The 109,526-nt window shown below is 68.9% G+C and carries 113 protein-coding genes (2 of these 113 cut by a window edge); 57 read left to right on the top strand and 56 right to left on the bottom strand.

Features of this window, described 5'->3' with window-relative positions; genetic code table 11:
• The 9 genes in view from nuoI to WG903_RS16460 are tightly spaced (at most 25 nt apart) and all read left to right on the top strand, a layout consistent with a single transcriptional unit that may run on beyond the window.
• Positions 1–142 carry the end of an NADH-quinone oxidoreductase subunit NuoI gene (gene nuoI / locus WG903_RS16500; protein ID WP_340077405.1) on the top strand. The gene continues 371 nt to the left of window position 1, outside the view, so the window shows 142 of its 513 coding nt (coding positions 372–513); the start codon falls outside the window, past its left edge; its stop codon occupies positions 140–142.
• Positions 143–145: 3 nt separating this feature from the next.
• Positions 146–808 carry an NADH-quinone oxidoreductase subunit J gene (locus WG903_RS16495; RefSeq protein ID WP_340077403.1) on the top strand — a complete coding sequence of 221 codons (663 nt, stop codon included), beginning with the start codon at positions 146–148 and terminating at the stop codon, positions 806–808.
• On the top strand, positions 805–1,113 hold the full coding sequence (gene nuoK / locus WG903_RS16490; protein WP_340077401.1) for an NADH-quinone oxidoreductase subunit NuoK: 309 nt from the start codon (positions 805–807) through the stop codon (positions 1,111–1,113). Before WG903_RS16495 ends, nuoK begins: the two co-directional genes overlap by 4 nt.
• An 11-nt stretch (positions 1,114–1,124) precedes the next feature.
• A complete protein-coding gene (gene nuoL / locus WG903_RS16485; protein ID WP_340077399.1) occupies positions 1,125–3,143 on the top strand; it encodes an NADH-quinone oxidoreductase subunit L in 2,019 nt (672 codons plus the stop codon).
• Positions 3,144–3,162: 19 nt separating this feature from the next.
• A complete protein-coding gene (locus tag WG903_RS16480; RefSeq protein WP_340077397.1) occupies positions 3,163–4,635 on the top strand; it encodes an NADH-quinone oxidoreductase subunit M in 1,473 nt (490 codons plus the stop codon).
• A gap of 12 nt (positions 4,636–4,647) precedes the next feature.
• Positions 4,648–6,147 (top strand): NADH-quinone oxidoreductase subunit NuoN, encoded by a 1,500-nt coding sequence (nuoN, locus tag WG903_RS16475; protein ID WP_340077395.1) that lies wholly within the window; start codon positions 4,648–4,650, stop codon positions 6,145–6,147.
• Between the two features lie 25 nt (positions 6,148–6,172).
• Positions 6,173–6,472 carry a DUF2818 family protein gene (locus WG903_RS16470; RefSeq protein ID WP_340077393.1) on the top strand — a complete coding sequence of 100 codons (300 nt, stop codon included), beginning with the start codon at positions 6,173–6,175 and terminating at the stop codon, positions 6,470–6,472.
• On the top strand, positions 6,469–7,041 hold the full coding sequence (locus WG903_RS16465; protein WP_340077391.1) for an NUDIX hydrolase: 573 nt from the start codon (positions 6,469–6,471) through the stop codon (positions 7,039–7,041). The genes WG903_RS16470 and WG903_RS16465 overlap by 4 nt, the downstream gene beginning before the upstream one ends.
• Positions 7,042–7,050: 9 nt before the next feature.
• A complete protein-coding gene (locus WG903_RS16460; RefSeq protein WP_340077389.1) occupies positions 7,051–7,494 on the top strand; it encodes a DUF1178 family protein in 444 nt (147 codons plus the stop codon).
• A gap of 3 nt (positions 7,495–7,497) precedes the next feature.
• Here WG903_RS16460 and WG903_RS16455 read toward each other — a convergent pair whose 3' ends face one another.
• Positions 7,498–7,896, bottom strand: coding sequence for a tautomerase family protein (locus tag WG903_RS16455; RefSeq protein ID WP_340077387.1), 399 nt, complete (start codon positions 7,894–7,896; stop codon positions 7,498–7,500).
• A 59-nt stretch (positions 7,897–7,955) separates the two neighbouring features.
• Positions 7,956–8,372 (bottom strand): MarR family winged helix-turn-helix transcriptional regulator, encoded by a 417-nt coding sequence (locus WG903_RS16450; RefSeq protein ID WP_340077385.1) that lies wholly within the window; start codon positions 8,370–8,372, stop codon positions 7,956–7,958.
• A 153-nt stretch (positions 8,373–8,525) separates the two neighbouring features.
• On the opposite strand from WG903_RS16450, the gene WG903_RS16445 reads away from it, so the two are divergent.
• Both WG903_RS16445 and WG903_RS16440 read left to right on the top strand, forming a co-directional pair.
• Positions 8,526–9,455, top strand: a complete 930-nt coding sequence (locus tag WG903_RS16445) for a hypothetical protein (RefSeq protein ID WP_340077383.1) — start codon at positions 8,526–8,528, stop codon at positions 9,453–9,455.
• Positions 9,456–9,531: 76 nt separating this feature from the next.
• Entirely contained in the window at positions 9,532–9,732 is a 201-nt protein-coding gene (locus tag WG903_RS16440; protein ID WP_340077381.1) for a DUF3606 domain-containing protein, read from the top strand.
• Here WG903_RS16440 and WG903_RS16435 read toward each other — a convergent pair.
• From WG903_RS16435 to WG903_RS16425, 3 genes are read right to left on the bottom strand one after another with little or no spacing between them, the layout of a single operon-like run.
• Positions 9,729–10,784, bottom strand: coding sequence for a lipocalin-like domain-containing protein (locus WG903_RS16435; protein ID WP_445263610.1), 1,056 nt, complete (start codon positions 10,782–10,784; stop codon positions 9,729–9,731). The two genes, WG903_RS16440 and WG903_RS16435, sit on opposite strands and share 4 nt — an antisense overlap.
• A complete protein-coding gene (locus WG903_RS16430; protein ID WP_340077379.1) occupies positions 10,781–13,303 on the bottom strand; it encodes an ABC transporter permease in 2,523 nt (840 codons plus the stop codon). The genes WG903_RS16435 and WG903_RS16430 overlap by 4 nt, the downstream gene beginning before the upstream one ends.
• A gap of 19 nt (positions 13,304–13,322) precedes the next feature.
• Positions 13,323–13,805, bottom strand: a complete 483-nt coding sequence (locus tag WG903_RS16425; protein WP_340077377.1) for a hemerythrin domain-containing protein — start codon at positions 13,803–13,805, stop codon at positions 13,323–13,325.
• 111 nt (positions 13,806–13,916) lie between these two features.
• Here WG903_RS16425 and WG903_RS16420 point away from each other — a divergent pair, with 111 nt between their 5' ends.
• The gene (locus WG903_RS16420) at positions 13,917–14,873 is read left to right on the top strand and encodes a threo-3-hydroxy-L-aspartate ammonia-lyase (RefSeq protein ID WP_340077375.1); all 957 of its coding nucleotides are present in this window, start codon (positions 13,917–13,919) and stop codon (positions 14,871–14,873) included.
• A complete protein-coding gene (gene aroD / locus WG903_RS16415) occupies positions 14,873–15,646 on the top strand; it encodes a type I 3-dehydroquinate dehydratase (protein ID WP_340077373.1) in 774 nt (257 codons plus the stop codon). Before WG903_RS16420 ends, aroD begins: the two co-directional genes overlap by 1 nt.
• On the opposite strand, the gene WG903_RS16410 is transcribed toward aroD, so the two are convergent.
• Genes WG903_RS16410 through mutL form a run of 4 tightly spaced genes read right to left on the bottom strand, consistent with a single transcriptional unit; the run spans position 15,618 to position 19,851 of the window.
• The gene (locus tag WG903_RS16410; protein WP_340077371.1) at positions 15,618–16,268 is read right to left on the bottom strand and encodes an ABC transporter ATP-binding protein; all 651 of its coding nucleotides are present in this window, start codon (positions 16,266–16,268) and stop codon (positions 15,618–15,620) included. The genes aroD and WG903_RS16410 overlap by 29 nt on opposite strands.
• Positions 16,265–17,191: a tRNA (adenosine(37)-N6)-dimethylallyltransferase MiaA gene (miaA, locus tag WG903_RS16405; RefSeq protein WP_340077369.1), complete on the bottom strand. Its 927-nt coding sequence runs from the start codon at positions 17,189–17,191 to the stop codon at positions 16,265–16,267. Before miaA ends, WG903_RS16410 begins: the two co-directional genes overlap by 4 nt.
• Positions 17,192–17,216: 25 nt before the next feature.
• Positions 17,217–18,056: an alpha/beta hydrolase gene (locus WG903_RS16400; RefSeq protein WP_340077367.1), complete on the bottom strand. Its 840-nt coding sequence runs from the start codon at positions 18,054–18,056 to the stop codon at positions 17,217–17,219.
• 31 nt (positions 18,057–18,087) lie between these two features.
• Positions 18,088–19,851, bottom strand: coding sequence for a DNA mismatch repair endonuclease MutL (gene mutL / locus WG903_RS16395; RefSeq protein ID WP_340077365.1), 1,764 nt, complete (start codon positions 19,849–19,851; stop codon positions 18,088–18,090).
• Positions 19,852–19,919: 68 nt separating this feature from the next.
• Between mutL and WG903_RS16390 the strand changes: the two genes are divergently transcribed.
• From WG903_RS16390 to WG903_RS16380, 3 genes are all read left to right on the top strand, one after another.
• Positions 19,920–20,564: a VTT domain-containing protein gene (locus WG903_RS16390; RefSeq protein ID WP_340077363.1), complete on the top strand. Its 645-nt coding sequence runs from the start codon at positions 19,920–19,922 to the stop codon at positions 20,562–20,564.
• A 75-nt stretch (positions 20,565–20,639) separates the two neighbouring features.
• Entirely contained in the window at positions 20,640–21,965 is a 1,326-nt protein-coding gene (locus WG903_RS16385) for an aromatic ring-hydroxylating dioxygenase subunit alpha (protein WP_340077361.1), read from the top strand.
• A complete protein-coding gene (locus tag WG903_RS16380; protein WP_340077359.1) occupies positions 21,962–22,432 on the top strand; it encodes an aromatic-ring-hydroxylating dioxygenase subunit beta in 471 nt (156 codons plus the stop codon). The genes WG903_RS16385 and WG903_RS16380 overlap by 4 nt, the downstream gene beginning before the upstream one ends.
• Here the strand turns inward: WG903_RS16380 and WG903_RS16375 are convergent.
• From WG903_RS16375 to tsaE, 3 genes are all read right to left on the bottom strand, one after another.
• On the bottom strand, positions 22,429–22,629 hold the full coding sequence (locus WG903_RS16375) for an osmotically inducible lipoprotein OsmB (RefSeq protein WP_340077357.1): 201 nt from the start codon (positions 22,627–22,629) through the stop codon (positions 22,429–22,431). The genes WG903_RS16380 and WG903_RS16375 overlap by 4 nt on opposite strands.
• Before the next feature lie 172 nt (positions 22,630–22,801).
• On the bottom strand, positions 22,802–24,109 hold the full coding sequence (locus WG903_RS16370) for an N-acetylmuramoyl-L-alanine amidase (RefSeq protein ID WP_340077355.1): 1,308 nt from the start codon (positions 24,107–24,109) through the stop codon (positions 22,802–22,804).
• Positions 24,106–24,561 carry a tRNA (adenosine(37)-N6)-threonylcarbamoyltransferase complex ATPase subunit type 1 TsaE gene (gene tsaE, locus WG903_RS16365; protein WP_340077353.1) on the bottom strand — a complete coding sequence of 152 codons (456 nt, stop codon included), beginning with the start codon at positions 24,559–24,561 and terminating at the stop codon, positions 24,106–24,108. The genes WG903_RS16370 and tsaE overlap by 4 nt, the downstream gene beginning before the upstream one ends.
• Positions 24,562–24,576: 15 nt before the next feature.
• Between tsaE and queG the strand changes: the two genes are divergently transcribed.
• Complete coding sequence (queG, locus tag WG903_RS16360) at positions 24,577–25,659, top strand: tRNA epoxyqueuosine(34) reductase QueG (protein ID WP_340077351.1); 1,083 nt, start codon at positions 24,577–24,579, stop codon at positions 25,657–25,659.
• 14 nt (positions 25,660–25,673) lie between these two features.
• Here queG and WG903_RS16355 read toward each other — a convergent pair whose 3' ends face one another.
• Positions 25,674–26,579, bottom strand: coding sequence for an AEC family transporter (locus tag WG903_RS16355; protein ID WP_340077349.1), 906 nt, complete (start codon positions 26,577–26,579; stop codon positions 25,674–25,676).
• A gap of 118 nt (positions 26,580–26,697) precedes the next feature.
• On the opposite strand from WG903_RS16355, the gene WG903_RS16350 reads away from it, so the two are divergent.
• Complete coding sequence (locus WG903_RS16350; protein ID WP_340077347.1) at positions 26,698–27,663, top strand: tripartite tricarboxylate transporter substrate binding protein BugE; 966 nt, start codon at positions 26,698–26,700, stop codon at positions 27,661–27,663.
• A gap of 3 nt (positions 27,664–27,666) precedes the next feature.
• On the opposite strand, the gene WG903_RS16345 is transcribed toward WG903_RS16350, so the two are convergent.
• On the bottom strand, positions 27,667–28,698 hold the full coding sequence (locus WG903_RS16345) for a GlxA family transcriptional regulator (protein WP_340077345.1): 1,032 nt from the start codon (positions 28,696–28,698) through the stop codon (positions 27,667–27,669).
• Between the two features lie 94 nt (positions 28,699–28,792).
• Here WG903_RS16345 and WG903_RS16340 point away from each other — a divergent pair, with 94 nt between their 5' ends.
• The 4 genes from WG903_RS16340 (at position 28,793) to WG903_RS16325 (ending at position 32,863) form a co-directional block, all read left to right on the top strand.
• Positions 28,793–29,563, top strand: coding sequence for a sterol desaturase family protein (locus tag WG903_RS16340; RefSeq protein ID WP_340077343.1), 771 nt, complete (start codon positions 28,793–28,795; stop codon positions 29,561–29,563).
• On the top strand, positions 29,560–30,384 hold the full coding sequence (locus WG903_RS16335; RefSeq protein WP_340077341.1) for an alpha/beta fold hydrolase: 825 nt from the start codon (positions 29,560–29,562) through the stop codon (positions 30,382–30,384). The genes WG903_RS16340 and WG903_RS16335 overlap by 4 nt, the downstream gene beginning before the upstream one ends.
• On the top strand, positions 30,381–31,346 hold the full coding sequence (locus tag WG903_RS16330) for a homocysteine S-methyltransferase family protein (RefSeq protein WP_340077339.1): 966 nt from the start codon (positions 30,381–30,383) through the stop codon (positions 31,344–31,346). The genes WG903_RS16335 and WG903_RS16330 overlap by 4 nt, the downstream gene beginning before the upstream one ends.
• A 146-nt stretch (positions 31,347–31,492) precedes the next feature.
• A complete protein-coding gene (locus WG903_RS16325; RefSeq protein ID WP_340077337.1) occupies positions 31,493–32,863 on the top strand; it encodes a tannase/feruloyl esterase family alpha/beta hydrolase in 1,371 nt (456 codons plus the stop codon).
• Positions 32,864–32,867: 4 nt separating this feature from the next.
• Here WG903_RS16325 and WG903_RS16320 read toward each other — a convergent pair whose 3' ends face one another.
• A complete protein-coding gene (locus WG903_RS16320; protein WP_340077335.1) occupies positions 32,868–34,442 on the bottom strand; it encodes a hypothetical protein in 1,575 nt (524 codons plus the stop codon).
• A gap of 102 nt (positions 34,443–34,544) precedes the next feature.
• Positions 34,545–36,197, bottom strand: a complete 1,653-nt coding sequence (locus WG903_RS16315) for a hypothetical protein (RefSeq protein ID WP_340077333.1) — start codon at positions 36,195–36,197, stop codon at positions 34,545–34,547.
• A 132-nt stretch (positions 36,198–36,329) separates the two neighbouring features.
• On the opposite strand from WG903_RS16315, the gene xerD reads away from it, so the two are divergent.
• Positions 36,330–37,214, top strand: coding sequence for a site-specific tyrosine recombinase XerD (gene xerD, locus WG903_RS16310; RefSeq protein ID WP_340077331.1), 885 nt, complete (start codon positions 36,330–36,332; stop codon positions 37,212–37,214).
• Here the strand turns inward: xerD and WG903_RS16305 are convergent, their stop codons facing one another.
• The 3 genes from WG903_RS16305 to xth form a co-directional block, all read right to left on the bottom strand.
• Positions 37,215–38,450, bottom strand: coding sequence for a hypothetical protein (locus WG903_RS16305; RefSeq protein ID WP_340077329.1), 1,236 nt, complete (start codon positions 38,448–38,450; stop codon positions 37,215–37,217). It abuts the gene before it with no gap.
• An 82-nt stretch (positions 38,451–38,532) separates the two neighbouring features.
• The gene (locus tag WG903_RS16300; protein ID WP_340077327.1) at positions 38,533–38,967 is read right to left on the bottom strand and encodes a DUF1810 domain-containing protein; all 435 of its coding nucleotides are present in this window, start codon (positions 38,965–38,967) and stop codon (positions 38,533–38,535) included.
• Complete coding sequence (gene xth / locus WG903_RS16295) at positions 38,964–39,731, bottom strand: exodeoxyribonuclease III (RefSeq protein WP_340077325.1); 768 nt, start codon at positions 39,729–39,731, stop codon at positions 38,964–38,966. Before xth ends, WG903_RS16300 begins: the two co-directional genes overlap by 4 nt.
• A 68-nt stretch (positions 39,732–39,799) precedes the next feature.
• Between xth and WG903_RS16290 the strand changes: the two genes are divergently transcribed.
• Positions 39,800–41,380: an ABC transporter substrate-binding protein gene (locus tag WG903_RS16290; protein WP_340077323.1), complete on the top strand. Its 1,581-nt coding sequence runs from the start codon at positions 39,800–39,802 to the stop codon at positions 41,378–41,380.
• Here WG903_RS16290 and WG903_RS16285 read toward each other — a convergent pair.
• Positions 41,373–42,308 carry a LysR family transcriptional regulator gene (locus tag WG903_RS16285; protein WP_340077321.1) on the bottom strand — a complete coding sequence of 312 codons (936 nt, stop codon included), beginning with the start codon at positions 42,306–42,308 and terminating at the stop codon, positions 41,373–41,375. The genes WG903_RS16290 and WG903_RS16285 overlap by 8 nt on opposite strands.
• Before the next feature lie 103 nt (positions 42,309–42,411).
• Here WG903_RS16285 and WG903_RS16280 point away from each other — a divergent pair, with 103 nt between their 5' ends.
• The 10 genes from WG903_RS16280 (at position 42,412) to WG903_RS16235 (ending at position 51,267) form a co-directional block, all read left to right on the top strand.
• On the top strand, positions 42,412–43,392 hold the full coding sequence (locus WG903_RS16280) for a Bug family tripartite tricarboxylate transporter substrate binding protein (protein WP_340077319.1): 981 nt from the start codon (positions 42,412–42,414) through the stop codon (positions 43,390–43,392).
• A complete protein-coding gene (locus WG903_RS16275; RefSeq protein ID WP_340077317.1) occupies positions 43,392–44,345 on the top strand; it encodes a 4-hydroxythreonine-4-phosphate dehydrogenase PdxA in 954 nt (317 codons plus the stop codon). Before WG903_RS16280 ends, WG903_RS16275 begins: the two co-directional genes overlap by 1 nt.
• Positions 44,346–44,391: 46 nt before the next feature.
• Positions 44,392–45,081 carry a TetR/AcrR family transcriptional regulator gene (locus WG903_RS16270; RefSeq protein ID WP_340077315.1) on the top strand — a complete coding sequence of 230 codons (690 nt, stop codon included), beginning with the start codon at positions 44,392–44,394 and terminating at the stop codon, positions 45,079–45,081.
• A 91-nt stretch (positions 45,082–45,172) separates the two neighbouring features.
• Entirely contained in the window at positions 45,173–45,703 is a 531-nt protein-coding gene (locus WG903_RS16265) for a TRAP transporter small permease (RefSeq protein WP_340077313.1), read from the top strand.
• A complete protein-coding gene (locus tag WG903_RS16260) occupies positions 45,700–46,977 on the top strand; it encodes a TRAP transporter large permease subunit (RefSeq protein ID WP_340077311.1) in 1,278 nt (425 codons plus the stop codon). Before WG903_RS16265 ends, WG903_RS16260 begins: the two co-directional genes overlap by 4 nt.
• A 19-nt stretch (positions 46,978–46,996) precedes the next feature.
• Positions 46,997–47,995 carry a TRAP transporter substrate-binding protein gene (locus WG903_RS16255; RefSeq protein ID WP_340077309.1) on the top strand — a complete coding sequence of 333 codons (999 nt, stop codon included), beginning with the start codon at positions 46,997–46,999 and terminating at the stop codon, positions 47,993–47,995.
• A 12-nt stretch (positions 47,996–48,007) separates the two neighbouring features.
• Complete coding sequence (locus WG903_RS16250) at positions 48,008–48,844, top strand: shikimate dehydrogenase family protein (RefSeq protein WP_340077307.1); 837 nt, start codon at positions 48,008–48,010, stop codon at positions 48,842–48,844.
• A 1-nt stretch (position 48,845) separates the two neighbouring features.
• A complete protein-coding gene (locus WG903_RS16245) occupies positions 48,846–49,745 on the top strand; it encodes a VOC family protein (protein ID WP_340077305.1) in 900 nt (299 codons plus the stop codon).
• On the top strand, positions 49,742–50,647 hold the full coding sequence (locus tag WG903_RS16240; RefSeq protein ID WP_340077303.1) for a sugar phosphate isomerase/epimerase family protein: 906 nt from the start codon (positions 49,742–49,744) through the stop codon (positions 50,645–50,647). Before WG903_RS16245 ends, WG903_RS16240 begins: the two co-directional genes overlap by 4 nt.
• A 2-nt stretch (positions 50,648–50,649) precedes the next feature.
• Entirely contained in the window at positions 50,650–51,267 is a 618-nt protein-coding gene (locus WG903_RS16235) for a hypothetical protein (RefSeq protein WP_340077301.1), read from the top strand.
• Here the strand turns inward: WG903_RS16235 and WG903_RS16230 are convergent.
• From WG903_RS16230 to WG903_RS16220, 3 genes are read right to left on the bottom strand one after another with little or no spacing between them, the layout of a single operon-like run.
• Positions 51,257–52,537 carry an MFS transporter gene (locus WG903_RS16230; RefSeq protein ID WP_340077299.1) on the bottom strand — a complete coding sequence of 427 codons (1,281 nt, stop codon included), beginning with the start codon at positions 52,535–52,537 and terminating at the stop codon, positions 51,257–51,259. The two genes, WG903_RS16235 and WG903_RS16230, sit on opposite strands and share 11 nt — an antisense overlap.
• Before the next feature lie 60 nt (positions 52,538–52,597).
• Positions 52,598–53,269, bottom strand: coding sequence for a GntR family transcriptional regulator (locus tag WG903_RS16225; RefSeq protein WP_340077297.1), 672 nt, complete (start codon positions 53,267–53,269; stop codon positions 52,598–52,600).
• Positions 53,270–53,279: 10 nt separating this feature from the next.
• Positions 53,280–55,010 (bottom strand): thiamine pyrophosphate-binding protein, encoded by a 1,731-nt coding sequence (locus WG903_RS16220; protein ID WP_340077295.1) that lies wholly within the window; start codon positions 55,008–55,010, stop codon positions 53,280–53,282.
• 66 nt (positions 55,011–55,076) lie between these two features.
• Here WG903_RS16220 and WG903_RS16215 point away from each other — a divergent pair, with 66 nt between their 5' ends.
• Positions 55,077–56,636 (top strand): class I adenylate-forming enzyme family protein, encoded by a 1,560-nt coding sequence (locus WG903_RS16215; protein ID WP_340077293.1) that lies wholly within the window; start codon positions 55,077–55,079, stop codon positions 56,634–56,636.
• Here the strand turns inward: WG903_RS16215 and WG903_RS16210 are convergent.
• The 4 genes from WG903_RS16210 to WG903_RS16195 are packed head-to-tail and all read right to left on the bottom strand — an operon-like array spanning position 56,633 to position 61,072.
• Positions 56,633–57,979 (bottom strand): MmgE/PrpD family protein, encoded by a 1,347-nt coding sequence (locus WG903_RS16210; protein ID WP_340077291.1) that lies wholly within the window; start codon positions 57,977–57,979, stop codon positions 56,633–56,635. The two genes, WG903_RS16215 and WG903_RS16210, sit on opposite strands and share 4 nt — an antisense overlap.
• Entirely contained in the window at positions 57,972–59,252 is a 1,281-nt protein-coding gene (locus tag WG903_RS16205; RefSeq protein ID WP_340077289.1) for a sulfatase-like hydrolase/transferase, read from the bottom strand. Before WG903_RS16205 ends, WG903_RS16210 begins: the two co-directional genes overlap by 8 nt.
• A 4-nt stretch (positions 59,253–59,256) precedes the next feature.
• The gene (locus tag WG903_RS16200) at positions 59,257–60,237 is read right to left on the bottom strand and encodes a Bug family tripartite tricarboxylate transporter substrate binding protein (RefSeq protein ID WP_340077287.1); all 981 of its coding nucleotides are present in this window, start codon (positions 60,235–60,237) and stop codon (positions 59,257–59,259) included.
• A 43-nt stretch (positions 60,238–60,280) separates the two neighbouring features.
• Positions 60,281–61,072, bottom strand: coding sequence for a ferritin-like domain-containing protein (locus WG903_RS16195; RefSeq protein ID WP_340077285.1), 792 nt, complete (start codon positions 61,070–61,072; stop codon positions 60,281–60,283).
• 34 nt (positions 61,073–61,106) lie between these two features.
• On the opposite strand from WG903_RS16195, the gene WG903_RS16190 reads away from it, so the two are divergent.
• Together WG903_RS16190 and hslO are read left to right on the top strand one after the other, a co-directional pair.
• Entirely contained in the window at positions 61,107–61,631 is a 525-nt protein-coding gene (locus tag WG903_RS16190) for a gamma carbonic anhydrase family protein (protein ID WP_340077283.1), read from the top strand.
• The gene (hslO, locus tag WG903_RS16185; protein ID WP_340077281.1) at positions 61,632–62,606 is read left to right on the top strand and encodes an Hsp33 family molecular chaperone HslO; all 975 of its coding nucleotides are present in this window, start codon (positions 61,632–61,634) and stop codon (positions 62,604–62,606) included.
• A gap of 34 nt (positions 62,607–62,640) precedes the next feature.
• Here the strand turns inward: hslO and WG903_RS16180 are convergent, their stop codons facing one another.
• The 8 genes from WG903_RS16180 to WG903_RS16145 all read right to left on the bottom strand — a co-directional run bounded on the left by WG903_RS16180 (position 62,641) and on the right by WG903_RS16145 (position 68,982).
• The gene (locus WG903_RS16180) at positions 62,641–63,261 is read right to left on the bottom strand and encodes a DUF4142 domain-containing protein (protein WP_340077279.1); all 621 of its coding nucleotides are present in this window, start codon (positions 63,259–63,261) and stop codon (positions 62,641–62,643) included.
• 94 nt (positions 63,262–63,355) lie between these two features.
• Entirely contained in the window at positions 63,356–63,997 is a 642-nt protein-coding gene (locus WG903_RS16175; RefSeq protein ID WP_340077277.1) for an ATP-binding protein, read from the bottom strand.
• Positions 63,976–64,536: a nicotinamide riboside transporter PnuC gene (gene pnuC, locus WG903_RS16170; RefSeq protein WP_340077275.1), complete on the bottom strand. Its 561-nt coding sequence runs from the start codon at positions 64,534–64,536 to the stop codon at positions 63,976–63,978. The genes WG903_RS16175 and pnuC overlap by 22 nt, the downstream gene beginning before the upstream one ends.
• Positions 64,533–64,808 carry a septum formation initiator family protein gene (locus tag WG903_RS16165; RefSeq protein WP_340077273.1) on the bottom strand — a complete coding sequence of 92 codons (276 nt, stop codon included), beginning with the start codon at positions 64,806–64,808 and terminating at the stop codon, positions 64,533–64,535. The genes pnuC and WG903_RS16165 overlap by 4 nt, the downstream gene beginning before the upstream one ends.
• Positions 64,809–64,816: 8 nt before the next feature.
• Positions 64,817–66,100: a phosphopyruvate hydratase gene (eno, locus tag WG903_RS16160; protein ID WP_340077271.1), complete on the bottom strand. Its 1,284-nt coding sequence runs from the start codon at positions 66,098–66,100 to the stop codon at positions 64,817–64,819.
• Between the two features lie 26 nt (positions 66,101–66,126).
• A complete protein-coding gene (locus WG903_RS16155) occupies positions 66,127–66,435 on the bottom strand; it encodes a DUF1330 domain-containing protein (RefSeq protein ID WP_340077269.1) in 309 nt (102 codons plus the stop codon).
• Between the two features lie 8 nt (positions 66,436–66,443).
• On the bottom strand, positions 66,444–67,298 hold the full coding sequence (gene kdsA, locus WG903_RS16150; RefSeq protein WP_340077267.1) for a 3-deoxy-8-phosphooctulonate synthase: 855 nt from the start codon (positions 67,296–67,298) through the stop codon (positions 66,444–66,446).
• Between the two features lie 4 nt (positions 67,299–67,302).
• Complete coding sequence (locus tag WG903_RS16145) at positions 67,303–68,982, bottom strand: CTP synthase (protein ID WP_340077265.1); 1,680 nt, start codon at positions 68,980–68,982, stop codon at positions 67,303–67,305.
• Between the two features lie 62 nt (positions 68,983–69,044).
• Between WG903_RS16145 and coaBC the strand changes: the two genes are divergently transcribed.
• From coaBC to WG903_RS16125, 4 genes are all read left to right on the top strand, one after another.
• Positions 69,045–70,262 carry a bifunctional phosphopantothenoylcysteine decarboxylase/phosphopantothenate--cysteine ligase CoaBC gene (gene coaBC, locus WG903_RS16140; RefSeq protein ID WP_340077263.1) on the top strand — a complete coding sequence of 406 codons (1,218 nt, stop codon included), beginning with the start codon at positions 69,045–69,047 and terminating at the stop codon, positions 70,260–70,262.
• Positions 70,259–70,705: a dUTP diphosphatase gene (gene dut / locus WG903_RS16135; RefSeq protein WP_340077261.1), complete on the top strand. Its 447-nt coding sequence runs from the start codon at positions 70,259–70,261 to the stop codon at positions 70,703–70,705. The genes coaBC and dut overlap by 4 nt, the downstream gene beginning before the upstream one ends.
• A gap of 147 nt (positions 70,706–70,852) precedes the next feature.
• Positions 70,853–71,344: an outer membrane lipoprotein gene (locus WG903_RS16130; RefSeq protein ID WP_340077259.1), complete on the top strand. Its 492-nt coding sequence runs from the start codon at positions 70,853–70,855 to the stop codon at positions 71,342–71,344.
• 13 nt (positions 71,345–71,357) lie between these two features.
• Positions 71,358–71,936 (top strand): glycine zipper 2TM domain-containing protein, encoded by a 579-nt coding sequence (locus tag WG903_RS16125; protein ID WP_340077257.1) that lies wholly within the window; start codon positions 71,358–71,360, stop codon positions 71,934–71,936.
• A gap of 49 nt (positions 71,937–71,985) precedes the next feature.
• Here WG903_RS16125 and WG903_RS16120 read toward each other — a convergent pair whose 3' ends face one another.
• Positions 71,986–72,474 carry an FKBP-type peptidyl-prolyl cis-trans isomerase gene (locus tag WG903_RS16120; protein WP_340078264.1) on the bottom strand — a complete coding sequence of 163 codons (489 nt, stop codon included), beginning with the start codon at positions 72,472–72,474 and terminating at the stop codon, positions 71,986–71,988.
• Between the two features lie 26 nt (positions 72,475–72,500).
• Here WG903_RS16120 and WG903_RS16115 point away from each other — a divergent pair, with 26 nt between their 5' ends.
• The 3 genes from WG903_RS16115 to WG903_RS16105 all read left to right on the top strand — a co-directional run bounded on the left by WG903_RS16115 (position 72,501) and on the right by WG903_RS16105 (position 74,501).
• Positions 72,501–73,625: a cupin domain-containing protein gene (locus WG903_RS16115; protein ID WP_445263609.1), complete on the top strand. Its 1,125-nt coding sequence runs from the start codon at positions 72,501–72,503 to the stop codon at positions 73,623–73,625.
• Positions 73,626–73,627: 2 nt separating this feature from the next.
• Positions 73,628–74,131, top strand: coding sequence for a hypothetical protein (locus WG903_RS16110; RefSeq protein ID WP_340077255.1), 504 nt, complete (start codon positions 73,628–73,630; stop codon positions 74,129–74,131).
• A gap of 124 nt (positions 74,132–74,255) precedes the next feature.
• Positions 74,256–74,501: a hypothetical protein gene (locus WG903_RS16105; protein ID WP_340077253.1), complete on the top strand. Its 246-nt coding sequence runs from the start codon at positions 74,256–74,258 to the stop codon at positions 74,499–74,501.
• A gap of 62 nt (positions 74,502–74,563) precedes the next feature.
• Here the strand turns inward: WG903_RS16105 and WG903_RS16100 are convergent, their stop codons facing one another.
• The 5 genes from WG903_RS16100 to WG903_RS16080 are packed head-to-tail and all read right to left on the bottom strand — an operon-like array spanning position 74,564 to position 78,704.
• Positions 74,564–75,343 (bottom strand): MBL fold metallo-hydrolase, encoded by a 780-nt coding sequence (locus WG903_RS16100; protein ID WP_340077251.1) that lies wholly within the window; start codon positions 75,341–75,343, stop codon positions 74,564–74,566.
• 7 nt (positions 75,344–75,350) lie between these two features.
• Complete coding sequence (gene bamC, locus WG903_RS16095) at positions 75,351–76,436, bottom strand: outer membrane protein assembly factor BamC (protein WP_340077249.1); 1,086 nt, start codon at positions 76,434–76,436, stop codon at positions 75,351–75,353.
• Positions 76,437–76,454: 18 nt separating this feature from the next.
• Complete coding sequence (dapA, locus tag WG903_RS16090) at positions 76,455–77,342, bottom strand: 4-hydroxy-tetrahydrodipicolinate synthase (RefSeq protein WP_340077247.1); 888 nt, start codon at positions 77,340–77,342, stop codon at positions 76,455–76,457.
• Positions 77,339–77,887, bottom strand: coding sequence for a class I SAM-dependent methyltransferase (locus WG903_RS16085; RefSeq protein ID WP_340077245.1), 549 nt, complete (start codon positions 77,885–77,887; stop codon positions 77,339–77,341). The genes dapA and WG903_RS16085 overlap by 4 nt, the downstream gene beginning before the upstream one ends.
• Positions 77,888–77,891: 4 nt before the next feature.
• Complete coding sequence (locus WG903_RS16080; protein WP_340077243.1) at positions 77,892–78,704, bottom strand: SDR family oxidoreductase; 813 nt, start codon at positions 78,702–78,704, stop codon at positions 77,892–77,894.
• Between the two features lie 17 nt (positions 78,705–78,721).
• On the opposite strand from WG903_RS16080, the gene WG903_RS16075 reads away from it, so the two are divergent.
• Positions 78,722–79,318, top strand: coding sequence for a YdeI/OmpD-associated family protein (locus WG903_RS16075; RefSeq protein WP_340077241.1), 597 nt, complete (start codon positions 78,722–78,724; stop codon positions 79,316–79,318).
• Here the strand turns inward: WG903_RS16075 and WG903_RS16070 are convergent.
• From WG903_RS16070 to WG903_RS16060, 3 genes are read right to left on the bottom strand one after another with little or no spacing between them, the layout of a single operon-like run.
• Positions 79,315–79,443: a hypothetical protein gene (locus WG903_RS16070; RefSeq protein ID WP_340077239.1), complete on the bottom strand. Its 129-nt coding sequence runs from the start codon at positions 79,441–79,443 to the stop codon at positions 79,315–79,317. The genes WG903_RS16075 and WG903_RS16070 overlap by 4 nt on opposite strands.
• Positions 79,440–80,651 carry an MFS transporter gene (locus WG903_RS16065; protein ID WP_340077237.1) on the bottom strand — a complete coding sequence of 404 codons (1,212 nt, stop codon included), beginning with the start codon at positions 80,649–80,651 and terminating at the stop codon, positions 79,440–79,442. The genes WG903_RS16070 and WG903_RS16065 overlap by 4 nt, the downstream gene beginning before the upstream one ends.
• A gap of 51 nt (positions 80,652–80,702) precedes the next feature.
• The gene (locus WG903_RS16060; RefSeq protein WP_340077235.1) at positions 80,703–82,385 is read right to left on the bottom strand and encodes an ankyrin repeat domain-containing protein; all 1,683 of its coding nucleotides are present in this window, start codon (positions 82,383–82,385) and stop codon (positions 80,703–80,705) included.
• 98 nt (positions 82,386–82,483) lie between these two features.
• Between WG903_RS16060 and WG903_RS16055 the strand changes: the two genes are divergently transcribed.
• The 5 genes from WG903_RS16055 (at position 82,484) to WG903_RS16035 (ending at position 89,249) form a co-directional block, all read left to right on the top strand.
• Complete coding sequence (locus WG903_RS16055; protein ID WP_340077233.1) at positions 82,484–84,445, top strand: DNA topoisomerase IV subunit B; 1,962 nt, start codon at positions 82,484–82,486, stop codon at positions 84,443–84,445.
• Positions 84,446–84,449: 4 nt separating this feature from the next.
• On the top strand, positions 84,450–85,013 hold the full coding sequence (locus WG903_RS16050; RefSeq protein WP_340077231.1) for a GNAT family N-acetyltransferase: 564 nt from the start codon (positions 84,450–84,452) through the stop codon (positions 85,011–85,013).
• Positions 85,010–85,834 (top strand): lytic transglycosylase domain-containing protein, encoded by an 825-nt coding sequence (locus WG903_RS16045; protein WP_340077229.1) that lies wholly within the window; start codon positions 85,010–85,012, stop codon positions 85,832–85,834. Before WG903_RS16050 ends, WG903_RS16045 begins: the two co-directional genes overlap by 4 nt.
• Positions 85,835–85,923: 89 nt before the next feature.
• A complete protein-coding gene (gene parC / locus WG903_RS16040; protein ID WP_340077227.1) occupies positions 85,924–88,248 on the top strand; it encodes a DNA topoisomerase IV subunit A in 2,325 nt (774 codons plus the stop codon).
• A 101-nt stretch (positions 88,249–88,349) separates the two neighbouring features.
• Positions 88,350–89,249 carry an EamA family transporter gene (locus tag WG903_RS16035; protein WP_340077225.1) on the top strand — a complete coding sequence of 300 codons (900 nt, stop codon included), beginning with the start codon at positions 88,350–88,352 and terminating at the stop codon, positions 89,247–89,249.
• On the opposite strand, the gene WG903_RS16030 is transcribed toward WG903_RS16035, so the two are convergent.
• Both WG903_RS16030 and WG903_RS16025 read right to left on the bottom strand, forming a co-directional pair.
• The gene (locus WG903_RS16030) at positions 89,198–91,009 is read right to left on the bottom strand and encodes a CHASE domain-containing protein (protein ID WP_340077223.1); all 1,812 of its coding nucleotides are present in this window, start codon (positions 91,007–91,009) and stop codon (positions 89,198–89,200) included. The genes WG903_RS16035 and WG903_RS16030 overlap by 52 nt on opposite strands.
• A 2-nt stretch (positions 91,010–91,011) precedes the next feature.
• Entirely contained in the window at positions 91,012–92,289 is a 1,278-nt protein-coding gene (locus WG903_RS16025; RefSeq protein WP_340077221.1) for an ABC transporter substrate-binding protein, read from the bottom strand.
• A gap of 37 nt (positions 92,290–92,326) precedes the next feature.
• On the opposite strand from WG903_RS16025, the gene WG903_RS16020 reads away from it, so the two are divergent.
• Both WG903_RS16020 and WG903_RS16015 read left to right on the top strand, forming a co-directional pair.
• Entirely contained in the window at positions 92,327–92,959 is a 633-nt protein-coding gene (locus tag WG903_RS16020; RefSeq protein ID WP_340077219.1) for a response regulator transcription factor, read from the top strand.
• A gap of 61 nt (positions 92,960–93,020) precedes the next feature.
• A complete protein-coding gene (locus WG903_RS16015) occupies positions 93,021–93,563 on the top strand; it encodes a tetratricopeptide repeat protein (protein WP_340077217.1) in 543 nt (180 codons plus the stop codon).
• Here WG903_RS16015 and lpdA read toward each other — a convergent pair.
• From lpdA to WG903_RS15995, 4 genes are read right to left on the bottom strand one after another with little or no spacing between them, the layout of a single operon-like run.
• A complete protein-coding gene (lpdA, locus tag WG903_RS16010) occupies positions 93,560–94,954 on the bottom strand; it encodes a dihydrolipoyl dehydrogenase (RefSeq protein WP_340077215.1) in 1,395 nt (464 codons plus the stop codon). The two genes, WG903_RS16015 and lpdA, sit on opposite strands and share 4 nt — an antisense overlap.
• Positions 94,955–94,961: 7 nt before the next feature.
• Positions 94,962–96,293 carry a dihydrolipoamide acetyltransferase family protein gene (locus WG903_RS16005; protein ID WP_340077213.1) on the bottom strand — a complete coding sequence of 444 codons (1,332 nt, stop codon included), beginning with the start codon at positions 96,291–96,293 and terminating at the stop codon, positions 94,962–94,964.
• Between the two features lie 3 nt (positions 96,294–96,296).
• The gene (locus tag WG903_RS16000) at positions 96,297–97,364 is read right to left on the bottom strand and encodes an alpha-ketoacid dehydrogenase subunit beta (RefSeq protein WP_340077211.1); all 1,068 of its coding nucleotides are present in this window, start codon (positions 97,362–97,364) and stop codon (positions 96,297–96,299) included.
• A gap of 2 nt (positions 97,365–97,366) precedes the next feature.
• Complete coding sequence (locus WG903_RS15995; protein WP_340077209.1) at positions 97,367–98,608, bottom strand: 3-methyl-2-oxobutanoate dehydrogenase (2-methylpropanoyl-transferring) subunit alpha; 1,242 nt, start codon at positions 98,606–98,608, stop codon at positions 97,367–97,369.
• Positions 98,609–98,766: 158 nt separating this feature from the next.
• Between WG903_RS15995 and WG903_RS15990 the strand changes: the two genes are divergently transcribed.
• Positions 98,767–100,296, top strand: coding sequence for a class I adenylate-forming enzyme family protein (locus WG903_RS15990; protein ID WP_340077207.1), 1,530 nt, complete (start codon positions 98,767–98,769; stop codon positions 100,294–100,296).
• 85 nt (positions 100,297–100,381) lie between these two features.
• Here the strand turns inward: WG903_RS15990 and WG903_RS15985 are convergent, their stop codons facing one another.
• Genes WG903_RS15985 through WG903_RS15975 form a run of 3 tightly spaced genes read right to left on the bottom strand, consistent with a single transcriptional unit; the run spans position 100,382 to position 104,256 of the window.
• Entirely contained in the window at positions 100,382–100,837 is a 456-nt protein-coding gene (locus WG903_RS15985; RefSeq protein WP_340077205.1) for a RidA family protein, read from the bottom strand.
• A gap of 20 nt (positions 100,838–100,857) precedes the next feature.
• Positions 100,858–101,745 (bottom strand): transglutaminase family protein, encoded by an 888-nt coding sequence (locus WG903_RS15980; RefSeq protein WP_340077203.1) that lies wholly within the window; start codon positions 101,743–101,745, stop codon positions 100,858–100,860.
• A gap of 6 nt (positions 101,746–101,751) precedes the next feature.
• Entirely contained in the window at positions 101,752–104,256 is a 2,505-nt protein-coding gene (locus WG903_RS15975) for a circularly permuted type 2 ATP-grasp protein (protein WP_340078262.1), read from the bottom strand.
• Positions 104,257–104,550: 294 nt separating this feature from the next.
• On the opposite strand from WG903_RS15975, the gene WG903_RS15970 reads away from it, so the two are divergent.
• From WG903_RS15970 to WG903_RS15955, 4 genes are all read left to right on the top strand, one after another.
• Positions 104,551–104,754, top strand: coding sequence for a hypothetical protein (locus WG903_RS15970; RefSeq protein ID WP_340077201.1), 204 nt, complete (start codon positions 104,551–104,553; stop codon positions 104,752–104,754).
• A gap of 92 nt (positions 104,755–104,846) precedes the next feature.
• Positions 104,847–105,173 carry a hypothetical protein gene (locus tag WG903_RS15965; RefSeq protein WP_340077199.1) on the top strand — a complete coding sequence of 109 codons (327 nt, stop codon included), beginning with the start codon at positions 104,847–104,849 and terminating at the stop codon, positions 105,171–105,173.
• Positions 105,174–105,288: 115 nt separating this feature from the next.
• Entirely contained in the window at positions 105,289–106,248 is a 960-nt protein-coding gene (locus WG903_RS15960) for a Bug family tripartite tricarboxylate transporter substrate binding protein (RefSeq protein ID WP_340077197.1), read from the top strand.
• A 5-nt stretch (positions 106,249–106,253) separates the two neighbouring features.
• Positions 106,254–106,832: a hypothetical protein gene (locus WG903_RS15955; RefSeq protein WP_340077195.1), complete on the top strand. Its 579-nt coding sequence runs from the start codon at positions 106,254–106,256 to the stop codon at positions 106,830–106,832.
• 52 nt (positions 106,833–106,884) lie between these two features.
• Here WG903_RS15955 and WG903_RS15950 read toward each other — a convergent pair whose 3' ends face one another.
• The 3 genes in view from WG903_RS15950 to WG903_RS15940 are tightly spaced (at most 51 nt apart) and all read right to left on the bottom strand, a layout consistent with a single transcriptional unit that may run on beyond the window.
• Positions 106,885–107,946 carry a porin gene (locus WG903_RS15950; protein ID WP_340077193.1) on the bottom strand — a complete coding sequence of 354 codons (1,062 nt, stop codon included), beginning with the start codon at positions 107,944–107,946 and terminating at the stop codon, positions 106,885–106,887.
• A gap of 51 nt (positions 107,947–107,997) precedes the next feature.
• Positions 107,998–109,512, bottom strand: a complete 1,515-nt coding sequence (locus WG903_RS15945) for a tripartite tricarboxylate transporter permease (RefSeq protein WP_340077191.1) — start codon at positions 109,510–109,512, stop codon at positions 107,998–108,000.
• A gap of 1 nt (position 109,513) precedes the next feature.
• Positions 109,514–109,526 carry the 3' portion of a tripartite tricarboxylate transporter TctB family protein gene (locus WG903_RS15940; protein WP_340077189.1) on the bottom strand. It continues 482 nt past the right edge of the window, so the window shows 13 of its 495 coding nt (coding positions 483–495); the start codon falls outside the window, past its right edge — the gene reads right to left on this strand; the stop codon is at positions 109,514–109,516.

Genomic DNA, 109,526 nt, shown 5'->3' with positions numbered 1-109,526 from the left:
CATCGTGGAGACGCACATCCTCGAATACCACGGCGAAAAGCGCGGCGACCTGTACTTCACCAAGGACATGCTGCTGGCCGTGGGCGACCGCTACGAGACCGAAATCGCCGCGGCCAAGGCGGCCGACGCCAAATACCGATAAGACATGGAAATCCGCGGCGCCCTTTTCTACCTCTTCTCGGCCGTCCTGCTGTTCTCGGCGTTTCGCGTGATCACCGCGCGCAACCCCGTGCATGCGGCCCTGTTCCTCGTGCTGGCCTTCTTCCAGGCGGCGGCCGTGTGGCTGTTGCTCAAGGCGGAGTTCCTCGCCATCTCGCTGGTGCTCGTGTACGTCGGCGCCGTGATGGTGCTGTTCCTCTTCGTCGTGATGATGCTGGACATCGACGTCGCGGCGCTGCGTGCCGGCTTCTGGAAGCACTTCCCGCTGGCGGCGATGGTCGGCGTGATCATCGCGCTGGAGATGGCCGCGGTGCTGATGGGCGGCTTCCGCCCCGAGGAGCCGCGCCCCTTGCAGGCCGCCGTGCAGGCCGCGCAGCAGGGCGTGCAGTTCTCCAACACCAAGGAGCTCGGCAAGCTCCTGTACACCCACTACCTGTTCCCGCTGGAGATCGCGGCGGTCATCCTGCTGGTGGCCATCGTCGCGGCGATCGCGCTGACGCTGCGCCAGCGCAAGGACAGCCGCCACATGGACCCGTCGCAGCAGGTGCGCGTGAAGGCGCGCGATCGCCTGCAGATCGTGAAGATTGAGCCGACGGTGGCCGCGCCCCCCGCCGAGCCGGCGCCGGCCGCCGCGGAGACGAAAGCATGACGATCACCCTCGGCCATTTCCTGTCGCTGGGCGCGATGCTCTTCGCGCTGTCGGTGATCGGCATCTTCCTGAACCGCCGCAACCTGATCGTTCTGCTGATGTGCATCGAGCTGATGCTGCTCGCGGTCAACATGAACTTCGTTGCGTTCTCCTACTACCTGGGCGACATGCACGGCCAGGTCTTCGTGTTCTTCATCCTCACGGTGGCAGCCGCCGAAAGCGCCATCGGCCTCGCGATCCTGGTGCTGCTGTTCCGCAACAAGAACAGCATCAGCGTCGACGACCTGAACGCACTGAAGGGCTGAGAACAAAAAACATGGCTTCGACCCTCAACGCAACGACGCTCCTGGCCGTCCCGCTGGCGCCGCTGGCGGGCTCGCTCATCGCGGGCATCTTCGGCACCACCTTCGGCGGCAACAGGATAGGCCGCGGCCTGTCGCACACGTTCACCATCCTGGGCGTGTTCATCGCCTTCGTCATTTCCGCGATGACCCTGAAGGCCGTGGCGCTGGACGGCGCCCGCTTCAACGAGACGATCTACGAGTGGATGGTCATCGGCGGCCTGAAGATGGAGGTGGGCTTCCTCGTCGACGGCCTGACGGCGATGATGATGTGCGTGGTGACCTTCGTGTCGCTGATGGTGCACATCTACACCATCGGCTACATGGCCGACGACGACGGCTACAACCGCTTCTTCGCCTACATCTCGCTGTTCACGTTCTCGATGCTCATGCTCGTCATGAGCAACAACTTCCTGCAGCTGTTCTTCGGCTGGGAGGCGGTGGGCGTCGTCTCGTACCTGCTGATCGGCTTCTGGTACACGCGGCCCACGGCGGTGTTCGCGAACCTCAAGGCCTTCCTGGTCAACCGGGTCGGCGACTTCGGCTTCATCCTCGGCATCGGCCTCATCATGGCCTACGCGGGCACGCTGTCGTACAGCGAGGCCTTCGCCAAGTCCGGCGAACTCGCCAAGCTGGCGTTCCCCGGTACCGACTGGATGCTGATCACCGTGATCTGCATCTGCCTGTTCATCGGCGCCATGGGCAAGAGCGCGCAGTTCCCGCTGCACGTGTGGCTGCCCGACTCGATGGAAGGCCCCACGCCGATCTCCGCGCTGATCCACGCCGCGACGATGGTGACGGCCGGCATCTTCATGGTGGCGCGCATGTCGCCGCTGTTCGAGCTGTCGGACACGGCGCTGTCCTTCGTGATGGTGATCGGCGCGATCACGGCGCTGTTCATGGGTTTCCTGGGCATCGTCCAGAACGACATCAAGCGCGTCGTGGCGTACTCCACGCTTTCGCAGCTGGGCTACATGACGGTGGCGCTCGGCGCCTCGGCCTACTCGGTCGCCGTGTTCCACCTGATGACGCATGCCTTCTTCAAGGCGCTGCTGTTCCTCGCGGCGGGCTCGGTGATCATCGGCATGCACCACAACCAGGACATCCGCTGGATGGGCAACGTGCGCAAGTACATGCCCGTCACGTACTGGACCTCGCTGGTGGGTTCGCTGGCCCTGATCGGCACGCCGCTGTTCGCGGGCTTCTACTCGAAGGACTCGATCATCGAGGCCGTGCACTTCAGCACGCTGCCCGGTCACGGCTTCGCGTACTTCGCCGTGACGGTGGGCGTGTTCGTCACCGCCTTCTATTCCTTCCGCATGTTCTTCCTGGTTTTCCACGGCAAGGAGCGCTTCGACCAGAACCCCGATGCGCACCATGACGACCATGGGCACGACGACCACCACGACCACGAGCCGCACGAATCGCCGTGGGTGGTCACGGCGCCGCTGATCCTGCTGGCGATCCCCTCGGTGCTGGCCGGCTTCCTGTTCATCCACGGCATGCTGTTCTCCGACTTCATGAAGGACGCGATCTTCGTGAACGCCGAGGCGCACAAGGGCATGGAGAAGCTCGCCGAGGAATTCCATGGCCCGCTGCAGATGGCGCTGCACGGCCTGACGACGCTGCCGTTCTGGCTCGCGCTCGCCGGCGTGGTGGCCGCCTGGTACATGTACCTGAAGAACCCGGCGCTGCCCGCCGCGGTCAAGCAGCGCTTCGGCTGGCTGTACACCATCCTCGACAACAAGTACTACTTCGACTGGTTCAACGAGAACGTGCTGGCCCGCGCGGCTCGCGGCATCGGCATGGGCCTGTGGAAGGGCGGCGACCAGGCCGTGATCGACGGCGCGGCCGTGAACGGCAGCGCGCGCCTCGTCTCCTGGTTCGCGGGCGTCATCCGCTGGGTGCAGACCGGCTACCTGTTCCACTACGCCTTCGCGATGATCATCGGCGTGTTCGTGCTGATGACGTGGTTCGTGTGGCTGCACCGATAAAGAAAACGAGAGAAGAAGAATGGGTTTGCTGAGCCTCGCCATCTGGACGCCGATCGCCTTCGGCGTCGTGCTGCTCGCACTGGGACGGGACGACCAGGCGCGCTCGGTGCGCTGGCTGGCGCTGGTCGGCTCGGTCGTGAGCTTCCTCGTCACGCTGCCGCTGTATTCCGGCTTCGACCGCACCACCTCGGCGATGCAGTTCGTCGAGAAGCAGCCGTGGATCGACCGCTTCAACGTCTTCTACTCGCTGGGCATCGACGGCATCTCGTTCTGGTTCATCCTGCTCACCGCGTTCATCACGGTTGTGGTCGTGATCTCGGCGTGGGAGGTGATCACGGAGCGCGTCAACCAGTACATGGGCGCGTTCCTGATCCTGTCGGGCCTGATGATCGGCGTGTTCTGCGCGCTCGACGGCATCCTGTTCTACGTGTTTTTCGAGGCCACGCTGATCCCGATGTACCTGATCATCGGCATCTGGGGCGGCCCCAACAAGATCTACGCGGCCTTCAAGTTCTTCCTGTACACGCTGCTCGGCTCGCTGCTGATGCTGGTCGCGCTGGTCTACCTGTACACCAAGAGCGGCGGCAGCTTCGACATCCTGGCGTGGCACAAGCTGCCGCTGGCGCTGCCGGCGCAGACGCTGCTGTTCTTCGCCTTCTTCGCGGCCTTCGCCGTGAAGGTGCCGATGTGGCCGGTGCACACCTGGCTGCCCGACGTGCACGTCGAGGCGCCCACGGGCGGTTCCGCGGTGCTGGCGGCCATCATGCTGAAGCTGGGCGCCTACGGCTTCCTGCGCTTCTCGATGCCGATCGCGCCCGATGCCGCGCATGAATACGCGTGGTTCATGATCGCGCTGTCGATCATCGCGGTGATCTACGTCGGCCTGGTGGCGATGGTCCAGCAGGACATGAAGAAGCTGGTGGCCTATTCGTCCGTGGCGCACATGGGCTTCGTCACGCTCGGCTTCTTCATCTTCAACGACCTGGGCGTCGCCGGCGGCCTCATCCAGATGATCGCCCACGGCTTCGTCTCGGGCGCCATGTTCCTGTGCATCGGCGTGCTGTATGACCGCGTGCACTCCCGCGAGATCGCCAGCTACGGCGGCGTCGTCAACACCATGCCCAATTTCACGGCCTTCGCGCTGCTGTTCTGCATGGCCAACTGCGGCCTGCCGGCCACCGCGGGCTTCGTCGGCGAGTGGATGGTGATCCTGGGCACGGTCAAGGCCAACTTCTGGCTGGCCGCGCTGTCCGCCACGGCGCTCGTCTGGGGCGCGGCCTACACGCTGTGGATGTTCAAGCGCGTGTACCTCGGGCCCGTCGCCAACGAGGACGTGAGGCAGCTCACTGACATCAACGCGCGCGAGTTCCTGATGCTGGGCCTGCTGGCCCTCGCGGTGCTGTGGATGGGCCTGTACCCGAAGCCCTTTACGGACATCATGAACCCGTCCGTCGCCGACTTCCTGAAGCACGTGGCCCAGAGCAAGATCTAAGGCAACAAGAACATGTTCGACTACAACAGCCTGAGCGTCGCCACGCCGGAGATCGTGCTGCTGGTGATGGCCTGCGTGATCGCGCTGGTGGACCTGGGCGTCACCTCGCGCCTGCGCAACGCCAGCTACTTCCTGACGATGGCCACGCTGGCCGCCGTCGCGTGGCTCACGGCCTCGCTCGCCATCGACAACGAGACGCGCTACGCCTTCGGCACCATGGTGGTGGCCGACCCCATGGCCAACTGGCTCAAGTGCTTCTCGGCGCTGGCGATGATGGTCTGCATGGTGTACGGGCGCCCGTACTCCGCCGACCGCGACATGCTGCGCGGCGGCGAGATGTTCACGCTGTCGCTCTTCGCGCTGCTGGGCATGTTCGTGATGGTCTCGGGCAGCAACTTCCTGGTGATCTACCTGGGGCTGGAACTGCTCACGCTGTGCAGCTACGCGCTGGTCGCCCTGCGCCGCGACAACGCCGTGGCCACCGAGGCCGCGATGAAGTATTTCGTGCTCGGCGCGATGGCCAGCGGCTTCCTGCTCTACGGCCTGTCGATGCTGTACGGGGCCACCGGCTCGCTGGACATCGGCACCGTGTTCAAGATCGTGCGCGCAGGCGAGGTGAAGCACCAGGTGCTCGTCTTCGGCCTCGTGTTCATCGTCTCGGGCCTCGCTTTCAAGCTCGGCGCCGCGCCGTTCCACATGTGGATCCCGGACGTCTACCAGGGCGCGCCGACGGCCGTCACCATCATCATCGGCAGCGCGCCCGAGCTCGCCGCCTTCGGCATCTGCATCCGCCTGCTGGTGGAGGGCCTGCTGCCGCTGGCGCTGGACTGGCAGCAGATGCTGGTCATCCTCGCGATCGGCTCGCTCGTGATCGGCAACCTGGCCGCGATCGCGCAGACCAACCTCAAGCGCATGCTGGCCTATTCCACGATCGCCCAGATGGGCTTCGTGGTGCTGGGCCTGCTCGCGGGCGTGGTCAAGGGCGGGTCGGTCGACGACACGGCGCTGGCCGCCAACGCCTACAGCTCGGCGATGTTCTACATCGTCACCTACGTGCTCACCACGCTGGCCACCTTCGGCATCATCCTGCTGCTGGCGCGCGAGGGCTTCGAGAGCGAGGAGATCTCCGACCTTGCGGGCCTCAACCAGCGCAGCCCGCTGTACGCCGCGATCATGTCGATCTGCATGTTCTCGCTGGCTGGCGTGCCGCCGCTGGTGGGCTTCTACGCCAAGCTGTCGGTGCTGCAGGCGCTGGTCGCGTCGGGCCAGAACCTCTACATCGGCCTGGCCATCTTCGCCGTCGTGCTGTCGCTGATCGGTTCGTTCTACTACCTGCGGGTCGTGAAGGTCATGTACTTCGACGAGCCGATCACCGTGACCACGGTGGCCGCGCCGCTGGACGTGCGCATGGTGCTGTCGCTCAACGGCGCGCTGGTGCTGCTGCTGGGCATCCTGCCGGGCGGCCTGATGTCGCTGTGCGCGCGGGCCATCCTCAAGACCCTGGCCACGTGATCGTCGCGGCGACGGTGCGGGTCGCATGACGCAAACGGTCTCTACCTGGCTCGTCATCGTGGCCGCGCTCGTCGCGGCCAACCTGCCTTTCGTCAACGACCGCGTGTTCGCGGTGGTGCCGTGGCAGGGGCGCAAGTCGCTGGCGATGCGCCTCGTCGAGCTCGTGGTGCTCTATTTCGCGGTAGGCTTGCTGGGCGTGCTGCTCGAAAAGCGCCTCGGGCAGGTCGCGCCGCAGGGCTGGGAGTTCTACGCCGTCACCGGCGCGCTCTTCATCACCTTCGCCTTTCCGGGTTTCGTGTGGCGCTACCTCGCCCGACGCCGATGACCGCCGACCGCCACCTGATCGAAGAGAAGACCGCCAGCGAGGAGATCCTCAAGGGCAACTTCCTGCACGCCTTCCGCGACACGGTGCGGCTGCCCAACGGCGGCACGGCGACGCGTGAATACGTGGTGCACCCCGGCGCGGTGATGATGATCCCCGTGCTGGACGACGGGCGCCTGGTGATGGAGCGCCAGTTCCGCTACCCCATGGGGCGCGTGATGGTCGAGTTCCCGGCCGGCAAGATCGACCGCGGCGAGGACGTGCTGGTGTGCGCCAAGCGCGAGCTGCTCGAGGAAACCGGCTACACCGCCGCGCAGTGGGCGAGGGCAGGGCAGCTGCACCCGGTCATCTCCTACTCGACCGAGTTCATCGACATCTGGTTCTGCCGCGGGCTGACGCTGACCGAAGCCAAGCTCGACGACGAGGAATTCCTCGAGGTCTTCACCGCCACGCCCGCCGAGGTCCTGGGCTGGTGCCGCGACGGCACGATCACCGACTCCAAGACCCTCATCGGCGCCTTCTGGCTCCAGAATGTCCTTGCCGGGACCTGGCATCTGGACTGGCAGCCATAATCCCGTCCCATGAAGGTTCTGGACCTCGAGTGCCGGCAACGGCACGTCTTCGAAGGATGGTTCGGCTCCGAGGATGAATTCCAGGGGCAGCTGGCGCGCGGCCTGGTGGAATGCCCCCTGTGCGGCGACACGCACGTGGCCAAGCGCCTGTCGGCGCCGCGCATCAACCGGGGCGCGCAGCCGCCCCAGGCCACCGCCAAGAACGAGGTGATGGCCACCAGCGACCCGTCGATGCAGGCCAAGTGGCTGCAGATGGTGCGCCACGTGCTCGCCAACACCGAGGACGTCGGCGAGCGCTTCGCCGAAGAGGCCCGCAAGATCCACTACGGCGAGACCGAGGAGCGCAACATCCGCGGCCAGGCCTCGGCCGAGGAGACCGAGCAGCTGCTCGAGGAGGGCATCGGCGTGTTGCCGCTGCCCATCCCCAAGGCCCTCAAGGGCCCGCTCCAGTAAGCCTCAGAGCTTCGCCTTCACGTAGCGGTATTCCTGCGTGCGGCCGCCATAGCCGTACGCGAAGCCGTGCACCTCCTCCACGTACACGTAGCTCTCCTCGTGCAACTCGCCGAGGATGTCGCGGAACGCCGCGTACGTCTCGGCGACGTACTGCGCCATCTCGTCCTTCGTGTTCGTGCCTTCGGTCACCTTGATGTCCAGGTAGAAGCTGGACTTGCCGTGCTCGGCGAGCGTGCGCCCCGCGATCACCCAGTGCTCGGGCGGGACGTAGGTGAGGGTGATCGCCGTGACCTCCGGCGGCTTCTTCAGGATGCGCGCGGTCAGCTCCCCCAGCTTGCCGGCGATGCGCTGCGTGAGTTCGGGGCTGGCGGGCCGGGACACCTTGGCGTTGAGGATGGGCATGGCTTCTTCCTTTCGTTGATGGTTAGCGATGCAACTATCGGGGCAAAAAAAAGGGGGATTCACTTGAGGGCGGAACACACGGCCCGTACCTTGCCGACGGTGTCCTGGAAGTTCTCGCGCCCCACGCGCTGCTGGATGCGCCGCGTGACGGCTCCGCTCGCGGCGTTGATGGCTTCCTCGATCTCGCGCGCCTTGCGCGTGGGGTGCACCGACCAATGCCGGCCGTCGTGCTCGGCCTCGCGGCGCTCGAGCAGGCCCAAGGCCTGCAGCCCGTCGATCAGCCGGGTTGCGGTGGGGCGGGAGATGGTCAGCTCATCCGCCATTTCGTACTGGGACAGGCCGGGGCGCGCAAGCGCAAGCCGCAGCAGGAAGCCCTGGGAAGGCGTCACGCCGAAAGGCTTGAAAGCGGCCGTCCATTCCTTCTCCACCACGCGGGCCAGCGCGGTGGTATTGAAGTACAGGCAGTGGTCGAACATGGGCGCCATCCTATCCCTAAATAGTTAGCCATGCAACTAAGTCGGGATTCGGGCCCCATGGCCGGGCAGGACCATAGCCATTTCGGGCCATGGGGCGCTTGCGCGCGGCAGGGTGGCTGAATAATGGCGCAGCTGTCTGGGAGGCAAACGCCGATGACGATGCGCAACTTCGCCCGTGCACCGCTGGCCGCGATGCTGGCCGTGGCGGCGCTGGCCGCCTGCAAGCCGTCGAGCCCACCCGCCGCCGGCGGCGGCCCGGACCCCAACGACATCGTGGCCCTGCGCGCCGAAGTGGAGCGCCTGCGCAAGGAGAACGCCGACCTGCGCCTCTCGCCCTACCAGCTGGCCATCGAAGTCGAAGGCGCGATGCGCGCCGCGAACGAGGAGAAGGCGGTCGCCACGTACAAGCAGCTCTCGGACACCTTCCCCGTCGCGCCCGAAACCGTGGAGATGAAGAAGCGCCTGGAGACCTTCCTCGCGCAGCGCCGCGCCACGGAAGACGAGGAAAAGCGCATCGCCGCGCTGGGCTTCAAGGGCTTGCCGGTCAACGCCAATTTCGCGCACCAGGACGTCGCGCTGTCGCTGGCCTCCGTGTCGGTGAACAAGCGCTGGACCTTCGACTCGTGGGGCGACGGCTGGCGCTTCCTCGATTCCGAGAAGGACCGCAAGATGCTGGTGGCGCGCATGAACGTCGCGAGCAAGCAGAAGAACCCCTCGCTGTTCGGGCTGGCCGCGTACGTCCCCGACGGCAACAAGCTGGTGAAGGTGGGCGACATGCGCTACCGCTTCGCGCGGTGGGGCAGCTACGGCGCGTTCCTGGGCACCACCACCGACTACGGCAACGAGTTCAGCCACCGTTCGCGCATCCCCTTCACGGCAGCCGTCTCGGTGGCCGACGACGACCTGAAGAAGCGGCCGCTGTACGTGGTCGCGACGAAGGAGGGCTGCCATGCCCGCCACTTCGAGCGCTTCGGCCAGCCGCAGGTGGCGTACATGCCGGTGGATTGCGGCACGCTCAAACCCAGCCTGACGCTGGAGGATTTCAAGGGCGGGGCGCTCGCGGTTCTCAAGCGAATCGACTGAGTTCTCCTACATGCCGCCGTTCGGCGGGCATGCAAGATGCTTCGCAGTTCCTCATCCTGACCACGGAGAAAGCCCCATGTCCGTCCACAAGACCGGCACCGCCATCGGCGAGAACGACCGCATCCACCTCGACGACGAATGGGAGGTGTGCGCCTGGGCGCGCTACTTCAACGCCAGCGAACGGCGCGTGAAGGAAGCCGTCGCCGCGGTCGGCGACAGCGCCATGAAGGTGCGCGAGCACCTGCGTGGGCACAGCGAGGAGCGGCCCTCGGCCTAAATGCGCAGCCGCTGCGCGTAGCCGGTCATCTCCAGGTAGCCGTGGCCGACGGCGCGGCCGTTGCTGTCACGCAGGCGCGCGAGCCCTTCCCAGTAGATCGCCCCCGTGGACGCGCGGCTGTCCAGCTCCTGGCCGTCGAGGGCCGCGGTGACGGTGTAGAAGTCCGCCGGCGTGCGCACGATCCACTCCACCGGGTACGACGCCTGTGACAGCGGGCTCGTCCAGCGCCGCTGCGCGCTGAACACGGCTTCGCCGCGCGAGAACACATAGGGCGAGCCGCCGCGCGGCCGGAACGAGCCGCCGTCCCACAGGGTCGACCCATCGGGCTTGCGCAGGCGGAAGGCCGTGAGCGCGCCGCCGTCGTCCAGGTTCATGCCGATCCAGTCCCAGCCCACGGCCGACGGGTCCAGCACCTCCTCGCTCCATTCGTGGTCCAGCCAGGCGCGTCCCGCGACGTCGATGCGCTTGCCTTGCAGCGTGACGGCGCCGCGCGCTTCGAGCTGCGGCTCGCTGTAGTAGTAGCTGGCCTGCGCGGGCAGTGGGCCCTTGCGCGACAGGCCGGCATCGCCTTGCAGCAGGGGCGCCTGTGTCGGCTGCAGGCGCAGGTCCAGCGCGAAGCCGTTCGCCGTGATGCGCGCCTGCATGGCGCCCGAGCCGTCGCGCGCCAGCGACCAGTCGTGCAGTTTCAATTGCATCCCGCCAATGGGCGCCTGCGCGATGCCGGACCCTTCGCGAGCGATGCGCTGGTCGTGCCACAGGCGCTTGCCGTCCACATCGGTCAGTGCGGCGTGCGCGAACACGAGCTGCTTCGCGGCAAAGCGCGATTGCAGCGCCTGAGCTGTGTCGACGCGGCTGCGGAAGAAGGTCACCTGGAAGCCGAATTCGCGCGCGCCCGCCGTGAGGCGCCCCGTCACGTACCACCACTCGGTGCGCAGCGGCGGGTGCGCGCCGTGGTCGCGCGGGAATTCGATGCGGGCCGGCGGCAGCGCGCGCACGTCGCCCACGAAGGCCGACGCCGCCAGCGCGCGCAACAGCTCGCGGCGGGCGATCACCAATCCTCCTTGACGGCCAGCACGGCGTCGCGGCGCGCGGCCGCGCTGCCCGCGAAGCGCGCCGTCAGCGTGCCGGCGACGACGACGGCCGCGCACAGGAGCAACAGGCGCTCCCAGGGGACGCGCAGGTCCATGGTCCAGTGGAAGCTTTGCGGGTTGACCACGTGCACCAGCACGACGGCCACGGCCAAACCCAGCGCCAGCCCTGCGATGGATCCGACGGCCGTCCACGCCGCGCCTTCGCCCGCGACGATGCGCAGCACCTGCGCGCGCGTGAAGCCCAGGTGCGCGAGCAGGCCGAACTCCTTGCGCCTGGCGAGGACCTGCGCGCTGAAGCTGGCGGCGACGCCGAAGAGGCCGATGCCGATGGCGACCGCCTGCAGCCAGTAGGTGACGGCGAAGCTGCGGTCGAAGATGCGCAGCGAGGCCGCGCGCAACTCCCGCGCGGAGCCGAATTCCAGCGACTCCTCGAACCCGCCTTGCTGGCGGGCGATCCCGCGCGCCGCCGCCTGCACCTGCGCCGCGTCGGCGCCGGGCGCCAGCCACAGCTGGATGTCGTTGGCGCGCCGGTCGCCCGTGAGCCGCACGAAGTCCGCGCGCGCCAGGGCGACCGCGCCACTCTGGCGCACGTAGTCGCGCCACACGCCGGCGACGACGAAGCGCGCATCGACGCCCAGCGCCCGCGCGAGCGGCGTGAAGTTCTCGCCCGGCTTCGCGCCGTAGAGGTCCACCACTGCCTCGCTGACGTAGACCGGCACCGCCCCGGCCGGAACCGCGGTGACGTCGCCGACCATCGGCAGGGAGCGCGCCGCATCGTCCATGTCGCGCGCCAGCAGCACCACGGGCGGCAGCGTGGGGTCGAACAGCAAGGGCTTCGTGCGCTGCGCCGTCAGGCGCGCCACCCCGGGCGCTTGCGCCAGCGCCGCGGCGAACCCGGGCGGGAACCATGCCGTGTCGGCGCTCTGCGACGACGCAGCGGTGCGCAGGTACAGGTCGGCGGGCAGCACGACGTCGAGCCAGCGCGCCACTGAATCGCGGAAGCTCGCGACCATCACGGTGAGGGCGACCGCGAGGCTGAGCGACGCGACGACGCCGCTGACCGCGATGGCCGCGCTCTCGCGCACGCGCCGCGCGCGCTCCAGGGCCAGGAGCGGCAGCGCGCGATGGCGCACCACCGGCGCGAGGGGGCCGTAAAGCAGCGCGATGGCGGCAGGCAGCACGGCGATCCCCCCGACCAGCAACAGGCCGACGGACGCATACGCGCCCAAGGGGATGCCCGCGAGCGGCGGCAGGAAGGCGCAGGCAACGCCAGCCGCCAGCAGGATCGCGCCGATGGCTCGGCGGCGCGAATGCGAGGGCGCCGAGCCCAGGCCTTTCAGCGCCTGCGCCAGCGGCAAGTGCTGAGCGGCGCGCGCGGGCAGCCAGCCGCCCGCCATCGCCGCTGCGCAACCGAGGGCGCCGTACAGCAGCGCTGCGGGCGTGCTCCAGTGCATCTCGGGCGCGACGCCGGGAAAGTAGCCGCCGCCCAGGTCGCCGCCCAGCGCCCGCAGCCCGACCTGCGCCAGCGCCCCACCGAGCGCGATGCCCAGCGCACTGCCCACCGCGCCCAGGAGGAATGCTTCCGCCACGACCAGCGCCGCGCGCTCGCGCGCCGTCAGCCCCATCACGCCGAGCAGCGCGAACTGTTGTGCGCGCTGCGCGACGCTCAACGCCAGCACCGAGTAGACGAGGAAGGCGCCCGTGAACAGCGCGACGAGCGCCAGGACCGTGAGGTTCACCCGGTAGGCGCGCGACAAATTTCCGACGCGCTGCGCCGCATCGGCCGGGCTGGTGGCGACGACGCCCGGCGGAAGGTCCAGCGAGCGCACGAACGCCTGCCGGTCGGCGCCGGCCGCGAGGCGCACGTCGATGCGCGTCAGCTCGCCGCCGCGCGCGAAGAAGTCCTGCGCCGCCGCGATGTCCATGACGGCCAGCGGCGGGCCGGCGGCGGCCACGCTGCCGGCGATGCGCGCTTCGCGCAGGGCCAGGCCGCTTTGCAGGCGCAGTGACGGCGCATCGCCTGCGACTCGGCGCGCCGCGGCGTTGAGGAATACGACGCCCGGCGAGAAGAGCGTGAGGCGGTCCTCGCCCGGCGCGAGCGCCGGCATCAAGGTCGGCGAGAGGGATGCCGCCGACAGCACGTCCAGCCCCACCACGCGCAAGGGCCGGCGCTGGCCGTCGGGGCTGACCGCGAAGGTCGCGACTTCGAGGACGGGATTCGCAAGCGCCGCTTGGGGATGCGCAGCGACGCGCGCGAACAAACGCTCGTCGAGGTGGCCCGCGGCAGCGCGCAGTTCCACGTCGGGCTCGCCGCTGGTGGCACGCACCGCGCCCGAAAACTCGTCGAGCGCCGACTGGTTGATCAGGTGGACGGAGAAGGCGAGCGCCACGCCCAGCATGACAGCCAGAACGGCAACGGCGCCGAGCCACGGGTGGTGGCGCAGCGCCGGCCAGGAGAAGGCGCGCAGGAGCCTCAGCACCCGCGCATTGTGACGCGGGCTAGGCGACCGCCCCCATCTCGGCCATCAGTTCCTCCTTGCGCGCCTCGATCTCGTCGCGCATGGCGACGAGGTCCAGCTTGCGGGCGGAACGGGCCTTCGGGAACATCTCGCCGCGCTCTTCCTTCACGTGGTGGTCGATGTACTCGCCCAGCACCTTGACCTTGGCGTCGAACATGTCGTCGGCCTCGCCGGCCTGCTGGATCTGCGCGATGAGGTCCTTGGCGGTCTGGTGTTCCACCGTGGCCTCGTCGATGAGGTCGGTGTCCTTGATCGCCTCGCGCAGGGCGGGGTAGAAGATCTCTTCCTCGACCTGGGCATGCACGGTGAGCTCCATGCAGATCTGGCGGGCCAGGTCCATCTTCTTCTGCGCGGCGCTGCGCGCGCGCGAACCGGCAAGCTCTTCGTACTCCTTGAACATCTTCTTCACGTTCTTGTGGTCCGCGTCGAGCAGGTCGCACGCGTCTTTTTCACGGGTTGCCATGGGTAGGTCTCCTGTTGGGAAAATCGGGATTCGTCCATCATGGCGAGCCGCCATGGCGCGACCTGTAGGAAAACGTCGGTACATCGGCCGTTGAGCTAAGCTAGCGGCCTGATGGATTTGCCCACATACGAAGACGTCGCTGCCGCCGCGCGGCGCATCGAAGGCGCGGCCCACCGCACGCCCGTGCTGCGTTCGAGCACGGCCGACGCGCTGGCGGGAGCGCAGCTGTATTTCAAGTGCGAGAACTTCCAGCGCATGGGCGCCTTCAAGTTCCGTGGTGCGTACAACGCCTTGTCCAAATTCACGCCGCAGCAAAAGCGTGCCGGGGTGATCGCGTTCTCCTCCGGCAACCATGCGCAGGCCATCGCGCTCGCCGCGAAGCTGCTCGGCATCCCCGCCGTCATCCTCATGCCGCTGGACGCGCCGCAAGCCAAGCTCGACGCCACGCGTGGCTACGGCGCGGAGGTGATCACCTTCGACCGCTACAAGGTCGACCGCGAAGCGCTCACGAAGGAAGTCGCAGCACAGCGCGGCATGACGCTGATCCCGCCCTACGACCACCCCGACGTGCTGGTGGGGCAGGGGACCGCGGTCAAGGAACTCATCGACGAGGTGGGCGAGCTCGACTTCCTCTTCACGCCGCTGGGCGGCGGCGGCCTGCTGTCGGGCAGTGCGCTCGCGGCGCGGGCGCTGGCGCCCAACTGCCGCATCTACGGCGTGGAGCCCGAGGCGGGCAACGACGGCCAGCAGTCCTTCCGCAAAGGCGAGATCGTCGACATCCCCGTGCCCAAGACCATCGCCGACGGCGCGCAGACGCAGCACCTGGGCCAGTACACCTTCGGCGTGATCCGCCGCGACGTGACGGACGTGCTCACGGCCACCGATGCGCAGCTGGTCGAGTGCATGCGCTTCTTCGCCGGCCGCATGAAGATGATCGTCGAGCCCACGGGCTGCCTCGGCCTGGCGGGCGCGCTCCACGGCGGCGTGGCCATCGCGGGCAAGCGCGTGGGCATCCTCGTCAGCGGCGGCAACGTCGACCTCGCGCGTTTCGCGCAGCTGGCGGCGTGATGGCGGCGCGGCCCATCGTCACCCGCCACGGCGAGCTCGCGTTCCCCGCCGTCTGCGCGCCGCTCGTTGCGCGTACCGCCTCCGACCTCCAGGAGGAGTGCGCGGCCGTCGCCGCCAAGAAGCCCGACCTGCTCGAATGGCGTGTCGACTTCTTCTCCGCCATCGGCGACATGCGGGCGGTCCTGGCAGCAGCCAGGGACCTGCGCGCTGCCGCGAATGGCATCCCCATCCTCTTCACGCGCCGCAGCGTGCGCGAAGGCGGCGAGCGCATCCCGGTCAGCGAGGAGTACATCGTCGACCTCTATGGCGAGGTGTGCGCGGGCGGCCTCGCGGACCTGGTCGACGTCGAGATGGAAAGCGAGGCTTCGCACCTGCGCACCGTCCAGATGGCGGCGAAGGATGCGGGGGCGATGACCGTGCTGTCCTTCCACAATTTCCGCGCGACTCCGTCCGTGCAGGACCTCGTCGCGCGTTTCGAGCGCGCCTACACGCTGGGCGCCGACGTCGCGAAGGTCGCCGTCATGCCGCAGTCCCCGGCCGACGTGCTGGGGCTGATGGCGGCCACGCAGCAGGCGGCGCACGAGCTGCCGATCCCCGTGGTGAGCATGGCGATGGGGCCGCTCGGCGCCGTCACGCGCACGGCCGGCTGGGTGTTCGGCTCGGCGATGACCTTTGCCGTGGGCCGCAGCAGCTCGGCGCCGGGGCAGATGCCCATCGAGGACGTGCGCTTCGTCGTCGAGGCGCTCAAGCGGGCGCAATCCCCGAAGGCGTGAGCACCAGCACGCGGCCGGCACGGGCCGCCGCTGCTTCGGAGTGGGTCACCAGCACGAGCGAAGCGCCGTTCTCACGGGCCTGCGAGGCCAGCACGTCCATCACCTTGCCCGCCGTCGCCGGGTCGAGGTTGCCCGTCGGTTCGTCCGCCAGCAGCAGCGCGGGCCGGTGCACGAGCGCTCGCGCGATGGCCACGCGCTGCAGCTGCCCGCCCGAGAGCTGCTGCGGCAGGCGCTCACCCAGTCCCCCAAGGCCCACGGCATCGAGCATGGCCTGCACCCGCGCATCGTCGGGAGCATTCAGAAGCAGCAAGGGCAACGCGACGTTCTGCGCCACGTTCAGGTGCGGCAGCACGTGGAAGGCCTGGAAGACGAAGCCCACGCGTTTGCGCCGCAGCAGGGCGCGGCCATCGGGCGACAGCGCGCCGATGTCCTCGCCGTCGAGCGCGATCCTGCCTTCGTCCCAGTCCTCCAGCCCCGCGATGCAATTGAGCAGCGTGGACTTGCCCACGCCCGATTCGCCGGCGATGGCCACGAACTCACCTGGCGCGACGTCCAGCGACACGTTGGCGAACACCGGCGCGTCGCCGTAGCGCTTGGCCAAGCCGCGCAGCTGCAGGCTCATGAGGCTTCGCGCACCCGGGCCGCGAGCTGCCCGATGGCGTCGGGCGCATCGGCGGCCACCACGACGCGCTGCGGCATGCCGCGCAGCCAAGTGAGCTGGCGCTTGGCGAGCTGCCGCGTCGCGAAGATGCCGCGGTCGCGCAGGTCGTCCATCGGCGTGTCGCCGGCCAGCGCTTCCCACGCCTGGCGGTAGCCGACGCAGCGCATGCTGGGCATCTCGGCGTCGAGGTCGCCGCGCGCGCGCAGCCGCTTCACCTCGTCGAGGAAGCCTGCGGCCAGCATCGCGTCGAAACGCTGCTCGATGCGGGCATGCAGCCACGCGCGGTCGACCGGCTCCAGCGAGAACAGCGGCATCTGCGGCATGGGCTCGGTGCGCTGGCCGTGGAAGCTGGAGATGGGCTTGCCGGTGGTGCGCAGCACCTCGAGTGCGCGCTGGATGCGCTGCGAATCGTTGGGCGACAGGCGCGCGGCGGTCTCGGGGTCGCGCAGCGCCAGCACCTCGTGCAAGGCCGGCCAGCCGCGCTCCGCTGCGTCGGCCTCGATCTGCGCGCGCACCTCGGGGTTGGCGGGTGGCATCTCGTCCAGCCCCTCGAACAGCGCCTTGAAGTACAGCATCGTCCCGCCGACCAGCAGCGCGGGCTTGCCGCGGGCGTTGACCTGCGCGATGAGCTGCTGCGCGTCGCGCACGAAATCGGCGGCGCTGTAGGGATCGCGCGGGTCGCGGATGTCGATGAGGTGGTGCGGCACCTGCGCGCGTTCCTCGGCGCTGGGCTTGGCGGTGCCTATGTCCATGCCGCGGTAGACCAGGGCCGAATCGACACTGATGATCTCGGCATCGTGCTCGAGCGCCAGCGCGAGCGCAGCCGCCGTCTTGCCCGATGCTGTCGGGCCGGCGAGGGCGAACGCGCGTGGGACGGGCGGCATGCGCCCGAGCGTAGCACCGCCGCCGCTAGCGCAGGCTGAAGACTTCGGCGAGCGCCTGGCGGTACTGGTCGAAGCCGATGGCCATGGTGCTGTGGTGCGAGCCGCCTTCCACTTGCAGGAAGCGCTTGGTGCCCGTTGCGGCCTCGTACAGGCGCCGGCCCAGCTCGATGGCGATGAGGTTGTCGTTGTCGCCGTGCACCACCAGCAGCGGCGAGCCGATGCGCGCCACCTTGCTGGCCGAATCGAAGCGCTGCGTGATCAGCGGGCCGATCGGCAGCCAGCCGAACTTCATCGTGCTCGCGACGTCGGGGATGGAGGTGAAGGTGGCTTCGACGATGGTGCCGCGCTCGTCCTCGACCTGCGAGGCGAGGTCGATGGCCACCGCGCCGCCCAGCGAATGGCCGAAGATGAAGCGCTGGCGCTGCGGGTACTTCGCGGCGAGCCAGCGCCAGGCTGCGCGCGCGTCCTCGTAGGCCGTCGCTTCGGACGGCAGGCCCGGCGAGCTCTTGCCGAAACCCCGGTAGTCGATGGCCAGCACGGAGAAGCCCATGTCCTGCAGGCGGCGGATGCGCGGCGAGGAGCCTTCGACGTTCCAGCGTGCGCCGTGCAGGTACAGCAGCACGGGGGCGTCGCGGTGCGCCTTGTTCTCGGCCCACAGGGCGTGCAGGCGGGCGGGCTCGCCGGTGACTTCCGAGTCGAACGCGATCCACTCGTGCGACATGCTCCTGGCCATCTCGGCGCTGTAACCCCAGGACGAGTCGCTGGGCTGGAAGATCCAGGCGCGCTGGCGCTCGTCCAGGCTGCCGCAGCCGACCGCCACGAGGGCGGCCAAGGCGGCGGCGGCTAGGACGGTCCAGCGCTTCATGGAATGGCTGAGTCGCGCTTGCGGCAAAAGTTCAGCGCCCGCGCAGGAAGAGGGCGTCGAGCTCGCGCACGGTGAGCTGCCGCCAGGTGGGGCGGCCGTGGTTGCACTGGTCGGAGCGCTCGGTCTCCTCCATCTGCCGCAACAGGGCGTTCATCTCGTCGAGGGTCAGCTTGCGGTTGGCGCGGACCGCGCCGTGGCAGGCCATGGTGCCCAGCAGCTCGTTCTGCGCGCGCTGGATGACGGTGCTGGCGTCGTGCTGCGCGAGTTCGGCGAGCACGCTGCGCGCCAGTTCGACGGCGTCGCCCTGCGCGAGCGAGGTGGGCACCGCGCGCACGGCCAGCGTCTTGGCCGAAAAGGGCGTGATCTCGATGCCCAGCTGCTGCAGCGCGTCGCCGCAGGCCTCGGCGGTCGCGACCTCCTGCGGCGTCGCGGCGAAGGTGGCGGGGATCAGGAGCGGCTGGCTCGCGATGCGGTCGCTGTCCATCTGGCGCTTCAGGCGCTCGTACACGATGCGCTCGTGCGCCGCGTGCATGTCGACGATCACGAGGCCCTGCGCGTTCTCCGCCAGGATGTAGATGCCCTGCAGCTGCGCGATCGCGCGCCCCAGCGGCCAGACTTCCTCCGGGTCATCCCGGCGCAGGCCGGGATCCAGTGTCTTCTCTTCTGCCGCCGTCGTTTCCCACAACGCGGCGACATCGCTCACCCGGTGCCCCAGGTCCATCCCCGGCTGCTGCCACCCCTGCACCGGCGCGCTTGCGGGCACCAGCGGCGTGACGACACCCGTCCCCGCCCGCGGCGCCGCCAGCGCATTCTCGATCGCATGCCGCACCGCCTGGTGCACCTCGCGCCCGTCGCGGAAGCGCACCTCGATCTTGGTCGGGTGCACGTTCACGTCCACGCGCGCCGGGTCGATGTCGACGTAGATCGCGTACACCGGCTGGCGCTGGCCGTGCAGCACGTCCTCGTAGGCGCTGCGCGCCGCGTGCGCCAGCACCTTGTCGCGCACGAAGCGGCCGTTGACGTACGCGAACTGCTGGTCGGCGCGCGCCCGCGCGGCATCGGGGATGCCCGCGCGCCCGCTCACGCGGATCGGCCCGGCGGCATACGACAGTTCCACGCTCTGGCCGACGAGCTCGCTGCCCAGCACGTCCGCGAGGCGCTGCTCGCGCGTGGCGGGGCGCCACTGCTCGGCGAGTTTTCCGTCGTGCCACACGGCGAAGCCCACCGCGGGCCGCGCCAGCGCATGGCGGCGCACGGCCTCGATGCAATGGGCCAGCTCGGTGGTGTCGGTCTTGAGGAACTTGCGCCGCGCCGGCGTGGCGAAGAAGAGCTCGCGCACTTCCACCGTGGTGCCGGTGGCCCGCGCCGCCGGGCGCAGCTCGCCGGTGCGTGCGTCGAGCAGGAAGGCCGTGGCCTGTTCGGCGGGGCGCGACAGCAGCGTCACCTCGGCCACCGAGGCGATCGCCGCCAGCGCCTCGCCGCGGAAGCCCATGGTGTGCACCGATTCCAGGTCCTGCAGCGACGCGATCTTGCTCGTCGCATGCCGGCGCAGCGCCAGCGGCAGCTCCTCGCGCGCGATGCCGCAGCCGTCGTCCTCGACGCTCACCAGCCGCACGCCGCCGGCCTGCAGCCGCACCGTGACCTGGGTCGCGCCCGAATCCAGCGCGTTGTCGACCAGCTCGCGAACGACCGATGCGGGCCGCTCCACCACCTCGCCCGCCGCGATCTGGCTGATGAGCTCGTCGGGCAGCTCCCGGATGGGCCGGCGCGGGGCGGGGGACAGGACGGCGCTCATGGATGAGGCGATTCTAGGTGGGGTGCCGCGCCCGTGCGCGGGCGCGCCGAACCGTATGATCCCGGACCATGGAATTCGTCATGCTCCTGGCCGACTTCATCCTCCACGTGGACAAGCACCTGGAGACTTTCGTGGCCAATTACGGGGCGTGGGTGTACGCGCTGCTGTTCCTGATCATCTTCGTCGAAACCGGCGTCGTCGTCATGCCCTTCCTGCCCGGCGACTCGCTGTTGTTCGTCGTGGGTGCGATGTGCGGCGTCGGCCTCATGAGCTACCCGCTGTCGGTGGTGCTGCTGACGGCGGCGGCGATCCTGGGCAACCAGAGCAACTACACGATCGGCCATTACTTCGGCCCGAAGGTGTTCCAGTGGGAGGACTCGCGCTATTTCAACAAGCGCGCGTTCAACCAGGCGCACGCCTTCTACGAGAAGTACGGCGGCATCACGATCGTGCTGGCGCGGTTCATGCCTTTCCTGCGCACCTTCGCGCCCTTCGTCGCCGGCGTGGCCGACATGACGCGCGGCAAGTTCACGTTCTACGACGTGACCGGCGGCGCGCTGTGGGTAGGCAGCATCGTCACCGCGGGCTACCTGTTCGGCAGCGTGCCGTGGGTGAAGGACAACCTGGAGAAGATCATCTGGGCGATGATCCTCATCCCGGGTGTGATCGTGCTTTTCGGCGCCTGGAAGGCGCGGCGCCGGGCGCCCGCCTGACGCCGCGCGGCCCCGGCCGGGGCCCGGTGGCTCCAATTAGTAAGAATGCTTATGATTGGCGCCGGAGACCCCGCCATGAACGCGCCCGCCACCCTGTCGCGCTGGAACCGCCCCGAATCCAGCCGCGTGCCTTTCTGGGCCTACACCGACACGCAGCTGTACCAGCGCGAGCTGGAGAAGATCTTCTACGGCGACCACTGGAGCTACGTGGGCCTGGCCATCGAGATCCCCAACACCGGTGACTTCAAACTGACCTGGGTCGGCGAGCGCCAGGTGATCCTGGTGCGCGACCGCGTCGCGCCGAAGGACCGCGCCACGGACAGGGGCATCCGCGTGGTGGAGAACCGCTGCGCCCACCGCGGCGTGCGCTTCTGCCAGCAGCCGCATGGCAACGCGCGCAGCTTCGTCTGCCCCTACCACCAGTGGACGTACAAGCTCAATGGCGACCTGGCGGGCCTGCCGTTCAAGGACGGCGTGCCGGCCACCGACGATGCGGGCGAGGCTTGCGTCAACGGCGGCATGCCGGCGGACTTCGACCTGAAGCAGCACGGGTTGGCGAAGCTGCGGGTTGCGGTGCTGCATGGCCTCGTCTTCGCGACGTTCAGCGAGACGGCACCGGCGTTCGAGGACTACATCGGCCCGAACGTGATGCCGTGGCTGGACCGGATCTTCAAGGGGCGAGAGCTCACGCTGCTGGGCTACAACCGCCAGCGCATCCCGGGCAACTGGAAATTGATGATGGAGAACATCAAGGACCCGTACCACCCCGGCCTGCTGCACACCTGGTTCGTCACCTTCGGCCTGTGGCGCGCCGACCAGAAAAGCCGCATGGTCATGGACGACCATGGCCGGCACGCGGTGATGATCTCGCGCCGCAACGACGGCGGCGAGAACAAGACGGTGACGCAGGGCGTGACCTCGTTCAAGGCCGACATGGCACTGAACGACACGCGCCTGCTCGACGTGGTGCCCGAGGCGTGGTGGAAGGTGCCCGACCCGTCCAACCCCGGCGTCGAGATCACGCCCACCGTCACGATGATCACGCTGTTCCCCTCGCTGATCATCCAGCAGCAGGTCAACTCGCTGTCCACCCGGCACATCGTCCCGCGCGGCGAAGGCGAATTCGACTTCGTCTGGACGCACTTCGGTTTCGCCGACGACACGCCGGAGATGACGCAGCGCCGCCTGCGCCAGGCCAACCTGTTCGGGCCCGCGGGGTTCGTGAGCGCGGATGACGGCGAGGTGATCGAGCTGTCGCAACGCGGCTTCGCGCAGGCGGGCGAGGGCGGCGAGACGCTGTGCGAGCTGGGCGGCACAGGGACGGGCGGCACGGAGCACATGGTCACCGAGACGCTGATCCGCAGCATGTACGCCTATTGGCGCAAGGTGATGGGCGTATGAGCCTGGAGCTCGAAGCGCAAGTCAACCGCCTGAACGCGGACTACGCCGCCGCGCTCGACGAAGGGCGCTTCACGGACTGGCCGGAATTCTTTCTCGACGGCGCCAGCTACAAGGTGCAGGCGCGCGAGAACTTCGACCGCAAGCTCCCGCTGGCGCTGATCGCGCTGGAGAGCAAGGGGATGATGAAGGACCGCGTCTACGGCGTGACGCAGACGATCTACCACGCGCCGTACTACATGCGGCACGTGATAGGCCCGGCGCGGGTGCTGGGCGCAGACGGTGACCTGGTGAGGGCCCAGTCGAACTACGCCGTGTTCCGCACCCGCCCGGGGGACTCGAGCGAGGTGTACAGCGTGGGGCGCTACATCGACGAGATCGTGCGCACCGAAGCCGGCCTGCGATTCGCAAGCCGGCTTTGCGTGTACGACAGCGAGATGGTGCTCAACTCGCTGATCTACCCGATTTAGCGCTTGGCGGCTTCGTTGCCGAGCAGGCCACCGCCCACGGCACCGGCCACGGCGCCCGGCGTACCGGCAACCGCGCCACCCACCACGCCGCCGACGGCCGCGCCACCCACCGTGTAGGCGGTCTGGCGGTCCATGGAAGCGCAACCCGTCAGGGCCAGGACGGAAGCGGCCACGGCCGCTGCAAAGATCGACTTCATATGCACACCTCTTCTGTTGAACTGCAGGCGCATGGGGTTGGCCCATGCTTGGTCGGCCTGTGCGAACGACTCTAGGGAGGCGGGCGCAGGCGGGGTGTAGGACCGGTCAGAGGCGGCGAGTCGGTGCGGGGAGTGACCGCCGGGCAGACGGTGACGCTGAGCCAGCGCGCTTTCAGACCGTGCGGCTGCGCGCGAGCGGCGGGTTCTTCGAGAAGTAGCGGTGGATGCCGCGCATGATCGCGTCGGCCAGCTGGTCCTGGTAGGCGTCGCTGCGCAGGCGCTGTTCTTCCTCGGGGTTGCTGATGAAGGCCGTCTCCACCAGCACGCTGGGGATGTCGGGCGCCTTCAGCACCGCGAAGCCGGCCTGCTCCACCTGGCCCTTGTGCAGCTTGCCGACGCCGCCGATCTCGCCGAGCAGCGCGCCGCCGAGGTTCATGCTGTCCTTGATCTGCGCCGTGGTGCTCATGTCGAGCATGGCGTGCGCCACCTGCGCGTCGTGCGACTTGATGTTGACGCCGCCGATCAGGTCCGCCCTGTTCTCCTTGTCGGCGAGCCAGCGCGCCGCGCTGCTCGACGCGCCGCCCTGGCTCAGGGCGAACACGCTGGCGCCGCGCGCCGTGGGCGTCATGAAGGCGTCGGCATGGATGCTGACGAACAGGTCGGCCTGCACGCGCCGCGCCTTCTGCACGCGCACGTGCAGCGGCACGAAGAAGTCGGCGTCGCGCGTGAGGAAGGCGCGCATGGGGCTGCCGTTCATCGCACTGGCGTTGATGCGCTCCTTCAGGCGGTGCGCGATCTGCAGCACCACGTCCTTCTCGCGCGTGCCGCCGGGGCCGACGGCGCCGGGGTCCTCGCCGCCGTGGCCGGGGTCGAGCGCGACGACGATGAGGCGGTCGGTCTTCTCGGGCTTGGCCACCGGCGTCGGCTCGAAAGGCGCGGGCGGCGGTTTCTTGTCCAGCTGGTGCTGCGCGATCAGTTCGCCGAGCGGGTCGCCTTCGGGCGCCAGCGGCTTGGTACCCGGGCGGTCGCGCATGCGCTCGCGGATCAGCGCCTCCAGCGGGTCGACCTGCTTGACGGGGTAGAAGTCGAACACCAGCCGGTGCTGGTACGCGGCCACCGGCTGCAGCGTGAACACTTGCGGTGACGCGGGCTGCTTCAGGTCGACGATCAGCCGCACCACGCCCGGCGCGTGCTGCGAGGCGCGGATGCCGGCGATGTTCGGGTCGTCGGCGCGCACCTTGCCGACCAGCTCCTTCAATTGCGCGCTCAGCTCCAGGCCCTGGATGTCGACGGCCAGGCGCGGCGGGGCGACCAGTTCCGTCTGCGTGGACTTCAGCGGCGCGTCCGATTCGATGGTGACGCGCGAGTACTCCGGCGCGGGCCACACGCGCACGGCGACGATGCTGGCGCCGCGCGCGATCTGCCCGGCGCCGATCAGCAGCACCACGGGCCCGGCCTTGAGCAGGTCGCGCCGCTTCATTGCAGCAGCTCCATGCCGCGCGGCGTGTTCGCATGCAGGGCGACATGGCGCGTGTCGTCGGCATCGGCCTCGATGCGCATGACGAGGTCCGCCACCGGCAGCAGCGCCGCCGCCTTCTCGGGCCATTCGGCCAGCTTCAGGCCCGGCCCCGCGAAGATGTCGCGAAAGCCCGCGTCTTTCCATTCGCGCGGGTCGTTGAAGCGGTAGAAGTCGAAGTGGTAGACCGTGAAGCCGGGCGCGTCGTGCGGCTCCATCACCGTGTACGTGGGGCTCTTGATGCGCTCGCCGATGCCCAGCGCGCGCAGCAGGTGGCGCACGAACGTGGTCTTGCCCGCGCCCAGGTCGCCGTGCAGCTCGATGAACGCATCGGCCAGCGCGGGATGGGTGGCGAGCTCGGCGGCGAAGGCGCGCGTCGCCTCCTCGTCCGGCCAGGAAAGCGCACGGACGCTCATTCCTACAATCGGCGGGTGGCGTTCGATGGCGTTCAGGTGGATGGTCCTTCGCTGGTGGCGGACATACGCCACTGGGCGGATGAGCTTGGATTTTCCAGCATCGGAGTGGCCGGCGTCGACCTGAGTTCCGCGGAACCGGGCCTGGGAGCCTGGCTCTCCAACGGATTTCACGGCGAAATGGCCTACATGGCGCTCCACGGCCTCAAAAGGGCCCGCCCCGCCGAACTCGTCCCGGGCACCGTGAGCGTGATCACGGCCCGCATGGACTACCTGCCGGCCAGCACCCCGGACGGCTGGCAAGGCATCGAATTCGAGCGCCTGCGCCGCCCCGGCGAGGCCGTCGTCTCCATGTACGCGCGGGGCCGCGACTACCACAAGGTCATGCGTTCGCGGCTGCAGAAGCTGGCCGAACGCATCGAAAGCGCGGTCGGGCCCTTCGGCCACCGCGTGTTCACCGACTCGGCGCCGGTTCTGGAAGCCGAGCTTTCCGTGCGCAGCGGCCACGGCTGGCGCGGCAAGCACACGCTGGTGCTCTCGCGCGAGGCCGGCTCCATGTTCTTCCTGGGCGAGATCTACGTCGACCTGAAGCTGCCCGAGAGCCTACCGGTCACCGAGCACTGCGGCACCTGCCAGGCCTGCATCGACATCTGCCCGACCAGCGCCATCGTTGCGCCGATGAAGCTCGATGCGCGCCGCTGCATCTCCTACCTGACCATCGAGCATGCGGGGCCGATCCCCGTCGAACTGCGGCCGCTGATCGCGAACCGCATCTACGGCTGCGACGACTGCCAGTTGATCTGCCCCTGGAACAAGTTCGCGCGCAAGAGCGCCTTGCCTGATTTCGACGAACGCGAGGGGCTGTCGGGCGCGCAGCTCGTGACGCTCTTCGCGTGGACCGAAGAAGAGTTCCTGCGATTCACCGAAGGCAGCGCGATCCGGCGGATCGGGCACGAGCGGTGGTTGCGGAACATCGCCGTGGGTTTGGGCAATGCGCTCCGCTCAACCCGCGACGCGGACATCCGTGCCGCGTTGCAGGCAAGGGCAGGGCATCCGAGCCCGCTGGTGCGCGAGCACGTGGAGTGGGCACTGGTGCAGTGACGGTCCGGGCCAGCCTAGCGAAGGAGCCCGAGGGCAAACGGCAGGCTGACGATCCCCAGCAACGTCGACAGAGTGACCAGCCCCGCAACGTACGGTGCGTTGTAGCCCATTCGGGCTGCGAGCACATAAGAACTCGATGCAGTCGGCAGCGCGGAGAACGCCAACAAGATGGCGGTCTGCACATCATCAAGTCCGAATGCACGCGAGAGCAGGAAGCCAACGAGGGGCGTGAAGAAGTGGCGGATGGACAGCACACCCACCGTCAACGCCTTGTTCGTCGCCATCGAGGCGAAGTGAAGCCCCGCGCCCGCGGTCATCAGGCCCAGCGCGATTGACGCACTCCCGATCCGCAACAGCGTCGGCTCGGCGAACGCCGGGATGCGAAGGCCCGCGAAGTTGAAAGCCAGCCCCGCTGCCGTCGCGACGATCAGGGGATTGCGGATCAACGCCCGGAGGAAGCCGCTTTGCCCGTGCCGGGCCATGGGCCACACCGCGCCGACGTTGAACAGCGGCACGCAGAAGCCGATGAGCACCGCGATCAGCTGCAGGCCGCGCGCATCGGCCAGGCGCTCGGCGAGCGCCAGCGCGATGAAGGAATTGAAGCGGAACGCCACCTGCGCCGCGCCGGCATGGTCGCGCCGGTCGATGTGACGGCCGAGCACAGGGACGTAGGGCAGGGCGTAGGCCATGGCGATGCCGCACAGGCCCATGGCCAGGCCTGCACCGATGAGGCTGGATGCCTCGCGCACGTCCAGCGGGCTGCGCACGATGGACGTGAACAGCAGCACCGGGAAGAGGAAGTAGTAGACGAGGCTTTCGACCGGCTCCCAGATGCCACGGCCGAGCGGGGTGAAGCGGCAGATGAGGAACCCGCACAGGATCAGCGAAAAGTCGGGAAAGAGCAGTTGCGCGAAGTTCACCCGCGCAGAATAGCGGAGCGACGTTGGGGCTTTCCCCTATGTGTAATCCACAAATATTCATCCGGTGGATGCCCGTACGATCACGCCCGAATCGCTTTCCACCATGCAAGGAGCTCCCATGAAACGCCGTCTCTGGCTCGCGACCGCCGCACTCACGCTGGCCGCCCCGGCCGCCTTCGCCCAGGCCTACCCGAACAAGCCGGTCCGCCTCGTCGTGCCCTTTGCGCCCGGCGGCACCACGGACATCATTGCCCGCGTGATCTCCGAGCCCCTCGGCAAGGCGCTGGGCCAGGCCGTGGTGGTGGAGAACAAGGCCGGCGGCGGCGGCGTGATCGGCGCGACCGAGACGGCGCGCTCGGTGCCCGATGGCTACGCGCTGGGCGTCGCCACCGTCTCCACGACGGCCGCGAACCCGGCCATCAACCCGAAGATCCCGTACAACCCGGTTACCGACTTCACGCCCATCACCAACATCGCGGCCACGCCCAACGTGATCGCGGTGCACCCGAGCTTCCCCGCGAAGGACTACAAGACCTTCCTCGAGGTGCTGAAGAAGAACCCCGGCAAGTACTCGTACTCCTCCTCCGGCACGGGCGGCATCGGGCACCTGCAGATGGAGCTGTTCAAGAGCATGTCGGGCACCTTCGTCACGCACATCCCGTACCGCGGCGCCGGCCCGGCGCTGAACGACACGGTGGCGGGCCAGGTGCCCATGATCTTCGACAACCTGCCTTCGGCGCTGCAGTTCATCAAGGACAAGCGCCTGGTCCCGATCGTGGTGGCCGCGCCGCAGCGCCTGAAGGAGCTGCCCGACGTGCCCACGTTCAAGGAGGTGGGGCTGGAGCCGGTGAACCGCATGGCCTACTACGGCATCTACGGCCCGAAGAACCTGCCGGCCGACGTGGTGGCGAAGATCCACGACGGCGTCGTCAAGTCGCTGCAGGACCCGGCGGTGCGCAAGCGCATCGAGGACACGGGCTCGCTCGTCATCGGCAACACGCCGCAGCAGTTCGGCGAGCAGATCAAGGCCGAGTTCGCGGTCTACAAGAAGGTCGTCGAGACCGCGAAGCTGAAGCTCGATTGACGCTCAGGTCGCGGCACTCGCCGCGATCTCCCGCGCGAGCTTGCCGAAGCGCTGGCGGTACTTCGCCGGCGTCATGCCCACCTTGCGCTTGAACAGCTTCGTGAAGAAGCTGTTGTCGCTGTAGCCCACGTCGACGGCGATGGCCTCGATGGCCGTGTCGCCCGTCTCCAGCAGGTGCTTGGCCTCCTCCAGGCGCACGTGGTGGATGTATTCCATCGGCGTCATGCCGGTGGCCGCGGCGAAGCGGCGCTTGAAGGTGCGCTCGGCCAGGCCCGTGATGCGCGCCATGTCGGCCACGGGCGCATCCGCCTCGGCGTAGTGCTGCGCCACCCATTGCTGCGCGCGCTCGATCACCGGGTCGGCCGCGCGTGCGCCGTGCGTGAGCGACGCGTACGCGAGCGGGCTGGACACCTGCAGGTCCATCAGGTTGATCCGCGCCACGCGCATCGCGTCCTCGGGCCCGGCATGGCGCGCGACCAGGGCCAGCGCCAGCATGTGCCAGGCCACGCCGCTGCCCGCCATCAGGATGCGCTTGCCCGGGCCGGTGGAGACCAGGCCGCGGTCCGCGTACCAGCGCGTGGTGGGGTGCAGGCGCTGCAGCGCGTCGCAGAAGGCCCAGTGCGACGTGGCCTCGAGGCCGTCGAGCAGGCCCGTGCGCGCGAGCAGGACGGCGCCCGAGCAGGCCGACGCCAGCGTGGCGCCCGCTTCGTGGCAGCGCAGGAGCCACGCGATGGATTCGTCGAAGCCGTCGGCCGCGCCGTCGGGCGCGACGACCAGGTCGGCCACGATGGCGATGGCCGGTGACTGGCATTCCTTGAAGCCGCAGTGCGGCGTGACGACCACGCCGTTGACGGTTTCCACCGGCCGGCCGTCGGGGCTGACGATCAGCGGGCGGAACGGCGAGTCCTGCATTTGCTCGCCGTGCAGGATGCTCCAGTCCCGGCGCACGCTGGCGAGGATGTCGTAGAGCCCGTAGAGCGTGGACGCCGTCGACTCCGGCAGCGCCAGCAGGGCGACCTCGATGGGGGTCGGCATGGCAGAAATGTCCGGTTTGTTGCAGGACCGACCTCAGTGTAGGGCGGGCTCTTCGCGGACGATTCCGTGCTTCTCCCGACCCCGACCCCCAACCATGCAAGTCACCGACATCCTCCTCATCGCTTCCTTCCTGCCTTACCCGGTTTTCCTGCTCCTCGAACGCTTCGCCGCCGCCCGCTGGCAGCCGCGCGTGAAGTTGTGGAAGACCACCGGCCTCGTCTTCGTCGCCCTCTACGCCGGCGTGGGCGTGGGCCTGCCGCTGCTCATGCCCGCCTCGTGGTTCGAGCACAGCCTGCTGCCCGGCGCCGCGCTGGGCGTGGCCGGCGGCGCGCTCGTGGGCTTCCTCGTGCTCACGCTCGTGAACTACGCCTGGCACCGCAGCGTGCACCGCGTGCCGCTCCTGTGGCGCATGTTCCACCAGATGCACCACAGCGCGCAGCGCCTCGACGTCTCCGGCGCGTTCGTCTTCCACCCGAGCGAGATGGCGGCGTACACCGTGATCGCCGTCGTCGTCACCGGCCCCGTGCTCGGCCTCGACCCGGTGGCCGCGGCCATCGTGGGCTTCATCGGCAACTTCAACGCCGTGTTCCAGCACGCCGACATCCGCACGCCGGCGTGGATCGGCTGGTTCGTGCAGCGCCCCGAGGCGCACAGCGTGCACCACGCCTACGACGTCCATGCGTTCAACTACAGCGACTTCCCGCTGTGGGACCGCCTCTTCGGCACCTACCGCGCCGCCGGGCATTTCAAGCCGCGCGTCGGTTTTGACGACCAGCGCAGCGGCCGCTGGGTCGACATGGCCATTGCCCGCGACGTCCATGCGCCCGACTTCTCCCTGGCCGGTGCGCGCGAGGGGGCACGATGAGCGCCGTCCAGCTGCGCAACGTGCGCCTGGCGACGGGCGTCACCCTGCAGGTCGCCGAACGCGGCCGCGGCACGCCGGTGCTGTTCCTGCACGGCCTGACCGATTCGCTGCACTCGTGGGACCCGGTGCTGCCCCTGCTGCCCGACGGCGTGCACGCCTTCGCCCTGTCGCAGCGCGGCCATGGCCGCTCCGACAAGCCCGAAGCCGGCTACGACAGCGCCGACTTCGCGCGGGACGCGGCGGAATTCATCCGCGAGATGGGCCTGGGCCCGATGTGGATCGTCGGCCACTCCATGGGCACGGCCAACGCGCTGCGCCTGGCGGTGGACGCGCCGGGGCTCGTGCGCGGGCTGGTCCTCGTCGGCACCTTCGCCGGCTTCAGCCGCAACGAGGCCTTCGAGCCTTTCTACCGCGAGGCCCTGGTGCCCTTGACCGACCCGGTGCCCGACGCGCTGGCGCGCGAATTCCAGCTGTCCACGCTGGCTTCGCCCGTCGACGCCGATTTCGTCGAGCACATGATCCGCCAGAGCCTGATGGTCCCGGCGCACGTGTGGCGCCTGGCCAGCGCGGGCCTGCTCAAGGACGACATCGGCGACACGCGATCCATCCGCAAGCCCGTGCAGCTGCACTGGGGCGACCAGGACGCCTTCACCGGCAAGGCCGACCAGGCCGAATTGCTCGCGCGGCTGCACGGCTCGCACCTGGTCGTCTATCCTGCTGTCGGCCACGCGGTGCATTGGGAACAGCCGGCGCGCTTCGTGGCCCGCCTGGTCGCCTTCATGCGCGACAGCGAACGAACCCACGACAGGACAACCGAATGAACGCGAACGCATCCCTGCCCCAGCTCGAAGGCGGCTGGTTCCTCACCGACGGCGGCATCGAGACGGTGCTGATCTACCAGGACGGCGTGGAGCTGCCCGAGTTCGCCGCGTACGTGCTGATGCTCACACCCGAGGGCCGCGACACCTTGCGCCGCTACTACCGGCGTTACCTCGATCTCGCGGCGGCGACAGGGGAGGCCGGCTACATCCTCGAGAGCCCCACCTGGCGCGCCGGCGCGCAGTGGGGCGCGAAGCTCGGCCACGACGTCGAGACGATCCAGCGCATCAACCGCGAAGCCGTGAAGCTGATGGGCGAATTGCGCTCCGAATACGCGGCGCGCATCGCGGGGCCCATCGTCGTGAGCGGCTGCGTCGGCCCGCGCGGCGACGGCTACGTGGCCGCGAGCGGCGTGCCCGAGGAGGACATGCGCCGCGCGCACCAGCCGCAGGTGGACGCGCTGGCGGAAGCGGGCGCGGACATGGTCACGGCGATCACCATGACCACCACCGCCGAAGCCATCGGCGTGGCGCGGGCGTGCGCCCGTGTGCAACGCCCCTTCGCCATCTCGTTCACGCTGGAGACCGACGGCAAGCTGCCCAGCGGGCAAGGCCTGCGCGAGGCGATCGAGGCGGTCGACGCCGATTGCGCCGCGCGCGGCGCCGCGAAGCCCGCCTACTACATGGTCAACTGCGCGCACCCGACGCACTTCGAGCGCGTGCTCCAGGAGCCCGGCGCGTGGCGCGACCGCATCCAGGGCGTGCGGGCCAATGCGTCGACGCGCAGCCACGCGGAGCTCGACGTGATGACACAGCTGGATGCCGGCGACCCCATCGACCTGGGCGGCTGCTACCGGCGCCTGCGCCAGCCGCTGTCGCGCCTGAACGTGCTGGGCGGCTGCTGCGGCACCGACCACCGCCACGTCGCGGCCATGAGCGCGGCCTGGCGCACGGCGGCCGCCTAGGACGACCGCCCGCCGCCGCGTCGTCCCGCGGCGATCCGGCGTGTAGGACGCTTTTGCAATCTCTCCCACTGGGGGCGGCGGCGTGCAACATTGCGCACGCCGCCGGCCCACGCCGCGAGCCTTTGTTCCTATAAAGAAGGCCGCTGATGGGAGACACGACGATGAAGAAGCTGCTGGCGGCCGCGGCCGCCGCCCTGATGGCCTGCGCGGCGCACGCGCAGGCGCCCCTGGCCAACTGCGCGAACATGTCGGCGATCCAGGTGCCCGGCGCGGAGAAGCAGGACGCGATCTGCGTGGCGGACCTGTCCACGCGCTACCTCATCGCGATGAACCGCACGGACCCGAGCGACTGGGGCACGCTGCATTCGCAGGCCACGCGCAACCCCGTGGGGGCGGTGCCGGGCATCCAGGTCGACGGCTACTTCCCCGACACGTCCACCACCAACGGCTACTACGGCTGGTTCCACGACGCGCAGTTCGTCATCCGCCTGCCCGACAACTGGAACGGCAAGCTGGTGGTCACCGGCGCGCCCGGCGTGCGCCGCCAGTACGCCAACGACTTCATCCTGTCCGACTGGTTCGTCGCGCGCGGCTATGCGTATGCGTCCACCGACAAGGGCAACAGCGGCACCAGCTTCCAGAACGACGGCGTGAACCCCGGTGACGCGATCGCCGAGTGGCACCGCCGCGTGACCGAGCTGACGATCGCCGCGAAGGAAGTGGTGCGCCAGCGCTACGGCAAGCTGCCCGCGTACACGTACATGACGGGCCTGTCGAACGGCGGCTACCTCACGCGCTACGCGATCGAGAACCGCCCGGACCTGTACGACGGCGGCGTCGACTGGGAAGGCGTCTTCTGGCGGCCCGAGGGCCCCAACATCCTCACGTCGCTGCCGCCGGCCCTGCGCTGGTATCCCACGTGGCGCGCCACGGGCGATTCGGCCGCGTACGAGAAGATCATCGCGGCCGGCTACGCGCGCGGCTCGGAATTCCTCTGGGAACACCACTACGGGGTCTACTGGGACCTGAGCCAGCGCACCTACCGCGAGGAGATGGACCCGACGTACGACGGCGCCTTGAACGGCGGCATCGCCTTCTGCGCCTCGGGCGTGCCGTACTGCGACGCCGACTACGTCTACGCCGACCGCCCGCCCGCGGTGGCGCAGGCCGTGGACCGCATCTCGGTCACGGGCCGCATCGGCAAGCCCCTGATCACGCTGCACGGCACGCTCGACTCGCTGCTGCCGATCCGCACCAACTCCGACAACTACGCCGAACTGATCCGCAAGGCGGGGCGCAGCAACATGCACCGCTACTACGTGGTGGAGGCGGGCAACCACGTGGACCAGCTCTACGACGAGTTCCCCGACAAGCTGCGGCCCATCACGCCGTGCTACCGCGCCGCGTTCATCGCGCTGGAGGCGTGGGTGGAAGGCAAGGGCAAGCGCGCGCCGCCGGCCAACAAGGTGATCCCGCGCGCCGGGACCGACCTCGCGAACGTGTGCTCGCTGGAGTGAGCGCCTAGCCGGCCTGCAGCACGCGGATCAGCGCGTCGATCACGTCGCTGCCGCCGTCGGGCGACTTCAGGCGGTGCTGCTTGAGCGAGCGCGCCAGGTCCGCCTGGCCGAGCACGCGGTGGTCGGCGCGGATCAGGATCGCCGCGATCGCACGCTGCACGTCGACCGACTTGGCCGAGGGGAACAGCCGCGCGATCTCGCGCAGGCTCTCCGGGTCCGACACGCGCTGGCGGGCCAGCGTCTCCAGGGCGCGGACCTGCGCGCCGGGCGTCGGCATCTTGCCGATCGACGAAGCGACGGTGCGCATCTCGCTGCTGTCCGTCAGCGGGCGGTGGCGCAGGTAGGTCTGCACCATGGCGACGTCCTGGGTGTCCGCGCTGGCCATCGCACGCACGACGCGCGCGTGCGCCTCGGCGTTGCCCAGGCAGGCGAGGGCGGCGAAGGGCGCCACCTTGCTCGACTTGAAGACGCCCGTGGCCAGCGGCTTCAGCGCGGATTCGCTGCCCGCATCGCGTTCACGGGTGCAGGCCATGTCGATCTCCTCACGGCCGACGTCGTCGCGCGCCACGCGTTCGCCCAGCATGCGCAGGAACTCGGCCTGCTCCTGCGAGGGCGTGAGCCAGCCGATGTTGCGGGCGAAGGCCATCATGCGCATGCGCGCGGGCGATTCGGAAGCGGTGCGGGCGAAGTCCAGGTAGCGCTCGCGCGTGGCCTGGTCGCGGGCCAGCGACGCGAAGGCCGCGGCCGTCTTCGATTCGAAGCGCTGCTTGGGGCCGATCGCGTTGGCGAAGCGCTCCAGCTGCTCCTGCAGCATGCGCACTTCCTGCAGGTCGCCCTTGAGCACCTCGTGCAGGAACTCGACCTTCTGCGCCGGCGAGAGGCGGTCGTCGATGAAGCGGCAGGCGTCGGCGCGCAGCTTGGCCTGCGGATCGGCATTCGTGATGCCCGGCGTGACCGTCATCGATACCTGCGCAAAGGCCCCGAGCAGCTTCTGGTTGACCTTGCCGCTGCCCACCTCGGGCTGCGTCTGCAGCCAGCGCTCGACCACCGGGCCGGCGTAGCGGCCCAGCGGCGCCTTCGACGAGAAGCCGTAGATGACAGGCACGTCCTTGAAGATGTGCCGGATGCGGTCGCGGTTGCTCAGCGCGTGCTGCTCGGGCAGCGGCTTGAGCGTGTTGCAGCCGAAGAGGTAGACCTCCTTCAGGTTCGCGAAGACGCCAGGGCAGGAATCGCTGCACGAGGCGCGCTCCATTTCCGCGACGGTGAGGTACTCGCTTTTCTCGTTGCTGTCCGTGTAGAACTCGTCGCCGCCGTCGAAGTGGCCGGAGATGATGAGCGCGTCGCACTGCACCTTGGCCTGGCAGGCCGAGGCGAGCCAGTCGGGGCGGTTGCGCTCGACCAGTTCGACGAACTTGTAGTCGCCGGGCGGCAGGTGGCGCTTGAACATCTCGCGCTCATCGGCCGAGTTGACGGTGATGGTGCAGACGGTCTTGGTCGCGGCCTCGGCGGCGAAGGACACGAGCGCGGCAAGCGCAGCCCCGACGAGGAGCGCGTGACGGAACAACGAAGGGGTGTGCATCGAGCGGTACTGCTGGCTCAGCGCGAAACGAGCGGGCAGTATTGCACAGGCACCGCCGTGGCGTAGTTTGTTACGCGACCCCTCGCGAAACCGTGACGGATGTCAGGAAATCTGCTGCAAACGCGCGATCAGCGCGTCCACCATGCTGTCCCCGCGCGCTGCCGACAGGCGGTGTTCGCGCAGCGTCGGCAGCATGTCGGCGGCCGAAACGGAACGCCGGTCGGCGCGGATCAGCACGCCCGCGATCGCGTTCTGCACGGCGGCCGACTTGGTGCGCGCGAACAGTTCCTTCAGCGTCGCGACGCTCTCGCGATCGTTCAGGTAATGGCGGCCGAGCGTGTCGAGCGCGCGGACCTGCGCTTCCGGCGCGGACATGCGGGTGATGGCGCGGGTCACGCCGCGCAGCTCGGCGGCGTCGGCGATGGGCCGCTGGCGCAGGTAGGCCTGGGCCACCTGCACTTCGGCATCCGACGTGCTCACGAGGTTCTCCAACACGCGGTTGCGCGCTTCGGTGCTGCCCAGGCACGCGAGCACGGCCGATGGCCCGGCGGCATCGGGACGCGAGGCCCGGGCCGCCACCTGCTGCAAGGCGCCGTCCAGTTCGCGCTGCTCGTTCAACTTGCAGGCGAGGTTGACCTCGGCCGCGCCCACTTCCTTGCGCGCCACCATGTCTCCGAGCGTGGCGACGATTTCCTTGCGGCGGTCCTCCGCGGACAGCCAGCCGAAGCCCTGGGCCAGCTGGATCATCCGCGCGCGCACGGGCAACTGGTCGGCGTCGCGTGCGAAGGCCATGTAGCGGTCACGCACCTGGGTGTCGCGTGCGATGCCCTCGAGCGCCTGCGCCACGGCGGGCGAAGCGCGCTTGCCGGTGTCCAGCGTCGCCATGAAGCGCTCGATGCGATCGAGCAGCAGGCGCGACTCGGCGATGGGCCGGCGCATCATCTCGTGGATCGCATCGACCTTCTTCGCTTCCGTCGCGCCGTCGTCGGCGAGGTTGCAGATGTCGCGGCGCAGCGGCATGAGGGGATCGGACTCCGCCATGCCGCGCGTCGACACCATGCTGTGCTGGGCGAAGTTGCGCAGCAGGCTCGCGCTGGCGCGGCCCTTGCCGACTTCGCCGGGCCCGGCCTGCTGGAAGTAGCGGTTGAGCGACACGGCGGCGACGGGGCCGAGCGGCGCCACCGAAGAAAAGCCGTAGATCACCGGCACCTGCGGGAACACCATGCGCATGCGGTCGCGGCTGGATTCGCCACGCTGCAGGCCGAGCCGCTTGGCCAGCTGCGCGGCGTCCATCTGGTTGCGGCCTTCGCGCAGCAGGCTGCGCTGGATTTCTTCGGAGGCCGTCAGCTGCGGCTGCGGGTTGAGCGTGTTGCACCCGAAGAGGTAGACCTCCTTCAGGTTTGCGAAGAGCTTGGGACACGAATTGGAGCAGGACACGCGCTCCAGCTCCTCGATGTCCAGGTGCTCGTTGATGTCCAGCGCGTCGGAGAAGAAGACGTTGCCTTCGCCGTGGTGGCCGGAGATCACGAGCACGTCGCAGCTCACCTTGGCCTGGCAGGCGGAGGCGAGCCAATCCTTGCGCCCGCGCTCGACGAGCTCGACGAACTCGTACTTGTCGGGCGACAGGTACTTGCGGAACGTCTTCTGTTCGTCCGCCGAATTGATGGTGATGGTGCAGACGGTCTGCTTGCCCGCCCACGCGAGCGGCGCCAGAAGGCTGAGGCAGACGGCCAACGCGCGGAACAGCATGCGCATGGCGTGAAAAACTCCAGGGCCGTACAACGATGAGCGACTATGAGGCTCATCACCTGCGCGGCCCTGTAGGAAGCGCTCAGGCGGCGGGTGTCGGTGCGGGTCGACTCAGCACGCGTGCTATCGTCCGGCGCGATGTCGGATGGCAGCATCGATTCCTTCATCGACGCCCTGTGGCTCGAGGAGGGGCTGTCGAAGAACACGCTGGCGGCTTACCGGCGCGACCTCGTGCTGTTCGGCGAATGGCTCGTGAAAAAAGACCGGTCGCTCACGACCGCGACCGAGTCGGACATCAACGCCTACTTCGCGGCGCGGCACGGCGAGAGCAAGGCGACCACCGCCAACCGGCGCCTCACGGTATTCCGCCGCTACTTCCGGTGGGCGCTGCGCGAGGGCTTCGTCCAGGCCGACCCCACCTTGCGCCTGCAGGCGGCCAAGCAGCCGCTGCGCGTGCCGAAGACGCTGACCGAGACGCAAGTCGAGGCCTTGCTCGCCGCACCCGACGTCGACATGCCTCTCGGCTTGCGCGACCGCACGATGCTGGAGCTGATCTACGCGAGCGGCCTGCGCGTGAGCGAGCTGGTGGGCCTGAAGACCTTCGCCGTGTCCATGAACGAGCACGTGCTGCGCGTGACCGGCAAGGGCGGCAAGGAGCGGCTGGTGCCTTTTGGCCAGGTGGCGGGCGACTGGATCCAGCGCTACCTGCGCGATGCGCGGCAACGGATCCTGGGGGAACAGCAGACCGAGGACCTGTTCGTCACCGCGCGCGGCGAAGGCATGTCGCGCGCCATGTTCTGGGTGATCGTGAAGAAGTACGCGCGCGCGGCGGGCATCACGTCACCGCTGTCGCCGCACACCTTGCGCCACGCGTTCGCCACGCACCTGCTCAATCATGGCGCCGACCTGCGCGCGGTGCAGATGCTGCTGGGGCACGCCGACATCTCGACGACCACGATCTACACGCACGTGGCGCGCGAGCGGCTGAAGCAGCTGCACGCGCGGCACCACCCGCGCGGGTGATCAGGGCGCGGCGATGCGCTGCGTGCGCACGTCGCTGTCGCCCATCGCGCCGGTGAAGTTCCACGCGAGCGCGAAGCCGGAACCGACACGCGATGCGACCAGGGGCCGCGACATGCCCGATGCGGCGTCCACCGCAGCACCCACCGCATTGCCCGAGGCGTCGAAGCGCTGCGCCAGCGAAGGCAGGCCGTACATCTGGCGCGTCACCGTGACCCAGCCGCCGTCCGCCAGGGCGACGCCCGTCTCCGGCGCGGCCGCGAGGCGCACCGGGGCGCCGCTCGCGCCGCCGGATGCATCGAGCAATTGCAGGTAGGCGCCGCCCGAACCCATGGACCACAGCGCGAAGCGGCCGTCGGCCAGCGGCGCGAGCGAGGTGTTGAACTCGGGCAGGCCCGCGTTCGCGTCGGCGAGGGCGCCGACGTCGCGGCCCGCGATGCGGTACTGCACGTAGCCGATGCCCTGCCAGCGATGCGTGACGCCCGCGACGAAGGTGCCGCCGGGCGCGGCGACCAGCGTGAGGGACACGTTCTGTTCCGCGCCGCCGGCCGCGAAGTCCACCGGTGCGCCGTTCGCGCGCAATTGAGCGTCGAGGCGTTGCGCATGCTGCGACTGCACGTTGCCCGGGTGCATCTGCGCCCAGCCGACGGCGATGCCGCCGTCGTCGAGCGCGAGCAGCACGGGCTGGCGAACGCCGGCTCCCGTGGCCACCACCGCTTCGCTGCCGTCGCCGCGGCGCACGACGATGCCGCGCGCTTCCGAGGACGCCGTGACGACGGTTCCGTCGGGCAAGACCGCGGCAGCGGCATCCGGGGATGCGCCGGCGATCGGCGTTTCGCTGCCGGCCTTCGCCCCTTGCGCGTCGTAGCGCTGGACGAACAGGCCCGCCGCGGCGGACCAGGTGACGGCATAGCCGCCGCCGGCCAGTGCGGACACGTTGCGGATGGACTGGTTGCCTGCCAGCGTGGTGTTCGCCACATCGGCGGCGGCCACGGAGACGCCCACGGCCTGCGCGGGCGCGGCTGTGGGTGCCGGTGTGGGCGACGCCGGAGTCGCACCCGGAGCCTGTGTTCCGGCGGGAGCCGCGACCTGCGCCGCGGTCGTCGCGGCAAGCGGCGCTTCGCCGGTGCCGCCACCGCCGCCGCCGCACGCGGCCAGCAGCGCGACCATTGCCGCTGCCAGGATGAATCGGGGTTGCACGTTGGAGGCCGTGCGGCCGGGTGCTGCGCCTTGCGCCATGGGTACTGCTCGGTTCGTCAAGGTTCAGCGATGCTAGGCGTGGCCCAACCATGGGCCTGTAGGACGCAAGGCCGAGCTTGTATCAAGCCTGAATCAACTCGAGCGTACGGGCGTCGCGCTGGCCTGCGAAAAATTCCTCGAGTGCCTGCGCGAACCGCGGCTCGCCGGGCGCGGCCCGCTCGAACAGCGTGAGGGAAGACTTGAACTTCACGTCGTCGGGCGATCCGAAGATGTCGTGTGCGCTGCGCCCTCGCGCCTGCATCACCACATCGACGCAGCGGCGCAGGCGGGCGCCGAGCACGGGGTGCGCGAGGTACGCGCGCGCTTCCGCCAACGACGAGATGCCATAGCGCCTGGCCATGGCGCTCATGCCCAGCGCCTCGTGCTGCGGGAACACGAACCACATCCAGTGCGTGCGCTTGCGGCCGCTTGCCAGCTCGCGCAGCACGCCATCGATCACGGGATCCTGCGCATCGACGAAGCGCTGCAGGCCGAAGGGGTCGTTCGCGGCGCTCATGCGAGTTCGATCCACACCGGCGCATGGTCGCTCGGCTTCTCGCGGCCGCGGTGTTCCGCGTCGACACCCGTCGCTTTCAGCCGCGTGGCCAGGCGCGGGTCGAGCAGCAGGAAATCCATGCGGAAGCCGGCGTTGCGCCGGTGGGCATCGGCGTTCACCCAGAAGGTGTAGATGCGCTCCGTTGGGTGCAGGCGGCGCGTCGCATCCACCCAGCCTTGCGCCAGCAGGCGCTCGTAGCGCTCTCGCGTGGGTGCCTGCAGCACGGCGTCGAAGCGCCACAGCCACCAGTTGTAGATGTCGGCGTTGGTCGGCACCACGTTGAAGTCGCCCGCCAGCACCGTCGGCACGCCGTCGGCGAGCAGCTGCTGCGCGTAGGCCACCAGCCGGTCGAACCAGCGCAGCTTGTACTCGAAGTTGGGGCTGCCGGTGGGATTGCCGTTGGGCAGGTAGAGCGACACCACTCGGATGCCGGCGACGTCGGTCTCCAGCCAGCGCGCTTGCCCGTCGGCGTCGTCGCCGGGCAGGCCGCGCCGGATCTCGCGTGGCGCGGCGCCGCGCGCCAGCACGGCCACGCCATGGTGGGAGCGTTGCCCGTGCCACACCGCGCGGTAGCCGGCGGCCTCGATCGGTGCGATGGGGAAGGTGGCGTCGCCCGTCTTGATCTCCTGCAGGCAGGCGACGTCGGGGCGTGTCTCTTCCAGCCATTCCAGCAGCCGGGGCATGCGGCCCTTGACGCCGTTCACGTTGAAGGAAGCGATCTTCACTGGGAACCACCATTGCGCTGGCCCAAATCTTGCCACCAGAATCGCGCGTCAAACCCGATGGAGAAGCCATGAAAAGACTGCGCCTGTCCCTCCTCATCCTTGCCGCCTTCTGCGGCCTGGCCTCCGCGCAGACCCTGCGCTGGAGCAGCCAGGGCGACCTGCAGACGCTGGACCCGCATTCGCAGAACGAGCTGCTCACCAACTCGATCAACGGGCAGGTCTACGACACGCTCGTGATGCGCGACAAGAAGCTGGGCATCATCCCGGCGCTGGCCACCGAATGGAAGCAGGTGAGCCCCACCGTGTGGCGCATGAAGCTGCGCCAGAACGTGAAGTTCCACGACGGCGCGCCCTTCACGGCCGACGACGTGATCTTCTCGATCGCGCGCGGCGCGCACCAGGCCTCGCCGTTCCGCGCCTACGCCGTCGCGCTGGGCACGCCGGTGAAGATCAGCGACTTCGAGGTCGAGTTCCAGCTGAAGGAGTTCAACCCCATCTTCCTGCAGCACGCCAGCCTGATCTACATCATGAACAAGGCGTGGACGGAGAAGAACAACGCCGCCGCGCCGCTGGACTTCAAGAACAAGGAAGACAAGTACACCAACCTCAACACCAACGGCACCGGTCCCTACATCCTCGTCTCGCGCCAGCCCGACACCAAGACGGTCTACAAGCGCAACCCCAGCTACTGGGGCAAGATCGAAGGCAACGTGCAGGAGGTGGTGTACTCGCCGATCAAGAACGACGCCACGCGCACGGCGGCCCTCATCTCCGGCGAAATCGACTTCGTGCTCGACCCCGCGCCGCAGGACATCGCGCGGCTGAAGAGCACGCAGGGCGTGAAGGTGATCGACGGGTTGGAGAACCGCATCATCTTCATCGGCATGGACCAGGCGCGCGACGAGCTGCTGTACAGCAACGTCAAGGGCAAGAACCCGTTCAAGGACCTGCGCGTGCGCCAGGCGCTGTACCACGCCATCGACGTCGAGACGCTCAAGCGCACGGTGATGCGCGGCCAGGCCCTGCCCACGGGCGCCACCACGCCGTCGCCGCTGGGCACCTACAACGACCCGGCGCTCGAAGCGCGCATGCCCTACGACCTGAACAAGGCCAAGCAGCTGCTGGCCGCGGCCGGCTACGGCAGCGGCTTCGAGGTGCAGCTGGATTGCCCCAACAACCGCTACATCAACGACCAGTCGATCTGCGAGGCGCTGTCGGCCATGTGGGCCAAGATCGGCATCAAGGTGAACGTGCTGGCACAGCCGCGCGCCACCTACTTCCCGAAGGCCGAGAAACTCGACGTGTCGCTGTACATGCTGGGGTGGGGCGGCGCGATCACCGATGCGGAGACGGTGCTCACCCCCGTGCTGCACTCGCGCGCCGAACAGGGCGTGGGCTACTACAACTGGGGCAACTACAAGAACGCCAAGCTCGACCAGCTGATCGAGGCATCGTCGAAGGAAGCCGACGCGAAAAAGCGCGAGCAATTGATCAAGGAGGCGCTCAAGCTGGTCAAGGACGAAGTGCTCACGCTGCCGCTGCACCGCCAGGTGATCCCGTGGGCGGCGCGCAGCAACGTCGAGGCGGTGCACCGCGCCGACAACTGGCTCGAGTGGCAGTGGGTGAAGGTGGGGCCGGCGGCTAAATAGCGGCCAGCTCGCGCAGCACGCCGACGAAGCCCGCCGCGGCGGGCGACGGCGAGCGCCGCCGCAGCAGCATGAGGTGCACCGCCGGCACCTGCAGGGGCAACTGCAACGGCACCACGCGGATCACACCGAGCCGCCCGTAGTGCGCGGCTAGTGATGCCGGCATGATCGCCAGCATGTCGCTGGCCTCCAGCAGCACGGTCGTCGCCACCGTCGATGCGCTTTCGGTGATGTCCAGCCGCGCATGCAGGCCCGCGTGGCGCAGCGCCGCTTCGAAGCGCCCGCGCTGCGGCGAGCCCGGCGGCTGCAGGATCCACGGCCAGCGCGTCAGGTCCTTCAGCGCCGGCTTGCGCGCCGCCAGCAGCGGGTGGCCCTTGCGCGCGACCACCACCTGTTCCTCCGCCAGCAGCGGCACCACTTCGAGCTCGTCGTCGTGATGGCCCTCGGTCGGGCGCCCGAGCACCAGGTCGACCTGCCCGCGCTCCAGCAGGTCCAGCATCACGTCGCTGGTCTCGACCATCACCGAAGCCGCCACGCGCGGGTGGAGCCGCTTGAACTCGGCCAGTGCGGGCGCGACCAGCTGCGGCAGCGCGCCGGGCACGGTGCCGATGCGCAGGCTGCCGTGCAGGCCCGAACGCAGCGCGGCGAGCTGCTGGCGCGCGAAGCCGAAGTCCACCAGCGCCTGCTGCGCGAAGCGGATCACCACCTCGCCGGCCGGCGTCGGCTCCATGCCCCGCGCACGGCGCGCGAAGAGGGCGACGCCCAGCGCTTCCTCGGCCTGCTTCAGCTGCTTGGTGGCGGCGGGCTGCGTCATGTCGAGCGCGGCGGCGGCGCGGCCAAGGTTGCGCTCGCGGCCCAGCGCGTCGATGAGGAGCAGCTGACGCGTGCGCAAGCGCATGAGCAGCGCCGGGTCGGAAAGGGGCTTGGCCACGCCCGCAATATAGCCAAAAGGTGATGGCTTCCTGCGCAGAATTCATTGGCGGGAAATGGCTGCCCGCCGTACCCTGAGGCCACAAGAATCCCCAGGAGACACCATGCGGCCCGCCCGTTTCCGTTTCATCGCGGCCATTGCCGCCACGCTCGCCCTCGCGGCGCCCCTCGCACACGCGCAGGCCTGGCCCGACAAGTCGGTGCGCATCATGGTCGGTGCCTCGCCGGGTGGCGGCACGGACATCCTCGCGCGCATGCTCGCCGAGAAGTTCGCGGCGGACTTCAAGCAGCCCGTGGTCGTCGAGAATCGCCCCGGCGCTTCGAACACGATCGCCGCCGACGTCACGGCGCACGCCACGCCCGACGGCACGACACTCCTGCTCGCGACGAACACCGGGCAGGCGATTGCGCCGCACCTGCTCAAGCTCAAGTTCGATCCGCTCAAGGACCTGCAGCCGATCGGCCTCGTGGCCGTGATGCCGAACGTCCTGGTGGTGGCCGCGAACTCGCCGTACAAGTCGGTGAAGGACGTCGCCGCCGCCATGGCCGCGAAGCCCGGGCAATTGAAGTACGCGTCCTCGGGCGTCGGCAGCACGCAGCACATCGCGGGCGCGGCCTTCGCGCTGGCGACGAACACGCAGGCCATCCACGTCCCCTACAAGGGCAGTTCGCAGGCGCATGTGGACGTGATCTCGGGCGAGGTCACGATGATGTTCGACTCGACGTCGTCGGCCATGAGCCAGATCCGCGCCGGGAACCTGCGCGCGCTGGCGGTCACGGCCGACCAGCGCAGCGCCGAACTGCCCGACGTGCCCACGCTGGCCGAATCCGGCATCAAGGGCGCCGACGTGCAGACCTGGTATGCGCTGTACGTCACCGCCGGCTCGCCCAAGCCCGCGGTCGACACGCTGACGGCGGAGCTCGCGAAGGTGCTGAAGCTGCCCGACGTGCAATCGCGCATCCGCGGCCTCGGCGGCGACGTCGGCACGCTGATGGGCGAGCCGTTCTCGGCCATGAACCGCCAAGAGTTCGCACGCTACGGCAAGCTGCTGAAGGACGCCAACATCAAGGCGGAGGGCATGTGATGGCCAAGCGCCCCCGCATCGCCCTGGTGATGGGCGACCCCGCCGGGGTCGGCCCCGAGATGGCGGTGAAGCTGCTGTCACGCGAGGCCAACCTTGCCGCCGCCGACATCCAGCTGATCGCACCGCACTCGGTGCTGGCGCGTGGCGAGGAGATCGCCGGCACGAAGCTGGACCTGGGCCGCATCGCGCATCGCGTGCAGCGCGAAACCGGCGCCGCGCCCATGGGCCAGTGCACCGCTGCCGCCGGCGCCACGGTGCTGGAGGCGCTCACGGCCGCGACCGACCTTGCGAAGGACGGCATCGTCGACGCCATCCTCTTCGCGCCCATGAACAAGCACTCGCTGCGCCTGGCCGGCATGGACGAGGAAGACGAGCTGCGCTACATGCAGAAGCGCTTCGGCGTGAAGGACTTCGTCTGCGAGTTCAACATCACGGACAACCTGTGGACCTCGCGCGTCACGTCGCATGTGCCCTTGCGGGAAGTGGCGGACCTGATCACGCCGCAAGCCGTCGACGAAGCCGTGAGGATCATCGACAGGGCGCTGCGCCGCGCGGGTATCCCAAAGCCCCGAGTCGCGGTGTCGGGCCTGAACCCGCATGCGGGTGACGGCGGCTCGATCGGCATGGAAGAAATCGAAGTGATCGCCCCGGCGGTCGAGAAGCTCAAGCGCGCCGGCATCGACGCCAGCGGCCCGTGGTCGCCCGACACCGTGTTCATCGCGGCGCGGCGCGGCGACTTCGACGCGGTGGTATCGATGTACCACGACCAGGGCCAGATCGCGATGAAGATCATGGGCTTCGAGCGCGGCGTGACGCTGCACGGCGGCCTCCCGATTCCGGTCGCGACGTCGGCCAGCGGCAGCGCCTTCGACATCGCGGGCCGGAACGTCGCCCGCATCGAGGGCCTGCAGGCGGCCTTCGACCTGTGCGTGCGGATGGCAGCGGCGGCCTGACCCCGGGGGGTTCGCGCAGGGGCCGGCCGGTCCTATACTCGCGCAAATGAACGAACCAGTACGTCTGAAGGCGCTGCGCAAGACGGCGCCCGCGCGCGCGGCCAAGCGCAGCGCGCCGCAGCGTACCAACGACCCGGAACGCACGCAGGCCAACATCCTGGAGGTGGCCGAACAGGAGTTCGGCGAGAAGGGCCTGGCCGGGGCGCGCATCGACGAGATCGCCGAGCTGACGAAGACCAGCAAGCGGATGATCTACTACTACTTCGGCGGCAAGGAAGGCCTGTACCTCGCGGTACTGGAGGAGGCGTACCGCCGCACGCGCGAGGTCGAGGCCGAGCTGCACCTGGACGACCTGGAACCGGAGGAGGCGCTGCGCAGGCTGGTGGCGTTCACCTTCGACCACCACCTGCACCACGAGAGCTACATCCGCCTCGTGATGGCCGAGAACATCAACCGGGGCGAGTACCTGGCGCAAAGCCGCCGCATCCAGGAATTGAACGTCCCCGCCATCTCGGCCATCCGCCGCCTCTACGATCGCGGCGTCAAGGCGGGCATCTTCCGCAAGGGCCTGGACCCGGTCGACATCCACGCCTCGATCTCGGCGCTGTCGTTCTTCAACGTGTCCAACCGGCACACCTTCGGGCGCATCTTCAAGGTGGACATGAAGTCTCCGGCGTACGTCGCGCAGCGACGGGCCAACGTGGTCGAGCTGATCGCGCGCTTCGTTCGGAAATAACAGTTATGCGGCCGCGCGGGGGGCGGATAGGTAGTAACCCTCGAATTTAAAACTAACCAGTCCGTACAAAATTGGCCGACAGGAGACAAACATGCTCGACAAGGCGATCGACGGCCTCTGCCGGATCTTCAATTTCCTGATGGTCGTGTGCCTCGTGCTGATGGTGCTGATGGTGTTCGGCAACGTCGTGCTGCGCTACGGCTTCAACTCGGGCATCACCGTTTCCGAAGAGCTCTCGCGCTGGCTGTTCGTCTGGATGACCTTCCTCGGGGCGGTGGTCGCCATCCGGTCGCACGCCCACCTGGGCACCGACACGCTGATCGCCCGCCTGCCGCGCGCGGGCAAGAAGGCCTGCTACGTCGCCTCGCACGTGCTCATGCTCGCCATCTGCGTCCTGATGGCCAAGGGCGCCTGGCAGCAGGCGGTGATCAACTATTCGTCCACCAGCGCCGTGATGGAAGCGTCCATGGCCTGGTTCTACGCCAGCGGCGTCTTCTTCTCGGTGCTGGCCGGCCTGTTGCTGCTGCATGAGCTCTACAAGCTCGCCACCGGCCAGGTGAAGGACGAGGACCTCGTCACGGTCGCCGAGTCCGACGACCTGCCCACCGGGGAGCGCGCATGACCATCACGATCTTCCTCGGCGCGCTGCTCGGCGCCATGGCGCTGGGCGTGCCCATCGCGTTTTCGCTGCTGGTGTGCGGCGCGGCGCTGATGTGGCACATGAACATGTTCGACCCGCAGATCCTCGCGCAGAACACGCTGGAAGGCGCCAACAGCTTCCCGCTGCTGGCCGTGCCTTTCTTCATGCTGGCCGGCGAGATCATGAATGCCGGTGGCCTGTCGCGCCGCATCGTCACCTTCGCGATGAGCCTCGTGGGCCATGTGCGCGGCGGCCTCGGGTATGTCGGCATCATGGCCGCGATCATCATGGCGGCGCTGTCGGGTTCGGCGGTGGCCGACGCGGCGGCGCTGGCTGCGCTGCTGCTGCCGATGATGAACCGCGCGGGCTACGACACGGCCCGGTCCGCGGGCCTGCTTTCCGCGGCCAGCATCATCGCGCCGATCATCCCGCCTTCCATCGGCTTCGTCGTCTTCGGCGTCGCGGCCAACGTGTCCATCTCCAAGCTGTTCATGGCCGGCATCGTTCCCGGCCTGATGCTCGGCGCCGCGCTGTGGATCACCTGGTGGTGGCTGGTGCGCAAGGAGAAGATCCAGCCCGCGCCCCGTGCATCGCGCGAGGAAGTGGTCGTCGCGTTCCGCGACGCCACCTTCGCGCTGGTGCTGCCGGTCATCGTCGTCGTGGGGCTGAAATTCGGCGTGTTCACGCCGACCGAAGCCGCGGTGGTCGCCGCCGTGTATGCGCTCTTCGTGTCGACGGTGATCTACCGCGAGCTGAAGTGGGGCCAGCTGTACGGCCTGTTCCTCGCGGCCGCGCAGACCACCGCCGTGATCATGTTCCTCGTGGCGGCCGCCATGGTGTCGGCGTGGATGATCACGGTGGCGAACCTGCCCGCCGAGCTGGTTTCGCTGCTGCAACCCCTGCTGGACAAGCCCGTCCTGCTGATGTTCATGATCATGGTGGTGACCATGCTGGTGGGCACCGCGATGGACATGACGCCCACCATCCTGATCCTGACGCCGGTGTTCATGCCGCTGGTGAAGGCGGCGGGGATCGACCCCGTCTACTTCGGCGTCCTGTTCATCATCAACAACGCCATCGGCCTGATCACGCCCCCCGTGGGGACCGTGCTGAGCACGGTCGCCGGCGTGGGCAAGGTGAGCATGGACGAAGTCACCAAGGGCGTCTGGCCCTTCATGGTGGCGCAGTTCGCCGTGATGTTCCTCATGGTCTTCTTCCCGCAGCTCGTCACCGTGCCGGCGCGCTGGTTCTACTGATCCTTCCGTGGAGACAAGCATGAAACGCACGTTCTTCAAGTCCTGCCTCGCACTCGCGCTGGTCGCGGCTTTCGGCGTCGCGCAGGCGCAGACCAAGACGATCAAGTTCGCCAACCAGAACGCCAAGGGCCACCCCATCGTGATGGGCATGGACAAGTTCGCCGAGATCGTGGAGAAGAACTCCGGCGGCAAGCTCAAGGTGAACGTCTACCCCGCCGGCGCGCTCGGCAGCGACCAGGCCAACGTGTCGGCGCTGCAGGGCGGCACGCTGGAGATGGCCTCGATGAACTCGGGCATCTTCGCCAGCATCGTCAAGGACTTCGAGGTGTACGACTTCCCCTTCCTCTTCGGCAGCCCCAAGGAAGCCGACGCGGTGGTCGACGGGCCGTTCGGCCAGGGCCTGCACAAGAAGCTCGAAGACAAGGGCCTCGTCGGCCTGGCGTATTACGAGCTCGGCTTCCGCCAGCTGACCAACAGCAAGCGCCCCATCGCCAAGGTGGAAGACATCGCAGGCCTGAAGCTGCGTGTCATCCCGAACCCGATCAACGTCGACTGGGTGAAGGCGCTGGACGCCAACCCCACGCCGCTGCCTTTCCCCGAGCTGTACGCGGCGCTGGAGCAGAAGGCGGTGGACGGCCAGGAGAACCCGGTGGCCACCATCCGCGGCGCCAAGCTGTTCGAGGTGCAGAAGTTCATGACGCTCACCAACCACCAGTACAACCCGCAGTCGGTGGTGATCAGCAAGAAGTTCTGGGACACGCTGGCCGCCGACGAGAAGAAGGTCATCGCCGATGCGGCGATCGAATCGGCGAAGTACCAGCGCGAGCAGTCGCGCACGGCGGCCGCCAGCATCCTCGACGAGCTGAAGAAGAACGGCATGCAGGTGACCGAGCTGGCGCCGGCCGAGGTCGCCAAGCTGCGCGAGAAGATGAAGCCCGTGATCGCCAAGCACACCGCCGGCGTCGGCGAAGCCACCGTCAAGGCGGTGCAGGCCGAGGTCGACAAGGCCCGGAAATAGAAGGAAGGGCGGATGCGCATCGACGGCCGCACCGAAGTCATCGCGCACCTGGGTTACCCGACCCACACCTTCAAGTCGCCGATGATCTACAACCCGTGGTTCGAGCGGGAAGGGATCAACGCGCTGGTGGTGCCGATGGCCTGCAAGGCGGAAGACTTCGCGGGCGTGCTGCCGCAGGTCTTCCGGCTGGAGAACGTGCGCGGCGCGCTCATCACCATGCCGCACAAGGTCAGCGTGCTGCAGCTGCTGGATGACGTGACGCCGGCGGTGAAGGTCGCGGGCGCGTGCAACGCGGTCAAGCGCGCGGATGACGGCCGCCTCGTCGGCGACCAGTTCGACGGCGAAGGCTTCGTGCGCGGCGTCCGGCGCAAGGGCTTCGAAGTGCGGGGGGCGCGCGCGCTGGTGGTCGGTTGCGGCGGCGTCGGCTCCGCCATCGCAGCCGCTCTTGCCGGCGCGGGCGCCGGCTCGCTGGTGCTGTTCGACGTCAACGCGGGCGCGGCCGAAGCGCTGGCGGCGCGCTTGCGCGAGAACTACCCGAAGGTCGAGGTCGCGGCCGGCGGCAACGACCCGTCGGGCTTCGGCCTGGTCGTCAACGCCACGCCGCTGGGCATGTACGACGGCGACCCGCTGCCGGTGGACGTGTCGCGCCTGGCACCCGGCACCTTCGTCGGCGAGGTCGTGATGAAGGACGAGCTCACCGCCTTCCTGCGCGCGGCGCAGGACAAGGGCTGCCGCGTGCAGGTCGGCACCGACATGCTCTTCGAGATGATCCCTGCCTACCTCGAGTTCTTCGGGCTGCCGGCGGCCACGCCCGAGGCGCTGCGGGCCACGGCCCGCCTGGAGTACTGACATGAGCGAAGCCGCAACGACGCGCGAACCTTTGCAGGCCTGGCACGCCGACGAAGCCAACCCGCTGGGCCTGGACGGCATCGAGTTCATCGAATACGCCACGGCCAAGCCGCAGGCGCTGGGCCACGTGCTGGAGATGATGGGCTTCCGGCCCGTCGCGCGGCACCGCTCGCGCGAGGTGCTGCTGTACCGGCAGGGCGGCCTGAACGTCGTGGTCAACGCGCACCCGCCGGACGGCGAGGGCGAGGTAGGCCTGCCCGACGAGCCGGAACTCGCGGCCATCGCCTTGCGCGTGCGCGATGCGCGCGCGGCCTATCGCCACGTCATCGCGCGTGGCGCGTGGGAGGTGCAGACGCACCCGGAGGTGATGGAGCTGAACATCCCCGCCGTGCATGGCGTGGGCCGCAGCCGCATCTACTTCGTCGACCGCTGGCGCGACTTCTCGATCTACGACGTCGACTTCGTGACCATCCCGTCCGTCGACCGCAACCCGCCCGCAGTCGCCGGCATCCACTTCTTCGGCATCGTGCAGTACATCGGGCTGGGCCGCTCGGCCGACTGGATCGAGTTTTACAGCGAGCTGTTCGGCGCGCAGGCCATCCCCGACGAGCAGCGCTTCGGCATCATGCCGGCCGGGCACCTGATGCAGTTCCCGGGCGTCGATGCGCACAACGCGTTCATGCTGCAGCTGGTGGAGCCGCCGTCGGACTTCGTCGATGCGCGCGAGTACTTCCAGCGCATCGGCCTGGGCGTGGACGACGTGATGGCGGCGGCGCAGCAGCTGCGCGCCAAGGGCATCGAGTTCGTGGAATCGGGCGCCGCCCACACCGGCCAGCGCGGTGCGCTGACCAAGACCTACCTGGGCAGCGTCGTCTTCGAGCTGGTGCACAGCAAGCGATGAGAAGCACCGGCAGCCTCGACCGCTCCATCCGCGACTTCGGGATGGACACCATCACGCTGGCCGGGCCGCTGGAGGCGAAGCTCGACGCGATCCGTGAAGCAGGCTTCTCGCAAGTGATGCTCAAGGCCAACGACCTCGCGGGCCATCCCGAGGGCTGGAAGGGCGCCGTGCGCGCGGTGCAGGCCAGCGGCCTGCGCGGCACGGGCTTCCAGGTGCTGCGCGACTTCGAAGGCCTGTCGGGCCACCTGCACGAGTACAAGGTGGACATCGCCAAAGCCATGCTCGAGATGTGCGCGGCGCTGGGCTGCAAGGTGCTGCTCGCCTGTTCGAGCACGTCGGCGCATGCGACGCAGGACCGCGACGCGATCGCGCGCGACCTGCGCAAGCTCGCGATGCTGGCGGTGCCGCTGGGCATCCGCATCGCCTACGAAGGCCTGTCGTGGGGCCGCACGATCAACGAGTACACGACGGCGTGGGACGTGGTCTCGCGCGCGGACTGCCCGAACCTGGGCGTGTGCATCGACTCCTTCCACATCCTCGCGGCGAAGACGCCGCTGGACGCCCTCTCCGACCTGGACCCGGCGCGCATCTTCCTCGTGCAGCTGTCGGACTTCATGTGGCACGAGACGCCCACGTTCGAGGAACGCATGGCCACGGCCCGCACCTACCGCGTGTTCCCGGGCGAAGGCGTGCACACGTCGAAGGTGGCGGAACTCGTGCTGCGCCTGGACGCGTTGGGGTATGCGGGCGACTACAGCTTCGAGGTGTTCAACGACGACTACGTGCAAATGCCGCTCGGCTTCGTCGCGCAGCGCGCACGCCAGTCGGCCCTGTGGCTGGCCGAAGACATCCTGCGGCGCGCCGTGCCGCTGCCCAACCAGCTGCGGCTGCGCACGGCCTGACCATGGCACTCCTGGGCACCGGTGCACTGGCGATGTGGTGGGACATGGCGCCCGCCATGCAGGGCGAGTTCCAGCACTGGCACACGCACGAGCATTTCCCGGAGCGCCTCGCGGTGCCCGGCTTCCTGCGCGCCTCGCGCTGGGCCGACGCGGACGGCGGCGAGGGCTTCTTCATCCTGTACGAGGTGCGCGACTTCGGCGTGCTGGCGTCCGATGCGTACCTGGCGCACCTGAACTCGCCGACCCCGTGGTCGACCAAGCTCATGCCGCACCACCGCAACATGGTGCGCAGCCAGTGCCGGGTGGTGCACAGCGAAGGTGGCGCGGTGGCAGGTCATGCGCTGACCATCCGTCTGCGCGACGGCGAAGGGGCAGCTGCGCTCCTCGCCGGCTTGTCGATGAAAGAGGGCATAGGCGGCGCGCACCTGCTGCAGGCGCAGGCCCCGGCGATCGCGCAGACCACCGAGCAGAAGATTCGCGGCGGCAAGGACCGCGTCGCGGACTGGGTGGTGGTGCTGGTGGGCTACGACGCGGACGCCTTGCTCGCCGCTGCCGGCCCGCTGGCCGCGCGCGAAGGCGCCGTCACCGGCCGCTACCGCCTCGCGATGTCTATGCCGTAGCCGGCCGCGGCGCGCGCACGGCCGAGAAGCTCGCCGCCGCCACCAGGCACAGCAGCCCCGCGACCAGGAACGAAGGCGCGTAGGTGCCGATCATGTCGCGGCTGATGCCGGTCGCCACGAGCATCAGCCCCGCCGAGACATGGTGCGCGGCGAAGATCCACGAGAACACGGCCGGTCCCATTTCCTGCCCGAAGGCCTGCACGCTCAGGCGCACCGTGGGCGGCACCGTCGCGATGAAGTCCAGGCCGTAGATCACGGCGAAGATCAACAGGCCCGTCGTCGAGACGTTCGCATACACCAGCCAGATCAGCGCGACCCCGCGCAAGCCGTAGTACATGGCGAGCAGCCAGCGGTTGTCGTAGCGGTCGCACAGCCAGCCCGAGCCGATCGTGCCCAGCATGTCGAACACGCCGATGACGGCCAGCAGCGACGCCGATACGCCCAGCGGGATGCCCATGTCGCTGCAGAAAGGCACGAGGTGCGCCTGCGTCAGGCCGAAACTCGAGACGCCGCAGATCGCGAAGGTGAACACCAGCACCCAGAACATCCAGCGCTTCGAGCCCATCGCCAGTGCGTTGATGCTCAGCCGGACGAAGTTCGTGTGGGTCGGCGGTGGCACGGGCACCGGCGCCGTCGCGCCCAGCGGCTGCAGGCCGATCTGCTGCGGGCGTTCTCGTCCCAGCCAGAGGAACAGCCCCCACGACAGGAACGCGCCGACGGCGGGGATCATCAAGGCCACGCGCCAGCCCCACACCTCGCTCACCCACGCGGCGAGCGGCATGAAGATCAGGGTGCCGGTGGCCACCGAAGCGCCGAGCACGCCGATGGCGAGGCCGCGGTGTGCGACGAACCAGCGCGCGGGCACGACGGCGGTGAGCTGCATCGCGGTCATGCCGGGCGCGAGCCCGAGGAGGATGCCCATGCCCAGCCACAGCTGCCACTTCTGCGTCATCGTGATCGACATGACCAGGCCGACCATCAGCAGCGCGCCGGAAAAACCGACCATGCGCCGCACGCCATAGCGCAGCATGAGCCCGCCCGCGAGCGGCGCGCACAGCCCGAACAGCGCCACGCGCAGCCCCTGCGGCGCCGAGATCTCGCCGATGCTCCAGCCCAGGTCCTTCGCCATCGGCAGGATCAGGACGGCGGGCACGCCGAGGGAGGACGTCGCGAACACCGAATACAGGAACGTGACCGCGACCATGACCCACGCGTAGTGGACACGCGACGAGGCGAAGGCGAGCGGCGCCCGCGCGTTGGTGGTTTCCATGAAGTCCCTCCGGGTGGGGCACGATAACCGCGCGGGAAAGGCCCCGCCCGGCGCTCGGGCTCAGTTGGCGCGGGCGGCCTCGCGCTTCAGGCGGTCGATCATGAAGTCGGCGGCCTGCTCGATGTGCTGGCGCGCGAGGCGCTCGGCCTTCTTGCCGTCGCCGGCGACCACCGCCTGCAGCAGTTCCTCGTGCTGGTCCCAGATGTCGCGCGGCCGCTCGTCGCGCATCAGCACCTCGCCCATCACGCGCTGCGTGTTGGTCCAGTGCGATTCCATGGTGGGAGCGACGAGCGGGTTGCCCGACAGCTCATAGATGAACGAGTGGAAGGCCATGTCGGCCTCGATCATGCGCGCCATGTCGCTGGCCGCGACCGCCGCGCGGCCGTCGTCGATGTAGGAAGCGCCTTCTTCGGCTGCGCGCCGCGCGTTGCGTTCGGCCGCCTTGCGGAAGGCCAGGCCTTCGATGACGGCGCGCATGTCGTACATGTTGCGGATGTGGTCCAGGTCCAGCGGCGCGACCTGCAGCCCGCGGCCCGGCGCCTCGCGCAGCACGCCCAGGTTGCGCAGCACCAGCAGCGCCTGCTGCACCGGCTGGCGCGACACGCCCAGCCCCTGCGCGATCTGCTCCTGGATGATGCGCGCGCCGGGGCGCAGCTTGCCCGAAGCGATCTCGGCCAGGATCGCGTCCTGGACCAGCTCCACCAGCTTCGGTTGGGCTGCGAGCAACTTCATGGCGCCGATCCTAGCCGTGATTGGCGGCCGACCGCCATTTCTTTTCCGCCTCGTCCCACGCTTCCAGCGGCTGCAGGTCGGGCACCCACGCCAGGCCCGACTTGGCATCGGATGAAGCGGCTTCGGGCGTGACGACGATGTCGAGCAGGGCGGGGCGGTTGGCCATGGCGCGGTCGATCGCGCCGGGCAGGTCCTCGGCCTTCTCGACGCGCTCGGCATGCATGCCGAAAGCGCGCGCCATCGCCGCATGGTCGGCGTACTGCAGGCGCGTGCCCACCACCTTGCCGTGCGTTTCCTGCTGGTCGCGTACTTCGATGGCCCATGAGCCGTTGTTGGCCACGGCGATGAGCACCGGCGCCTTGTGGCGCACGGCCGTGTCGATCTCCATCGCGTTGAAGCCGAAGGCGCCGTCGCCCGTGGCGACGACCACCGTCTGGTTCGGGCGCGCCAGGCTGGCCGCGATGCCGAAAGGCGTGCCCACGCCGATGCAGCCGAGCGAGCCCGGGTCGAGGTAGGTGGACGCGGGCAGGCCGACGCGCGCGAAGCTGAGGAAGTCGCCGCCGTCGGCGACGACGATGGCGTCTTGCGGCAAGGCGTCGCGCAGCGCGGCCACGGCGCGGTTGGGATGCATGCGGCCGTCGCTGCCGGCCGGCGCCTGCTTCAGCGACACGGCGAGCTTCTTCGAGCGCTCCTCGTGCTTGTCGCGCAGGCCCTTCAGCCAATCGCGGTCGGCCGTGCCACGGCGGTCGCCGGCGGCCTTGAGGATCGCTTCGAGCGCCAGCTGCGGCGTGGCGAACAGCTCGACCGCGCCGCGGCGGTTGTCGCGCAGCTCGCCCGCGCAATCCGCGATGCGCAGGAACTTCGCGTCGCCGTAGACGGCGGGCGAGCCATAGGCCAGCTGGAAGTCCAGCCGGCGGCCGACGGTGACGACGAGGTCGGCCTGCCCCATGACCAAGCCGCGCATCGCCGCGACGACCGACGGATGTTCCTCGGGCACGAGCCCGCGGCTTTCGCCGGTGTCCAGGTACGCGGCGCCCAGGCGTTCGAGCAACGCGGACAGCGCGGCGCCCGCGCCCTTCGCGCCGCGGCCCGAGATGAAGAGGGGCCGTTTCGCGGAGAAGAGCAGGTCGACGGCGGCCTTCACCTGCTCGGGGTCCGGCGCGATGCGCGGCGCGGGCTTGCCCTCGAAGTGCTCCTGCAGCAGCACGGCAGCGGGCGGCTCGGCACGCAAGGTGTCGACAGGGAAGTCGAGGTACACGGGGCCGGGCTCGCCGCCTTCGCCCAGCGCGCGCGACACGGCCTCGTCGAGCTCCTGCAGCACGAGGGCCGGCTCGCGCACCGTGCGCGCATAGCGTGTGATCGAGCGGACCAGGTCGGTGTGCACCATGTCCTGCAAGGCGCCGCGGTTTTCCTGCGCGCGCGGCGGCGTGCCGGACAGCACGAGCAGGGGCACCTTGGCCACGTGCGCGTTCGCGATGCCGGTCATCGCGTTCGTCACGCCCGGGCCTGCCGTGACAAGAGCCACGCCGAAGCCGCCGTTCAACTGCGCTTCCGCGTGTGCCATGTAGATGGCGGCGCGCTCGTCGCGCACGTCGACGATGCGGATGCCTTCGGCGTCCAGCCGCATCCACGTCGGCATGATGTGCCCGCCGCACAGGGCGTAGACGCGCTTGACGCCGCGCGCCTTGAGGAAGCGGGCGATGACGGCGGCGGAACAGTTGTCGGTCACGGGCGGGGGCATGGGGCTTGTCTCCTGGGTCGGTTTTGGGTATTCTACGCATTCTGAATTCAGAATTCAATAGCCAAAATGACGCGAATCCTGACCCTTTCCGACGCCGTTGCCGCCCATGCCCGGCTGTATCCCCACAAGATGGGCGCCCATGATTCGCGTCGCGATCTCACGTATCGCCAGTGGGACGAGCGGGCCAGCCGCCTGGCTTCCGGCTTGCTGGCCACGGGGTTGGTGCCCGGCGACCGGGTGGTCCTGCTCGCCTACAACTGCATCGAATGGATGGAGATCTACGTGGCGCTGGCCCGTTGCGGGCTGGTGGCGGTGCCTGTCAACTTCCGGTTGACCGCCCCCGAGATCGCCTACATCGCCAACAACGCCGAAGCAGGGGCACTGATCGCCGGCGAGGAATTCCGCGACCTGGTGGACTCGATCCGCGCGGAGTTGCCCATGGGCCGGATGAACAAGTCGCGCTGCGTCGTGATCGGGGGCGAGGCACCGGGCTGGACTTCGTACGAATCGCTGATCGAGGCCGGCAACCCGAAGCATGTTTTCCCGCGCATCGACCCCGACAGCATGTGCGCGCTGATGTACACGTCGGGCACCACGGGCCGGCCCAAGGGCGCGATCCGCAGCCATGCGGGCAGCAGCCTCATCGCGCTGGCGACGGCGCTCGAGATGGGTTTCACGCGCGACGACAAGGCGCTGCTCGTCATGCCCTTGTGCCACGCCAATTCGCTGTACTTCGGCACGACATTCATCCACCTGGGCGCGACGATCGTGATCGACGACCGCCGCAGCTTCGACCCCGAGGCGCTCGTGGCTGCGCTGGCGAAAGACCGCATCACCTTCACGTCGCTCGTGCCCACGCACTACATCATGGTGCTGGCCCTGCCGGAGGAAGTGAAGCGCAAGTACGACGTGGCGAGCGTCGGCAAGCTGATGATCTCGTCCGCTCCCGCGCGCCGGGACACCAAGCTGGGCATCCTGGAGTTCTTCAGCAACGGCAAGCTGTACGAGCTGTACGGCTCCACCGAGCACGGCTGGGTCACGCTCCTGCGCCCCGAAGAGCAACTGGCCAAGCTCGGCTCCGTCGGTCGCGAATGGGCAGGCAGCGGCGCGATCCGCATCCTCGACGAGAAAGGCAACGAAGTGCCCGACGGCGAAGTGGGCGAACTCTACTCGCGCACGGCCTATGTCTTCGACGGCTACTGGCGCAACCCCGAAAAAACGGCCGAGGCTTTCCGCGGCGACTGGTGCAGCGTGGGCGACATGGCCCGCCGTGACGAGGACGGCTACATCTGGCTCGTCGACCGCAAGAGCAACATGATCATCTCCGGCGGCGAGAACGTGTACCCGTCGGAGGTGGAAGGCGTGATCGGCGCGCACGCGAAAGTGAAGGACGTGGCAGTGATCGGCGTGCCGCACGAGAAGTGGGGCGAGTCGGTGCACGCGGTGGTCGTGCTGCACGAAAGCGAGACGGCATCCGCCGACGAGATCCGCAAGTGGTGCCGCGAGCGCCTGGCCGGCTTCAAGTGCCCGACGGCCGTGACCTTCATGCCGGATGCGGACATGCCGCGCACGGGCACGGGCAAGATCCTGCACCGCGTGCTGCGGCAGCGGATCGCGGGGGCTTAAGCGAATCGCGCGACGATGTCGCGCCAGCCTTGCGACAGGTGGTGGGGCGCGTCGCGCAGCACCTTGGCCATGTGGGGATAGACCGGCGAGGCGAGCTGCGCCACCTTGGCGAACACGGCATCCGCGTCGAGCGGACGGTCGGGGCTGCCCAGCGCGCTCAGGCATTCCGACGAGAGCGTGCGTCCATCGCGCAAGCGCACCGTCACGCGCGCCGGCCGGTCATGTGGCGGCTGCGGCAGGGGCTCGAAAGCGGACATGCGCACCAGCGGGCGCATCCGCGCGATCCGCTCGTCATCCAGCGTCGATGCGGCAAATGCTTCGGGCCCCGCGCTGTGGTGCACCAGCACGGCGGCGATCGCGTGCGGCATCGAGAACTTCGCGCCCAGCGTGGTGCGGGGCCGCGCATCGGTGAGCTGCAGCGCCAGGGGGTGCGACTGCACTTCGATGGCATCGATCGCCTCGAGGGTGTCGATGTTGCAAGCCAGCGCGGCTTCGACCGCGGAGTGCAGGTGCTGGCAGCACGCATACGTCTTGGTGTAGCCCGCGAGGACGGCCCAGTCGGCTCCCAGCGCGTGGGTGAGGACCTTCGGGTCGCACTCGCCGCCCAACAGCGTGCTGTAGCCGTCGTGGAAAGCGGTGAGCGCGCCGCCGATCCCGCACTCGGCCCATTCGACGGCCATCGTGCCGGCCCACGCGCCCGCGGCTGGCCACACGTTGCGCGAGAGCGTGCCCTCGGCCAGGTGCGTGCGCGGCGACAGGCCGCTGAGCGTCACGGCGCTGCCCAGCGCCGCCGCGAGCGTGTGCTCGTCGTGCCCGCGCGCGAGGGCGATGGCGGCCGCCGCGCCGATCGCGCTGAAGCGCCCGTGCGGCTGGATGTTGGGCGCCTTCAATTGCCACGCGCGTGCCAGGCGCGTCGTGATCTCGTAGCCCAGCACGAGGCAGCGCAGCACCTCGCCCAACGGCAGGTTTGTTGCCTCGGCCTCGGCGAGCAGCGCGGGCAGCACGTACAGGCCGGCATGGCAGGGCACGGGCCGGTAGCCTTCGTCCAGCTCCATCCAGTCGGCGGCGATGCCGTTGGCCACGGCGGCCCAGGTGCGCTCCGTGCGGGCAGCGCCGCCGCGAAACACCGTTGCTTCGCGCGCCGCGTCGCGCGCGAGGATGCGTGCGTGCGCAGCTGCCACTTCGGGTTCGTCGCGCGCCGCGACCATCGCGGCGAGGTCGTCGGCGAGCACGAGCGCCGCACGCTGGACGACGGTGGCGGGCATGTCGGCCAGGCGCGCCTGCGCGGCCCAGGCGGCGAGCTGCGCGAGCGCGGCCGCGCTCGCCGCGCGCGCGTCACTCATGCAGTTCCTTGTACGGGAGCATCTGCGCGGCCCATGCGCGGTAGGTGTCGCGCAGCTGCCGGAACCGCTGCGGCTCGCGCTCCTTCAGGTCGTGCAGCTCGCTTTCGTCCGCGGCCAGGTCGTAGAGCGCCTCGTGTTCGCCCGACACGTAGTACTTCCAGTGGCCATCGAGGTGCGCGCCCTGTTCGGGGATGCCGGGCCGCGGAAAGCCGTGATGGCGCCAGAACAGGCGCCGGTCGTACGGCGGCTTCTTCCCCAGCAGCACGGGCATCAGGTCTTCGCCGTCGAGCGGCCATCCCGGCGCGGGCTTCGCCCCTGCCGCCGCGAGGATGGTCGCCGACAGGTCCATGCCCACCACCACCTGGTCCGTGACCTGCCCGGGCGGTATCACGCCCGTCCAGCGCACCAGCTGCGGCACGCGGATGCCGTTTTCGTGCAGGCGTCCGCGGCGCAGGTGGCCGGAGTCGGCGAGCTCGTCGCCGCCCTGGTCGCTAACGAAAATCACCAGCGTGTTCTCGTCCTGCCCCGTTTCCTTCAGCGCGGCGAGTACGCGCCCCACGCCGTCGTCCAGGCCGCGCATCACCTCCGAGTAGTTCTCGCTGGTGCCCGTCTCCATCCAGTTGCGCTGGTTGTCCTTGCCTTTCAGCGAGTCGCTGATGGCCTTGTCGTTCGGCCCTTCCCAGGGCCAGTGCGGCGCGGTGTAGAACAGGCACAGCAGGAAGGGCTGCTCGCGGTTGCGGCGGATGTAGTCGATCGCGCGGTTGGTGTACAGCTCCGTGACGTAGGTGCCGCTGTGGTCCACGAGCTGGTCGTTCTCCCACATGTCCGGGTTGCCGCCGGCATCCACGTGGCGGAAGTAGTCCATGCTGCCGGCCTTGTTGCCGAAGTGCTCGTCGAAGCCGATCTTCAGCGGGCTGTACGTGGGCAGGTAACCCAGGTGCCACTTGCCGACGAGCGCCGTGGCATAGCCCTTGTCCTTCAGCAGCGAGACGATGGTGGGCTCGTCGGGCGAAAGGCCCACCTTGTCGCCGATGAGGCTGGCCATGGCCAGCGGCTCGCGGATGCCGATGGCGTTTCGGCCCGGGTAGCGGCCGGTGTAGAGCGCATCGCGCGAGGGCGTGCACATGGGCGCGGACGCATACGCGCGCCGGAACATCACGCCGCTGCGCGCCAGCGCATCGAGGTGCGGCGTCTGGAAATAGGGGTTGCCGTAGATCCCCATGTCGCGCCAGCCCTGGTTGTCCGTCAGGATGAACAGGATGTTGGGCTGCATGGCTTTATTCGGGCTGCAGGTTGATGTCCTTCACGACGCGCTGCCACTTGGCGTACTCGGCCCTGAGCATCGCCGAGAACTGCTCCGACGTCGCGAAGGTCGCCTCGTTGGTCGTGCCGGTGATGCGCTGCTGCACATCGGGCGCTTCCATCGCCGTGCGCAGCGCGGCTTCGAGCCGCTGCACCACGTCCGGCGGCGTGCCCTTGGGCACCATCAGCCCTTCGCGCAGCGTGGCGTCGAAACCGGGAGCGGCCGCTTCGGCCAGCGTCGGCACCTCGGGCATGAACTTCGAGCGCTGCGCGCAGGTCACGCCCAGCGCGCGCAATTTGCCGTCCTTGATGTGTTGCGACACCACCGACAGGCCCGGCATCGATGCCTTGACCTGTCCCGACAGGAGCTCGGTGACGGCCTGGCCGACGTTCTTGTAGGGCACGTGGCTCAGGGTGATGCCGGTCATGCTGGCGAAGCTGGCCATGAAGAGGTGCTGCCCCGAGCCGTTGCCCGTGGTGCCGTAGTCGATCTTGCCCGGGTTCGCCTTGGCGTACGCGACGAATTCGCGTGCCGAGTTCACCGGCAGCGAGGGATGCACCACCAGCACCGAGCAGGTCTGCGCGATCTGGCCGATGGGGATGAAGTCGTCGAGCGCGTGGTACGACAGGCTCTTGTACAGGTGCGCGCTGATGACGTGCACGTTGGACGTTCCCATGAGCGTGTAGCCGTCGGCCTTGGCGGCCGCCACGGCGGCGGCGCCGATGGTGCCCGCGGCGCCGGGGCGGTTCTCGATCACCACCGGCTGGCCGAGCTGTTCCGACAGCTTGGGCGCGACGATGCGCCACGGCGTGTCGCTGGTGCCGCCGGGCGCCCAGGGGACGATCAACTTGATGGGGTGGTCCGGGTACTTCGCTTGCGCGAAGGCGGGGAGCGCGAAGGCCGACAGCAAGAGGACGGCGGCGAAGCGCAGGGCGCGGCGCGAGAGGTGCGGCAAGTGGAAGCCTCCTCGAACAACAGGAAAGCCCAGTATAGGGCCCTCATTCCATCAGCCACGCCAGTTCTTCGTCGGTGAAGCCCGCGCGCCGGCGCGCGTCCTCGTTGAACGGCGGGTACAGCCGGGGCGCCGCGTAGCGCTCCACCAGCGCGGCGTAGTGCGCGACCGGCTCCAGCCCCTCGCGCTGGCACAACCACTTGTACCAGCGGTTGCCGATGGCGACGTGGCCCACCTCGTCGCGCAGGATCACGTCGAGGATCTCCACCGCGCGCAGCGCCGCGGGCGTGCCGGCCTGCCGCAGCTTCTGCTGGATCTGCGGCGTGGCGTCGAGGCCGCGCGCTTCGAGCGTGCGCGGAACGAGCGCCATGCGCGCCACGATGTCATCTTTCGTTTTCTCGCACATGGACCACAGGCCGTCGTGCGCGGCGAAGTCGCCGTAGTCGAAGCCCAGCGACGCCAGGTGTTCGCGCAGCAGCGTGAAGTGGAACGCCTCCTCGCCGGCCACGCGCATCCAGTCCCGGTAGAACTCGTCGGGCATCGCATCGAAGCGCCACACCGCATCGAGCGCGAGGTTGATCGCGTTGAACTCGATGTGCGCGATGGCGTGCAGCAGCGCGGCCAGGCCTTCGGGTTTCGCGGGCGAGCGGCGGGGCACTTTCGCCGGGTGGATGAGCTCGGGCCGGGCAGGGCGGCCGGGGATGGGCGAGGAAGGCGTGGGCGCGGCTTCCGCGATGGGCAGCGACGGCGCCCGGGCCGCCAGCTCCAGCGCCAGCGCCGCCTTGGCCAGCGGCTGGGCCGTGGCCAAAACCTCGAGTGCGCGCTGCCGCAGCTCCATACCTACAATCGTTCCTTTCCCACCCAGTTTATCCATGGCCATCTACGAAATCGACGGCAAGTCGCCCCAGCTCGGCGAAGGCGCCTGGGTCGCCGACAGCGCCCAGGTGATCGGCGACGTGGTGATGGGCCCGAACGCCAGCGTGTGGTTCGGCACCATCGTGCGCGGCGACACCGAGACCATCCACATCGGCGCCAACACCAACATCCAGGACGCGTCGGTGCTGCACACCGACTACGGCATCCCGCTGGTCATCGGCAACGATGTGACCGTCGGCCACATGGTCATGCTGCACGGCTGCACCATCGGCGACAACTCGCTGGTCGGCATCGGCGCCGTGGTGCTGAACGGCGCGAAGATCGGCAAGAACTGCGTCGTCGGCGCGGGGAGCGTTGTCACCGAGAACAAGGAGTTCCCCGACAACTCGCTGATCGTCGGCGCGCCGGCGCGCGTGGTGAAGACGCTCGACGACGAAGCCGTCGGCAAGTTCGCGCGCCTGGCCGTGCACTACGTGGAGAACGCCCAGCGTTACCGCAAGGGATTCAGGAAGATCGGCTAGGTGAGCGAGCTTCATCGTTTCCTGTTCGAGGGGCTGCCCGTGCGCGGCAGCATCGTGCGCCTGACCGACTCGTGGACGGACATCCTGGAGCGGCGGCGGCGCAGCACGGGCGGCTCGTGGCCGGCGCCGGTCGCCGAGCTCGTCGGCGAGATGGCGGCGGCGGGCGCGCTGATGCAATCGAACATCAAGTTCAACGGCGCGCTCATCCTGCAGGTCTTCGGCGACGGGCCCGTCAAGGTGGCGGTCGCCGAGGTGCAGCACGACCTGAGCCTGCGGGCGACGGCCAAGGTGGTCGGCCCGGTCGGCGGCAGTGCGCGCCTGTCCGAGATGGTCAACGTGCACAACAAGGGCCGCTGCGCGATCACGCTCGACCCGCGCGACAAGTTCCCGGGCCAGCAGCCTTACCAGGGCACCGTGCCGCTGTACGGCGACCGCCACGAGAAGATCGAGCAGCTGTCGGAAGTGCTGGAGCACTACATGCTGCAGTCCGAGCAGCTGGACACGAAACTGATCCTCGCGGCCGACGAGAAGGTGGCGGCGGGCCTGTTGATCCAGCGGCTGCCGGCGGCCGGGGAGAAGAACCTCGCGGGGTCGTCGGTGTCGCAGGAAAACGAGGACCAGATCGGCGTCAACGAGGACTACAACCGCATCGCGACGCTGGCCGGCAGCCTCACGCGGCAGGAGCTGCTGGAGCTGGACGTGGACACGGTGCTGCGGCGCCTGTTCTGGGAAGAGAAGCTGATGCGCTTCCCCTCCCAGCGGCCACGGTTCGCCTGCACGTGCAGCCGCGAGCGCGTCTCGAACATGATCCGCGGCCTGGGCCGCGAAGAGGCCGACAGCATCGTCGCGGAACAGGGCGAGATCGACGTGGCCTGCGACTTCTGCGGGCAGCAGTACCGCTTCGACGCCGTCGACGCGGCGCAGCTGTTCACGTCACCGGGCGACCAGCCGCCGGTCAGCAGCGAGAAGCAATGACCGGCGTCCCGGCCGAAGCCGGGACCCCGTGTCTTTACCCGATCGCCGCGGCGAGGCGGTGCGCCTCGTTCAGGTGCTGGCGCATCACGGGCAGGTTGCGATCGGCCCAGTTGCGCAGCTCGGCGTCCGACACCGTCGGCATCGCCTGCTGGAACATCAGGATCGCGTCGGTGTGCGCGCGAACGCCCGCCTCGGAGATGAAGGCACGGTCGAAGTCGTGGCCGCGGCTCGTGCCCAGCTGGTCCATCAGCGCCTGCCGGTTGTGGGGCAGGGCGCTGGGGATCTCCATGCCGCGTGCGCGCATGATCGCGTGCAGCTCGTTGAGCGCGAGCGTGTGGTGCGAATCGAGCATCGCCGCGTACGCCAGCACGTCGGCGCTGCCGGTGCGGCGCGGCGCGATGCGGGAAACGCCGATCTCGAGCATGTTGGCCACGGCGGCCTTGTACGCGAAGTCGCGGTCGACGGCGGTGAACACGGCAGGCGCGGCGCCGAGGATGACAGTGGACGGCTGCGTGTAGACCGGCGCCGGGACCACCACGGTGGCCGGCACCTGCGCGACATAGGCCGGCGTGGTGTTGACGGTCACGCGGGGCTCGGTGGAGCAGGCCGCCAGCGTGGCGGCCGCACAGAGGATGAGGACGAGCGGACTCTTCATTGGATTCTCCCAGGGCGATACGGCCATGCTAAGGAGAACGCCGCGGGCGAGTTGCGACGGGCTTGCGAACGCTGCAACAAGCCGCTGCGGATGACTAGGCGTCGCGGCCCAGCAGTTGGGAGAACAGGCGATGCTCGCAGTCGGGGTCGGAGCACTTGTCGCATTGCCACTTCCAGTCGCGCGCCGCCGGCCGCGGAACGAGAGCGGCATCGATGGCGACCAGCGCGTTCTCCAGCCGTTGCGGGCCTTCGCCGTAGACGACACGGTAGGGGATCGCGGCCTGGCCCAGCATGTCGCGCACCAGCGCATCGACCGGCTCGCGCACGTGCGGGCCGTCGCGCTGCAGGCCGTCGGCGACCCAGGGAAGGTCCAGGCCGGTGAGCAGCGTCACGTCGTAGCCGCGCTGCCGCTCGACGGCGAAACGGTAGAGGCTGCCGTCCTCGAAGAGCATCGCGCTGTAGATGGCGACCATCACGGCTGTTGTGTCGGCGATGACCACGTCGTGCGTGAGAAGCGCCTCGTCGACGCGCCGCTCCTGCTCACGCGCGATGCCCAGCTGCTCCTCGGGCCGCGGCGTGCGGCCCTGCGCCGCGCACCAGTCGCGCAGCGCCTCGGGCACGGCGACGGCCTTGCGGCCCTGCGCCGAGAAATGCGCGGCCAGCTCCCGGGCAAGCGTCGTCTTGCCCGTGCTTTCCGCGCCGAGCAGGGCGACCTTCAGGCCAGCTGCTTTTTCCATTCCCGCCATCCGGCCCAGCTGAGGGCGATGAACACGACATACAAGCCCGCCGTGAGCCAGAGGTCCTTGTACGCGAACAGGGCGACGCTGACGACGTTGACCGCCAGCCACACCATCCAGTTCTCGACGAACTTGCGCCCCAGCAGGAACTGGCCCACGACCGACAGCGCCGTGGGGAAGGCGTCCCACCACGGCACGTCGGTGTCGGTGTACGTCTTGAGGAAGTAGCCGGTGGCCGGCCACAGGATCGCGCAAGCAGCGATGGTCACGGCGAGCCCGCGTGCCGACAGGCGCGCCACGTGCAGCTGGGAGCCATCGGCCCTGTGCCCGCGCAGCCACTGCCACCAGCCCCACAGCGCGACGACGGCGAAGAACAGCTGCAGCGACGCGTCACCGTAGAGCTTGGCGTCCCAGAAGATCTCGAAGTAGAGGAGCGAGCTGACGATGGCCAGCGGCCAGCCCCAGTGGATCTCGCGGATGTTGCAAAGGACGGTGGCCAGCGCGAGCACCACCGCCGCGATCTCGAGCGGCGAGGTCACTTGGAGACGTTGACGAAGACTTCGTTGGGCTTGACCATGCCCAGCTCGGAGCGCGCCTTCTCCTCGACCATCTCCAGGCCTTCCTTCAGGTCGCGCACCTCGTTGGCGAGGCGCTCGTTGGCCTGCTGCGCCTGCACGTTGGCGGCTTTCTGCGCGTCGAGCTTCTGCTGCAGGGTGGACACCGCACCGAGGCTCCCCCGCCCGAACCACAGCTGCGCGTGCACGACGACGAGCAACAGGATGAGGACGGCGGGGACGATGCGGTTGCCCACCTCTTGGCTTATCGCAGGTTGTAGAAGGCGGAGCGGCCCGGGTACGCGGCCACGTCGCCGAGGTCTTCCTCGATGCGCAGCAGCTGGTTGTACTTGGCCATGCGGTCCGAGCGCGAGAGCGAGCCGGTCTTGATCTGGCCCGCGTTCGTGCCCACCGCGATGTCGGCGATGGTGCTGTCCTCGGTCTCGCCCGAGCGGTGCGAGATCACCGACGTGTAGCCCGCGCGCTTGGCCATCTCGATGGCCGCGAAGGTCTCGGTCAGCGTGCCGATCTGGTTGATCTTGATCAGGATGGAGTTGGCGACACCGCGGTTGATGCCTTCCTTCAGGATCTTGGTGTTGGTGACGAAGAGGTCGTCGCCGACCAGCTGCACGTTCTTGCCGAGCTTGTCGGTCAGGACCTTCCAGCCGTCCCAGTCGCCCTCGGCCATGCCGTCCTCGATGCTGATGATCGGGTACTTGGAGACCCAGCTCGAGAGGATGTCGGTCCACTCGCCGGAATCGAGCGTGAGGCCCTCGGCCTCGAGGTGGTAGCGGCCTTCCTTGTAGAACTCGCTGGAGGCGCAGTCCAGGCCCAGCGCGATCTGCTCGCCGGGGCGGTAGCCGGCCTTGTCGATGGCCTCGATGATCATCTGGATCGCGGCCTCGTGGTTCGCGACGTTCGGCGCGAAGCCGCCTTCGTCGCCCACCGCCACGCTCATGCCCTTGTCGTGGATGATCTTCTTGAGCGCGTGGAACACCTCGGCGCCGTAGCGCACCGCCTCGCGGAAGGTCGGCGCGCCCACGGGGATGATCATCAGCTCCTGCAGGTCGAGGTTGTTGTTGGCGTGCGCGCCACCGTTCACCACGTTCATCATCGGCACCGGCAGCGACATGCCGCCCATGCCGCCGAAGTAGCGGTACAGGGGCAGGCCCGATTCCTCGGCCGCCGCGCGTGCGACGGCCATCGAGACGGCCAGCGTCGCGTTCGCGCCCAGGCGCGACTTGTTTTCCGTGCCGTCCAGGTCGATCAGCGTCTTGTCCAGGAAAGCCTGCTCCGAGGCGTCCAGGCCCAGCACCGATTCGGAGATTTCGGTGTTGATGTTCTCCACCGCGCGCAGCACGCCCTTGCCCAGATAGCGGCCCTTGTCGCCGTCGCGCAGCTCGATGGCTTCGCGCGAGCCGGTCGACGCGCCCGACGGCACGGCCGCGCGGCCCATCGTGCCGCTTTCCAGCAGCACGTCGCATTCGACAGTGGGGTTGCCGCGCGAGTCCAGGATCTCGCGGCCGACGATGTCAACGATCGCACTCATTCAGCTTCTTCTCCAGAGTCAAAAATTCAGACGGGCGCTTCGACGCCTTCGACCAGCACCATGTTGAAGTATTCGGTGGTGCCGGCGCGCAGCTTGCGCACCTCGGCGTAGGGGCCGTCCTCGTAGAACGCCTTCGCCTTTTCGTAGCTGGGAAAGCGCAGCATCGCCACGCGGTGCGGCTGCCAGTCGCCTTCCAGCGTTTCCTTCTTGCCGCCGCGCACGAGGTACTCGCCGCCGAAGGCCTTCACGCAGGCCGGGGCCTTCGCCATGTACTCCTTGTAGCGCTCCGGGTCGGTGATGTTCATCTCGACGACGATGTAGGCGGGAGCGGTCATGGGGTTCCTCAGTTGAAATCGTTTTCCAGGAAGCCGTTCTTCTTGGTGACGGCGTCGAGCGCGACCAGCGTCTCGAGCAGGGCCTTCATGCGGTTGAGCGGCACTGCGTTGGGTCCGTCGCTCAGCGCCTTGGCCGGGTCGGGGTGCGTCTCCATGAACAGGCCCGCGACGCCGACGGCAACGGCCGCGCGCGCCAGCACCGGCACCATCTCGCGCATGCCGCCCGAACTCGTGCCCTGGCCACCGGGCAATTGCACGGAGTGCGTGGCATCGAAGACGACAGGAGCGCCCGTCTCGCGCATGATCGCCAGCGAGCGCATGTCGGAAACCAGGTTGTTGTAGCCGAAGCTCGCGCCGCGCTCGCACGCCATGAAGCTGTCTTCGGGTAGCCCCTTTTCCCTGGCCGCGGCGCGCGCCTTGTCGATGACGTTCTTCATCTCGTGCGGCGCGAGGAACTGGCCCTTCTTGATGTTCGCGGGCTTGCCCGACTGCGCGACGGCGCGGATGAAGTCCGTCTGGCGGCACAGGAAGGCGGGCGTCTGCAGCACGTCCACGACTTCGGCCACCTGCGGGATCTCGGCTTCGGTGTGCACGTCGGTGAGGATCGGCACCTTCAGCTCGCGCTTCACCTTCGCGAGGATCTCCAGGCCCTTCTCCATGCCCGGCCCGCGAAAGCTCGTGCCCGAGGAGCGGTTGGCCTTGTCGTAGCTGCTCTTGAAGATGAAGGGGATGCCCAGCGCGGAGGTGATCTCCTTCAGCTGCCCGGCCACGTCCATCTGCAGCTGCTCGGACTCGACCACGCAGGGCCCGGCGATCAGAAAAAACGGCCTTTGCAGGCCGACGTCGAATCCACAGAGCTTCATGGTTCTACGCCACCACCTTGAGCGGCGGCTTCGCTGTCTTGCCCTGCACCTGGTGCTCGCAGGCGGCCTTGATGTAGGAGTTGAAGAGGGGGTGGCCGTCCCACGGCGTGGACTTGAACTCGGGGTGGAACTGCACGCCCATGAACCAGGGGTGCTGGTCCTGCGGCAGCTCGATGATCTCGGTGAGCTGCTCGCGCTGCGTCAGCGCGGAGATCACCAGGCCCGATTCGCGCAGCTTGTCCAGGTACTGCACGTTGGCTTCGTAGCGGTGGCGGTGGCGCTCGTCGACCACGTCGCCGTAGATCTTGTGCGCCAGCGTGCCCTTGGCCACGTCGGACTTCTGCGCTCCCAGGCGCATGGTGCCGCCGAGGTCGGACGTTTCCGTGCGCTTCTGGATGGAGCCGTCGCGGTCCTTCCACTCGGTGATGAGCGCGATGACCGGGTGGGGCGTGTCGGGCTCGAACTCGGTGCTGTTTGCGTCCTTCAGGCCCGCGACGTCGCGCGCGTACTCGATGGTGGCGACCTGCATGCCCAGGCAGATGCCCAGGTAAGGGATCTTGTTCTCGCGGGCGAAGCGGGCGGCGAGCACCTTGCCTTCGATGCCGCGCTTGCCGAAGCCGCCGGGCACGAGCACCGCGTCGAACTTGCCGAGCTGCGTGACGGTCTCGGGCGTGATGGTCTCGGAATCGACGTAATCGATCTTGACCTTCACGTGGTTCTTCATGCCCGCGTGCTTGAGCGCCTCGTTGAGCGACTTGTAGCTGTCGGACAGGTCGACGTACTTGCCCACCATGGCGATGGTGACTTCGCCCTGCGGATGCTCCACCTCGTACACCAGGTCGTCCCAGCGCTGCAGGTTGGCCGGCTTGGTGTTCAGGCGCAGCTTGTCGCAGATCAGCCCGTCCAGGCCCTGCTCGTGCAGCATGCGCGGCACCTTGTAGATCGTGTCCACGTCCCACATGGAGATCACGCCCCACTCGGGCACGTTCGTGAACAGCGAGATCTTGGCGCGCTCGTCGTCGGGAATCTTGCGGTCGGCGCGGCACAGCAGGGCGTCGGCGCTGATACCGATCTCTCGCAGCTTCTGCACCGTGTGCTGCGTGGGCTTGGTCTTGAGTTCGCCGGCCGCGGCGATCCACGGCACATAGGTCAGGTGCACGAAGGCCGTCTGGTTGGCGCCCAGGCGCAGGCTCATCTGGCGCGCGGCTTCGAGGAACGGGAGCGACTCGATGTCGCCGACCGTGCCGCCGATCTCGACGATGGCCACTTCGGCCTCGTTCTGCGTGCCCATGCGGGCGCCGCGCTTGATGAAGTCCTGAATCTCGTTGGTGACGTGCGGGATGACCTGCACCGTCTTGCCGAGGTAGTCGCCGCGGCGCTCCTTCTCCAGCACCGACTGGTAGACCTTGCCGGTGGTGAAGTTGTTGACCTTGCCCATGCGGGTGGTCACGAAGCGTTCGTAGTGGCCGAGGTCCAGGTCGGTCTCGGCGCCGTCGTCGGTGACGAAGACCTCGCCGTGCTGGAAGGGCGACATCGTGCCGGGATCGACGTTGATGTACGGATCCAGCTTGATGAGGGTGACTTTGAGGCCGCGCGATTCGAGGATCGCGGCGAGGGAGGCTGAGGCGATCCCCTTGCCCAGGGAACTCACCACACCGCCTGTGACGAAGACAAACTTGGTCATGTCTTTCCAGAGGTGGTAATACGCGATTATACGTGCGGCCAGCCTTTGCTACAGTCCCTTCGATGAATGACCTCGCCGGCAAGCACTTCGTGCTGGGCCTCTCCGGAGGCATCGCCTGCTACAAGGCGGCGGAGCTGTGCCGCGCCCTGATCAAAGAAGGCGCCACGGTGCAGGTCGTCATGACCGAGGCGGCGGAGCAATTCATCACGCCCGTCACCATGCAGGCGCTCTCGAACCGGCCGGTCTATGGCTCGCAGTGGGACAGCCGCGAGCCGAACAACATGCCCCACATCAACCTGTCGCGCGAAGCCGACGCCATCCTGGTCGCGCCGTGCAGCGCCGACTTCATGGCCAAGCTGCTGCACGGGCGCGCCGACGAACTGCTTTCGCTGATGTGCCTGGCGCGGCCGCGCCCCGAGGTGCCGCTGCTGCTGTCGCCCTCCATGAACCGCGAGATGTGGTCGCACCCGGCCACGCAGCGCAACATGCAGCAGCTGACCGACGACGGCGCCACCATCCTCGGCGTGGGCTCGGGCTTCCAGGCCTGCGGCGAATACGGCGATGGCCGCATGCTGGAGCCGCTGGAGCTGCTGGAGGACATCGTCGCCTTCTTCCAGCCCAAGCACCTGCAGGGCAAGCGCGTCCTCATCACCGCGGGCCCCACCTTCGAAGCCATCGACCCGGTGCGTGGCATCACCAACCTGTCGTCCGGCAAGATGGGCTTCGCCATCGCGCGGGCCGCGCACGAGGCCGGCGCCGACGTGACGCTGGTCGCGGGGCCGGTGAGCCTGAAGACCCCGCGTGGCGTGACCCGCATCGACGTGAAGTCCGCCCGCGACATGCTGGCCGCGACACAGCCCGCGGCGGAGCGCGCCGACGTCTTCGTCGCCACCGCGGCCGTGGCCGACTGGCGCCCCGCGAACTGCGCCGACCAGAAGATCAAGAAGGACGGCAGCGGCAAGGCACCCGCGCTGGACTTCACCGAGAACCCCGACATCCTCGCCACCGTCGCCCAAGGCGCCCGTGCGAAGGCCGGCCAGCTGTTCTGCGTGGGCTTCGCCGCCGAAAGCCAGGACCTCGTCGCCAACGCGCAGGCCAAACGCGAGCGCAAGGGCGTGCCGCTCCTGGTGGGCAACATCGGCCCGGCCACTTTCGGCGCGGACGACAACGCATTGGTGCTGGTCGACGCGAAAGGCACGATGGAAGTGCCGCGCGCCTCCAAGCTGGAACTCGCGCGCGGGCTCGTCGCCGAGATCGCCAAGCGCCTTCCGAAAAAATGAAAATCGACGTCAAGATCCTCGATCCGCGCATGGCGGACCAGCTCCCCTCGTACGCCACGCCCGGCAGCGCCGGCCTGGACCTGCGCGCCTGCATCGACGAGCCGCTCACGCTCGGCCCCAATGCGTGGAAGCTCGTCGGCACCGGCATCGCGATCTGGCTGCGCGATCCCTGTTATGCCGCGATGATCCTGCCGCGCTCGGGCCTGGGCCACAAGCACGGCATCGTGCTGGGCAACCTGGTCGGGCTGATCGACAGCGACTACCAGGGGCAGCTCATGGTGAGCGCGTGGAACCGCAGCGACGAAGCGTTCACGATCCAGCCCATGGAGCGCATCGCGCAGTTGGTCATCGTGCCCGTGGTGCAGGCCCAGTTCCACGTGGTGCCCGAGTTCCCCGCGACACAGCGCGGCGAAGGCGGTTACGGCTCGACGGGCAAAGGCTGAGTCTCGGCCAGACTACAGCCGCGCTCGCACCCTCCTACACCGATGCGCGGCATCGCCCGCAGCACAGGCGTTCTCATCCCTCCTTAAATGGTTCTACGAGGCCAGCCGCCTGTGGCTGCGCCCTGTGACAACGAAGGAGAGATATCCATGAAATACCGTCTTGCCCCCGTTGCCGGCGGCGTCGCGCTGGTCGCGCTCGTTTCCGCCTGCACGACGAGCCCCCGCGTCGAGGTGAACGTCCCGGCCCAGCCGGCCCCGGTGTACTCGACCAATACCGTCACGACGGTGCCGGTGAGCGCCGAATACGGCCGCATCGTCAACATCGAATACTTCGCCGGCGGCGTGTCGCGCAGCGGCCCGAACGTGCCCGGCGCGATCATCGGTGCCGTGGCCGGCGCCGTGGTCGGCAACCAGATCGGCGGCGGCTCCGGCCGTGACGCCGCTACCGTGCTCGGCGGCGTGGCCGGCGCGGCCGTGGGCAGCCAGGTCGGCCGCACCACCACCGTTTCCGAAGCCCTGTACCGCGTGACCGTGCAGACGGACACCGGCATCGTGCGCTACTACGACGTGCCGGCGACCGGCGACCTGCGTGTGGGCGACCGCGTCCGCATCGACAGCGGCGTGATCTACCGCGGCTAACCAAGGAACTGCCATGCGCCAACTTCGACTGACAGCGCTGGCGGCTTCGGCCGCCTGCGCCCTGGCCCTCACGGCTTGCGGCACGCCCGACCCCTATTCGGTCGGTGAAGCTTCCAACACCTACCCGCCGTACCCGGTCACCGACGGCCGCGTCACCACGGTGATCGCGCCCCCGGGCAGCACCGTCTACGGCCCCGGCCCCACGTACGTGGTTCCGGGTCCTTCGGGCTACGCCGTTCCCGCGGTCGAGTTCGGCCGCGTGACCAACGTCGCGCTGGTCAACCCGGGCACGCGCGCCAGCGGCAACAACGCCGCGGGCACGATCATCGGCGGCGTCGCCGGCGGCATCATCGGCAACCAGGTCGGTGGCGGTACGGGCCGTGGCGTGGCCACGGTGCTCGGCGCGATCACCGGTGCTGCCGTGGGCAGCCACCTGTCGAGCCGCCCGACATACAACTACGCCGGCCCCGTCTATCGCGTCTGGGTGCAGACCGACTCGGGCATGATGCGCACGTACGACGTGGGCACGACCGCCGACCTGCGGCCGGGCGACCGCGTGCGCATCGAGAATGGCGTGATCTACATGGGTTGAGCCCGCAGGGGGCCCTCGCCAAAAAGCCGCGCGAATGCGCGGCTTTTTTTCATCCGATCTTGAAGAACCCCGTGCCCGCCGTGCCGCGCCCGATCTCTTCCTCGGTGGCCTCGCGCACGCCCTCGACCTTCAGCGCGAGCCGGATCGCGATGCCCGCGAGCGGGTGGTTGCCGTCGAGCACCACGTGGTCGGGGTAGATGTCGGTCACGGTGTAGAGCGTGCCCTTGGGCGCATCGGCCTTGGCGCCGGGCGGCAACTGCTCGAACGTCATGCCTTCTTCCAGCTCCTGCGGGAAGAGCTGGCGGTCCTCGAGGAACACGAGCTGGTCGTCGAAATCGCCGAACGCTTCCTCGGGCTCCAGGTGCAGGTCGATCCTGTCGCCCGCCGCGTGCCCCTGCAGCGCCTCCTCGATCTTCGGCAACAGGTCGTCGCCGCCCACGAGGAAGTCCACCGGCTCCGCCAGTTCGTCCAGCACCTCGCCCAGCGTGTCCTTCAGGGTCCACGTGAGCGCCACCACGCACTGCGGCGTGACCTGCATCTTTTCCATAGGAGAATTCTCCCACTTTGGACACCGACGCTTCCACGCCGCTGCTGGGCGGCCTCACGCCCGCGCAGTTCATGCGCAGCCACTGGCAGCGCAAGCCCCTGCTGGTGCGCGGGGCGGTGCCGGGCATTCGCCCCTTGCTGTCTCGCGCGCAGCTCTTCGGACTGGCCGGGCGTGAAGGGGTGGAGTCGCGCCTCGTCGTGCAGCAGCGCGGCAAGTGGCAGCTGCAGCGCGGGCCCCTCGCGCGCCGCGCGCTGCCGCCGGTGTCGCAGCCGCGGTGGACGCTGCTCGTGCAAGGCGTGGACCTGCACGACAAGCGCGCGCACGAGCTGCTGCAGCGATTCGCCTTCGTCCCGCAGGCGCGGCAGGACGACCTGATGATCAGCTGGGCCAGCGATGGCGGCGGGGTCGGGCCGCACTTCGACTCCTACGACGTGTTCCTGCTGCAGGTGCAAGGCAAGCGGCGCTGGCGCATCGGCCGGCAGAAGGACCTGGTGCTGCGTGACGACGCGCCGCTGAAGATCCTCGCGAACTTCGAGCCCGAGGAAGAGTACGTGCTGGAGCCCGGCGACATGCTCTACCTGCCGCCGCGCTGGGCGCACGACGGCATCGCCGTGGGCGAGTGCCAGACGTACTCGATCGGCTTTCGCGCGCCGTCGCGCGGCGAGCTCGCGCGCGAGCTGTTGCAGCGCCTGGCCGACGAGGAGGGCGAGGGCGCCGACGTGCTCTATCGCGACCCGGCGCAGGCCGCGACGGCCGCGCCCGGCGAAATCCCGCCGGCAATGCTGCAGTTCGCATCCGATGCGCTCGCACGCGCGCTGCGCGACCCGCAGGCCATCGCGCGCGCGTTCGGCGAATTCCTCACCGAGCCCAAGCCGCAGGTCTGGTTCGACGAAGGCGGCGAGGGCGGCGCCGGGCCGGGCGCGGTGGCGCTCGACCGCCGCACCCGCATGATGTACGACGCGCACCACGTGTTCATCAATGGCGAGAGCCTGCGCGCCGGCGGCCGCGACGCGGCCCTGATGCGCACTTTCGCCAACCGGCGTAGGCTCACGGCCAGCGAACTGCGCGGCGCGAGCGCCGCCGCCCGCGACGCGATCGCGCAATGGGTGGAAGCGGGCTGGGTGCACGTGGCGAAGGAGTGACCATGGACGACGACAAGCCGAAGCTGGACCTGCCGGCCGGGCCGTTCTCGGGCCCCGACACCTTCCGCGACCTGGTGCGCGCGGCGCTGGCCGCCGCCAACGAGCAAGGCTGGCGCGAGCTCATCCTGTGCGACCCCGACTTCGCGGACTGGCCGCTGGGCGAGCGTGCCGTGGTCGAGTCGCTGGGCGCCTGGTCGCAGCGCGGCCGCCGCTGCATCCTGCTGGCGCGCAACTGGGACGAGGCCGTGCGCCGCCATGCGCGCTTCGTGAGCTGGCGCCGCACCTGGTCGCACATCATCGAGGCGCATGCCTGCCGCTCGGCCGACCCCATCGAGTTCCCCAGCGCGATCTGGACGCCCGGCTGGGTGCTGGAGCGCCGCGACCTCGTGCAGTGCCGCGGCTGGACCGGGCCGGAGCCTGATCGCCGCCTGACCCTGCGCGAGAAGATCAACGAATGGCTGGGCAAGAGCGCACCGGGGTTCCCCTCGCACACCACCGGCCTTTAGCACGCCAACACAGCCGTGACGGCGGCTGTGCATTTCTGCATATAATCGTGGACTGAGCGCAAAGCGCAATGCTTGCACTCGCAATTTCCGGAAATTCGTCCCTCTTCCCCAAAGGAAACCTGAAATGAAGAACTCGCTCGCCCTGGCGACCCTCGTTGCCGCCGTGGCCCTGACCGCTTGCAGCAAGACCGAAGCTCCCGCGCCCGCCCCGGCGCCGGCTCCCGCCGCTGCCCCGGCCCCCGCTCCCGCTGCTTCGGCTGCCGCCGACGCCGCTTCGAGCGCCGCGTCCAGCGCCGCTGCCGCTGCGAGCAGCTCGGCGACCGCTGCCACGGCTGCCGCCTCGGCCGCCGCTTCCGCCGCGTCGAAGTAATCCGGCTTTCTTCCGGATACGCACAAGCCGCCTTCGGGCGGCTTTTGTGTTTTTGGAATGCCTTAGGCGTCGACCCAGCCGCAGCCGTTGGCGCCGTCGGCCACGGTGATCTCGGACACGTCGCATCCCATCGCGGGTGCGAGCGCCGCGCGCGCCAGGTCGGGGTGGTTGTTCTGCTCCGACAGGTGCGCGGCCACCACCTGCCGCAGCCCGTGCGGCCGCAGCGCCATCGCGATCTGCGCGGCGGCTTCGTTGGCCAGGTGGCCCCAGCCGCCGCCGATGCGGCGCTTGAGGAACCAGGGGTACGTGCCTTTTTCCAGCATGTCGGGGTCGTGGTTGCACTCGAGCAGGAGCGTGCGGCACCCCGCGAGCTCCTGCAGCACGTGGTCGCTGGACCGCCCCAGGTCCGTCAACACGCCCATTCGCGCCGCGCCATCGGTGCACGACAGCTGCAGCGGCTCGCGCGCATCGTGCGGCACGGTGAAGGGCCGCAGCAGCAGCGCGCCGATGGCGACTTCCATGCCGTCGCACACGACGTGCAGGAGGCCCTCGAAATCCGGCTCACCCATCGCCACGTGCGTGCCGTGGCTCATGTAGACGGGGATGCGCTCGCGCAGCGCGAACTGGCGCACGCAGCCGATGTGGTCGGCGTGCTCGTGCGTGATGAAGATGGCGTCGACCTGCTCGGCCAGCATGCCCGCGCGGCCCAGGCGCTTGTCCAGCTCGCGGATGCCCAGCCCGCAATCGACCAGCAGGTGGGTGACCCGCGCGCCTTCGCGCGCCTGGATGACGGTGGCGTTGCCCGAACTGCCGCTTCCCAGATTCCTGAAGCGGAGCGTCATGGGGCGGCTACTTCAGGTCTTCGGCCAGCAACGCGACGATCTTCTGGGCGGCGGCCGAGTTCTCGGGCGCGCCCTTGTCGTTCAGGACCGACACCACCGTCTTGGCGCCTTGCGGCTTGACCGCGATGCGGTATTTCACCGGCGGCGGGGCGTCGTCCTTGCTGAACAGCTTGGCGATGAAGCCCTCCGACTTGCGGTCGCCCGTCGACTCGACGTAGCGAACGAAATACGTGCCGTTGCTGCGGTCGCGGTCTTCAACGGTGAAGCCCGTGCGGTCCAGCGCGAGGCCCACGCGGCGCCACGCGCGGTCGAAGGCTTCGTCGACCTCCAGCGTCGGCGTACCGGACACCGTGGTCACGCGCGAGGTCTGCTTGGCCTGCGCGGAGGCGACGATGGTGCGGGCCTGGTCGGCGGGCGTGCCCAGCTTGACCATCAGGCGGCGCAGGAACTCGGCCTCCAGCTCGGGCTCGGCGGGGCGGGGCTGCCACACCGTCTGGTCCTTCTGCGAGTTGGAGTACACCTCGACCATGCCGCGGTGGCTCACGTACACCTCGGTGCCGCCGCTGGGCACGCGCTCCAGGCGCGTGCGGAACTTGTCGCGCTCGCTGGTGGAGTACACCGAGTCGAGCACCCGGCCCAGCGTGCGGCGGATGAAGTCCTGCGGGATCTTCGCGCGGTTCTCGGCCCAGTCGGTCTCCAGGATGCCGATCGCGGGCTGGTCCACGTTGATCAGGAAGCCGCTTTCCTGCCAGAACTCGCGGATCGGCTCCCACAGCTGCTCGGGCGAGCGGTTGATCACCAGCCAGCGCTCCTGGCCGGCGCGCTCCACGCGCACGTCGCCGAGCGTCGTCGCCGCCGTCGGCATGTTGGGCGCGGCCTGGCCCACCTGGTAGGCGCTGGCGGTCACGGTGCCGCCGGGCATCTGGTAGCGCGAGTCGCGCGACAGCTGCGTCAGGTCGGGCGGCACTTCCAGCGACACGCCCTTGCCGGCGCTCTTGTAGTCGATCTTCTCGCCCTCGATCACGGAGCAGGCGGAGAGCGCCAGGACGGCCGCCAACGCGACGGCGCCGGGATGGGCTTTGAAAAGCTTCACGGGAGGTTCCTCTTGAATCTATTGCAGCACGCCGGCCGAGCGCAGGGCGGCTTCCACCACCGGTTGCTGCGAATCGGACAACGGCGTCATCGGCAGGCGCAGCGCGCCGCCGCACAGGCCCATGCGGGCCATCGCCCACTTGACCGGGATGGGGTTGGCCTCGACGAAGAGCGCCTTGTGCAGCGGCATCAGCTTGCGCTGGATCTCCATCGCCGTCTTCGCGTCGCCGGCGACGGCGGCCTTGCACAGCTGCGCCATCGCCTTCGGCGCGACGTTGGCCGTCACGCTCACGTTGCCCTGGCCGCCGCACAGCATGAGCGCCACGGCCGTCGGGTCGTCGCCGGAATACACGGCGAAGCCCCTGGGCACGTCGCGGATGAGCCATTGCGCGCGTTCGATGTTGCCGGTGGCTTCCTTGATGCCGACGATGCCCGGCACCTTCGCCAGGCGCAGCACCGTCTCGTGCTGCATATCGGCGACCGTGCGGCCGGGCACGTTGTACAGGATCATCGGCAGGTCGGGCACCGCCTTGGCGATCGCCTCGAAGTGGCGGTAGATGCCTTCCTGCGTGGGCTTGTTGTAGTAGGGCACGACCTGCAGCTGGCACTGCGCGCCGACGCTCTTCGCGAACTTCGCGTGGTCGATCGCTTCGGCGGTGGAGTTCGCGCCGGTGCCGGCCATGATCGGCACGCGGCCTTTGGCGTGCTGCACGCTGAAGCGGATGATCTCGTGGTGCTCCTCGACGTCGACCGTGGGCGATTCGCCGGTGGTGCCGACGACGCCGATGCAGTCCGTGCCCTGCTCGATGTGCCAGTCGATGAGCTTGGCCAATGCGCTGTAGTCGACGCTGCCGTCGCCGTGCATCGGGGTGGCCAGCGCCACGATGCTGCCTGTGATCGGTGTCATGAAATCTTTTCGCCCGGGATGGGGGATTCTAGCGAGTGGGGGCCCCGGGAATTCACCGAGGCGATGCGCTGGACCACCCGGGGCGGCGAGGCGAGGAATCCCTGCTCGAACGCGATGGTTTCCAGCGACGCGCAGGCGGTGAGCAGCTCGCCCGGCTGCAGCAGGAAATCGGGCCGCGAGGGCTTGCCGTGGGCCTCGTTGCCGGCGGCAAATGTTTCGTAAAGCAGGACGCCACCGGGCGCCACGGAGCCGACGATCGCCGGCAGCAGCGGGCGCCAGAGGTAGTTGGTGACGACGACCGCGTCGAACGTGCGGCCGGTGAAGGGCCAGGGGCCGTTTTCGATGTCGGCCACCAGCGTTTCGCCGACTCCGATGGCACGCAGGGCCTCTCCATCGCGGTCGACCGCCGTCACGCGGCAGCCGCGCCGGGCGAAGAAGCGCGCGTGCCGCCCGCGCCCCGACGCGACGTCGAGCACGGTCGCGCCCGCGGGCACGAGGTGCGCCCAGCGTGCGATCCACGCGGAAACTGCTTCGGTCCCGTGCATGACGTCAATGCGGCTTGACTTCGTCCTTGAGCGCGGCGAGCGCGATGTTTTCGACCACGCCGGGCGCCAGGAGTTTCATGAAGCGCCCCAACTTGCCCTTGGCGGTCATCACGACCTCGCGCTTGCGCGCAACCATGCCCGCGATGATGCGGCGCGAGCATTCCTCGACGCTCATCGCGCCTTCTTCCTTCAGGCCGCTGGAGCCCGCCGCCTCGCCGCGCGCGTTGTAGCCGCGGTAGCGGATCTGCGTGGCCACCACGCCGGGGTAGGCGAGCGTGACGCTCACGCCCGCGTGCTTGAGCTCGGCGCGCAGGGCCTCGAAGAAGCCGTTCATCGCGAACTTGGTCGCGCTGTAGGCCGTGCGCCCCGGCACGCCGACGAGGCCCGCGAGCGACGACACGGCGACGATGTTGCCGCGGCTTTCCTTCAGGTGCGGCAGGGCCGCGTGCGTGCACCACACCGCGCCCCAGAAGTTCACGCGCATCAGGTCCTCGTACCAGTGCAGATCCTGCGCGCGCACGTCCGACAGCAGCGCCTGCGCCGAGACGCCGGCGTTGTTCACCAGCGCGTCGATGCGGCCGAAGGCCTGCACGGCCTTGTCGACGAGGGCGCGGCACTGCGCCTCCTGCGCGACGTCGGTCATCACCGCTTCGGCCTTCGCGCCGGCGGCGCGGCACTGCTGCGCGACTTCCTCGAGCTTGGCCTGGTTGCGAGCGGCCAACACCAATGCCGCTTGCGCGCCGTGCGTGCGCGCCAGCTGCCGCGCCATTTCCGCGCCGATGCCGTCGGAGGCACCCGTGATCACGAACACTGTCATGCGTACACTTTACCCGCATGGGCACGACCGATCCACGCATCGACGCCTACATCGCGAAGTCCGCTGGCTTCGCACGGCCCATCCTCGAACACCTGCGCAAGACGGTCCACGCCGCGTGCCCGCCGTGCGAGGAGACGGTCAAGTGGGGCATGCCGTTCTTCACCTACAACGGCCGGCCGCTCGCCAACATGGCGGCGTTCAAGGCGCATTGCGCGTTCGGTTTCTGGAACCGCCTGTCCGGCGATGAAGCGAAGGGCAAGGAAGCGATGGGCGAGTTCGGGCGGATCGAGTCGCTCAGGGACCTGCCCCCGAAGACGCAACTGGCGAAGATGGTGAAGGCGCAGATGGCGCTGATCGATGCGGGGCAGAGCGTGGTCCGCAAGCCGAAGCACGAGCCGAAACCGCCGCCCGAGGCGCCTGCCGAACTGCTCGCGGCCTTGAAGAAGAACGCCGCGGCACGCAGGACCTACGAGGCCTTCCCGCCCAGCCACAAGCGGGAGTACGTGGAATGGATCGTGGAGGCCAAGCGCGACGAGACGCGCCAGTCACGCCTGGCCCAGGCCATCGAGTGGATGGCCGAAGGCAAGCCACGCCACTGGAAATACCAGCGCTAGTTGAAGCAGGCCCAGATGATGTCGACGACGGCGACGCGGATCTCGGGCCGCGCGTAGAGCGCGAACGTCGCCAGCAGCACCGCGATCGCGGTGCCGTAGGCGGCGATGCGGCCCTTGCGCGTCATGCCGGCTGCGGCTGCGCGCGTGCGATCGGCGCCTCGCGCACCGGCAGGTTCACCAGCGCCGCGAAGATGCCCAGCGCGATCGAGATGTACCAGACGATGTCGTAGCTGCCGGTGCGGTCGTACAGGAAGCCGCCCAGCCACACGCCCAGGAACGAGCCGATCTGGTGCGAGAAGAACACGAAGCCGCCCAGCATCGACAGGTGGGCCACGCCGAAGATTTGCGCGATGGCGGCGTTGGTCGGGGGCACCGTGGACAGCCACAGCAGGCCCATCACGGCGGAGAAGATGTAGACCGACAAGGGCGACAGCGGCGCCCACAGGAAGATGGCGATGACGACGGCGCGGCCGAAATAGATAGCCGCCAGGATCTTCCGCTTGGCCAGCTTCTGCCCCAGCACGCCGGCGATGTAGGTGCCGAAGACGTTGAAGAGGCCGATGAGGGCCAGCGCATTGACGGCGACCTCCTGGCCCAGGCCCTTGTCGCGCAGGTAGCTGGGCATGTGGAAGCCGATGAAGACCACCTGGAAGCCGCACACGAAGTATCCGGCCATCAGCAACTGGAAACTCGGGTACTGGAAGGCCTCGCGCAGCGCCTGGCCGATCGACTGGTCGCGGCGCGGTGCCGCGCCGCCGGCAAAGCCGGCTTCCCTCAGGCCGAACGCGAAGGGGGCGATCAGCAGGACGAAGCCCGAGAGCGCCAGCAGCGCCTGCTGCCAGCCCAGGTAGGAGATCAGCAGGCCTTCCACCGGAAGCATGACGAACTGCCCGAACGAGCCCGCGGCCGCCGCGACCCCCATGGCCCACGATCGCTTGGCGGGGTCGATCTGCCGCCCGATGACGCCATACACGACGGCGTAGGTGGTGCCGGCCTGCGCCGCGCCGATCAGCACGCCCATCGTCAGTGCGAAGACCAACGGGTTCGTGGAAAGCGCCATGCCGGCCAGGCCCAGCGCGTAGAGCACGGCGCCGACGATCAGGACGCGAAACGCGCCGAATCGGTCCGCGACCATCCCGGCGAAGATGCCGAAAAAGCCCCAGGACAGGTTCTGGATCGCGCCGGCCATCGAGAAGGTGCCGCGGTCCCAGCCCTGCGCCTGCGTGATCGGCTGAAGCCACAGCCCGAAGCCGTGCCGGATGCCCATGGAGAGCGTGACGATCATGGCGCCGCAGGCGAGCACCTGCGTCATGGAAAGGCGTTGGGGCTGCATGCGCGCCAATTTAGCGAGCCGGCAATTCCCCTGCTTGCGCAGGGCCGCGCTTCAGCGCAGCTGCAGGCGCAGGTAATGCGGCGCGAGGAAGCGCAGCCCGTCCATGCTGCCGAGGTTGACCGTGGTCGTCGCCACCATGTAGATCGTCCTGCCCTTCAATTCGGCCAGCGGCACGTCGCGAGGTTTGCCTGCCTGGGACGTGTTGAAGACGGTGCGGATTTCGCGCGCGTATTCGCGGCCGGCTTCGCGCACTTCGTGGAAGTCGGCGCGCAGCTTGGCATCGGTCTGCAAGGCCATGAAACTGCCGTCGCACATGTCGTCCTTGCCGACGTTCGCGGCGCACGGGTCCGCGGTAAGAAGGACGTACGAGTCTTCCTTGGACGCCTCGGGCAACGCGCCCGCGGCGTACGGGCGGAACATCGCGTTGCGCCGGTCGCCGCCGCGCACTTCCTGCAGCCAATCGGGCGAGAGCGATGCACCCACCTGCAGGTCGCCCTGCGCCGGGTCTTCGAAGCGCACGACCAGCTTGAACGGCGCGGCCCTGAGCGTATACGCGCCGTCGGGCGTGAGCGAGATGATCTTGCCGTCCTGTTCGATGTGCAGCCTGTAGCGGGAGGCGGGGCGCGCCTTCGCCGTGGCGATGGACACCGATTCGGCCCACGCGACGAGTTGCGGGTCGCCGTTTTCGACGGCGGCCATGTAGGCGCTGTAGCGCATGACCGGCGCCGGCGCCGCGGCGCGGTCGGAGAAGGCAAGCGGCTCGGCGCCCTTGGCGAGCATCGTTTCCGCCAGTGGCTTGCGGCCCATGAGCACCGCGGCCTGCAGCGGCGTCATGCGCACGCCGGGCGCGCCGTCGGGCGATGCGCCGAGGTCCATCAGCTGCTGGGCCAGCGCGTCGTTCTTGCGCAGGATGGCCAGCGTCAGCAGCGTGTCCGACGACGACGCGAACTTGGGGTCCACCGCGTCGACGCGCGCGCCCTTGGACAGGAAGAACGCCAGCCACGTCTGCCATTCGCCGGTGGCCAGCACCGCGCTCGCGATGTCGAGCGGGCAACCCGCGGAGCCGCATGCGTTCACGTCCGCACCGCGATCGACGAGTGCCTGCACGGCCAGCAGGTCGCGCCGCATGATGGCGCGCGTGAGGGGTGTCGTCTCGTCGCCGAAACGCAGGTTCACGTCGATGCCCGCCGGCAGCACGGCGATCGACATGGCCGAGCGAGCCTGCCAGAGCGCCGCCTGGGCCCTCGCGACGGGGTCGGCCAGCAGCCGGTCCGGCGTTGCGAGGTTGCGGATGTTGAGCATGCTTGCCGCCCAGGCCTCGAATGCCGGGCCCGGCTCCAGCACCACCGTCGCCGGAAAACGCCGCACCAGTTCCACGACGACCCAGACGCGTTCGCCGGTGGACAGGATCGTCTCGATGGGCTTGGACCGCGCGCCCGGCGTGTACATCCCGGCCAGCGTGCGGCGCAGCGCCGGATGCGCTTCGACCAGGTTGCCCACCGTCCGGGGCTGCGTTCCTTTCGGCAGCCCGGAAAAGCTCGCGAGGCGCGCTTCGCGCTCCTGCCGGTAGACGAGCGAGCGGAATTCGAAACCCGATGCGCCCGCGTGGTGCTGGGCCGAAACGAGCATGGCCTGCAGTTCTTGGACGTTCCACTTCGGCGGGTCGGCGGCGAAGGCGGAGCAGGCGCCCAGGAGGGCCAGGGCAGCGAGGAGTCGGCGGATGTTGGGGCTCATGGTCGCGAAGTGTGAGAAGAATTGATTATCCGGGCCGGCAACAACTGTACACAAATACAGTCCCGGAGCTTCGGCGCGTCTACAATCGCTCCCTCCCCATGGCAACCCCCCCGAATTACTCCGAAGCGTCGATCCGCGTGCTCAAGGGCCTGGAGCCCGTCAAGCAGCGCCCGGGCATGTACACGCGCACGGACAACCCGCTGCACGTCATCCAGGAAGTGATCGACAACGCGGCCGACGAGGCGCTGGCCGGCTACGGCAAGCGCATCAAGACCACGCTCCATTCCGACGGGTCCGTCTCGATCGAGGACGACGGCCGCGGCATCCCCTTCGGTCTGCACCCGGAAGAAAAGGCGCCGGTGATCGAGCTGGTCTACACGCGCCTGCATGCCGGCGGCAAGTTCGACAAGGGCAAGGGCGGGGCGTATGCGTTCTCCGGCGGCCTGCACGGCGTGGGCGTGTCGGTGACCAATGCGCTGGCCAAGCGGCTTGAAGTGACGACGCACCGCGAGGGCCAGGTCGCGAAGATCGTGTTCTCGGGCGGCGACGTCATCGAGAAGCTCCACCTGCGCAAGCTGCAGGAAGGCGACCGCCGCCAGGGCACTTCGGTGCGCGTGTGGCCGGAAGCGAAGTATTTCGAATCGAGCGCGCTGCCGCAGGCGGAACTGGCGCACCTGCTGCGCAGCAAGGCCGTGCTGATGCCCGGCGTCACGGTGTCGCTCGTCAACGAGAAGACCAAGGAGACGCAAAGCTGGCAGTACAAGGGCGGCCTGCGCGACTACCTGATGCAGTCGCTCAATGCCGACCCGGTCATCCCGCTGTTCGAGGGCGAAGGCTACGCGCAGAACAACGACAACTTCGCCGAGGGCGAGGGCGCGCAGTGGTGCGTGGCGTTCACCGAGGACGGCCAGCCCGTGCGCGAGAGCTACGTCAACCTGATCCCGACGACCGCCGGCGGCACGCACGAAAGCGGCCTGCGCGACGGCCTGTTCAATGCGGTGAAGAGCTTCGTCGACCTGCATTCGCTCCTGCCCAAGGGCGTCAAGCTGTTGCCCGAGGACGTGTTCGCACGCGCTTCGTATGTGCTGTCCGCGAAGGTGCTGGATCCGCAGTTCCAGGGCCAGATCAAGGAGCGCTTGAATTCGCGCGACGCCGTGCGCCTGGTGTCGAGTTACGTGCGCCCTGCGCTGGAGCTGTGGCTCAACCAGCACGTCGAATACGGCAAGAAGCTGGCCGAACTCGCGATCAAGGCCGCGCAGTCGCGCCAGCGCGCGGGCCAGAAGGTCGAGAAGCGCAAGGGCTCCGGCGTCGCCGTGCTGCCCGGCAAGCTCACCGATTGCGAAAGCCGCGACATCTCGCACAACGAAGTGTTCCTGGTCGAAGGTGACTCGGCCGGCGGCAGCGCCAAGATGGGCCGCGACAAGGAATGCCAGGCCGTCCTGCCCCTGCGCGGCAAGGTGCTGAACACCTGGGAGGTGGAGCGCGACCGCCTGTTCGCCAACACCGAGATCCACGACATCGCGGTGGCCATCGGCGTGGACCCGCACGGGCCCGAGGACACGCCCGACCTGTCGAACATCCGCTACGGCAAGGTCTGCATCCTGTCCGATGCCGACGTGGACGGCTCGCACATCCAGGTGCTGCTGCTCACGCTGTTCTTCCGCCACTTCCCCAAGCTCATCGACGCGGGGCACGTCTATATCGCGCGGCCGCCCTTGTTTCGCGTCGACGCGCCCGCACGTGGGAAGAAACCGGCCTCCAAAACCTATGCGCTTGACGAAGGGGAGCTCACCGCTATCCTCGACAAGCTGCGCAAGGAAGGCGTGCGCGAAGGGGCCTGGACCATCAGCCGCTTCAAGGGCCTGGGCGAGATGAGCGCGGAACAACTCTGGGAAACCACGCTCAATCCCGATACGCGCCGACTGCTGCAGGTCAAACTGGGGCAGCTGGACTTCCCGCAGACGGAGAACCTGATCACCAAGCTCATGGGCAAGGGCGAGGCCGCCGCCCGCCGCGAGCTCATGGAAATCCACGGCGACGCCGTGGAAGTCGACATCTGAAGCCATGACCGCCGCCAACTTCGCCGCCAGCTCCCCGGACCGCACCACGGCCCGCGTGCGCCTGCGCCCGACGATGTCGAGCGACATCGACTTCGTGCTGTCGCTGGAGCAGGCGCCGGAGAACCTCGCGTTCATCACGCCGTGGGAGCGCACGCAGCACGAGGCCGCCATCCGCTTCCCCGACTTCCGCCACTTCATCGTGGAAGGCGGCGAGTCGCTGGACCCGGTGGGCTTCGTCATCCTGATCGGCTGCCGCAACCAGAACCAGTCGATCGAGCTCAAGCGCATGGTGGTGCAGGCCAAGGGCGCGGGCTTCGGCCGCGCGGCGCTGCGCGTGGCCAAGAAGGTGGCGTTCGACGACTTGGGCGCGCACCGCTTCTGGCTGGACGTGAAGCAGCGCAACTCGCGTGCGAAGGCGCTGTACGACGGCGAAGGCTTCGTGGTCGAGGGTGAGCTGCGCGACGCGGTGAAGACCGCCGAGGGCTTCGAGTCGATGGTCGTGATGTCGATGCTGCGCTCCGAGTTCGTCGGCCGCCGCGGGCTGGGCCTGGAGCTGAGGGAAGCATGAAGCGCATCGCATCCCTCCTCGGTGCGCTTGGTTTCGCGCTCGCATTCGCTGCGCCTGCGCGCGCCGAGGTGTGGGGCTACGTGGACAGCAAGGGCATCGCGCATTTCGCCGCCGAGAAGGTCGACGAGCGCTACGAGCTGTTCTTCCGTGGGGGCGAAAGCTTCGACACCGCCAACGGCGTGCGCACGCCGCGCCCGGTGGCCGTGCCTTCCGCGGCCGCCACCAAATTGATCGCCTTCTTCGAGATCTCGCCCGGCTACAAGCAGGTGCAGCACCACCTGCGCGCCGCCTCGAAGGCGCACGACATCGACTTCGACCTGCTCAAGGCGGTGATCGCCACCGAATCGGGCTTCGACGCCGGTGCGGTCTCGCCCAAGGGCGCGATCGGCCTGATGCAGGTGATGCCGGCCACGGCGCAGCGCTACGGCGTCACGGCCGACAAGAAGCTCACGGTCGAGAAGAAGCTGCACGACCCCGGCACGAACATCAAGACGGGCACGCGCTACCTGCGCTACCTGATGGACATGTTCGCGGGCAACGTGGAACTGGCGCTGGCCGCGTACAACGCGGGCGAGGGCGCCGTGATGCGCGCGGGCAAGCGCGTGCCCAACTATCCCGAGACGCAGAACTACGTGAAGACGGTGCTGCAGCTGTACTACATGCTGAAGCCGCCGTCGTTCATCAACGGCCAGCGCGGGCGCATCCGCATGGAGATCCCCGCCGGCGGTGCGATCGGGCGCGGCAACCTCCCTCCTTCCGAACAGCAACAACCGAACGCCACGTTCGCCGAGAAGTCGCAGGCTCCACAGAGCGTCTTCTAGAAATGTTAGCCCCCACGCTTCTCGCTGCGCGTAGTGCGCTGCCCCCCGAGGGGGCGTCAGTCTTCTACGGGCGGCCGGGCGAAGACTGAATGGAACAAGAACTCCTGAACCTCGCCAACAGCGGCGATGGCGACGAGCTGGACCTCGCCTCGTACGCCCAGCGCGCCTACCTCGAATACGCACTCTCGGTGGTCAAGGGCCGCGCGCTGCCCGACGCCACCGACGGCCAGAAGCCGGTGCAGCGGCGCATCCTGTACTCGATGGCCCGCATGGGCCTCGGCTACACCGGCGCCGGCGGCGCGCGCCCTGTCAAGAGCGCGCGTGTCGTCGGCGACGTGCTCGGCCGCTTCCACCCGCACGGCGACCAGGCCGCGTACGACGCGCTGGTGCGCATGGCGCAGGACTTCGCGCAGCGCTACCCGCTGATCGACGGCCACGGCAATTTCGGCAGCCGCGACGGCGACGGCGCGGCCGCCATGCGCTACACCGAAGCGCGCCTGGCGAAGATCGCCAACCTGCTGCTCGACGAGATCGACGAAGGCACCGTCGATTTCGTGCCCAACTACGACGGCAGCACGCAGGAGCCGAAGCAACTGCCCGCGCGCCTGCCGTTCACGCTGCTCAATGGCGCGAGCGGCATCGCGGTGGGCCTGGCGACGGAAATCCCCTCGCACAACCTGCGCGAGGTGGCCGATGCCTGCGTCGCGCTGATCAAGACGCCCAAGCTGTCCGACGACGAGCTCTTCGAGCTGATCCCGGGCCCGGACTTCCCCGGCGGCGGGCAGATCATCAGCGCGCCCTCGGACATCGCCGAGGCGTACCGCACCGGCCGCGGGTCGCTGAAAGTGCGCGCGCGCTGGAAGATCGAAGACCTCGCGCGCGGCCAGTGGCAGCTGGTGGTGAACGAACTGCCGCCCGGCGTCAGCTCGCAGAAGGTGCTGGAAGAGATCGAGGAGCTCACGAACCCCAAGGTCAAGGCCGGCAAGAAGGCGCTGCTGCAGGACCAGGTGCAATTGAAGCAGACCGTCCTGTCGGTGCTCGACGCCGTGCGCGACGAGTCCAGCAAGGACGCGCCGGTGCGCCTCGTGTTCGAGCCCAAGACCAGCCGCATCGAGCAGCAGGAGCTGATCACCACGCTGCTCGCGCACACCAGCCTGGAAACGTCGGCGCCCATCAACCTCACCGCCATCGGCCTGGATGGCCGGCCGGTGCAGAAGTCGCTGCGCCAATTGGTCACCGAGTGGATCGAGTTCCGCCACAAGACCATCGAGCGCCGTTCGCGGCACCGCCTGGACAAGGTGCTGGACCGCATCCACATCCTCGAAGGCCGGCAGCTGGTGCTGCTGAACATCGACGAGGTGATCCGCATCATCCGCAACAGCGACGAGCCCAAGCCCGCGCTGATGCAGAAGTTCAAGCTGTCCGAGCGCCAGGCCGACGACATCCTCGACATCCGCCTGCGCCAACTGGCGCGGCTCGAGGCGATCAAGATCGAGCAGGAGCTCAAGGAGCTGCGCGAGGAGCAGAAGAAGCTCGAGGAGATCCTCGGCAGCCCCGCCGCGCTGCGCCGCCTGATGGTCAAGGAGATCGAAGGCGACGCGAAGCAGTTCGCCGACGCGCGCCGCACGCTGATCCAGGCCGAGAAGAAGGCCGTCGCCGAGATCAAGGTGGTCGACGAGCCGGTGACGGTGGTGCTGTCGCAGAAGGGCTGGGTGCGCGCGCGCCAGGGCCATGGCCACGAGGCGGCCAGCTTCGCGTTCAAGGCAGGCGACGGCCTGTACGCCACCTTCGAGTGCCGCACCATCGACACGCTGCTGGCGTTCGGCAGCAACGGGCGCGTGTACACCGTGCCCGTCTCGACGCTGCCCGGCGCGCGCGGCGACGGCCAGCCCGTCACCACGTTCATCGAGCTCGAGCCCGGCTCGCACCTCGTGCACTACTACGCAGGCGCGGGCGGTGACTGGCTGCTGCTGTCCAACACCGGGGGCTACGGCTTCCTCGCCACGGTGGAGAACATGATGTCGCGCCTGAAGGCCGGCAAGGCGTTCGTCAACGTGGGCGAGGGCGAGACGGTGTGCCGGCCCTCGGCTGCCAACGTCGCGCCGCAGCCGCCCGCCACGCAGGTGTGCTGCATCTCGGCGGCAAAGCGCATCCTCACCTTCGACATCTCCGAGCTCAAGGCGATGCCCAACGGCGGGCGCGGCCTGCTGCTCATCGACCTGGACAAGAAGGACACGCTGGTCGGCGCTGCCGCGTACACGCGCAGCGTGAAGATCACGGGCGTGAGCCGCGAGAAGGACCGGGAAGAGGTGCTGGAGATCCGCTCGCTCAACAACGCCAAGGCCGGGCGCGGGCGCAAGGGCAAGACCACGGAACTGGGCTTCAAGCCGTCGGCCATCGAAAGAGTCGAGTAACCGTCCCCGGCCTGCGCCGGGGTTCATTCATGCCCGCCGCGCATCAGTGGCGCGGCGGTTTTTCATCACCGGCGGCTTCCGGCGCGTGCCACGATCCCCGCATGCCTGCTTCCCACCTCCTGCTGGCCCTGGCCGTCGTCTTCGTCTGGGGCACCAACTTCGTCGTCATCAAGTGGGGGCTCGCGGAGTTCCCGCCCTTTGCCTTCGCCGCGCTGCGCTTCCTGCTGTGCGTGCTGCCGTGGATCTTCTTCATCCGCCGGCCTCGCGTGTCGTGGGCCAAGCTCGCAGCCTTCGGCGTGCTGCTGGGCGCGGGCCAGTTCGGCCTGTTGTTCCTGGCGATGCGCAGCGACGTCACGCCGGGCCTGGCCTCGCTGATCATCCAGGTGCAGGTGTTCTTCACCATCGGCATGGCGGTGGCGCTGCAGGGTGACCGCATCGGCATGCCGCAGTTCCTCGCGCTGTCGCTCGCGGTGGCCGGCGTCGCGCTGATCGGCTGGCATGCGGTGAGCGAGGGCGCGTCGATCACGCCGCTGGGCCTGGGCCTGGTGCTGGCCGCCGCGGCTTCGTGGGCCGGCGCGAACATGGTGGTGCGCAGCGCCGGCAAGGTCGATGCGCTGGCGTTCATCGTGTGGGCCAGCCCGTTCTCGCTGCCGCCGCTGTTCGCGCTGGCGTTCGCCGTGCACGGCACCGACGCTGTCGTGCACGCCATCCGCGACGCGACCTTCGTCGGCTGGTCGGCCGTGCTGTGGCAGGCCGTGGGCAACACGCTCTTCGGCTACAGCGTGTGGAACTGGTTGCTCGCCCGCCACCCGGCCGCGACCGTCGCGCCCTCGGCGCTGCTCGTGCCGGTGTTCGGCTTCAGCGCGTCGGCGTGGCTGCTCGGCGAACCGATGCAGGCGTGGAAGCTCGTGGCCGCCGCGCTCGTGATCGGCGGGCTGGCACTGAACCTCTATGCGGGCAGGCTGGCGTCGCTCATCTCGCGGCGCATGGCCTCGGCCTGAGGCCCGGGCACCACCGGCAGCGCGAACGAAAAGCAGGAACCGCGTCCCGGCGTCGACTGCACGGCGATCTTCGCGCCCAGCAGCTGCGCCGAACGTTGCGCGATCGCGAGCCCCAGGCCCATGCCGCCTTCGCGCTCGCGCGACACGCCTTCCACCTGGTAGAACTCGGCAAAGATGCGGGCCTGCTCCGCGGGCGGGATGCCGATGCCGGTGTCGACCACCCGCAGCTCCAGCAGCGCGCCGCGCCTGCGGCAACCGACGAGCACGCCGCCCTTGCTCGTGTAGCGCAACGCGTTCGCCACCAGGTTGGACAGGATGCGGCCGGCGATCATCGGGTCGGTGTCCACCCACACGTTGCGGGCGGCGCGCACGTGCAGGCGCAAGCCTTTCGCAGCAGCAGGCCCCGCGAACGCGGTCTGCACCTCGGCCAGCATGTCGCTCACGGCGACCACGCGGCGGTTCACCGTCACCGTCCCGTTGTCCAGCCCCGACAGGTCGAACAGGCCATTGAGCAGCCGCCCCAACCCTTGCAGCGCCAGCTGCAGCCGCGACGCGACCGCGCCGATCTCCTCGCCGCGCACCTGGGGCAGCCGCGCCATCGCCTGCAGCGTCGCGGCGAACAGGCCCAGCGCCTGCACCGGCTGGCGCAGGTCGTGGCTGGCCGCGGCGAGGAAGCGCGTCTTGGCCTGGCTGGCGGCTTCGGCGTGTTCCTTCGCGGCGCGCAGTTCCTCGTCGGCGATGCGCGCGCGGATGCGGCGGCGGATCAAGGCCCACGCCAGGACGGCCAGCAGCACGCTCGCCACCGCGCCGATGCGCGCCACCAGCTGCAGCTTGCTTGCGGCGATCGGCGTCGTGAAATTCGGCAGCGACTGCGCCGTGAGCGTCCATGAATAGCCGCCCACCTGCACCTTCTGCGATGCCTTGAGCAGCTTCAGCGAGGACTCGCCACCGACGCGGTCGCTCACGATCTCCACGTCGTCGCCTTCGCCCACGCCGCCGTCGTACACCTGCACGTCGATGTTGGCGCGCTCGCCGAGGATGTTGCTCATCAGGCCGTCCATGCTGAAGGCGGCGTAGATCCAGCCCGTGAGGCGCCGGCGCCTTTCCTCCACCGTCGCCGGCGCGGCGGCGCCGCCGTAGACCGGCATGAAGATGCGGTAGCCGGCCTGCACCTCCTGCGCGTCTTCCTCGGGCAGCTTGATCTTGTTGGAGATGGCGATGGAGCCGTTGTCGCGCGCGGCTTCCATCGCGTGGCGGCGCGACGGCTCGGCGTAGAAGTCCGAGCCCAGCGTGCTCAGCGCCGTGAGCGCCGACGGCTCGAAGTAGAGCGAGGCCGTGTACTCCTCCCGTGGTGTGCCAGGGCGGATCGCGTACTGCGGGAAGCCTTGCGCGCGCACTTTGCTCTCGTGCGCTGCGCGCTGCGATGCGGGCACGCGCACGGAGTAGCCCAGGCCCAGCAGCCCCGGGTGCGTCTGGATGCGCATGCTGCCCACGAAGGCCTGGAAGTCGCCGCGCTGCACGTCGGCCTTCGACGCGAAGAGGCCGTGCGTCGCATGCAGTGCCTGCTCGTAGGCCAGCATGCGCTCCCGGAAGAGGCCGACCGTCTCGCGGAAGCGCGTGTCGAAGTCGGCCTGAAGTTGCGCCTCGATGTCGCGGCGCTCGCGGTTCCAGCCCCACCACGACACGGCGCCGGCAAGCACGAGCACGACCAACGGGATGCCATACAGGGCCGCGCGTGACTTCCAGGGCAATTTGCGCATGGTCACCGCTGGTAGGGCAGCAGGATGCGCATCGCCTCGGCCTGCGCGTCACGCATCGCCTGCTCGGGCGTCTTGGCGCCGTTGAGCGCTGCGGCAAGCCCCGCATTGAGCGTGCGCGTGACGCGCTGATTCTCGTGCGTCGACAGCTCCTGCGCCGCCACCGGGAGCTGGTCGCGTGCCACGGCGGCCTGCGGGAACTGCGCCAGGTGTGCCTTCATCGCGGGCGTCTCCCAGGCCTTGGGGCTCACCGCGATGTAGCCCGAGTCGATGCTCCATTGCGCCGTGCGCTCGGGCGACACCATCCAGCGCACGAACGTCAGCGCCGCGCGCTGCTTCGCCGGCGGGCTCTTGCGGAAGATGTAGAAGTTGCCACCGCCGGTGGGCGAGCCGCGCTGCACCTTGGCGGGCAGCATCGCGACGCCCAGGTCCTCGCCGACCTTGCCGCGCAGGTCGCGGAAGTTGCCGCTCGTCGTCCAGATCATCGCGGCCTTGCCTTCGGCGAACTGCGTGGGCGTCGTGCCCCACTCCACGATGCCGGTGGGGTGCGCCTGCTCGCGCTTGGACAGGTCCACCCAGAACCGCAGCGCGTCGACGACGGCCGGCTGGTCGAACGATGTCTTCGTGCCCGTGGCGTTCATGAGCGAGCCGCCGTTGGCCGTCACCAAACCCTGGAACAGCCAGTAGGGGAAGCCGGAGGAGGGGATGAGCAGGCCCCAGCGCGTGACCTTGCCGCCGTCGTCGCGCTGCGTCAGGCGCCTGGCGTAGGCCACCATCTGCGCCCAGTCCTGGGGCGGGCGGTTCGCATCGAGCCCGGCTTCGCGGAACAGCCGCTTGTTCCAGTACAGCAGGATGGTCGAGCGCTGGAACGGGATGCCCCAGGTCTTGCCGGCGGCGCGGCTGTTGGCCATGAACGCGGGGTAGAAACTTTCGAGCCAGGCGCGCTCGCCCGCGGGCAGCAGCTCGTCGAAGGGGACGATGGCCTCGGCGTCGATCAGCGTGTAGATGTCCACCGCGAACAGCACGGCGACGTCCGGCGGGTTGCCGCTGCGGTGCGCGGTGAGCGACTTGGCGAGCGACTCCCGGTAGGTGCCGGTGTAGATCGGCCGCACCTTGATGTCCGGGTGCTCGCGCTCGAAGTCCTCCACCAGCCGCGTCATGGTCTTGGCGACCGGGCCGCCGACGGCGATGGGGTAATGGAAGGTGATCTCGGTGGCTGCCCGGGCCAGCGGCGCCAGCAGGAGCGCGAAGGCGAGGAGGAATGCGGGGACGACGGCGGGCATTGGCGCAGCTCGGCTGTTGTGGCTAGTATGCATGTCGATGGGCGAACCCACACGCATCGTCATTGCCGAGGACCACGTGCTGTTGCGCGAGGGACTCAAGATGCTCCTGGCCACGCAGCCGCTGCTGCAGGTGGTGGCCGAGACGGGCGACGGGCGCCTGGTCGAAGGCATGGTGCGCGAGGCGCGGCCGCACCTGCTGATGCTGGACCTGGGCCTGCCCGGCAAGCACGGCGTGGAGGTGGCGTCGGCGGTCAAGGCGGCCGCCGGCGACGCGGTGAAGGTGCTGGTGCTCACCGGCGATTTGTCGCCGCATTCCGTCAGGCAGGCGCTCGCCGCCGGCGCCGACGGCTACATGCACAAGAGCGAAGACACCAGCGAGCTGCTCTCCGCGGTGCAGGCGGTGCTGGCCGGGCGGCAATACGTCAGCCGCCGCATCGCGCAGGTCTTCAAGCCCGAGGCGCCCACCGGCCCGGCGCCCACGCCGCGCGAGCAGGAGATCATGTCGCTGGTGGCGCGCGGCCTGGCCAACAAGGAAATCGCCGAGCTGCTGGAGCTGAGCGTGGCCACCGTGCGCACCCACCGCCAGAACTTCATGGAGAAGTTTTCGCTGCGCAATGCGGCGGAAATCACCGCCTACGCCGTCCAGCAGGGTTACTACAACCCCGGCTGAGGGCCGGATACCCTGCGAATGCAGGATGTGCCCGGGGGGTGCTTGGGCCTAGATTGGCGGCATGGTGTTGAATTTCAGGCACTCGCAGCCGCCGCGGCGCTCGCTGCCGCCGGAGCCCGACCCGGCCGACGTCGCCGCCCTCGGCCGCCAGGCCGCCATCTATGCCGGCGCGGGACGCACCAGCGAGGCCATGCGCTGCTACCAGCTCGCGCTGCTCACGGACGAAGAGCGCCCCGACCTCTGGTTCAACTACGGCTGCCTGCAGCGCCGCATCGGGCAGGTGGCCGATGCGATCGAGAGCTTCGAATTCGCGTTGCGGCTGGACCCCGCCCTGTACCAGGCGCGCTGCCAGCTGGCGCTGGCCCGGCGCGACATGGGCCAGCCGCTGGAGGCGTTGAAGCAATTCCGCGCCGTCACGCACGAGCGGCCGAATTACCTGCCGGCCTGGCAGCACGTGGTGCAACTGATGTGGGCCGTGGGCAACCACGACGAGGCGGTGAAGCTCGCCCGCGAGGGCCTGCAGCACGCGCCGGGCAACCTGGAACTGCAGGAACTCATCGCGCGGATCCTGCAGGACCGCAGCGAGCTGTCGACCGAGTTCTAGATGTGCAGCGCGTGCCCCAGGGCACGCAGCGCCGACTCCTGCACCGCCTCGCCCAGCGTCGGGTGCGCGTGGATCGTGTGGCCCACGTCTTCGAGCGTCGCGCCCATCTCCAGCGATTGCGAGAACGCCGCGGCCAGCTCCGACACCGCGCGCCCCACGGCCTGCCAGCCCACGATGAGGTGGTTGTCCTTGCGCGCGACCACGCGCACGAAACCGTCGGTGGATTCCAGCGTCATCGCGCGGCCGTTGGCCATGAAGGGGAAGGTGCCGGTGATGACATCCAGCCCCGCTTCCTGCGCCTGCGACGGCGACAGGCCCGAGACGACGACTTCCGGATCGGTGAAGCACACCGCCGGAATCGACGCGGGCGCGAACCGGCGCCGCTTGCCCGCGACGATCTCCGCGACCATCTCGCCTTGCGCCATGCCGCGGTGCGCCAGCATGGGCTCGCCGCTCACGTCGCCGATCGCCCAGACGTCGCGCATGGAGGTGCGGCACTGGTCGTCGACCTTGATCGCGCGGCCGGCCATGTCCAGGCCCAGGCTCTCCAGCCCGAAGCCCTCCGTGCGCGGCTTGCGGCCGACGGCCACCAGCACCTGGTCGGCGGGCAGGGCGAACTCGTCGGCCTGGCTCGAACGCACGCGCAGGCGCTTGCCGGTCTCGGCCATGCCTTCCACGCTGCAGCCCAGGTGCAGCACGATGCCCTGCTTCTTGATCGCGGCGAGGACAGGGCGCGTCAGCTCCTCGTCGTAGGCGGGCAGCACGCGCTGCGTCGCCTCGACGACGGCCACTTCGCAGCCGAGCTTGCGGTAAGCCATGCCCAGCTCCAGGCCGATGTAGCCCGCACCCACGACGACCAGGCGCTTCGGCAACTCTTTCGGCGACAGCGCTTCGGTCGACGAGATCACGTCGCCGCCGAACGGCATGAACGGCAGCTCCGTGGGAACGGACCCCGTGGCGATGACGAGGTGCTGGCACTGGATGCGGGTGACGTCGTTGCCGGACTTCACTTCCACCGTCTTGCCGTCGAGCACCGTGGCCCAGCCCTCGACGACCTGCGCGCCGTACTTCTTGAGCAGCGTGCCCACGCCGCTGGTGAGCTTGCCGACGATGCCGTCCTTCCACTTCACCGTCTGCTCGATGGCGATGGTGGGCGCCGAAGCCCTGATGCCCAGCGGCGAGTTGTTGGCGAAGTGCCTGGCCTTCTCGAACTCCTCGGCGGCGTGGATCATCGCCTTCGACGGGATGCAGCCGATGTTCAGGCAGGTGCCGCCCAGGCGCTCGCCTTCGACGAGGATGGTCGGGACACCCAGCTGCGCCGCGCGGATGCCGCACACGTAGCCGGCCGGCCCGCCCCCGATGACGAGCAGTGTGGTTTGCAGTTTCTTCATTCGACCGTCATTCAACGAAGAGCATCGCCGGCGCCTCGAGCAGCGCGCGGACCGCCTGGATGAATTCTGCCGCGTCCATGCCGTCGACCACGCGGTGGTCGAACGACGACGACAGGTTCATCAGCTTGCGCGCGACGACATGGCCTTCCTTGAAGACGGGCCGCTCGACGATGCGGTTCACGCCGATGATCGCCACCTCGGGATGGTTGATGACGGGCGTGGTCACGATGCCGCCCAGCGGGCCGAGCGAAGAGATCGTGATCGTGGAGCCTTGCAGCTCGTCGCGCGAAGCCTTGCCGGACTTCGCGGCCTCGGCCAGGCGCGCGACTTCCTTCGCGAACGCCCACAGGTCCATCGCCTCCGCATGGCGGATCACCGGCACCATCAGGCCGTTGAGCGTCTGCGCGGCCATGCCCAGGTGCACGGCGCCGAAGCGTGTCACCACGCCCGCGTCGTCGTCGAAGCGCGCGTTCATCATCGGGAAGTCGCGCACCGCGAGCACCACGGCGCGCGCGAGCATCGGCAGCACGGTGAGCTTGCCGCGCTCGGCGCCGTACTTCGCGTTCAGGCGCGCGCGCAGGGCTTCGAGCTCGGTGACGTCGATCTCCTCGACGTAGCTGAAGTGCGGGATGCGGCGCTTGGCCTCCTGCATCTTCTGCGCGATCTTGCGGCGCAGGCCGATGACGGGCACTTCGGTTTCTTCGTGGCGCTCGGCGTACGTCGCGCCGCCGCCGGGCTTCACGGACTGGCCGCGCGTGGCCAGGTAGACGTCCAGGTCCTGCTGCGTGATGCGGCCCGAGGGACCGCTGCCATGCACGAACTGCAGCTCGATGCCCAGCTCCCACGCCTTGCGGCGCACGGCGGGAGAGGCGATGGGCTTCTCGCCGGCGGGGCGCATGGCGACGGGGGCGTGGACGGGAGGGCGCTTCGCGGGGGGTGGCGGCGGCTCGTCATCCGCCTTGTCGTCCCGGCCCCGGCCTGCGCCGGGGTGAACTCCGCCGGGATCCAGTGGCTTTTCGGGCGGCGTTGAAAGACGCTGGGCCCCGGCCTCCGCCGGGGCGACAACTTTCTTGTCGCTCACCTTCTCGTTGCCCGCGCCTTCGACTTCCAGCCGGATCAGCACGGCGCCGACCGAGATCGTTTTGCCGACTTCGGTCATCAGCTCCGTCACCTTGCCGTTCACGGGCGAAGGAATTTCGACCGTCGCCTTGTCCGTCATCACGTCGGCGAGCACCTGGTCTTCTTTCACGTCGTCGCCCGGCTTCACATGCCAGGCGACCAGTTCCACTTCGGCGATGCCTTCGCCGATGTCGGGTGTGCGGATCACATAGGTTCCCATCGCTCAGCCCTCCATCGCGCGCTTCATCGCTTCGCCCACGCGCTGCGGCGTGGGGAAGTAGGCCCATTCCTGCGCGTGCGGGTAAGGCGTGTCCCAGCCCGTCACGCGCTCGATGGGCGCCTCGAGGTGGTAGAAGCAGTTCTCCTGGATGATCGAGAGCAGCTCGGCGCCGAAGCCGCTGGTGCGCGTCGCTTCATGCACGATCACGCAGCGCCCCGTCTTCTTCACCGAGTCGATGATCGCGTCCAGGTCCATCGGCCAGATCGACCGCAGGTCGATGATCTCGGCGTCGATGCCCGTCTCGCGAGCGGCGGCCTCGGCCACCCACACCATCGTGCCGTAGGTGATCATCGTGAGCTCCTTGCCTTCGCGGAAGGTGAAAGCCTTGTCCAGCGGCACGGTGTAGTAGCCCTCGGGCACGTTGCCCATCGGGTGCTTGGACCACGGCACCACCGGCCGGTCGTGGTGGCCGTCGAACGGGCCGTTGTACAGGCGCTTGGGCTCCAGGAAGATCACCGGGTCGTCGTTCTCGATGCACGAGATCAAGAGGCCCTTGGCGTCGTACGGGTTGCTCGGCATCACGGTGCGGATGCCGCACACGTGCGTGAAGAGCGCCTCGGGCGACTGCGAGTGCGTCTGCCCGCCGTAGATGCCGCCGCCGCAGGGCATGCGGATCACCATGGGGCAGGTGAAGTCGCCAGCGCTGCGATAGCGCAGGCGCGCGGCCTCGGACACGATCTGGTCCGACGCCGGGTAGAAGTAGTCGGCGAACTGGATCTCGACGATGGGCCGCAGGCCGTAAGCGGCCATGCCCACGCCCGCGCCCACAAGGCCGCCTTCGGAGATCGGCGCGTCGAAGCAGCGGTGCTTGCCGAACTTGTTCTGCAGGTTCTCGGTGACGCGGAACACGCCGCCGAAGTAGCCGACGTCCTCGCCGAACACGACCACGCGCGGGTCGCGCTCCATCATCACGTCCATCGCGGAATTCAGCGCCTTGATCATCGTCATCGGCACCGACTTCTGCTCCTGGGCGGCCGCTGCCGCTTCGTTCTTCTTCGTTGCGGTCAGCATGGTCAGACTCCCAGTTCCTGGCGTTGGCGGCGCAGGTGCTCGGGCATCTCCTTGTAGACGTCCTCGAACATGCCCGCGGCGGAGGGGATGTGGCCGTCCAGCAGCGTGCCGTAGCTTTCGGCCTGCTTCTGCGCGGCGGCGACTTCGGCCTCCAGCTCCTTCTGCGTCTGCGCATGCTGGTCTTCCGACCATTCGCCGATCTTGATCAGGTGCGCCTTCAGCCGCGCGATGGGGTCGCCGAGCGGGAAGCGCGCGTAGTCGTCCGCCGGGCGGTACTTGGACGGGTCGTCCGACGTGGAGTGCGCGCCCGCGCGGTACGTCACCCATTCGAGCAGCGTCGGGCCGAGGTTGCTGCGCGCGCGTTCGGCGGCCCACTTCGATGCCGCATACACCGCGAGGAAGTCGTTCCCGTCGACGCGCAGCGACGCGATGCCGGCGCCGATGCCGCGCATCGCGAAGGTGGTCTGGTCGCCGTCGCCGCCGGCCACCGCCTGGAAGGTGGAGATCGCCCACTGGTTGTTCACCACGTTCAGGATCACCGGCGCGCGGTAGACGTGCGCGAACGTGAGCGCCGCGTGGAAGTCCGCTTCGGCCGTCGCGCCGTCGCCGATCCACGCCGACGCGATCTTGGTGTCACCGCTGATCGCCGACGCCATCGCCCACCCCACCGCCTGGATGTATTGCGTGGCGAGGTTGCCGGAGATCGTGAAGAAGCCGGCGCGCTTGTACGAGTACATGACGGGCAGCTGCCGGCCCTTCACCGGGTCCTTCTCGTTGCTCATCAGCTGGCACATCATTTCCCACATCGGCACGTCGTCGCGCGCGAGCAGGAGGCCCTGCTGGCGGTACGTGGGGAAGTTCATGTCGCCGTCCTGGAGCGCGAAGGTGTGCGCAACCGCGATGGCCTCTTCGCCCAGGCACTGCATGTAGAACGAGATCTTCTTCTGCCGCTGCGCGACCATCATGCGGGCGTCGAAGATGCGCGTCTTCATCATGCCGCGCAGGCCCTTGCGCATGCGCACGGCGTCCATGTCTTCGGGCACCCACGGGCCGACGGCGTTGCCTTCCTCGTCGAGCACGCGCAGGAGGCCGAAGGCGATGTCCTGCATGTCGGCCGAGCCGGCGTCGATCGGCGGGCGGCGGATGGCGCCGGCGGGCGAGAGGTGGAGGTAGGAGAAGTCGGTGTGCGCGCCGGGGCGGCCAGTCGGCTCCGGCACATACAAGCGCAAGGCCTGCTGCGTCATTTGTCGTCCTCGAACCCGATTGTGTCGGGCGCTTTCTCGGTGGATGAGCCGACGGCACGGGCAGCGGGTAAGCCGCGCGGCCGCCGGGGTTGCGCCCATGGGGCGCTGGGCCGAAGTGTAGGACAAGCAGGGGACCGGTTGGGGTAGGCTTTCTCCCCATGACCGCCGCGCTCGACCATCCGCCGCCGCCTTCGGCGCCCCCGTTCAGGGCCATCGCCGACCTGGTGCGCGACCATGCGAAGAAGCGGCCCGGCCAGGTGGCGATGATCCATGGCGAACGGCGGGTCACCTGGCTGCAGGTGGACGCCATGGCCGACCGGATCGCCGCCACCTTGCAGCGCGACGGTGTCGAGCCGCGGCAGAGCATCGCCATCGCCGGCGCGAATTCGCTCGAGTACTTCGCCTTGTTCCTGGGCGCGCTGCGCGCCGGGGTGGCGGTCGCGCCCTTGCCCACGGGCGCCACGACGGCGCAATTGGCAACCATGGTGGCCGACTGTGCGGCGCGGCATTTCTTCGTCGACGCCGCGGTGCCGCCTTTCCCGAGCGCAGCGCGGCGCATCTTCATGGACGCGTCCGGCGATCCGTCGCTGGAGCAATGGCTGCTGCCGCACGGCGCGAAGCCGAAGGCTGTGCGGGCGCAGCCCGACTGGCCCTTCAACATCATCTATTCGTCGGGCACCACCGGCACGCCCAAGGGCATCGTGCAGCCGCACGGCATGCGCTGGATGCACGTCGCGCGCGCGCAGGGCTACGGCTATTCACCCGACAGCGTCACGGTGCTGGCGACGTCGCTGTGCTCGAACACCACGCTCGTGTGCGCCTTCCCGACGGTCGCGCAAGGCGGCTGCCTGGTCTTCGGCAAGCCGAAGTTCGATGCGGCCTCGTACCTGGCGCTGGCGCAGGAGGTGAGGGCGACGCACACGATGCTGGTGCCGGTGCAGTACCAGCGCATCATGGCGCTGCCCGATTTCGACCGGTACGACCTGGGGTCCTTCCAGGCCAAGTTCTGCACCAGCGCACCTTTCCATGCCGACCTGAAGCAGGACATCCTCAAGCGCTGGCCCGGCGGCCTCATCGAGTTCTACGGCATGACCGAAGGCGGTGGCACGTGCATCCTCGAGGCGCACAACTACCCCGACAAGTTGCACACCGTGGGCAAGCCCGCCGAAGGCCACGACATCCGCGTGATCGACGAAGACGGCAACGAGCTCCCGCCGAATGCCGTCGGCGAAGTCGTCGGCCGTTCGGCGGCCATGATGACCGCCTACAACAACCAGCCGGAGAAGACGCGCGAAGCCGAGTGGTACGACGCCGAGGGCCGCCGCTTCATCCGCACCGGCGACGTCGGCCGCTTCGACGAGGACGGCTTCCTCACGCTGATGGACCGCCGCAAGGACATGGTCATCTCGGGCGGCTTCAACGTCTACCCGAGCGACATCGAGGCGATCCTGCGCACGCACCCGAAGGTCGCGGACGCGGCGGTGGTCGGCGTGCCGTCGAAGGAGTGGGGCGAGACGCCGGTGGCGTTCGTGGTCGTGCGCGGCTCGTTACCCGAAGACGAACTCCGGTCGTGGGTGAACGAGCAGGTCGGGAAGACGCAGCGCCTGTCGGGCGTTCGTTACTTGAAAGAGCTACCTCGCAGTGAGATCGGCAAGGTCCTGAAGAGAGAGTTGCGCGACAGTTGGTGAGCGGGTTTCCGGTCTGCCGACTGGGGAGGCAGGAGAAAAGTCCTTGCCGGCCGCCAGCCCGGCCCCCTGCCAACGGATGCCCGGGTCAGACTTCCGCGATCAACTCAATCTCGACGCAAGCCCCCATCGGGATCTGCGCGACACCGAAAGCGCTGCGCGCATGCTTGCCCTTGTCGCCGAACACTTCACCGAGCAATTCGCTCGCGCCGTTCGTCACCAGGTGCTGCTCGGTGAAATCCGGCGAGGAGTTCACCAGGCTCATCACCTTGACGATCCGCTTGACCTTGTTCAGGTCGCCGCCCACTGCGGCCTGCAGCGTGCCCATCAGGTCGACGGCGATCGCGCGCGCGGCCTGCTTGGCTTCCTCGGTCTGCATGGTCTTGCCCAGCTGGCCGACCCAGGCCTTGCCGTCCTTCTTGGCGATGTGGCCGGAGATGAACACGAGGTTGCCGGTCTGCACGAAGGGCACGTAGGCCGCGGCAGGGGTGGCGACGGGCGGCAGGGTGATGCCGAGCTGCTTGATCTTGTCGTAGACGCTCATCACGGACTCTCCTGATTGAATCAGGCCGCGATTGTAGGAGTGACGGTGACCGCTACGTGCAGGAGGTGATTGGCGCCGCCATCGATCACGCCACGGATGGGCGAGACGTCGGAGTAGTCGCGGCCGGTGGCGAGGACGACGTAGTCCTCGCCCGGCACGCGGCGGTTGGTGGGGTCGAGGTCGAGCCAGTCGCCGGTGCTGCCGTCGCCAGGCACGTAGACCGACACCCACGCATGCGACGCATCGCTGCCCACGAGCCGCTCCCGGCCCGGCGCGGGCTCGGTCAACAGGTAGCCGCTGACGTAGCGCGCCGGCAGGCCCAGGCTGCGCAGGCAGGCCAGCATGATGTGCGCGAAGTCCTGGCACACGCCCTTGCGCAGCTGCAGCGACTCGAGCGCGGGCGTGCCGACGTCGGTGGCCTCGGTCTCGTACTCGAAGTCGGCGTGGATGCGCGCCATCAGGTCGCGTGCCGCGTCGACCAGCGGGCGGCCCGCCGGGAAGCAGGGCAGGGCGTACTCGATGAAGTCCGCGTGGCGCGGCACGTACGGCGAGGCGAACAGGAACTCCGCCGCCGGGTCGTAGGCGGCGCCGCGGTGGTAGCGCATGCGCTCGCGCGCCTCCTCCCACGGCATCTCGCTGAGCACCGCGGGCGCCGGGGATGTGGAAACGACGCTGCGCGCCGTCACCTTCAGCTCCTCGTGCTGGGCCTGCAGGCTGAAGAAGGTGCGCGCGTTGCCCCACACGTCCGTCGCTTCGCTGCGCTGCACGGGCTGCGGGTCGATCTCGAGCTCGTGCGACACCAGCTGCTGGCGCGCGCCGTGCGCGGGCTTCAGGTGCGCCAGGTGCTGCGCCGTGCGCACGGCCGGCGCGTACTCGTAGCGGGTTTCGTGGACGACGTTGAGCAGCATGGCTTCTCAGGCGCCGACGCTCTGGCGCGTGTCGGAGTGTGTGAAGTAGCGGCCGCCCAGCTCGTCGGAGAGGCGGAACGCGGCATCGGTGCAGTCCTGCAGCAGTTGCTCGAGTTTCGCGTAGCGGCCGTCGGCATCCCGCTCGCACAAGGCGGCCAGCGACCAGGCCTGCGGGTCCGGCACGGTCTGCGCGATCTCGGGCTTCTCTCCCGCCGGCGATCCTGCGAGCTTCGCCAGCCGTCCGCGCAACGTTTGCGCGACCCAGCCCAGCGAGCGCGGGTTGTCGCGGTCGATCACAAGCAGGTCGGCGAGCGCCGGGATGTCGTGGCGCTGCTGGTATTGCGAGTGGAAGGTGATGGTGCTGTCGAAGAGCGCCACGATCGCTTCGAAGCCGCCTTCCTCGAACACGGAGCCCTTGTCGAAGGACCAGCCGAGCGCCGACGCCAGGAAGCCCAGGCGCTCCAGGTGCCGCCCGGTGGACAGCAGCCGCCAGCCGTCGTCGCGTGTCATGCGGTCGGTCTGCGCGCCCGTCATCGCGGCGGTGGCGCCGAGCAGCGCCTCCAGCACGCGGATCGCCTCGACCGACGAGAACTCGCCGTCCTCGGTGGCCATCGCGCAGCCGCGGAAGAACTCCTGCTCGGCGCGCACGATCACGTTCCACTGCTCCACCGACAGGCGTTCGCGCACGGCCGATGCCGCGCTGCGCAGCGCGCGCAGGTTGTAGCCGACGCTGGTGGCGGTGCGTGTGTCGGCCAGGCCCGCGACGATGGAACGCTCGAACACTCGCCGCGATTGAAGGGCCGGCGGCACGGCGGCCACGACCAGGCCGTTGGCGCGGCCCACCTCGGTCAGCCACGCCAGCAGCGGCGGCGAGGACTGGTCCTCGCCGTTCAACACCTCCAGGGCCAGGCGCGCCAAGCGCGCGGTGTTTTCGGTGCGCTCGGTGTAGCGCCCCAGCCAGAACAGGTTCTCGGCCGCGCGGCTCGTGACGGACCGGCCGTGGTGCGCGATGTCGCCGGCCGGCTGCTCGTGGTGCAGCAGCGTCGTCGCGTCGACCTCGCCCTCGGTCATCACCCAGGTGTCGGCGCTGGAGCCGCCGCGCTGCATCGAGGCGATCTCCAGGTTGGCGCTGGCGATGCGCGTGAGGCCGCCCGGCAGCACGCGCCACGATTGCGGGCCGTCGGCGATGGCGAACACGCGCAGCATGTACGAGCGCGGCAGGATGCGGTCGCCCTCCATGCCGTGCTTCCACGTCGGCATCTGCGCGAGCGGCATGTAGCCCTGCAGCGTGTACTCGTCGGGCTCGCGCACGATGCGGCCGGCCCATTCGTCGGCGGCGCGGCGCGTGAGCGTGCGGCCCAGCACCGCCGCGGCGCCGGGGCCGATGTAGGTGGGCTTGATCACGCCTTGCGGGATCTGCGGCAACGCCGCCTCCAGCGCCGCGCGCTCGCCGCACCACCACGTGGGCAGCGACGGCAGCTGCAGCTCTTCGCCCAGCAGGTGGCGCGACAGCGCCGGCAGGAAACCGAGGATGCCGGTCGATTCGAGGAAGGCCGAGCCCGGCGCATTCGCGACGAGCACGTTGCCCGCGCGCACCGCCTGCAGCAGGCCCGGCACGCCCAGGTGCGAATCGGATCGCAGCTCCAACGGGTCGAGGAACTCGTCGTCCACGCGCTTGAGGATGCCGTGCACGGGCTCCAGGCCCTGCAGCGTCTTGAGGAAGAGGCGGTCGCCGCGCACGGTGAGGTCGCTACCCTCCACCAGCGTCAGGCCCAGGTACCGCGCGAGGTAGGCGTGCTCGAAGTACGTCTCGTTGTACGGGCCCGGCGTGAGCAGCACGATGCGCGTGTCGCGCCCGTCGGGATCGCGCGGGCACATGGCGCGCAGCGCGTCGGCCAGCGCGCGGTACGTCCCCGCCAGCCGCTGCACCTTCAGGTCGCGGAAGGCCTCCGGGAACAGGCGCGAGATGATCAGCCGATTCTCCAGCAGGTAGCCCAGGCCCGAGGGCGCCTGCGTCCGCTGCGACACGACCCACCACGCGCCTTGCTCGTCGCGGGCCAGGTCGAAGGCCGCGATGTGCAGGCGCGTGCCGCCGGGCGGTGTGACGCCGTGCATCGCGCGCAGGTAGCCGGGATGGCCTTGCACCAGCGCGGGCGGCAGGAGGTTGCGCGCCAGCAGGTCCTGCGGCCCGTACACGTCGGCCAGGACGCGGTCCAGCAGCTTCACGCGTTGCAGCACGCCGGCCTCGAGCTGCTGCCACGCCTGCGGCGTGACCACCAGCGGGAAGAGGTCCAGCGACCACGGGCGCTGCGGCCCGTGCGCGTCGGCGTAGACGTTGTAGGTGATGCCGTTGTCGCGCACCTGCCGCTCGAGGTTGAGCGTGCGGCGGTTCAGGTCCGCGAAGCCCGCGGGGCCGAGGTGCTCGAAGAAACGTTCCCAATGCTGGCCCAGCGCTTCGCGCGAGCCGCCGCGCAGCTCGTCGTAATGCGCGGATGCGGCAGGCGGCGCCATTGCCGCGGCGAGGGCGGCCGGCGCGTCGGCGGTGTCGCCGAAGAGGGAATCGACGGGGTCGTGCTTGTTGTCCACCTCAGCCGTATTGTCGGCGCGAATGACTGAGGCCCAGCGAAACGGCTGTGCTTCGGTCGCGTGCATCCAACACAAGGGCGTATGGATGGTGTCGAAGTGCGACGAGGCGGCGCCCTCGAAACTTCGCGTTGCAGGCCTGCGGTCGTATTTGATAGATTCGCGCCGCGCGCCCAGCCATGGGCGACGTCAATGAAGAAGCGTCAAGGAAATACACCCAGGATGAGTGCGAACCATCGCAGGGATCCGGCCGCGCCGGACCCGAAGCAGGACAGCGACACACAGGACGACATGCAGCGCGGCGGCGCCGGCTCCGCCAGCGCCCTCGAGCGGATGAAGGCAGAGCACGCCTTGCGCCACAAGCGCCAGCACGGCGCGCGCACGTGGGGCCCCGGGCACGAGGACGACCAGGCCCCGGAGCGCTGAGCTCACAAGGGGCGGCGGCCAACTCCTACAGCCGGGCTTCGCCGCCCCCGGAAGAATGGCTTCATCGAAACCATTTTTCGAAGGGAGTGACCATGTTCAAGACCACCCTCGCCACCGCCCTGGCCGTTGCCACTGCGCTGGGCCTCGCGGCCTGCGACGTCAAGAAGACGCAGGAAGGCAACGTCACGGTGCCGAAGTACGAAGTCGAGAAGAAGCAGTCCGGTGACGTCACGCTGCCGAAGTACGACGTGACCACGCCCGACGTGAAGGTCGGCACCAAGGACGCGACCATCACCGTGCCGAAGGTCGAGACGCAGAAGAAGACCATCGAGGTCCCCACCGTCGACGTGAAGACGGCGAAGGAAAAGGAAGCCGAGCAGGCCCAGAAGCAGATGGGCGCCACCGGCACCACGAAGTAAGCATGTCCCGGCGCAGGCCGGGATCCAGTTCGTCCTTCGGGTAATCCCGATGCGGTTGACAGCGGCCTGACAGGCCGCTGGCCAACGATGCGCATGCAACGTCGAGGAGACAAGCATGCGCCGACAACAGTTCCTCCATGGAATGGCAGCCCTCGCCCTGGCGGGCGGGCTGCCTTTTTCCGCCCGTGCCGCGAGCACGCTCAAGATGATGATCCCCGCCAACCCCGGCGGCGGCTGGGACACGACCGGCCGCGCGCTGGGGCGTGCGCTCGTCGAAGCGGGCGCGGCCGATGCCGTGCAGTACGAGAACAAGGGCGGCGCCGCCGGCGTGCTGGGCCTGGCGCAGTTCGCGCAGGGCGCCAAGGGCGACCCGCAGGCGCTGATGATGATGGGCGCGGTGATGGTTGGCGGCCTCATCACCGCCAAGCCGCCGGTGCAGTTGCAGTCGTGCACGCCCGTCGCGCGCCTGACCAGCGAGTACAACGTGTTCGTCGTGCCGGCCGCTTCGCCGCTGCGTTCGATGAAGGACGTGGTGGAGCAGCTCAAGCGCGAGCCCGCCAGCGTGCGCTGGGGTGGCGGCTCGCGCGGCGCCACCGAGCACATCGCAGCGTGCATGCTCGCGCGCAACGTCGGCGTCGATCCCAAGAAGGTCAATTACGTCGCCTTCCGCGGCGGCGGCGAAGCGGTCTCCGCCATCCTCGGCGGCAACGTCACCGTGGGCGGCAGCGGCTACAGCGAATTCGCCGAGCACATCGCCGCCGGCAAGATGCGCGCGATCGGCGTGACGTCGCAAAAACGCCTGCCTGGCCTCGCCGTGCCCACGCTCAAGGAGCAGGGCTGGGACGTGGTGATCGGCAACTGGCGCGGCGTCTACGGCGCGCCGGGCATCTCGGGAGAACAGCGCGCCGAACTGGCCGACAGCGTCGTGAAGGCCACGCGCACGAAGGCGTGGCAGGAAGCGCTCGCCAAGAACGGCTGGACGCCGTCGCTGTCCACCGGCAAGGACTTCGAGGACTTCGTGGAGTACGAGTTCTCGAGCCTGCGGGCGATCATGTACCTGTCCGGCATGCTCTGACGGCCGTGCTCGAGCACATCGAACGCCAGCTTGCGTCGGTGACGGCGCAACTGCGTGTCGCTGCGCTGGTGGTCGAGCAGCAGGACATGCTGCGTTCCGGCGCGTTCGAGCTGCGTGCCGGAGGCCGGCTGATTGCCGTGTTGGACATGCCCGAAGAAGTCGCCGTGCTGCCGCGTGCCGGCGCGGCGGACTTCGATTCGGCGATGTGCACGCGCATCCACCGCGAGGACAAGCGCGTGCCCGATAACTTCGCGCGTGTAGGGCTCGCGCAGCTGATGTGGCAGTACGTGCTGCGCACGCGGCACGACGTGCTGCCGCGGCGCTATCGGCGCGCGCCCATCTACTTCCGGCGGCCACCGCGCGTCGACGGCAAGCTGGTGGACGACCGGCACCTCGTGGTCATGCGCGAACTGGCGCTGCGGCCCTGCACGTTCGACGAGTTGCGCGAGCGCGCCGGGCTGCCCGACGCCGACCTGGCGCAGGTCCTGGCGGCGCTGTACTTCGTCGGCAGCGTCACATCGAACCCGCAGCGCGTCGGCGCCGGCGCGAGCGAACCTGCTTCGGCCGGAGCGATGGCCCCATAAAAAAAGCGCCCCGCTTCCGCGGGGCGCCGACCTTGGAGTCCTGCTTTTCTTCTTAGAAGCTGTGGCGGATGCCGGCCTCGTAGCCGCGCGAATTGCCGCCGGGCACCGTGACGGGCGCACCGACGTTGTAGTTCGTGCCCGTGCCCTTGTTGTCGATCGCCGAGAAGTTGGTGTACAGCGCGGTGCGCTTCGACAGGTTGTGCAGGTAGCCCACCGTGAACTGGCCGGCGTCGTTGGCGACGCCCGTGGTCTTCACGCGGCCGTAGGCGGCGCGGATCACGCCCGCGCCCACCGGCACGTGCACGCCGATGTTCCAGGGCTTGGTCTTGGTGGCGCCCACCTTGTTCTGGCCCCACAGCGCGAAGACCTTGGCCATGCCGAAGTCGTACGTGCCGCCCAGGTTGATCTGCGTGAAGTCGCCCACCGGCGTCAGCGTGGTCTTGCTGTAGCCGAAGGCGGCGTCGATCGGGCCGCCGGCGTAGCCGAGGCGGATGCCGACGAGGCGGCCGTCCTGGCGCGTGGCCGAGGTCGACAGGTTCTCGGCGATCGCGTACATGGCCTGGCCGTAGATGCCGCTCGACATCTTGGGCAGGAAGTAGCCGATCGAGTTGGAGGCACGCACGTTGGTGATGCGGGCGCCGCCCTGCACCGGGTAGAACAGGATGCCGGCCGAGCCGACGCCGTTCGTGCCGAAGGGGTGGAAGTTGGACAGGTTCCAGAAGCCCGGCGTGTAGTCGCGGCCCAGGCGCAGCTCGCCGAAGGCACCCGACAGGCTCACCGTGGAACGGCGGCCGAACACGATGCCGCCGCCGCCGGCGCCGCCGGTCGACTGGTTGTTGGTGTTGGTGGTGCCGCCGGTGCCCGAATCGGGGTTGATGCCGGACTCGAGCCAGAACGAGGCCTGCAGGCCGCCGCCGAGGTCTTCCTGGCCGCGGAAGCCGAGGCGGCTGGACTGGTAGCCGTCGGTGCCGAGCACGGTCTGCGACACGCCGCCGCCGGTGTAGTGGCCGACGTTCAGGTCCAGCAGGCCGAAGATCTGGACCGACGAGGTCTGGGCTTGGGCGAAGCCGCACGCCAGGAAGGCGGCGGCAGCGATGGGGGCAAGTTTCTTCAAGGGGGTCTCCTGTCGTTTGGGTGACAGGAGACAGCATCCACGGTTCAGCTGTCAGGCCGCTGTCACGGGGGCCTCCGCCCCCTTATTTCGGCGCCTGAGGATGCGCGGAAGCAACAGTACGGCGATGACGATCACGATCAGGGCCAGCGACATGGGCCGCTGCAGGAACACCGTCCAGTGGCCTTCGCCGATGGAAATGGCGTTGCGCAGCTGCGCCTCGGCCAGGGGGCCCAGGATCATGCCGACGACCACCGGGGCGGTCGGGAAGTCGAAGCGGCGCATCACCACGCCCGCCACGCCGATGCCCCACAGCAGCACCAGGTCGAAGGCGCTCTGGCGCATGCCGTACGCGCCGACGGTCGCGAAGATCAGGATGCCCGCGAACAGCTGCGGCTTGGGAATCTTCAGCAGCTGCACCCACAGCTTCACCAGCGGCAGGTTCAGGATCAGGAGCATGACGTTGCCGATGTACAGCGACGCGATGAGCGTCCACACCAGCGCCGCCGAAGTGGTGAACAGCTGCGGGCCGGGCTGGATGCCGTAGTTCTGGAAGGCCCCCAGCAGCACCGCCGTCGTGTTGGACGTGGGGATGCCCAGCGTGAGCAGCGGGATCAGGGCGGCGGTCACGGTGGCGTTGTTCGCGGCTTCCGGGCCGGCCACGCCTTCGATCGCGCCCTTGCCGCCGAACTCCGCCTTGTCCTCGCCCTTGGCGAGCTTCTTCTCCACCGCGTACGACAGGAACGTGGGGATCTCCGTGCCGCCGGCGGGGATGCAGCCGAAGGGCGCGCCGATCGCGGTGCCGCGCAGCCACGCGGGGACCGAGCGGCGCCAGTCGCGCGCGGTCATGTAGACCTTGCTCATCGGGTTCTGCGTCTCGGCCTTTTGTGCTTCGTACATCGCGTGGTACAGCACTTCGGCAACCGCGAAGAGGCCCACCGCGACCAGCACGATCTCGACGCCGTCGAGCAGTTCGGGGATGCCGCCCGTGTAGCGCGCCTGGCCCGAGATCTGGTCCAGGCCGATCAGGCCCAGCGCGAGCCCGAGGAAGAGGGCCGCCATGCCGCGCACCGTGCTCTTGCCCAGCACCGCGCTCACGGTGGTGAACGCCAGCACCATCAGCATGAAGTATTCGGGCGGGCCGAGCTTGACCGCGAATTCGGCGACGGCCGGCGCGAACAGGGTGACGAAGACGGTGGCGATCGTGCCCGCGAAGAACGAGCCGATGGCCGCGGTGGCGAGCGCCGCGCCGGCGCGGCCGCTGCGCGCCATCTTGTTGCCTTCCATGGCCGTGACCATGCTGGCGGTTTCGCCGGGCGTGTTCAGCAGGATGGACGTGGTCGAGCCGCCGTACATCGCGCCGTAGTAGATGCCCGAGAAGAAGATCATCGACGCCGTGACGTCGACCTTGGCGGTGATCGGCAGCAGCATCGCCACCGCGACCGCGGGGCCGATGCCGGGCAGCACGCCGACGGCCGTGCCCAGCACGCAGCCGAAGAAGGCCCACAGCAGGTTGGCGACCGACAGCGCGTGCGAGAAGCCGGTCAGGAGCTGGTTGAAGATGTCCATGTCACAGCCACCCG

Origin of the sequence: Ramlibacter sp. PS4R-6, assembly GCF_037572775.1 — a bacterium.
In the GTDB taxonomy this organism is placed as follows: domain Bacteria; phylum Pseudomonadota; class Gammaproteobacteria; order Burkholderiales; family Burkholderiaceae_C; genus Ramlibacter.
Note: the sequence above shows the minus strand (reverse complement) of the source record. Positions and strands in the feature narration are given on the sequence as shown.

Bases quoted from the DNA above. Each gene is read 5' to 3' on its own strand.
- WG903_RS16235 (WP_340077301.1), top strand. From the start codon at position 50,650: ATGGCACTCCTGGGCACCGGTGCACTGGCGATGTGGTGGGACATGGCG.
- WG903_RS15995 (WP_340077209.1), bottom strand. From the start codon at position 98,608: ATGACGCAGCAGGCCTTGCGCTTGTATGTGCCGGAGCCGACTGGCCGC.
- WG903_RS16445 (WP_340077383.1), top strand. From the start codon at position 8,526: ATGACGATGCGCAACTTCGCCCGTGCACCGCTGGCCGCGATGCTGGCC.
- WG903_RS16385 (WP_340077361.1), top strand. From the start codon at position 20,640: ATGAACGCGCCCGCCACCCTGTCGCGCTGGAACCGCCCCGAATCCAGC.
- WG903_RS16100 (WP_340077251.1), bottom strand. From the start codon at position 75,343: ATGACGCTCCGCTTCAGGAATCTGGGAAGCGGCAGTTCGGGCAACGCC.
- WG903_RS16400 (WP_340077367.1), bottom strand. From the start codon at position 18,056: ATGAAGCGCTGGACCGTCCTAGCCGCCGCCGCCTTGGCCGCCCTCGTG.
- mutL (WP_340077365.1), bottom strand. From the start codon at position 19,851: ATGAGCGCCGTCCTGTCCCCCGCCCCGCGCCGGCCCATCCGGGAGCTG.
- WG903_RS16260 (WP_340077311.1), top strand. From the start codon at position 45,700: ATGACCATCACGATCTTCCTCGGCGCGCTGCTCGGCGCCATGGCGCTG.
- WG903_RS16245 (WP_340077305.1), top strand. From the start codon at position 48,846: ATGAGCGAAGCCGCAACGACGCGCGAACCTTTGCAGGCCTGGCACGCC.
- WG903_RS16065 (WP_340077237.1), bottom strand. From the start codon at position 80,651: ATGCAGCCCCAACGCCTTTCCATGACGCAGGTGCTCGCCTGCGGCGCC.
- WG903_RS16110 (WP_340077255.1), top strand. From the start codon at position 73,628: ATGGACGACGACAAGCCGAAGCTGGACCTGCCGGCCGGGCCGTTCTCG.
- WG903_RS15945 (WP_340077191.1), bottom strand. From the start codon at position 109,512: ATGGACATCTTCAACCAGCTCCTGACCGGCTTCTCGCACGCGCTGTCG.
- WG903_RS15970 (WP_340077201.1), top strand. From the start codon at position 104,551: ATGAGTGCGAACCATCGCAGGGATCCGGCCGCGCCGGACCCGAAGCAG.
- WG903_RS16205 (WP_340077289.1), bottom strand. From the start codon at position 59,252: ATGCAGCCCAACATCCTGTTCATCCTGACGGACAACCAGGGCTGGCGC.
- eno (WP_340077271.1), bottom strand. From the start codon at position 66,100: ATGAGTGCGATCGTTGACATCGTCGGCCGCGAGATCCTGGACTCGCGC.
- WG903_RS16145 (WP_340077265.1), bottom strand. From the start codon at position 68,982: ATGACCAAGTTTGTCTTCGTCACAGGCGGTGTGGTGAGTTCCCTGGGC.
- WG903_RS16105 (WP_340077253.1), top strand. From the start codon at position 74,256: ATGAAGAACTCGCTCGCCCTGGCGACCCTCGTTGCCGCCGTGGCCCTG.
- dapA (WP_340077247.1), bottom strand. From the start codon at position 77,342: ATGACACCGATCACAGGCAGCATCGTGGCGCTGGCCACCCCGATGCAC.
- WG903_RS16275 (WP_340077317.1), top strand. From the start codon at position 43,392: ATGGCCAAGCGCCCCCGCATCGCCCTGGTGATGGGCGACCCCGCCGGG.
- WG903_RS16240 (WP_340077303.1), top strand. From the start codon at position 49,742: ATGAGAAGCACCGGCAGCCTCGACCGCTCCATCCGCGACTTCGGGATG.
- WG903_RS16370 (WP_340077355.1), bottom strand. From the start codon at position 24,109: ATGAAGCGGCGCGACCTGCTCAAGGCCGGGCCCGTGGTGCTGCTGATC.
- miaA (WP_340077369.1), bottom strand. From the start codon at position 17,191: ATGCCGCCCGTCCCACGCGCGTTCGCCCTCGCCGGCCCGACAGCATCG.
- WG903_RS16255 (WP_340077309.1), top strand. From the start codon at position 46,997: ATGAAACGCACGTTCTTCAAGTCCTGCCTCGCACTCGCGCTGGTCGCG.
- WG903_RS16055 (WP_340077233.1), top strand. From the start codon at position 82,484: ATGGCAACCCCCCCGAATTACTCCGAAGCGTCGATCCGCGTGCTCAAG.
- WG903_RS16465 (WP_340077391.1), top strand. From the start codon at position 6,469: ATGACCGCCGACCGCCACCTGATCGAAGAGAAGACCGCCAGCGAGGAG.
- WG903_RS16265 (WP_340077313.1), top strand. From the start codon at position 45,173: ATGCTCGACAAGGCGATCGACGGCCTCTGCCGGATCTTCAATTTCCTG.
- nuoK (WP_340077401.1), top strand. From the start codon at position 805: ATGACGATCACCCTCGGCCATTTCCTGTCGCTGGGCGCGATGCTCTTC.
- WG903_RS16045 (WP_340077229.1), top strand. From the start codon at position 85,010: ATGAAGCGCATCGCATCCCTCCTCGGTGCGCTTGGTTTCGCGCTCGCA.
- WG903_RS16250 (WP_340077307.1), top strand. From the start codon at position 48,008: ATGCGCATCGACGGCCGCACCGAAGTCATCGCGCACCTGGGTTACCCG.
- WG903_RS16215 (WP_340077293.1), top strand. From the start codon at position 55,077: ATGACGCGAATCCTGACCCTTTCCGACGCCGTTGCCGCCCATGCCCGG.
- WG903_RS16390 (WP_340077363.1), top strand. From the start codon at position 19,920: ATGGAATTCGTCATGCTCCTGGCCGACTTCATCCTCCACGTGGACAAG.
- WG903_RS16070 (WP_340077239.1), bottom strand. From the start codon at position 79,443: ATGACGCGCAAGGGCCGCATCGCCGCCTACGGCACCGCGATCGCGGTG.
- WG903_RS16340 (WP_340077343.1), top strand. From the start codon at position 28,793: ATGCAAGTCACCGACATCCTCCTCATCGCTTCCTTCCTGCCTTACCCG.
- WG903_RS16280 (WP_340077319.1), top strand. From the start codon at position 42,412: ATGCGGCCCGCCCGTTTCCGTTTCATCGCGGCCATTGCCGCCACGCTC.
- WG903_RS16075 (WP_340077241.1), top strand. From the start codon at position 78,722: ATGGGCACGACCGATCCACGCATCGACGCCTACATCGCGAAGTCCGCT.
- WG903_RS16270 (WP_340077315.1), top strand. From the start codon at position 44,392: ATGAACGAACCAGTACGTCTGAAGGCGCTGCGCAAGACGGCGCCCGCG.
- WG903_RS16440 (WP_340077381.1), top strand. From the start codon at position 9,532: ATGTCCGTCCACAAGACCGGCACCGCCATCGGCGAGAACGACCGCATC.
- WG903_RS15990 (WP_340077207.1), top strand. From the start codon at position 98,767: ATGACCGCCGCGCTCGACCATCCGCCGCCGCCTTCGGCGCCCCCGTTC.
- WG903_RS15960 (WP_340077197.1), top strand. From the start codon at position 105,289: ATGCGCCGACAACAGTTCCTCCATGGAATGGCAGCCCTCGCCCTGGCG.
- WG903_RS15980 (WP_340077203.1), bottom strand. From the start codon at position 101,745: ATGCTGCTCAACGTCGTCCACGAAACCCGCTACGAGTACGCGCCGGCC.
- tsaE (WP_340077353.1), bottom strand. From the start codon at position 24,561: ATGAGCGTCCGTGCGCTTTCCTGGCCGGACGAGGAGGCGACGCGCGCC.
- WG903_RS16175 (WP_340077277.1), bottom strand. From the start codon at position 63,997: ATGGAAAAAGCAGCTGGCCTGAAGGTCGCCCTGCTCGGCGCGGAAAGC.
- WG903_RS15965 (WP_340077199.1), top strand. From the start codon at position 104,847: ATGTTCAAGACCACCCTCGCCACCGCCCTGGCCGTTGCCACTGCGCTG.
- WG903_RS16030 (WP_340077223.1), bottom strand. From the start codon at position 91,009: ATGCGCAAATTGCCCTGGAAGTCACGCGCGGCCCTGTATGGCATCCCG.
- xerD (WP_340077331.1), top strand. From the start codon at position 36,330: ATGTCGGATGGCAGCATCGATTCCTTCATCGACGCCCTGTGGCTCGAG.
- WG903_RS16290 (WP_340077323.1), top strand. From the start codon at position 39,800: ATGAAAAGACTGCGCCTGTCCCTCCTCATCCTTGCCGCCTTCTGCGGC.
- WG903_RS16480 (WP_340077397.1), top strand. From the start codon at position 3,163: ATGGGTTTGCTGAGCCTCGCCATCTGGACGCCGATCGCCTTCGGCGTC.
- WG903_RS16015 (WP_340077217.1), top strand. From the start codon at position 93,021: ATGGTGTTGAATTTCAGGCACTCGCAGCCGCCGCGGCGCTCGCTGCCG.
- WG903_RS16050 (WP_340077231.1), top strand. From the start codon at position 84,450: ATGACCGCCGCCAACTTCGCCGCCAGCTCCCCGGACCGCACCACGGCC.
- WG903_RS16155 (WP_340077269.1), bottom strand. From the start codon at position 66,435: ATGACCGCTCCCGCCTACATCGTCGTCGAGATGAACATCACCGACCCG.
- WG903_RS16335 (WP_340077341.1), top strand. From the start codon at position 29,560: ATGAGCGCCGTCCAGCTGCGCAACGTGCGCCTGGCGACGGGCGTCACC.
- WG903_RS16180 (WP_340077279.1), bottom strand. From the start codon at position 63,261: ATGAAGAGTCCGCTCGTCCTCATCCTCTGTGCGGCCGCCACGCTGGCG.
- WG903_RS16345 (WP_340077345.1), bottom strand. From the start codon at position 28,698: ATGCCGACCCCCATCGAGGTCGCCCTGCTGGCGCTGCCGGAGTCGACG.
- WG903_RS16330 (WP_340077339.1), top strand. From the start codon at position 30,381: ATGAACGCGAACGCATCCCTGCCCCAGCTCGAAGGCGGCTGGTTCCTC.
- WG903_RS16305 (WP_340077329.1), bottom strand. From the start codon at position 38,450: ATGGCGCAAGGCGCAGCACCCGGCCGCACGGCCTCCAACGTGCAACCC.
- WG903_RS16450 (WP_340077385.1), bottom strand. From the start codon at position 8,372: ATGTTCGACCACTGCCTGTACTTCAATACCACCGCGCTGGCCCGCGTG.
- WG903_RS16000 (WP_340077211.1), bottom strand. From the start codon at position 97,364: ATGCTGACCGCAACGAAGAAGAACGAAGCGGCAGCGGCCGCCCAGGAG.
- WG903_RS16470 (WP_340077393.1), top strand. From the start codon at position 6,173: ATGACGCAAACGGTCTCTACCTGGCTCGTCATCGTGGCCGCGCTCGTC.
- WG903_RS16025 (WP_340077221.1), bottom strand. From the start codon at position 92,289: ATGCCCGCCGTCGTCCCCGCATTCCTCCTCGCCTTCGCGCTCCTGCTG.
- WG903_RS15985 (WP_340077205.1), bottom strand. From the start codon at position 100,837: ATGAGCGTCTACGACAAGATCAAGCAGCTCGGCATCACCCTGCCGCCC.
- WG903_RS16220 (WP_340077295.1), bottom strand. From the start codon at position 55,010: ATGCCCCCGCCCGTGACCGACAACTGTTCCGCCGCCGTCATCGCCCGC.
- WG903_RS16085 (WP_340077245.1), bottom strand. From the start codon at position 77,887: ATGCACGGGACCGAAGCAGTTTCCGCGTGGATCGCACGCTGGGCGCAC.
- WG903_RS16120 (WP_340078264.1), bottom strand. From the start codon at position 72,474: ATGCAGGTCACGCCGCAGTGCGTGGTGGCGCTCACGTGGACCCTGAAG.
- WG903_RS16320 (WP_340077335.1), bottom strand. From the start codon at position 34,442: ATGCACACCCCTTCGTTGTTCCGTCACGCGCTCCTCGTCGGGGCTGCG.
- WG903_RS16020 (WP_340077219.1), top strand. From the start codon at position 92,327: ATGGGCGAACCCACACGCATCGTCATTGCCGAGGACCACGTGCTGTTG.
- WG903_RS16350 (WP_340077347.1), top strand. From the start codon at position 26,698: ATGAAACGCCGTCTCTGGCTCGCGACCGCCGCACTCACGCTGGCCGCC.
- WG903_RS16325 (WP_340077337.1), top strand. From the start codon at position 31,493: ATGGGAGACACGACGATGAAGAAGCTGCTGGCGGCCGCGGCCGCCGCC.
- WG903_RS16005 (WP_340077213.1), bottom strand. From the start codon at position 96,293: ATGGGAACCTATGTGATCCGCACACCCGACATCGGCGAAGGCATCGCC.
- WG903_RS16080 (WP_340077243.1), bottom strand. From the start codon at position 78,704: ATGACAGTGTTCGTGATCACGGGTGCCTCCGACGGCATCGGCGCGGAA.
- WG903_RS16230 (WP_340077299.1), bottom strand. From the start codon at position 52,537: ATGGAAACCACCAACGCGCGGGCGCCGCTCGCCTTCGCCTCGTCGCGT.
- WG903_RS16035 (WP_340077225.1), top strand. From the start codon at position 88,350: ATGCCTGCTTCCCACCTCCTGCTGGCCCTGGCCGTCGTCTTCGTCTGG.
- lpdA (WP_340077215.1), bottom strand. From the start codon at position 94,954: ATGAAGAAACTGCAAACCACACTGCTCGTCATCGGGGGCGGGCCGGCC.
- WG903_RS16495 (WP_340077403.1), top strand. From the start codon at position 146: ATGGAAATCCGCGGCGCCCTTTTCTACCTCTTCTCGGCCGTCCTGCTG.
- WG903_RS16455 (WP_340077387.1), bottom strand. From the start codon at position 7,896: ATGCCCATCCTCAACGCCAAGGTGTCCCGGCCCGCCAGCCCCGAACTC.
- coaBC (WP_340077263.1), top strand. From the start codon at position 69,045: ATGAATGACCTCGCCGGCAAGCACTTCGTGCTGGGCCTCTCCGGAGGC.
- WG903_RS16300 (WP_340077327.1), bottom strand. From the start codon at position 38,967: ATGAGCGCCGCGAACGACCCCTTCGGCCTGCAGCGCTTCGTCGATGCG.
- WG903_RS16195 (WP_340077285.1), bottom strand. From the start codon at position 61,072: ATGGAGCTGCGGCAGCGCGCACTCGAGGTTTTGGCCACGGCCCAGCCG.
- WG903_RS16225 (WP_340077297.1), bottom strand. From the start codon at position 53,269: ATGAAGTTGCTCGCAGCCCAACCGAAGCTGGTGGAGCTGGTCCAGGAC.
- WG903_RS16460 (WP_340077389.1), top strand. From the start codon at position 7,051: ATGAAGGTTCTGGACCTCGAGTGCCGGCAACGGCACGTCTTCGAAGGA.
- WG903_RS15975 (WP_340078262.1), bottom strand. From the start codon at position 104,256: ATGGCGCCGCCTGCCGCATCCGCGCATTACGACGAGCTGCGCGGCGGC.
- WG903_RS16190 (WP_340077283.1), top strand. From the start codon at position 61,107: ATGGCCATCTACGAAATCGACGGCAAGTCGCCCCAGCTCGGCGAAGGC.
- WG903_RS16210 (WP_340077291.1), bottom strand. From the start codon at position 57,979: ATGAGTGACGCGCGCGCGGCGAGCGCGGCCGCGCTCGCGCAGCTCGCC.
- nuoL (WP_340077399.1), top strand. From the start codon at position 1,125: ATGGCTTCGACCCTCAACGCAACGACGCTCCTGGCCGTCCCGCTGGCG.
- WG903_RS16375 (WP_340077357.1), bottom strand. From the start codon at position 22,629: ATGAAGTCGATCTTTGCAGCGGCCGTGGCCGCTTCCGTCCTGGCCCTG.
- WG903_RS16125 (WP_340077257.1), top strand. From the start codon at position 71,358: ATGCGCCAACTTCGACTGACAGCGCTGGCGGCTTCGGCCGCCTGCGCC.
- kdsA (WP_340077267.1), bottom strand. From the start codon at position 67,298: ATGAAGCTCTGTGGATTCGACGTCGGCCTGCAAAGGCCGTTTTTTCTG.
- WG903_RS16410 (WP_340077371.1), bottom strand. From the start codon at position 16,268: ATGAGCCTGCAGCTGCGCGGCTTGGCCAAGCGCTACGGCGACGCGCCG.
- WG903_RS16315 (WP_340077333.1), bottom strand. From the start codon at position 36,197: ATGCGCATGCTGTTCCGCGCGTTGGCCGTCTGCCTCAGCCTTCTGGCG.
- WG903_RS16060 (WP_340077235.1), bottom strand. From the start codon at position 82,385: ATGAGCCCCAACATCCGCCGACTCCTCGCTGCCCTGGCCCTCCTGGGC.
- aroD (WP_340077373.1), top strand. From the start codon at position 14,873: ATGGCGGCGCGGCCCATCGTCACCCGCCACGGCGAGCTCGCGTTCCCC.
- dut (WP_340077261.1), top strand. From the start codon at position 70,259: ATGAAAATCGACGTCAAGATCCTCGATCCGCGCATGGCGGACCAGCTC.
- parC (WP_340077227.1), top strand. From the start codon at position 85,924: ATGGAACAAGAACTCCTGAACCTCGCCAACAGCGGCGATGGCGACGAG.
- WG903_RS16380 (WP_340077359.1), top strand. From the start codon at position 21,962: ATGAGCCTGGAGCTCGAAGCGCAAGTCAACCGCCTGAACGCGGACTAC.
- WG903_RS16425 (WP_340077377.1), bottom strand. From the start codon at position 13,805: ATGGCAACCCGTGAAAAAGACGCGTGCGACCTGCTCGACGCGGACCAC.
- WG903_RS16130 (WP_340077259.1), top strand. From the start codon at position 70,853: ATGAAATACCGTCTTGCCCCCGTTGCCGGCGGCGTCGCGCTGGTCGCG.
- WG903_RS16420 (WP_340077375.1), top strand. From the start codon at position 13,917: ATGGATTTGCCCACATACGAAGACGTCGCTGCCGCCGCGCGGCGCATC.
- nuoN (WP_340077395.1), top strand. From the start codon at position 4,648: ATGTTCGACTACAACAGCCTGAGCGTCGCCACGCCGGAGATCGTGCTG.